Genomic DNA, 115,343 nt, shown 5'->3' on the forward strand with positions numbered 1-115,343 from the left:
GATGGTTTTGTCCAGCGGTACAAAAGGTTATAGCTCATGGCTTATGCTGGGAATATTTCTTCGCTGGGCGTGGTGGTCCCACAGATACATTTCATTCGGATTGAGGCTGTCCGCTTCATTGCATATAATGAAGGTACCACCCTTCGGGGAAATCGTTAAGGGAGGCTGCCATGAACGAGACCGCATTTGACGAACCATTATTTGCAAGCTTGAAGCCGGGCTTAACCTCGTTCTGTTACCGAATGCTAGGCTCCATGGACGATGCGGATGATGCCGTACAGGAGACGAGTATTCGGGTCTGGCAGAGCTGGAGCACGTTCCGGCAGGATTCCTCATTCAAAACGTGGGTCTATCGGATTGCCTCCAACCTGTGCTTGGACAAGCTGAGACAATCCAAACGCCGCGCACTTCCCGTTGACCTATTCGATCCGGCCGTCGACATCGTCGAGCCCCGCGACACGCTGCCGGACTCTGCATGGATCTGGCCGTCTCCCGACTTTGGGGGTAATCCGGAGGATCGACTCGTCCGCAGAGATACCCTTCAACTGTGCTTCATCGCTCTCCTGCAGACCTTGCCTCCGCGGCAGCGCACGGTACTTCTTTTGAAGGATGTATTTGAATGGTCTTCCAAGCAGATCGCGGAAACGTTGGCGATGTCGCCGGCAGCGGTGAACAGCGCCTTGCAAAGAGCCCGAGAGACGATGGACCGGGCGCAGCTTCGCTCGGATGAGCTCAGCAGCATGGAGGTTCAACCGGAGCAGCAGCTGCTGTCCCGGTATGTGGAGGCCTTCGAGCAATTCGATATTGATGCGCTCGTCGCGTTGTTCCACGAGGAAGGCTGCATGTCGATGCCGCCCTTCCAAATGTGGGTCCGCGGCAAGGAAGATTTGGCCGCGTTCTATTCGCTTACTCGCTGGCATTGCGAAGGATCGCGATTTGTGCCCATTACGGTGAATGGCGGTTATCCGGCGTTGGCCCAGTATATGCCGGGCAAAGAGGGCTCTGGCCTGGTACCCTGGGGCATCCACGTCATCGAAACCAAAGAAAATCAAATCCTGCACGTTCAAAACTTCATTCATACGCCATTATTTTCGCGATTCGGGCTGCCTGAGCGAATTGACCAATGAATTTCGTCATTGGCTTACGTCTATATCATTGAGAGTAACCAAATGACGAATGTCATGAGAGAGGTGTCTATTAAATTGGAAACGAGTCAACCGACGAAAGTAACCGTGCAAGCCATCATTCAAGCCCCTGTCGAGAAGGTATGGCGTTATTGGACCGAGCCGGATCACATCACGAAGTGGAATCAAGCGTCCGAGGACTGGCATGCGCCGAGAGCCGAAAACGATCTGCGGGTCGGCGGCAAGTTTCTGACACGGATGGAAGCGAAGGATGGCAGCATGGGCTTTGATTTTGGCGGCGTCTACGATGTCGTGAATCGGCATGAGGCGATCGGCTACGCCATGGAAGACGGAAGAAGAGTGGATATTGCTTTCATCGATCAAGGGAATGAAACGAAGGTCATTGAAACCTTCGACGCGGAAAGCTCCAATCCCGTCGAGTTCCAGCAAGCAGGCTGGCAAGCGATCATGGACAATTTCAAAGCCTATACCGAAAAAAACTAATCATCGCGAAGAAGACGCCGGGGAGATGCCCGGCGTCTTTCTTTTTGAATCCTATCTCCGTTAGCCTTATCCTTGTGCCGCATCCATGTTCATGCAGTTAATGGCCCACAGATGGCCGTCCAAATCCACGAAGCCCCAATGATACATGGACCCATGATATTCGGGTTCAGCGTGCAATTCCCCGCCTAAGGAGACCGCGGTATTTACGATTTCATCGACCTTTTCCCGTCTCTCGAAGGCCAATGCGATCGTCATCTGCGCATACTTGCTCGTATCGACGGATTCCTTCTCCGTGAGCGTATTAAAGAATGCTTGATTGATCAGCATGACCTGCAGGTTGTCGCCGATCACGATAGCTACCGAATTCTCGTTATCGGGGAATTGCGGGTTGAGCTCGAATCCGAGTCCGGTGAAGAACGCTTTCGATTGTCCTACGTTTTTTACAGGCAGGTTGAAGCTCGTGAATGCGGACGTTAATGCCATTTTCAAAACACCTCTTCGCAAATTAGTTTGTGTTCATTTATGCCTTCGATTATATAGACGACAGCCGATCCGTGAATTCATCGGTCTCATGGAATTTCGCTCGATGAGGATGAAAGAGTTTAAACCAATCCACTTTCACGGCAGTCGCAAGACATGGCGCACAGTCCGTTTTTAGAATTCATTTGCATTTAATAATATCGAGCGAATGAGCATGTTCGTTAACTCGGAACACGCACTGGGCCACAACATAGGCGAAGTTAAGCTATCGGGGAACATTAGGATACGGATATGACACGGAAAGGCGTGATATCGGGATCATTCATTAAGCCTCCTCCTAATAACATAAGATAAATGGATTGTAAAATCGGCAGCTTATCAGGAGGAATGAACGATGAATCAAGCATGCGAGCCTATCAGCCCTTGGGAGGAACACCGTTTTTGGCTGGAAATTCTGGACGATCACTCGGTTTTTGTCCGTGACTTTCTGTCTCCTACGGAATCTCATTGGGTTGCATTGGCCCAACAGTACAGCGAACGATTCCGTTATTTGCTCGGGCTGCTGGCGAAATTGCCAAGTCGCAACCTCCCGATCGATGACCCCGCGATGATCGAGTTCGCCCGTGTTGTCTATCCCGTAGCGGAAGGATACTATCGGCTGGAAGGTACGCTGCAAAACTTGCGGTTAACAAATCGAGTTAATTTAAATGCCACGCCTACTTATTTCAACGGAACACTGAATGAGAATCAGGAGTATCTGCGATTCTTGTCTTATGCACAGAAAGGACAGCCGTTTGAGGAGTTGTCGCTAGTCGCACTGCTTCATCTATGGATCGAGGATCAATTGGGTCACGCTATTCTGCTAAACAATGTTTTGGATCCCGTGGAAATCCCGCTTGCAACGAAAGCGCTGGGATTAGCGCAAGCCTTCCGCAATCATATGGCTAAAAACCAATCGATCGCGGGCTACTTGCGTTTCTCTCCTCCCGGCTTGCCCTTTCAACAACGGTTTGCCCGGGAAGTATCGCAAACCGTTGCCGAGTTCTACTCGTTTGTCGTGCAGATTATCGGGCAATTCGCCAATACGGAGCTCTTAAGCCGGACAACGCTGCGTTTTCTGGAACACCATTTGCCTGAGACCTGTTATTTTCTGCGCAAATTGAGCTGTTTTAATCCCGAAATCGTCATGATCCCATACTGTTCGTTAACGAAGCCGACCTTATATAAGACTTAAGCGATTCCCGGAACTCATTTTACCGCGCCTGTGCTTATCAGCTTGACATGGGTTGTAATCCTGACGTCCGCTTGGGCAAACGCATCTCCCCAGTTGTCTTCGACCTTCTTCCATTCGGACAATTGGTAAGCCTTTGCATAATAGCCGAATCCAATCGGATCAACGCGGTAACGCTGAATTTTGTTGATAAGCTTGTCACACTCCAGTTGCAGCTGCCTTGAGACTTCCTGTTCCATAACGGGAACAGGAATATTTTCTTTCCAGTTCGTCGCTTGTTCCGCTAATTCTGCCTCCGCGTGGATAGAAACGCTAAATTGGAACCGGTCTTCGCCATAGGCGGAATGAGTGTTGAGCTTGGCGTCTTTGATATTAACGGTAACAGTGCCCTTAGAAGGTAAAATGAACGTGAATTGGATCTGCCGTCCGATATCTTGCTGCAGCAATAGCAGCAAGGAGCTTTCCTTGTTATTAAGAGAACCGGCGTATTTTCCGTCATCGGTTAACAGTGCTGTTCCGACTACTTTTATTTCCCGCGGCATTGCCTTGATTTCCGTCACGTAAGGCGTAACTCGGGGATTGAGAAGCTGATCTTCCAATTGATAAGCATGAGTGAGAACGCATATCCGGTCTTCGTAGGAAGTCTCGATCTCTTCCAACAGCACGACTTCCAATCTCCCCTTATCGTCCATTTCCGATTCCATAATTTCAGCCACCGTACCATTGACCATAGCAATGTCAGCGTTGATCTCACTGCTTGGGTCCCGGAAAAGGACATCCATGTATGGATAGATCGACTTCTCGGTAAGCAGCTTTTTGCCGACCAGAACGGTTGCGAGCTTCCGTCCCGTTAACGCACCAATGCTCATGGAATCGAGCTGCTGACGGGATTGTCTGGTTGATAAGGCTGTTGCTTTCGTTATATTGTACTTTTTGGTTGCCTCCCGGCTAAATATAGGTGAGGAGGAAAAGGACTGCAACCGCCCCTCCTCATTGAGGTCTATTCCGTAAACCCCCATAATTTGCAGTTTCTCCAGAGCGGCAGGCTTACTGCATGCGGCCGTTGCCATCAGCATGATCAACGCGCACGGCAGTAGGTACCGTTTAAGTATTCTTTTCATGAATGCCGCTCCTTTCTTATGAACCGATAGCCAATCCCCCATAGCCACAGCAAGACTGGGAACAAGAAAGCGAGCAGGTACCCGGCTTTGCCGTATTGTCTTCCCATCCATTCAAGCTGCCAAACGGAAGGCTGGAACAACATCGAGAGCACAACGCAGCCAGCCAGAAACGCAATGGTGTAGTAGCGATGGTTGCTCGTGCGCAGCAACTTGTTCGCGCCCATGGCAGACATATACAGATAAGGGATAATCGTCGCGAACAGGATAATCAGATACAAGGCTACGAAAATGATCTCGAATCGCTCGACGAAAGGCAAGCGAATCAGCTTTAACAAGACGAGTGAAGGCCATACATATTCCTTGAGCGTTTCTTCGCTAAATTGAAGAAAGCTGACAACCGTAGCAATTGAATAGGTAATCAGCGCAAGCGTGTTCGCGAAAACCACACCCCGAATGGCGTGTTTCTTTTCCGTAAGGTACGGATACAGAACGAAGGCAAGCTCAAATCCCAGGAACGACAGCAGTGTGGATTTAACTGCCTGGATAATGTGCACCCATCCATTGTGTCCTATCGGAAGAAAGTTCAGCCAGTGGGCATCTTTAAGTCCCCAGAATAACGCTAGAGGCATCCAGAACGAACTCATGTAGACAAACTCGCCGAACCTTCCGACCAGCTTAAGTCCTTGAAAGGTATAAAGACAGATCGGGAGCACGAAAAGAAACATGAGAGTTTGATTGGAAATGCCCGGCAACACCCATACTTGGGTCAGGTGTACCGACCATAAGAGCATAACGAGCGCGCCTCCTGCTGTGTAACCGATCCAGAGGAGAGAGAGTCCACTGCCGATCCAAGATCCGAACAAGCGCGGGAGTAGCTCATATAGCGTATCGTTTGGGTATTTCGACATAGCGGCAATGATCAGGATGCTAGCCGTCACAGCTATCGCATAGCCAATCAGCAAGGATATCCATCCGTCGGTACCGGTTGTTTCCACGAGATCTCTAGGCAGCGTAAGAATTCCGATACCGATTTGAGTCTTATAGATGGTGAAAACAAACTGAGTAAAGCTGATCTCATGATCCTTCTGGCTAAGCGGCCTCCTCAAGCTCCATTCCCTCCCCGTCCGCCGCTCCGGTTTCTTCCTTGCCGGCGAAGCTGTGACGCGTTGGTGGAGCGCGGACGCAGCTTAAGCATAAAGAGGGGGAGGCGAACAAATATATCCTTCCAATCACGTATATCAATCGGAGCAACGGGAATGCCGTAGGGAATGCTGAGCGTTCGCATAGACATGATGACCCCGACCAAAAGGAGCATGCCGATCACAATGCCAATCAACCCGAATAAGGAGGCCGCAATCATAAACGGAAAGCGGATAAGCCTCAAAGAAGACGCCATGTCATAGTCGGGAATGATAAAGGAGGAGATCGCCGTCAGGGCAACGATGATAACCATGATGTTGCTGACGATGCCCGCTTGCACGGCCGCTTGACCGATTACGATCCCGCCAACGACGCCAATCGTCTGGCCGACCGGGCCAGGCAGCCGCAGACCGGCCTCTCGCAGCATCTCGATCGATATCTCCATCAAAAAGGCTTCGATGATGGGGGGGAACGGAACGCGCGCGCGCGACTCCCCGATCGAAAGCAGCAATTTGAAGGGCAGAACCTCGAAATGAAACGCAATGAGCGAGATATAGAATGCCGGAAGGAATATCGTTATCAGCAAAGCGACAAAACGGAGCGCCCGGAGAAACGAAGCCACCAACCAACGGTGGCTGTAATCGTCTACCGCTTGGAAAAATGACACGAAAGTGACCGGTCCGACAAGAACCGACGGCGAATGATCGATAACGAGCGCGATGCGTCCTTGCAGGAGATGCGCTACCGCAGCATCCGGCCGCTCCGTCGTTTGGAATTGAGGCAATAAATTAAAAGGATGATCGTCAAGGTATTCGGTCAGTTCGCCAGTGCTCAGAACCGCATCGACGTCGATGCTTTGGAGTCGCCTCTCCATCTCGCTAACCAAATCCGGCTGAACGATATCAGACAAGTAGAGAAGCGTAATGGTCGAGCGGACTCGCTTGCCGATAATAAATGGGTTGAGCTTGAGCTCATGGCTTGGCAAATAACGCCGAATAAGAGCAATATTTTGCTCTCCCGTTTCTACGAATCCCTGATGAGCCCCTTTGATCGTCGACTCGGTCTGCGGTTCGCTAATCGCGCGCTGCGGCCAGCCTTGCGTGTACATGATCAGGGCTTCCGCAATACCGTCAACGATTAGCGCGCTTTTCCCGGTATACAGCGACATTTCGATTTGTGGCCAATCCGAGACCGTATGCACTCTGCCTACCGTAATTGGAGCATTCGAAAGTTCATTTATGGTTTCGGTTTCAGTAATAAGGGGCCGCAATACATCATGGGTTATAGATAGCTTGTCGACAAGTCCTTCGAAATAGAGCAGTAATGCCCGTTGTCCCGATTTTAATTGAAAGGGCCGGATAACCAGATCCGGACTTTGACGGAATAAGTGCTGCGCGGTTTCCAAATTGTCGGCAAGCGATGTTGAAAGATCGTTCATTTTTCATTTCCTCCGCAAGGTCCAACAAGCTGGATTTATTTACTAGACGTAGGTTGCGCATTTGGTAAAATTTTATTCACATTACTGGCATAACTAACGAGTTACTAAGGAGCTATCCCAATGACATTCGATAACATACGGAAGCAGTCACTGGAGTTGGATCGATCCGCTGTGAATATGTCCCATGGAAGTTGAAACAATAAAGGGAACTCGGCAATGCAAGGGGGGGGGTGGCTTGAGCTCTAATTCGTATTGGTACTTGGGACTGAGCTTCATTAGTATTGTGTTGCAGGTCATTGTGTTTCATAGAAAACGAAGCGTCCACACCTATATGCAATTCTTAATTGGAGTTGAACTCTTATATATTTTCGAAGCAGTCATTTATATCTTCAACGGAAGCTACGAATATCACCCGAAGCTGCTTAGTAATCGTTATTACGACAGCCATCTCGGGGCCATAACCTCGAACTTAATCTCGATACCGTCTCTCGCTCTGATCCTTTCGGTATATCAACTAGGCTGGTTTTGGATAGTTGGGTTTATCGCTCTGCTAGCAGGGATCGAGTGGCTTTTTGTTGAGTTGCGTATCTATACGCTGTATTGGTGGAGGATCGGATATACTTCGTTGGGTCTCCTGCTTTACTTCCCGTTGATAAAAATAATATATCCCTGGATGCTTAAGGCGAAGAAAGGGGGCTCGCGCGCGTTATTGCTCTGTTTATGCTTAGGTCCTATTTCCGGAACCATCCAGTTTTTACCCTTTATATTATTCTCCAGCAGGGTTTACCGGCCAGGATGGTTTAGCGACCCGGCATATGACACAAGCGCTTTCGGTATCGTTTACTATCTATCCATTGTACTCATTACTACCTTGCTGCTTATGGTAAATTGGAAATACCGATGGATAAAATATGCTTGTTTGGAGATTATCCTTCTCTTTGTAACCGTACTTCTGAAACAAAGCGGAATCCTGATCAGTCAGATATGGTGGGACGTTTACCTGTATCTGTTGTTCCCCTTGTTGATCCTGATAATCGGAGAGGTATTTGGCAAGCATTTGGCAAGGGGAGAATCCCGCGGATTCTGGCCCCGCAGTTCTGAACGTACCTAATAAAAAGCAGTAGGCCCCAAAAATCAGCAAACGGTTAAGTAAAGGGAAGCATTCCTTGACCATTCCTAACCGTCCTGCTTATATTCATTCGGCGTTACGCCAACCTCCTGCTTAAAGACCTTCGCGAAGTAGGAGTAGTTGGCATAGCCGACCTTCTTCGCCACGGCGAATACCGACAGATTGGTCGTTCGGAGCAGCTGCTTGGCGGCATTAATTCTCGCTCCGATTACATAGTTTCCAAGGGAAACGCCAGTCTCCTTCTTGAACAGTCTGGCCAAATAATCCGGATGAAGGTAGACGATTTCCGCCAGGCTGATGCGAGTCAGATCCTCCCCGTAATGGGCATGGATATATTGCTTGATTTCCTCGGCAACGGATTTAGGCTGCTCGGCGAAATCGCGGTATTCCATGGCCGTGTGGACCAGATAATTCAAGTAAGCTTCCAAATCCTCGATGGAATGGAGGGAGTGGGCGAGCAGCCGTTCATTCGTTTTTCCCGTGTATAATTGATGCGCCTGAATCCCCTTCGACTTCAGAAACGCATATACAAGCTGCATTATATCCAGCCGGAACAGGCTAAGGACGGATGTGGAAAAATGATCCCGATGCACCGACTCGTTTAAATACCGGGTTGTCTCCTTTAGGAATTCCTCCGGCAAATTCCGCTCCAGCAGCTCTTCCAGCTTAGTTAGATCCGGTGGCTGATAAGCTTCGTCGGCTTGCCGAAGACCATGCTCCACGAAAAAAATATGATTGCGCCGCTTGGCGATATCCTGATTGCGCTCCAGCAGCTGGCGGATGACCGGGCTAATGCCCTCAAGCCGACCGGACATGGCGACGATGCAGCAGGCATCGCATTTAAGCGAGCGGTTCGCCTGCTGGATAAACGCGGCGCAAAGCCCGTCAAGCGTCTGGGCATCGGGGGCTTCCTTCCATTTCAATACGGCAATCCAGTTATGCACGCTGTACTCCAGAACCGTCTCGACCGTAAATTGCGGATGCTGGAATAGCTCGTATAGGACGTTAAGCAACGCGAAGTCGAACAGATTTTTTTCCTCAACGCCCATGCTGCCGTCATAGGGAAAGAGATTAAGCAGTACGGGTTGAATGAGATCATTGCGGTCGTAAGAGAGATGCTGCTCCTCAACGGCAACCAAGATATCCGCAGCCTTAAGCGCGCAGGATACGCTGCCGCTGATCAGCTTGCGCCAGAAGTGCTCCAGCATCTTCGCTTGATTGCGCTGCCAGTAATAGCCCTCCTGAATGGCTTTTTCCTGCTGCTGCTGTTCCGTCGCCCGCTCAACGGCTTTCCGGATAATAAGCATCAGCTTATCGAATTGGATCGGCTTCAGGAAATATTCGAAGCTGCGCAGCTCGATCGCTTTTTGCGCGTAATTGAAGTCCGCGTAGTTGGTCAAGAAAATAGCCTGCACGTTGTAGTTCTCCTCGCGAATCCACGCCAAGAGCTCCAGGCCGCTTCCCTGCGGCATTTCGATATCCGAGATAAGAATTTGAACCTTGTGCTTCATCAGAATATCCCGCGCTTGGGCGACATTATGAGCCGTATAGATGCCCTCGATGCCAAGCGAAGCCCAGTCGATCTTCTTCTCCAGCGCGGTTACGACAAAGTAATCGTCATCAACTAGCAATACATTCATGAGCTACACTCCCGTCTTATTCGAATTGGCCGGAAGCTCCGGTAGATAGAGGGTTACCGAGGCGCCTCCGTCAAGCGGATTTCCGAAGCGGATCTGCGCAAGCTCTCCATACAGGTATTTCAATCGCTGAACGGTATTCATAATACCGATTTGCGTGCCAAGCGTCTGATCAAGCGGCTCTCCTTGCTGGAGCTTTTCCAAGACTTCCGGTGGAAAACCCGGCCCCGTATCCGCAATCCGGATGACGGTCATTCCTTGCTCCTCCACCATCTGCCGATCAACGGTCAGCGTAATGAGCACCTCACGATCCCGCGACACCGCGTATTTGATCGCATTCTCGACAAAGGTCTGCAGCACGAGAGGAGGGATCGGGACATCCCGCGTCGACTCGCCTTGCTCAATCCGGTACAGGAACGAGCTGCGGTAGCGGTTCCTCTGAATTTCGAGATAAACCCGGACATGCTCGATTTCGTCCTCCAGGCGGACAAAGTCCTGACCGTTCTGGAAAATATACCGGAAGTACACCGAGGTGGATAAGGCCATCTGCTGGATTTCTTCGGTCATGTCCATCTGCGCCATGCTGTGAATGGTCGTCAGGCAGTTCAGGAAAAAATGCGGCTTGATCTGCAGCTTCATATAATCCAGCTGAATGCGCTGCTTCTCCAGCTCACGTTCGTAAATATCGATCTTGTAGGTTTTAATCTGGTTAACGAGCTGGGCGAATTGCCTGTTGGCTTTCTCCAGCTCAACGATCTTGCTGCCCGTACTGTCGAGCGGCTCCCCGTCCTCCGTCCAGAAGGCGAGATTGTAGGAGAAGCTCTTGATCGGCTGGAGCACCTTGTTCTTAAAGTACAGCATGATGAAGCTCAGGCTGCAGGCAACAATTACCGCGAGCAGCACGATCAGCAGCTGAACGATCATGATTTTCTCGAACGCGCCGAATTGAATGACAAGCTTCACGAAGAAGGCTGCGTTATCGAACTCGCCGTTGACCGTTGTTCTGGTCTGGAGAGTGTTCATGATGGAGGAGCGGTCCTGCTCCTGTTCAATGTTCAGCAGCTTGCCTTTATTCGAGATGGGGCTGGTAACAAGACTGCCGTCCTCGGCCCGCAGGGAGGCGTAGCCGTTCTCGCCCAGGTTAATCTGGCGGAGCGGCAGGATCAGATCGTCTGCGTTGATCAGGCAGATCATGTAGCTGTCGTGATAAGGCACGATATTAACGATATAAAATTTACCGGCCAGCTGAATGGTTGACCAGCGGGAATAAAACTTTTCATAGATGACCTTGTCTTTGATGAAGACATTAATCTGCTGCTGCAGTTGCTGATATTCCTTGTAGGTCACCCTCATAGGCGCAATATTGAGCATCACGTTCTTCTTCTTGAAGAAGATAAAGAAGTTGTAGCTCTTGTCATAGCTGGTCTGAAGCTCGACGAATCGCTTGTACAACGCGTCGTTGGCCTTGATGAATTCCGTCTCGTTCGTGTCGTGGGTTTCCATCATTTTGACGTTCTCGTCGTTGGCAAGCGTCCAGCCCATGAAGTGATTCATGTAGGAAAAGTCGCTGTTAATCCGGTTGATGTACAAATAAGCGGTATCCCTCAAATCCCGCGCGGACTGCTGTTTAACGATCGTGATCGACGCAAAGCTGATGATAAAGTCCAGAATCAGCGCGGTAAACGAAATGACGAGAATGATTTTGACGTAATGCTGAATCGGATACAGCTTGTTCTCCGACGGTTTGGCCATATGCCCCGCAACTCCCCGCTAACCACCTCTATTGAAAGGAAATCCGTGTGTCAGATAATTATAGCCTTGGCTTTCGAAAATGCAACCGGTTGCAACCCCTTAATCGGGCGAAGGTCCGAATAATGACAGCAAAAAGTCTGGATTGTAGGGCAGCCTGAGCCGTGAATCTCCGTTAAGGCCGAAATCGGGTTTGCTTGCATCCGAATGTCCGGAATTTGCATCCATGAGGTCCAAATCTCGCCGCCGCAAGCACGTATACTGAAGGCAATCACACAGCAAAGGGAGGTACGCATTCATGATAAACAGTTCATCGAGCGGTAATCTGCATCGTTACGTAACGAGAATCAGCAGAAACTGGGGCTTATACCTGCTCTTGCTGCCGGCTGTCGTGCTGCTGCTCTGTTTCACGTATAAACCGATGTACGGGGTCATTATTGCCTTTAAAGATTTCAAACCGGCGCTTGGCATTATGGACAGTCCCTGGGTAGGGTTCAAATATTTCGAGAAATTTTTTCATTCCTACCAATTCTCGGTCACCATTAAGAACACGGTATTCATCAGCTTGTACAGCTTTGCAACCTTTCCGCTTCCGATTATATTCGCCATTCTCGTGAATCAGCTGAGGCAGAACCGGTTCAAGCGGGTATTTCAGACGATTACGTACATGCCGCATTTTATTTCCACCATCGTTATCGTTGGTCTCATGATGATCCTGCTGTCGCCGGGGAGCGGACTGATCGGCAACATCTACCGGCTATTCGGCGCCGAAGCTCCGAACCTGATGGGCTCGGCCAGCATGTTCAGCAGCCTGTATGTATGGTCGGACGTCTGGCAGCATACGGGATGGGACAGCATTATTTATCTCGCGGCTTTGTCCTCCGTAAGCCCAAGCTTATATGAAGCGGCAACGGTGGACGGGGCCAGCCGATGGCAGAAAATCCGCTACATCGACATTCCGATGCTTATCCCGACCGCGGTAACCTTATTGATCCTGCGAATTGGCGGACTCTTGGGCGTTGGCTTCGAGAAGGCCTATCTGCTGCAAAACAACCTGAATATTGCGGGCAGCGAAGTGATCTCGACCTACGTGTACAAGATCGGGCTGCTCAGCTCGCAGTACAGCTTCTCGGCCGCCATCAATCTATTTAATACGGTTATTAATTTCACGCTGTTAATTCTGGTCAACTGGATATCGAAAAAATACTCCGAGAACAGTCTCTGGTAAGTCAATGTTTACGAAGTATGAATGGCTTCGCCATTCCTTTTAGAGAGGAGGATGAAACAGCTATGGAGGCTGCAACGAATTTAGCCATGCAACCGAAAAGAACCGGCAACAGCGATAAACGGCTGGAGGTCCTGCTCTATATTTGGGCCGCATTAGTCCTTATCATAGTGTTATATCCGCTTTATTTTATAATCATCGCCTCCTTCAGCGATCCTTCGGCTGTGGGGAACGGAAAGGTATGGTTATTTCCGAAAGGGTTTACAGTCGATGGTTATAAGGAATTACTGAATCATTCGAATATATGGATCGGCTACCGGAACACGATTGTCTATACGGTTGTGGGTACCTTGATTGGCCTTATCGTCAACGTTTCGGCGGGCTACGCCTTATCGAGAAAGGATCTGGTCGGACGCAAGTTCCTGTCTCTCTTCTTTATCTTTACGATGTTCTTCAACGGCGGGCTAGTGCCAACGTTTCTGACGATCCGCGATTTTCATCTGTACGACACGTTCCTGGTCATGGTGCTGCCGTTCTCGGTTGCCGTCTTTGATATTATCGTCGCGCGTACGTTTTTCCGGACGGGCATTCCGACGGAGCTATGGGAAGCCGCGCAAATCGACGGCTGCGGAAACCTGCGCTTTTATGCCCGGATGGTGCTGCCGCTCTCCAAACCCATTATTGCCGTGCTGGCTTTATGGTTTGCCGTTGGTCAATGGAATTCGTATTTCAACGCGCTAATCTATTTGCAGGATAAGAATCTATATCCGCTGCAGTTGATCTTAAGAGATATTCTGGTCACCAATCAGATGCAGACCGCGCTAGGCACGGGGGAAGCTGCCCAAATCGCGCTGCGTCTTGCCAACCTGCTGCGCTATTCCGTCATTATCGTCGCTACGGTTCCGATCATGTGCATCTACCCGTTTGTGCAAAAGCATTTCAACAAGGGGGTGATGATCGGCGCCGTGAAGGAGTAAGCAAGCAGTGGGGGAATTGCCATTATCCTTTTAGAGGGGGATTTATACATGACAACCGTTTCAAAGAGCTATACGAGAAAAATACTATCCGGCCTTGCTTTGATTTCCGTGTTGGGCACAACGGTGCTTGCGGGCTGCAGCAGCGACAAGAATACCGATAATGCCGCTGCGTCCAATAACGCCGGCAACGGCAAGGCAGACAGCAACTTCCATGCCGAAGGGCTTCCGATTGTCGATAAGCCGGTCACGCTGGACGTTCTTACGATCCGTTGGGGCAATATGGGGGACACCTTCAAGAAGAACACCTGGCTTCAGGATCTGGAGAAGAATTCGAACGTCAAAATCAACTGGCAGGTTATTTCCTCCAGCGACTGGGATGCCCAAAAATCGGTTATGCTGGCAAGCGGCAAAATGCCGGATGTGATTATCGGCGACCTGGCGTTCGGGGATTCCGATATCGTGAATAATCTGAGCATTTTCCGTCCGCTTGACGACTACATCGACAAATACATGCCGAATCTGAAAGCGGCCATGGCCGAAATGCCGGAGCTCAAGAAGCTGAGCACGTTCCCGGACGGCAAAATTTACTCGCTGCCCGCAAGGCTGCCATCGCGGCCGTATTCTTCCGTGCAGCCGGTGATCAACAAAGAGTGGCTGGACAAATTAGGATTGAAGGCGCCTGAAACGCTTGATGAACTTTATACGGTACTGAAGGCGTTCAAAGAGAAGGATCCAAACGGCAACGGCAAGGCTGACGAGATTCCGTACAGCGATCAGAAGGATCTGGACATGAACCTGTTCGCGCCATTCGGCATTACGGATATCCGAGGCAACCATATGGTGCTGAAGGACGGCAAGCCGGAATATTTCCCGACGTCGGAGGCTTATAAGGCCGCCATTACCTGGGCGAATAAGTTGTACTCCGAAGGCTTGATCGATAAAGAAACGTTTACGCAGGACGACACGATGCTGACGGCCAAACGGCAAAACCCGGACAACGCATTGATCGGGTTCTCGTACCAATGGACGCCCGACGCGGTCTTTGGCCAATGGAGCAAGCAGTATGAGACGATCGCTCCGATTACCGGACCGGACGGGAAGAAATATCAGATTGGCGATCCGAACGGAATGAGCATCCGCCGCAACGAGGTGCTCATTACAACCTCGAACGAGCATCCGGAGGTTGCGGCGCGTTGGGCTGATCAATTCTACACCGGCGAAGCAAGCATCCAGAACTTCTGGGGCGCGATTGGCACCTCCATCGAGAAAAATGCCGACGGTACCTATACGCTGATGGATCCGCCGGACGGCACAAGCGCGGATGCTTGGTACTGGGACAGCTCCCTGCGGGATTTTGGACCGAAATACGTAAGCCCTGAGTTTGAGAAAAACATCAAGCTCGATCCTGCAAGCGGCGACGGCCTGAAGCTGCAGCTCGACAGCTTGGGCAAGGAATACGTCACGCAGCCATTCCCGGACGTGATGTACACCGAAGAAGAATACGCGGAGCTGCCGACGCTTATTACGGATATCGAGAGCTACATCAAGAGCACCCGCGCCAAATGGGTAACCAAAGGCGGCATCGAGCAGGAGTGGGATGCTTACGTCAAGAAGCTGAACGACATGGGCCTCGAGAAGCTGATCAAGATTTACAATGACGCGTACAACCGCTATATGGACATTAAATAAGGTTTTGCTGCTGCCCTGCGTACGGACTGCAGGGCAGCTTTTTTTACAGATCATGCTGGGAGGAACAAGAGATGACTGACAAACTGCGAGTAACCGTATGGAACGAGAACCGTCATGAACGGACGAACCCCAAGGCAAAGGAAATTTATCCGGACGGCATTCATCAGGCCATCGCGCGCTTTTTGACCGAAGCGGGGATGGAAGCGGGAACGGCGACCTTGGACGAACCGGAACATGGACTTACCGATGAAGTGCTGGCCAATACCGACGTAATGATCTGGTGGGGTCATCTCGCGCACGACGAAGTGCAGGATGAAATCGTCGGCAAGTTGCATCAGCGCGTGCTGGACGGCATGGGGCTTATCGTGCTTCACTCCGGCCATTATTCTAAAATTTTCAAAGCTCTGATGGGAACAAGCTGCAGCCTGAAATGGCGCGAAGCCGACGAGAAGGAGCGTCTCTGGGTCGTTGCGCCGGGACATCCGATCGCCGAAGGGATTGGCGAATACATCGAGCTGCCGCAAGAGGAAATGTACGGCGAGCATTTCGATATTCCGGCACCGGATGAGCTTATCTTCGCAAGCTGGTTCGAGGGCGGCGAAATCTTCCGCAGCGGCTGCGCCTATACGCGCGGAAGCGGCAAGGTGTTTTATTTCAGACCCGGTCATGAAACGTATCCGACTTATCATAACCCCGCGATTCAACGCGTCATCGTGAATGCGGTGAAATGGGCGCAGCCGGTTCGGCGGGAGCTGCCAGTACGCGGTAATGTGCAGCCGCTTGAGCCCATTGGCGCGAAGGCATAACAAGAAGAGGGGGAAACGGTGATGAAGAGGTATCGAATCGGATTGATTGGTCTTGGCGGCATGTCGCATTCGCATATCCGCTGGATGGCCGAGGAAGGCCGCTTTGCCATTATCGCGGTGAGCGATGTGAATGAAGCTGCTTTGACGGAGAAAGGCGATTTGCTCGGGATAGCGCCCGACAAACGATACGGGGATTTCGTGCAGCTGATTGACGACCCGGATGTGGATGCGGTCGTATCGGTGACGCCAAATAACGTGCATGCGGATATCGTCCGCGCCTGCCTGCAGGCGGGCAAGCCTTACCTCGCGGAGAAGCCGTTCACCCGCGTATTCGAAGAGGCAGCGGGGCTGCTCGAGCTGTACGAGCAACAGCCGGTTAACGGGATGGTGGGATTCAGCTACCGTTATACGCCCGCTTTCCGCTATGCGCGGGAGCTTGTGCGGGAAGGGAAGCTGGGCAAGGTGCGGAGCTTTGCGATCCAATACCTGCAGGACTGGGGAGCGGTACCGAATCAGACGCCCTATATATGGCGCTTCAACAAAGACATTACCGGCACGGGAACGCTTGGCGATCTAGGCTCGCATATGATCGATATGGCGCGTTTTCTCTTCGGGGAATTCAAGGAGCTGTCCGCGCAGATGCGCACGTTAGTTCCGGAGCGTCCTGATCTGGCTACCGGCCGGATGGTAAAGATCGAGGTGGACGACTTCGTAAGCTTCCAAGGCCGGATGGCCGGCGATGAAGTCGGAATTTTCCAGTCGTCGCGTAACGCGATCGGCTCGGGCAACCAGCATGAAATATCGATCTACGGCGATGCCGGCACGCTTCACGCGTCGACGCTGAACCCGGACCAGATCGTCTGGATCCGCGAGGAGGCGCCGGGTCAGCTGGCAAGAGCGGTAATTAACGTGCCGGAGAGATGCCGGGTAACCCAGTACGGAGACTTTCTGTCGCTCTTGGACGGCACGGCTTCGGAGAGCCTTCCCGGCTTTATGGACGGCTACCGCAATCAGGAAATCATCGACGCGGTAATCCGCGCGAGCGAAGAGAAGCGTACGATTGCGATTTAAGCGCAAAGGTATCTGCGTTCAATGGACGCAGGTACCTTTTTTATTTTTCTGACAACCGAGTTCGACCCCAAAATATGGTATTATGTAAGCGGAAGTTTATCGATTATTTTTAGAGAGGACTGATCTCGTTAAGCCATGAAAATGCGGAAAGTATGGGCTTCTGCGGTTATTCTGTTTCTTCTTGCAGTCTCGTTCTATTTTCTAAATACCAGAGTGTGGGTGGACAAATACGAAATTAATGGCGACGCCATCTTATTCGAAAACAATAAATATGTTTACGCTGAATCCGACGCCGATCACCTTGGAAAGACAATTGGCATTGCCTATTCGGAAGGAAAGAAAAGGGGAATCACCGATTACATTTGGCCGGAATGGGTGTACGGATACAAAGGCGATAAAGCCCATAGGCGTATTTTCGTAAGAGGGCTCATGGATATGGGGGGTACTTATATTAGGCAGTAACAAGCCCAAGGAGGAGAGGAATGAACAATCTTCATGCAATAGTGCAGCAATTAGTACCTGAAAAAGAACTTATGCCTACTACTTCTGCCAGTGAACTAATCGAACATGTTTGCTCCAATAGATACAAAAAAGAAAACTGTTCTAAAGAAGATAAGCAGGGTTTTAAACAGCTTCCACGAGTCCTTCAGGATATCATACTGCTTATTGATTTGGATACGGAACTAAATATTAACGGTGTATTAGGTTTTATTGAAAATTCATCGGGCCGATACTTAGATGAGACAATAGACGTATTGGGACGAATAAGAGCCGTTAATGATGCAAATGCTTTAAAAGAAATAAAAGATATTCTTAGAGAGTACGATGCAGGTGCACATAAACTAAATGATGATATACAGCATCTACAGCAATATGAAGTCCGAAGCTATGCGCAAACGCATCCTATTCTTGATGACGAATTTTACGACCGTATACAAAGAGCGGAAGAGAAGCTTTATATTAACGCTAATCAAGAGAACGTATTTGATCATTTAATGAGGTATATTGAAGCAAATAAAAAGGAATTAATGGATGAGATAGTTGTTTATTTGTAATATATGAGTGCAAGAAAGCGAAAGCCCGTCTCGGCCCTGCGGCCGGACGGGCTTTTGCGCATGCTTTGTTTTTTATGGCTGCAGCAGCCAATGGTACACATTGGGGAAGAGCTTGCTCCACGTGCCTTCATGATGCTCCCCGCCGGGAATGAAATCGAATCGTACGCGATTCTCCGGAACTCCGGCTGCTATGAGCGTTTGATGGGCAAGAGTAGCATGCTCATAAGCGATTTTATTAAAGTCGGGATTGTCTGTTTCCAGTTCTCCAATGCTTAAATAAACGCGCAGCGCGGGGGAGAGATCCAACTGCCGGATCAACCACTCGCTTCCCCAGGATGTCGCTTGATTGAATGCATTCTAGCCGTCGTGCATATAGAGAACCGGGTAGCTGCGATCTCCTTCGTTATAGCTTTTCGGCAAATAAATCCAGACTCTGCGACCGGTCTGAAGCTGCGGGATCGGGAATGCTTCGATAATCCGGACATCGCCGGAAATGGTGTGATTGGCTTCGTCTATAAGTACTTCTCTCCAAGGCAAAGGCAAAGGGACGCAAATCGTCCTAAGTGACTCTCCTAGTGAATGAATGATTTACGAAAATCTTAACGCGCGGACCTTCCGGAATGCAATGGACTTCCTGATTCTTTCGGTGTTATGATTTGTGCTGAAAATCGGACCTGTCGCCGGCGCCGGTCCGAATAGGCGCGGCTCCGTCCTTAATGTTATAATGGCGGGAAATCCTAACTATCGACGAGAGAGGGCACGGGCGTTTGAAATTCCGGAACATCTACCGAAACTATATACAGAACAACCTGTTCGTCAAAGTCATTCTCGTCTTCGCGCTTATTGTGCATGTGACGATTATCACGCTCTCGTACCTGCTCTTCGGTCTCATATCCGATTCCATCGTAAACAGCGAGCTGAACAACCAGAAGCAAGCGATGGAGCGGGTGAACCGTTATATGGAGCAGAAGTACGACTGGGTGCAGAACACGGTGCAGGATATCTACCGCAACAGCCTGCTGGCGAGCAACGCGTCTTACTTTCTGCGGCATTCCTACAGCGAATACGCGCAGTACATGCTCGACCAGAATTACGCGGGCGGCAACGAGAGCGCGGTTGATATCCTGAGCTATCTCGCGGACCGGATGGATGCCGATCCCGACATCCAGAATATCCTGCTGTACAGCACGGACATGCAGCAGCTGTACGCCTTCAACCGGAACGGCCCGCGACGGCTGTACAAGACCAATCCGACCCGCTCGTACATTCCCGAGATTATGGCGGCGGAAGGGCCCGTGGCGGCAACGCCGAACATCTGGATCCGCGGGCTGATCGGCCAATGGAACTCGCAGCTGTATTCCATGCGCGTCCAGGTAAACGATAAGAATACGCTTAAGAATATCGGACAGCTGCTCGTATACTTCGATTCCGGCATGGTGAACCGGTCGCTTGACCAGCAGCGGACCCCGCTCAAGGGCGAGATTCTGGTGCTGTCGCAGGACGGGCAGGTGTTGTCGGATTCCGCAAACCGATACTATGGACAAATCTTCCCGTACATGAAGCAAATCGGCTCCCTGAAGGAAACCGGCATGCTCGACGAGCCGTCGTACATCTCCACGCTGACGCAGAACAAAGCCGGTTATTTCGTTGTCGGCATCACGCCAAAGAGCGCGATGGCCGAGGCTTACGCGGGCCTCAAGCGGACGATCATACTGATCAGTACGATCTGCATTGTCGTCGCCGTCATTATTCCGTCCATCGTAATCGTCAATATCTCGCGGCGTACCAACCGGATCGTTCACTTCATGCGGAAGGTGGAGGGCGGAAACCTCACCGCCCGCCTGCAGGACGCCCGCGAGGACGAGCTTGGTCAGATCTCCCAGAGCTTCAACGAGATGCTCGATGAGCTGGGCCGGCATATCGACAGGGAATACAAGGCGGAGCTGAGGCATAAGCAGACGGAGCTTGCCGCTCTGCAAGCGAGGGTAAACCCGCATTTTCTCTACAACACGCTGGAGGTCATCCGGATGCGGGCGATGTCGCAGGGCGCGGTCGACGTAGCCGAGATGATCTACAGCCTCGCGGCGCTGTTCCGCAACTCGGTCAGCGCGAAAGCGGAGAACACGCTGGGCGAAGAACTCGAGATGTGCAGACTGTACCTGGAGCTGTTTCGGATCCGCTACAAAAACAAATTCGCTTACGAGGTCGAATGCGAACCGGAGCTGCTGCGGGTTCCGATCGCCAAGCTGCTGCTGCAGCCGATCGTGGAGAATTATATCGTGCACGGGATGGATTCCCGGCGCAAGAACAATCGCTTGACTATCGAAGCCGTGCAAGAGCAAGGCCTGATCCGGGTACGGATACGCGACAACGGCAAAGGCATCGAGCCGGAGCAGCTCGCAAGCATCATGCGGCGGCTGAAGATGCCGGAAACCGAGGAACAGCAGTCCTTCGGGCTGCGCAGCGTGCACGAGCGGATCGAACTGGTGCATGGACCCGGCTACGGGTTAAGCATAGAAAGCACGCCCGGGAAAGGGACATCGGTGACGGTGACTTGGCCCGCGGCTGAACAACAGGAGGAAGCTGGCGATGTATAAAGTATTGCTCGTGGATGACGAACCGTTTATCACGGAGGGGTTGAGCGACGCCGTTGATTGGTCCGCCTTCGGCCTGGAGGTCGTCGGCAGCGCCGAAGACGGCGAGGAAGCGTTGGAACGACTGCGCGAGCTCCGGGTCGACCTGCTTATTACCGACATCTCCATGCCGATCATGACCGGACTCGAGCTGATCCGCAAGGCGAGGGAGCTGCAGCCGCAATTAAAGGCGATCATCCTGAGCGGGTACAACGAATTCGATTTTCTGAAGGAAGGCATGCGCCTCGGCATCGAGAATTACCTGCTTAAGCCCATTAACTTCGGGGAGCTTGAGGCGACCTTGGCGGATACGGTACGGAAGCTGGAGGCGGACAAGCCGGCGGAGCCGTTTGGGGAAGACGAGATCGGCATTCTGCGGGACAACGTCATGACCCGATGGGTAAACGGGCGGATCGCTTTGCCCGAGCTGACGGAGCGGACCGCGCTTCTCGGCATCGATCTCTCGAAGCCTTACGCGGCGCTGGCGATCATCCGTTTTCGCCCGGAACAGGGGGCTGAAGGCTACAATCCCGACGATTGCATCGCGGATCTCCTGGCCGAGGAGACGGACGGCCTGTCGCTTGTTCCCTTTCGCAACGAGGAAGGCGAGCTTGTCGCCGTCTGCTGCATAAACGTGGACCCGCGGAATCAAGCTAAGGTAACGGAAGCCTTGGAAAGAGCGGCGGACAAATGGGAGCACAGGCAGCTCGGCCCGCAGATCGCGCTCGGCGGGATTGTGGCGACGGCCGATGCCGCCGCAAGCTACGCAGAGGCGCGCAAAGCGCAGCAGTTTTTCCTGGTGCGGCATGACCGGCATTTGCTCGATTATGCGGCCATTTCCGCGGAAACGGCGGCTCTTCCTTCGGGACTGTTCGAATGGGAGGCGTATGCCAAGGCCATTCTGGCCAAGGACAAGAATGAGCTGGCGGAGGTTATCGAACGCGATTTCGCGGCTATACGGTTGGCGGAGAGCTTGCATCCCGTCCGGGCGAAAGGCGCCGCTATCGAACTCATGATTCTGATGAAGATCGAAGTCGACAAGCTTGGACGAGCGGATGCCGCCGAGGTGTTCCAAGGCGCGCTCGACCAGGCGGTAACCGCGGCAACGCTCGAGGGCGTGGAGAAAGCCGTGCGGACGGCGGCATTCTTCGCGGCCGATTCGTTCTCCGGGGAAGACATGAGTCCCGTCATCAAGCAGGCGCTGCGCTACATCCACGAGCACTACGCGGAGGCGCTGACGCTCAAATCGCTTGGTCTCCAATTTCACATTCACCCCAATTACCTCGGGCAGCTATTTCACAAGCAGACGGGGGATACGTTCACGGATTATTTGAATAAATATCGTATCGACAAAGCGAAGGAACTGCTGGCGGACAGCCGGCTCAAGGTAAACGAGATCGCGAGACAGGTCGGGTACTGGGAGACAGGCTACTTCTACAAGCAGTTTAAGAAGCATGTCGGGATGGTGCCGGGCGATTTTAAGGAGCTGCTGTGACGCCGAGGCGTCATTCGCGGTTCCTTTCTTTATTTTGTACACATATTCTTTGTTTTCTATTATTTTTGAAAATGTTTTCATCTTCTAAGATGAAGTAGCAAGAAGTCGCGACTACTGAATTTGCTACACAGACAAAAGGGAGGCAACACCAATGGGAATCCGTAAAAAGGCTTCGATCGGCCTGACGTCCGCGATGGCCGTCATGCTCTTGCTGAGCGCCTGCGGAAGCAACGGCGGCAACAATGGCAACAGTGCAGCAAGCAACAACACATCTTCGTCCAGCAACGCTGGCAGCAACGCCAAACCGGTCGAATTGAACTGGTACACAATCGGCACGCCGCAGAAAGACGTCGACAAAGTCATGGAAGCGGTTAGCGAATACACGAAAGAGAAAATCGGCGCTACCGTCAAAATGACGATGATCGACTGGGGCGATTACAACCAGAAGATGCAAGTACTGACGGCTTCGGGCGCGGACATGGACATCATGTTCACGGCGGCATGGGCGTTCGATTACGTGCAAAACGCGCGCAAAGGGGCTTTCGCTCCAATCGACGATCTGCTGGCGCAATACGGCAAAGGCATTACCGACACGCTGAACCCTGCCTTCCTGAGCGGCTCCAAAGTCGACGGCAAAAACTACGGCGTACCGGCAAACAAAGAGCTTCCGACATCCGAGGTATGGCGCTTCAACAAGAACATTCTTGACGAGAACAAGCTGAGCATCACGGACGTGCGCTCCCTGGAAAGCCTGGAGCCGCTGCTGAAAACAGTCAAGCAAAACAACCCGGACGTGACACCGCTGCAAGTGGACAAGACCTTCACGCCTTACATTCCATACGATTACCTGATCGAGAAATTCCCGCTGGCCGTGAAGCTTGACGACTCCAGCTACAAAATCGTAAACGTATTCGAAACGCCGGAAATGAAGCAGGCGCTCGAAACGATGCATAAATACTACCTGGCCGGCTACATTCCGACGGAAGCCGCAACGCTGGAATCGTCCTCGGACGTGCAGGCGACGGGCAAATGGTTCGCCGACAAGGCGACGACGCAGCCGTTCGCGGACAACGTATGGTCGACCAGCTACGGCTACCCGATCGTGTCGACGCCAATGAGCGACGCGCTGATCTACAACGCATCGGTTATGGGTTCCATGCAAGCCATCTCCGCGAACTCGAAGCATAAAGAGAAAGCGATGGAATTCCTGAACCTGCTGAACACCGATCCGGTTCTCCGCAACATGGTTGACTCCGGCATCGAAGGCACGCATTACAAGGTAACCGACGGCGACTACATGGAGAACCTGCCGGAATCCAAGAACTACGACATGCCGACATTCTCGCTCGGCAACATTATGATTACGCACCTGAACCCGGGCGATCCTGCCGACAAATGGGAACAGTTCAAGAAATACAACGATGCGGGCAAGCCTGCGGCACTACTCGGCTTCAACTTCGATCCGACGAAGGTGTCGAGCGAAATCGCGGCCGTGCAAAACGCGAAGGAATCCTTCTGGGCTCCGCTCATGACGGGTACCGTCGATCCGGAAAAATACTTGCCGCAAGCGATCAAGAAGCTCAACGACGCGGGTCTTGGCAAAATCATGGCCGAAGCGCAAACGCAGCTCGACGCTTGGAAAGCTGCGCAAGGCAAGTAAACCGTTATTTATAGCACCGAAGGGCGAATGCTCGGCATTCGCCCTTTTTTCAAAAAACAAAGGAAACGAACGGGATAGGACATCCTGTACGTTCTTTTCCGTTCTAAGGGATGAAACTTGCGCCGCCGAAAGAGGACGGCATCAGCCGTTTCATCTTGAATTCTAAGAGTCTATATGTGTTTTTTTATAGACATGGCTTAGAATTCTCCGGATTGAAACGCGCCACCCCGCTTTAAGGATGGGGAAGCCGTTTCACCTTGGAACGAATTGCCGCAGGCCCTTGGCGCTGCAAACCGACTTCGCTTAGAAAGGGTGAACCCCATGAAGGCCTTTGGGCGTTTCTTCAAAGACATCAATCGCAACAAAGCCCTGCTCCTGATGGTGCTTCCGGCTACCGTCTGGTTTCTTTTCTTCTCGTACCTGCCAATGCTCGGCACCGTGATTTCCTTCAAGGAATACCGCGTGCACGGGGGATTTCTCTCCAGCATCATCCACAGCCGCTGGGTCGGCTTCGATAATTTCAAGTTTCTGTTCAGCACAAACGACGCATACGTTATCACTCGCAATACCTTGCTCTACAACATTGTGTTCATCATCATTGGTCTAGTTCTGGCAGTGGCCTTGGCCATCGTTCTTTCCGAAATCGCAAACAAGCGGCTGGCGAAATGGTACCAGACGGGAATGTTCCTGCCTTACTTCCTGTCTTGGGTCATCGTCGGTTATTTCGCATATAGCTTCCTCAGCTTCGACCGCGGCGTGATGAACAAGATCGTCCAGGCGTTCGGCATGGATCCGCAGCAATGGTATTCGGAGCCGAAGTACTGGCCGTTTATCATCGTCATCGTGTTCCTATGGAAATCGCTCGGCTATAACAGCGTTGTCTATCTGGCCGCAATCATGGGCATTGACAAATCGCTGTACGAGGCGGCGATGATCGACGGCGCGAACAAATGGCAGCAGATCCGCAACGTTACGCTGCCGATGCTGGCACCTCTCATGACTATTTTGACCTTGTTGGCCATAGGCCGCATTTTCTACGCGGATTTCGGTTTGTTCTACCAAGTTACCCGCGATTCCGGCACGCTTTACAACGTCACGAACGTTATCGATACTTACGTGTACCGCGGCCTGAAGACGACCGGGGAGATCGGCATGAGCACCGCGGCCGGCCTGTACCAATCGTTCGTCGGCTTCGTGCTCGTCATCACGTCCAACTGGATCGTCCGTCGCTTCAATAAGGACAACGCGTTGTTTTAAAACTATCTGCCGCCTAAGGGCGGCGAAGCCGTTTCGCTTCGAGAGCAACTAGAAAGAAAGGAGCATCATCATGGCATCCCTTAGGAAAACCAAGGACTTCCACCGGCTGACGCCGGCCTGGAACGTCATCTTCAACCTCATTGCCGGACTGTTCGCGCTGGCTTGCGTGTTTCCGTTTCTGCTCGTCATGGTCATCTCGTTTACGGACGAGAAGACGCTTGCGCTGGACGGGTACTCGTTATTTCCGAAAAAATGGAGCACCGACGCCTACAGCTACCTGTTCAAGGCGGGCGACCAACTATTGCGCTCCTACGGCGTGACGATTCTCGTCACGGTCGTCGGCACGGTGATCAGCTTGGTCTTTATCTCGCTCTTCGCATACGCGATCTCTCGCAAAGGTTTCAAATACCGTAAATTTTTCTCGTTCCTTGCCTTCTTCACGATGCTGTTCAACGGCGGACTCGTACCGACCTACATCGTGACGACGAAGCTGCTTGGTCTCGGGAATTCCTTGTGGGCGCTCATTCTGCCGCTCGCGGTAAATGCCTTCTACATCATGATCATGCGCACGTTCTTCTCGACCATGATCCCGGACGCCATTATCGAATCCGGCAAGATTGACGGCGCCGGCGAGTTCGGCATCTTCTTCAGGCTCATTGTCCCGCTCGCGCTGCCGGGCCTCGCGACAATCGCGCTGTTCAACGTGCTGGGCTACTGGAACGACTGGTTTAACGCCCTGCTGTACATCGAGAACCCCGACCTGGTGCCGCTGCAATCGATGCTGATGCGGATCGAGAACAGCATGCAGTTCATTCTAGCCAACAGCAACAACGCCTCCTTGGGGACGGCCGTGCTGCAGTCGATGCCGCAGGATACGTCGCGGATGGCGATGGTTGTCCTCGCGACCGGCCCGATCGTGCTTGCTTATCCGTTCTTCCAGCGCTATTTCGTGCAAGGACTGACGGTTGGCGCCGTAAAAGAGTAATGCCCTTAAGCATTTAAGGTTAACGGAGCGAAGCATTAACCTCATTACGAACATTTCACACCGCATGCGGCCCGCGGCGCGGACAACCGCCTATGGGCCGTTTTTGCGGTTCGCATAAGCAATGACGCGATACAGTAACGACAAAAGGGGAAAATGATCATGGAACAATTTAGACTGCCCAAAATCAATATGCCGCACCTGCCGCTGCCGCAATCCGTGCAAGCGGTGCTGGCGGAGGCGGAGACGCGCCTTGCGCACCGGCCGAAGCTGCTGCAGCTGTTCAAGAACTGTTTCCCGAATACGCTGGAAACGACAACCAAGCTGCTGGACGACGGTACGACGTTTGTCATTACGGGAGATATCCCCGCGATGTGGCTGCGCGATTCCGTCGAGCAGGTTATGCACTACGTACCGTTCGCCAAGGACGACGCCGATCTCCAGAGGATTATCGGCGGCCTGATCAAGCTGCATATGCGCAATATCGTTATCGACCCGTACGCGAACGCGTTCAACGAGATGGCCAACGACTGGCACTGGAACACTGACGACAAGACGGACATGTCCCCTTGGGTATGGGAGCGCAAATTCGAGCTTGATTCCATCTGCTTCTCGATGCGCCTCGCGTTCGCGTACTGGAAGGAAACCGGCCGCGCCGACATCTTTGACGCGGACTTCAAGGTTGCGATGCGCGCCGCGGTCGACCTGTGGAAGCGGGAGCAGCATCATTTCGAACGTTCGCCGTACCGCTTCGAGCGGGACAACGGCATCATGACCGATTCGCTCATGAACGATGGCATCGGCATGCCGGTCAACTATACGGGCATGATCTGGTCCGGCTTCCGGCCAAGCGACGACGCCTGCGATTTCCATTACAACATTCCGGACAACATGTTCGCGGTTGTCACGCTGCGCCAGATGCGCGAAATTGCCGAATTCGTCTTCCGCGACCTGTCGTTCGAGAAGGAAATGGCGAAGCTGGAGCGCGAGATCAATCACGGCATCCAGCTGTACGGTATTTACCGTCATCCGGAGTTCGGGCCGATCTACGCGTACGAGACCGACGGCTTCGGCAACTACTGCCTGATGGACGACGCGGGCACGCCGGGCTTGATCTCGATTCCGTACCTCGGCTATGTGGACGGAGACGATCCGATTTATCAGAACACGCGCCGTTTCGCGCTGAGCAAGGAAAACCCTTTCTATTACGAAGGCACGGCCGCGAAAGGCATCGGCAGCCCGCATACGCCGCCGGGGTATATCTGGCATATGGCCTTGTCCATGCAAGGGCTGACGGCCAAGACGGACGAGGAGATTCTCGATATGATCGCAGTCTTGGAAGCGACGGACGCCGACACCGGCTTCATGCATGAAGGCTTCCATTCGGACGATCCTGCCGTGTTTACGCGCAAATGGTTCGCCTGGTCCAACAGCTTGTTCTCCCAGCTGGTCTATAAAGCGATGAAAGCGGGACTCCTCGATGCTTAATTCGACGATTATTTTCTATGATGGCGCCTTTCCGGGCGCCTCTGCCATTGACGGAGCGGAACTGGAGCAGCTGCGGGGCGTCGGCGAGGTATACGGAGCCGATGCGCTGGCGGCAAGGCTGGAAGGTGCCGAAGGCGGCGTATTCGTGTCGCTGCACGCGCCTTATTTCCCGGTTGATGCATGGGAAGCGGTGCTCGGGTTCTTGAAACGCGGCGGCGGATTGATCAGCTTGGGCGGCGCGCCTTTCCGCGTGCCGGTACGCAAGGAAGCGGGCCAGTGGCTTGCACAGCTGGAGCAAACCGCGTATCACCGTCAGCTGCGCATCCACGAGATGCTGCCGGTAAAAGCGGAGCCCGTTCTGAAGCTGGCCGCTGTCGAGGAAATCCCTTTATTCAAAGGCAGAGAGGCTCTGCTTGACACCGCGGATACGTGGAACCTCGTGCCGCACGTAACCAAATCGAGCGACCTGCCGCTGCAGATGGGCTCGGCGGGTCCGATGGATGCGCATATTTACCCCGTGCTGAAGGGCATCTCCGCCGAAGGGCGGGAGGTTGCTGCACCGGCCGTGCTATGGGAGAACACGAAAGGCGATTTCGCCGGCGGACGCTGGCTCTTCGTCAACCAGCCGCTTGGCGCGAATTTCTTCGCGCGCGGCGGAGTCGAGGCGCTGCAGGCGTGGACGGCATTCTGCGCGGCCGGCGTGACCGAGCTGTGGCTGAAGCCGGGCTATGCTTCCTACGAGCTGCATGAGCGGCCGTTGCTGACGCTCCAGGCGCAGAAGCTGGGCCGCGGATCGGCGGGCAAGACGAACTGGACGTTCGACATTAAAGTCAGCCGCGCGGAAGGATCGGACGTGTTCGCCTGCCGCCACGAGGCGGAAATCGGCCCCGAGCTCGAGCTGAAGCGCATTCCGCTGCCCGTCGACATTCAAGCCGGTTATTATCAGGTGGATTGCGTCGCTAAGTCCTCGGACGGCGAGACGCGTCTGCTTCGCCAAGGCTTCTGGGGCATGGACGCCGGCTTGCTGAACACCGGCGGGCTGCTGTCGCGCGGCCGGGATTATTTCGAGAAGGACGGCCGGCCGATGCCGGTTGTCGGCATGACGTACATGACCTCGGACGTCGCGCGCAAGTTCCTGTTCCTGCCGAACGTTTCGGTGTGGGACCGCGATATGGCGCAGATGCGCAAGGCGGGCATTAACTGGATCCGCACCGGCATCTGGACGGCATACCGCAATATTATGCAGGTGGACGGGCATGCGTCCGAAGAAGTGCTGCGCTCGATCGACGCGTTCTTCATGACCGCGAAGCGGCACGGCCTGCAGGTGACGTTTACATTCTTCTCCTTTACGCCGGAGACGTGGGAAGGCGCGAACCCGTATCTCGATCCGCGCAGCGTGGAGGCGCAGAAGCGGTTTATCCGTTCCATCGTCAGCCGTCACCGCGAGACGACAAACGTCGATTGGGACCTGATCAACGAGCCGTCGATGTTCGATCCGCCGCGGATCTTCTCCGACGGTCCTCGCTCAAGCCGCGACCGGTTCGAGAAAGCGGCGTTCGCGGAATGGCTGGCGAGGCGCCACGGCGCCATCGAGAAGCTGCGGGAGCGCTGGGGCATGACCCCGGGCGAGCTGCCGGATTTCGCGTCCGCCGCCATACCGGAGCCGGAGGACATCAACTTTGACGTGCAGGACATGCACCAAGGCAAAAGAGGGACGCGTTGGCTGGATTACGCGCTCTTCTCCATGGACATGCACAACCGCTGGGCGAAGCAGCTCGTCGACGCGATCAAGGAAAGCAATCCGTCGCAGCTCGTGACGGTCGGTCAGGACGAGGCGCTTGGCGCGCAGCGGCCTTCGCCGTTCTTCTATGGGGAAGCGGTCGACTACACGACCGTGCATTCCTGGTGGCTGAACGACCATCTGCTGTGGGACGGCATCTTCGCGAAGACGGCTGACAAGCCGAACGTGGTGCAGGAGACGGGCATCATGTACGTGGAAACGCCGGCCGGCTTCGCGAAGCGGTCCGAGGAAGAGCTGCGGGCGATGCTGGAGCGCAAGTACGCGTATGCCTTCGCGGCAGGCGGAGCCGGAGCCGTGCAGTGGATCTGGAACACCAACTTCTACATGGACAACGCGAACGAATCCCATATCGGCGCGCTGCGGGCCGACGGGACCGAGAAGCCGGAGGCGGACGTCTCCTACCGGTTCGGCAGCTTCATGGAACGGATCCGCGATCTGTTCCGGGACCGCGAGCTGGAAGACGTCGCCGCCGTGTTCCCGTATTCCAACGACTTCTCCAACCGCAAGCTGGCGTTCGACGCGACGACGCGCCTGACGCGCGTGCTCGGCTACGAGCTGAAGACGCCGTTCCGCGGCGTGTCGGAGTACCATCTGGACGCGCTTGAGGCGGCGCCGGCCAAACTGATTATCGTGCCGTCCGCGCATAACTTCGAGGACGAGGCGTTCGCGCGGCTGCTTGACATCGTGGACCGGACGGCCGCAACGCTCTTGTTCACGGGCCCGCTTGGGCTCGACGCCTACTGGCGGGAAGCGGACCGGCTGACGGATACGTTCGGCCAGCGGAAGCCGGCCAATGTCGTTCGGGAAGAACGGCTTGCGATCGGGGACAAGGCGTATCCGGTATCCTACGGTCACAGGAGGATCGCCGAGGTGTTCAAGGAGGCCGGTTACAGCGCCCCTGCGGGAGCGGACCGGGTCATGGAGGCGGCTTACGGACAAGGACGCCTGATCTGGTGTCCGCTGCCGGTGGAGCTGAACGAACGCGCCGAGCCGGTCGCGGCGCTTTACGCGCACGCGCTGGAGATTTCGGGCGCGCGCCGCGAATTGGAATGGCTGAGGGGCGGCGACCTGGCCGGCGTGTACGGCCGGAGTCTTCGCTTCAAGGACGGAGAACTCTTCGTGTTCGTGTCCGAATACGCGCATGACGCAGAGATCGAAGTGAAGTCCGCCGCGACGGGAACGACGTATTCGTTCGTGCTGGAACGGGAGCGCGCGGTATTGTTTGCCGCCGACCGGACCGGCCGCGTGACGGCGGTCTATCGCCCGGACGAAGTGGAAGTGCTGGCGCTGCCGGCCGGAGAAGGCTTGAAATCGAAAGGAGACGATCGCCATGGCGAACGCTGATCATAGAAAAACCGCGCATATCATCTCGCACACGCATTGGGACCGCGAATGGTATCTGCCTTACGAGAAACATCACGTGCGGCTTATCGCGCTAATGGATACGCTGTTGGACACTTTGGAGAACGACACGGAATACCGCAGCTTCTATCTGGACGGACAGACGATCATCATCGAGGACTACCTGCAAGTACGCCCGGAAATGCGGGAGCGTCTAGAAAAATGGATCCGCGAGGGCCGCATTCATATCGGCCCATGGTACGTGCTGCAGGATGCGTTCCTGACGAGCAGCGAAGCGAATGTCCGCAATCTGCAGATCGGGCACCAGGATGCCGCGCAGTACGGCACGATCGCGAAGGTCGGGTATTTCCCCGACACCTTCGGCAACATCGGCCAAGCGCCGCAGCTCATGAAGCAGGCGGGCATCGACAACGCGGTGTTCGGCCGCGGCGTCAAGCCGACGGGCTTCAACAACATGGTCTCGGACTCCGCATACGAGTCGTCCTTCTCGGAGCTCGTATGGGAAGGGCCGGACGGCTCGCAGGTGCTCGGCATACTGTTCGCCAACTGGTACAGCAACGGCAACGAGGTACCCGTGGACGTAGCGGAAGCCAAGGAATACTGGGACCGCAAGTTGGCCGATGCCGGCAAATACGCATCGACGGGGCAGCTCCTGTTCATGAACGGCTGCGATCATCAGCCGATCCAGACGGATCTGGCCGAAGCGATCCGCGTCGCGCGCAAGCTGTACCCGGATACGGATTTCGTCCATTCGAATTTCCCGGATTACCTGGCGTCGCTGAAGTCGTCGCTCGCCGATAAGCAGCTGTCGGTCGTGCGCGGCGAGCTGCGCAGCCAGCGGACGGACGGCTGGTCGACGCTCGTGAATACGGCGTCCGCACGAGTCTACCTGAAGCAGATGAACCAGGTCGGGCAGACGATCCTCGAGAAGGTCGCCGAGCCGCTCGCCGCGTTCGCGCATGTGGCTGGCAAGGCAACCTACCCGCATCATCTGATGAAGTACGCTTGGAAAACGCTCATGCAGAATCATCCGCATGACAGCATTTGCGGCTGCAGCGTCGACGAAGTGCACCGCGAGATGGTTACCCGGTTCGATAAGAGCCGCCATGTGGCGGAGACGATCGTCGACGACAGCAAGCATGCGGTCGCCGGCGCCGTCGACACGAGCGTGTTCGCGGGCTACGGCCAGAATGCGCTGCCGCTTGTCGCGTTTAATACGACCGGATGGACGCGCAGCGGCGTCGTTGAGGTCGAGCTGGACGTTGCGCGCGTGTATTTCCGAGAAGGCATCGCCCCGAATGACATGATTCGCATGATGAAGGAGGTTTCTCTCGAGGGACGCACGCTTGTGGACGCGGACGGCAACGCGGTCGCGCATACGTTCGAGGATCTGGGCTTGAAGTTCGGCTACGACCTGCCGGATGACAAATTCCGCCAGCCGTATTGGACCCGCCGGGTGAAGCTGACGTTCGAAGCGACCGCCGTGCCGGCGCTTGGCTTGAAAACTTACGCTTGGGTGCTCGGTGCTGCAGGCGATGCTTCGTCGTCGTCCTTGGTAACCGGTCCGCGTACGCTGGCGAACGACAACCTGAGCATCGAGATCGCCGAGGACGGAACCTTGGCGGTAACGGATATCGCCAGCGGACGCACGTACCGCGATCTGCTCATCTATGAAGATGCCGGAGATATCGGCAACGAGTACATGTTCAAGCAGCCGGACGGCGAGCCGGCGCTCACGACCAAAGGTCTTGCGGCCGAAATCCGCGTTATCGAAGACAGCGCGTACCGCGCAGCGTTCGAGATCGTGCATCATTGGTCGATACCGGCATCCGCGGACGAGCTGTTCGAGCAGGAGAAGCAGGAAGCCGTTTATTATCCCGAGCGTAAAGCCGGCCGTTCCACGGACTACGTGCCGTTTAAGATCCGCACCGTCGTCAGCCTGGAGCGTTCCGGGCGCGGCGTAGGCATCCGTACGACGTTTAATAACCAAGCGAAGGACCATCGCGTACGCGCCTTGTTCCCGACCGACCTGGCCGCGTCCGTCCATCGGGCCGACGCGATCTTCGAAGTGGCGGTACGTGACAATGAGCCGGCCGCCGAATGGGAGAACCCGAGCAACGCGCAGCATCAGCAAGCCTTTGCCGATGTGAGCGACGGCACGCTGGGTCTCACGATCGCGAACCTGGGCTTAAACGAATACGAAGTGCTGCGCGACGGCCGCAATACGATTGCCGTCACGCTGCTTCGCTCCGTCTCCGAGCTGGGCGACTGGGGCGTCTTCCCGACGCCGGAAGCGCAATGCCTCGGCGAGCAAACGGTAGAGCTCTTAATCCTTCCGCATGGCGGCGACGGTGCGGCGACGGGCGCTTATGCGGCTGCGTATCAGTTCCAAGCGCCTTGGACCATCGCGCAAACCGGCATTCACGGCGGAACGCTTTCGCCGGAGCATGCGTTCCTGGCATGGGAAGGCGAAGGCATTGCGTTCTCCTCCGCCAAGATCGCGGAAGCGACGGGCGACCTCATGCTGCGCTGGTTCAACATGCGGCCGGAAGCCGCGAAGCTGCAGGCGCAGCCGAACGTCGGCACGGCCGCTGCAGCGTACGCGAGTGACGTGCTCGAGCAAGCGGGCGAACGCCTTCAGCCACCGGGCGAAGGCGGCAACGGCTCGTTCGCGGCGGAGCTCGGGCCGTGCGAGATCTATACGGTAGGCATCGCGGCTGCGAAATAAACGCCGCTTTTGCGAATTGGTTTTAACCAACGGAGCGGAAAGAGGGTGGATCGGCAAGTCCGGTCCGGAACAGTAGTTAAGGGCAGCTGGCCATATGGCCAGCTGCCCGATTTATTTTTCATAAGCCCTGCCGCATGAAATAATTAACTCCGTTTTTGCGCACCTTTAAACCATACGGCTTTAATGGATAAGGTATCCGAGATATGGGTTGTCGGATCGCCATCCACCAGTACGAGGTCCGCACGCGCGCCTTCCGCAATACGACCCCGATCCGTAAGGCCGAACCGACGGGCAGGTTTCGAGGTAGCCGACTGAAGGGCTTCTATCGGAGTGAATCCGGCCTTAACCAGCAATTGCAGCTCATGATGCACGCTGGCTCCGTGGGCAAGGCCGCCAAGATTCGGAACGGGAACGGGGGCGACATCCGTCCCGACCAGAATATCCACGCCGGCCTTGTGAAGATCCATCACGTTTTTAAAGCTATTTTCCAGGTTGCCTTGCGGGAAAGTATTGAAGCTTGAGTTCAATATATCCATCCATTCCGGACTTAGCTTGGAATGAACGCGGGGATCATTCGCCAATTCCGATGCCGGGTTCCCAAGAATGGATGAGTTCAATACCAGGCACGGTGTAACAAACGCGCCGGAATCGGCGATGGTCTGCACTAACTCCGGCGTATACCCGGGCCTGTCGATAAACAGGTGGCCCAATCCGTCCACTCCAAGATCGATGGCAGTTTGCGATGAATGGGCAGTCAAGACATGGGCGATGACGATTTTACCGGACTTATGGGCTTCTTCTACGGCTGCTTTAAGAATCTCATCGCTTAATACGGGCAGGCCGGGGGCACCCATGACCGTACCTTCTTCAATCATGATCTTTATATAGTCGGCGCCATTATCCACTTGAGTATGCACATGTTTAATCGCTTCTTCCACCGTCGTTACTTGCGGCACCTCTTCGTGATCGTGGGCATAAGCGGCTAGCATAGCTTCCCGGTCTTCATCCGATAACTTCGCCAATTCCTTTAATACGAATTCCGGAATTTCGTCCCCATCAGGCAGTAATTCATCCGGATGGCCTCCCGGAGCGGTGATTGCCGTGCCTGCAGAGCGGACATCGGCGACGTCATCCGCATTTTTTAATTGAATCGCCCGTCCTCTCCCCGTGAAATCGCCATTCATTTCGAGTTCCGTCGTCACTCCGAAATTTAATGCATCCCTTAATCCGCCGACGGAAGTGTGGACATGCGCATCAATCAAGCCGGGCAGTAAGGTTGCGCCCTCGGCATCGATTATTGCTGCATCTGCCGGAACGTCGCCGCCCACCGCAATTATGGTTTCCCCTTCGATGACGATGCTCCTTGCTTCGATTACTTTTTCGCCATCGAAAATACGCGCATTCGTAATCGCCGTTACTTTTTCTACAGAAGAGCTTGGGATTGAATTATTCATTTTATTATTCCTCCTTGGAGTTGCGTTCGAATCAATTCGGAGTATAACTGTTAGGAAACTAACTGTCAATAAACTAATATTTGTTTGACAGGAAAGCTGCTTCTCTGTATAGTTTATTTGCTTACAGTTAGCGTTCTAACAATAAGGGAGGAACGGTTATGAAGCCTCGCAAGGATACGCCTTATCTGGATTTGTTTCAGATTATTGGCCTTAAGTTAAAGAAAAAAGCGGACGAGAGCATAAAAGAGTTAGGTTTAAACGCTCAACAAGGAAAAATAATCGGCTATATCTACGAGAATCAAGAAAAGGAATTAATTCAGAGGGATCTTGCCGATCGGTTTCATCTGCGCGGGGCCAGCATAACAAGCATGCTTCAAGGCCTTGAGCAAAGAGGATTTATCGAACGGAAAATCCCGGCCAATAACGAAAGGCAAAAAAATATATATGTTTTGCCAAAGGCCGTTGAATTGATTGAAGATTTTAATGAGTCCTTCCAAAAGGTGGAGGACGAGATCGTTCAGGTTCTTACCGAAGAGGAAAAGCAAGCCTTGAAGGAATTGCTCACCAAAATTAATGAACGCTTATAGGGCGCGTTTGGAGTCGCTACCTCGAAGGTAGGCTATCATTGGCCGAGATCATAAACGCTATAAAGAACAGAATTAAAGCAGCATTTCCTTTTATGGAAATGCTGCTTTTTTAGTATCGGAAATAAAGTTCGTTCAGGATACAGGAGTTGAAAAAGTATCCTGATATTTCCTGTAAGTTAGATCAAAAGAACTAGAAAACGAAGTTTTTTCACGAAATTATTACAAAATGTATAAATTATTAACACAGTTTTTTTTATTTTGCTATTCAACTTATAGTTATTTAGTACGATACTATATAAATAGTCTATGTCGAAATTTGGCAGCATTACGAGATTGGATTTATGTTTTTCAGAAATTATTCCATATCGTTACTTAAGGGAAGGGGGTTAATCGCGTTTCGATTTGATAATGCAGCCAAATAGACAATTAAATGATAATAGGAGCGTTTTACAGATGTTGTTGATCAGACGGATGTCCTTTTTCACCAAGATGTTGCTGCTAGCCTTTATTAACATTATTTTAATCGGCACAATTCTAATCTCCTCCAGTTATATGACCCAAAAAGACATTCTGATTGAGCAGCTGCGCGGTCAGATTATTGCCATAACGCAGGAGTGGGCGAAAGAAATCGACCCGGCGGTCGTTGCCCAGGCGATTGAGCAGAAGAGTTATCAGGGTTCGGCGCAAGCCGAGCTTCAGGTTAAATTCGACGAAATTCACAAATACAATCCGAATATCGCGCAAGCGTACATATTTGGCACGGAGCTCGAGGACGGCAATAAAACCTCGCTGGTCGCCATGCCTACAAGTCTCGTAGAAGCGTTCTCTGCCGAGAACATTAATATCGGGGACATGTACGAGCAGCCGTCCGCCATGGCGAGTGCCGTTGCCAAGATGCTGAAGACCGGCAAGCCGACCTTTACAAGCTTCTATTCCGACAGCTTCGGGACATGGACGTCGGTTCTTTACCCAATCGTTGACAGCCAAGGCAACAGTCTTGGATTCTTCGCTGCCGACGTGGATGCAAGCGCTGTTCCCGAGGGACTGCACAAGCTTCTTGTGAATGGCATTACCATTATGGTTATTTTCATGCTGATTATTTTCCTGATCCAATTCTTTGTGTCCCGCCGTACGATGAAGCCTATTAAGGAGCTGGTTCGCGGTATTGATACGGTCAGCACCGGCAACCTGAACGTAGAGCTGAAGACCGGCAGCGACGACCTTGGAATGGTTAACCAGAAATTCAACCAGATGGTCAGCCGGATTAACGATATGATGCTTCAAGTTCAGCACACCTCGCATGCCGTTACGAATTCTGCCAAGAATCTGCATGAAATCTCGGAGCTGAACAGTAAAAATACAAACCTGATCACGGCAAGCGTACAGGAAATCTCGGGAGGCATCGGGGAGCAGAAGCAGGCGACCATGGATACCGCCAGAGCGATGGCCGAGCTTGCAACCGTTATTCAGACGATCGCGGAGAATTCCTCGAAGGTCGCTCACGAAGCTTACGACATGGAGCAAAAATCCATTGAGGGCAACTCGGCCGTAAAGCAGGTCATGACGCAGATGGAGCAAATCCAGACCGTCGTCAGCAAGTCTACAAGTGCCATTAAGCTGCTGGACAGCCGTTCGCAGGAGATCGAGAATATCGTTTCGATTATCATGAACATCTCCGGCCAGACGAATCTGCTTGCGCTGAACGCGGCGATCGAAGCCGCACGGGTAGGCGAGCATGGTAAAGGCTTTGCCGTCGTTGCCGGCGAGGTGCGGAAGCTGGCGGAGCAGTCCGACCAGTCCGCGAATCAAATCTCCGAGCTCGTGAAGGAAATTCAGGACGTTATCCGGATTGCCGTAGAGGCGCTGGAGCAAGGTACCTACGAGGTTATTGACGGCCTCAAAGTGACGAGCACCACGGAGCAGCTGTTGAACGAGATTCTGCAGGCTACGCAAAACGTAACGATGCAAATTCAAGAGGTGTCGAGTTCGACAGAGGAGCTGTCGGCAGGCACGGAGGAGCTTACGGCAACATCCGAAAGCCTGTCGTCGGCGGTAAGCGTTACGGCCGTAAACAGCGCCAAAATATCCGATTCCGTCGAAGAGCAGAAGGAAAGCATGTCCGCGATCGTGGACTCTTCAACGGAGCTTACCGCTCTGTCGGAAAAACTTCAGAAGCTCCTTAACCAGTTCCAGGTTAAAGGTTAAGGCTAACCTGTTTCATCCTCGCATCGGATCCGATGCGGGGACATTTTTACTGCTCGGAAGGAGTATAGAGATATGACGGAGATTAATCATCACACTAAGGTAACAGAGAATTTGCTGCTATTTATCCCGCTCGATTCGTCACGTCACAGCCGCACTTATTCCTACTTAACAGTAGAAGCAGCCTTTGAAGACCGCTTAAACGAGAAGCTGCAGGCTTTGAAGGATGACGGAGAGCAACTCGCGGCAGCAGCCTTTATGGCCATGCTTTACCGTTTGTCCGGGGAAACCGACATTATGGCGGAGTGGATTACGGGCGGCGGGACGCCGGTACCCCTTCTTCTAAGCTTCGAACAGAAGCAGACTTTCGCTAGTTTGAAAGAGACGATTAACAATCAGGCAGCAGCCGCGGCTGTCGCTTCGCCGGAGCTTCAATTCGATACCCGGTTCTCGTGCGGCCGGCCGATCCGCACGGTACAGGAGCTGCTCAACTGGCAGCTGCTTCATGAGGGCGGCCGCTGGATGCTGCGCGTGGATTACGACAGCTCGGTGCTCACGGAGTCTACGATCCGCAGGTATATGCAATACTTTGATATTTTGCTGGAGGCGGCTCTTACGGATGCGGGCAGCCTGATTGCCGCGGTCGATATTCTGCTCGATACGGACCGGGCAGTTTATGATCGCATGAACGATACGTCTTACCCTTACGATCGAACAAAGACGATTCACGGCATGTTCGAGCAAGCGGCTGCAGCTTATCCGGATCGAATCGCAGTCTCTTCCATTTACGGACAGCTGACTTACCGGGAGTTGAACGAGAGAGCGAACAGCACGGCAAGAATGCTGTTGAATCGCGGTCTCGGCAAAGGAGATTTCGTCACCATCTTTATGGAGCGGAGCCTGGAGCTGATCGTCAGCCTGCTTGGCATTCTTAAGGCGGGCGGCGTGTACGTTCCGGTTGACCCGGAGCATCCGGAGGAACGCAACCGCTATATTTTGTCGGATACCGCATCGGCCTTTTTCCTGACCAAATCCGCCTACGAAGCACAGGCGGCCTTGCTCTGCGAAGGCGTGGATACCGTCAAGGAGATCATTGCGCTAGACTCCGGCATGACCGAGGTCTATGAAGGGATCTACAATATCGAGAACGGGGCTGCCCCGGAGGATCTTGCCTATATTATCTATACATCCGGCTCGACGGGAAGGCCGAAGGGCGCGCTGATCGCGCATGAAGGCGTCGTCAACCTGGGCGAGACGGTCCGCACGGACTGCGGCATTGGCCCCGAGGACGTGCTTACGCAGTTCGCGACGTACAGCTTTGACGCATCGGTATGGGATACGATAGGAGCGCTGTTCTACGGGGCGCATCTGTATTTACTGTCTGCGGAGGAGCGGGTATCCGTCGAGGAATTCGCTAGCGCGATCGAGAGAACGGGGACAACCATCATTACGATCCTGCCGACGGTGTTCTTCAACCAGCTGTCCGCTTACTTATCGGAGGAAGGCTACCGCAAGCTTTCGGGCGTCAAGCTCATAACGGTTGCGGGCGAGGCGTTATACGGCGAGCAGGTCCGGGCCTTCCAGCGCAAGTTCCATGACGCGATCGATATCGTTAACGTATACGGTCCAACCGAATGCACGGTCTGCACAACAACGTTTACGGTAAGAGGGCTTATTCCGGATGAGGTAACGAGCATTCCGATCGGCAAGCCGATTCATAATTACAAGGTTTATATTGTGAACGAAGAAAATCAGCTGTGTCCGGTAAACGTGCACGGCGAGGTATATATATCAACCGTGGGACTCGCGAAAGGGTACTTGAACCAGCCGGAGAAAACGGCCGAAGCCTTTATCGACAATCCGTTTGGCGAAGGGAAAATCTACAAGTCCGGCGATATCGCGAAGCTGCTGCCTGACGGAACGGTCGAGTATGCAGGGCGCCGCGACTCCCAGATCAAGATCCGCGGTCACCGCATCGAAATCGGGGAAATCGAGGACAGCTTCGCCAAAATTCCAAACGTACAGGACATTGCGGTCATCTGCAAGAAGGATACGGACGGCCAAAATACGCTGGTCGGTTATTTCACGACCCAAGACGGCGCCGAGCTGCAGTCTGCGGTTATCAAGCGGATGCTGGGAGCTAAGCTGCCTTCTTATTTTGTTCCGAAATGGATCGTTCAGCTGGATGCGATGCCGATATCGCCAACGGGCAAAATCGACCGCAAAGGTCTGCAGCGCTTCAATCATATGGAGACCTTGGCCGCCGATGAAGGCTTTGCGCCGCCGGCGACGGTCATTGAGAGGGACATTGCCGCATCCTGGCAGGAGGCGCTGCGTCTGGAGCGGGTTGGACGGTACGATGACTTCTTCTCGATTGGCGGCGATTCGCTGGCGATTATCCATGTGCTCGTCCTGCTGAAGCCGCAATATCCGGAGCTGAAAATCAATGATTTCTTCACCTGCCGGACCGTGGAAGCCTTGGCCTCGCGGATCGAGCAGCTGCAGGCGGTGCAGGCTCTAGACGGGAAAGGCTCTGCCAAGCCGGCGGCCGGACCTATTGTGCCGCTTAACGAGGAGCCTCCGATCCCGGATCCGGAAGCAGCAATGCCGCAAAATAGCGGCGCTGAGCCTAAAGCTTTCTTGCTGACGGGAGCTACGGGTTATCTTGGCGCTTATCTGCTGCATGAGCTGCTTGAGCAAAGCGATGCGAAGATCTATTGCCTCGTCCGTCCGGGAATCGATTCCGGTCTGGTCCGCGTTCAGGCGCATATGGAATACTTCTTCGGACAAGCGGTCAAGGAACGTATCGAGGAGCGGGTGATCGCGGTAGAAGGCGACTTGGAGCAGGAGGATCTGGGGATTTCCGCCGAGACGCGGCAGGAGCTTCTGGGTTCGCTGGATGCCATTATTCACAGCGCAGCCGATGTAAGGCATTTTGGCGAAGAAGAGCAATTCGCGAAGACGAATATCGCGGGCACGCTCGCCTTAATCGGTCTTGCCAAGGCATGCGGGAAGCCGGTTCGCTTCCACCATATTTCCACGCTGGGGATTCCCGAGGATTTGGCGTTAAGCGGGCAATGGGAAAAGGTATTAAGCGAGCAGACGCTGTGGCCTGAATTGAAGGTAGAGAATTTGTATACGAACAGCAAAATGGAGGCGGAAAAAGCGCTGATGTCCGCTGCCAAGGAAGGACTGAGCGTAAACATTTACCGGGCCGGCAATCTGTCCTCCCATTCGGAAAGCGGCTTGTTCCAGCGGAATATCGACAGCAACTCGTTCTACCGCATGCTGAAAGCGATGCTGCTGCTCGGCAAAGCGCCAAAGGTGCAATGGGAGGTGGACTTTACCCCGATTGATTACGCGGGCAAATCCATCGTAACGCTTGCGCTGCAGCCTTCTCGCTCGGGACGAATGTTCCACATTTGCAATCCGGAGACAATCCCGTATACCCAATGGGTCGAGCTTATCCGCAATTACGGTTATGCAGTGGAGCTGCTGGAGCAGGACGCTTATGCCAAATGGCTGTTTGACCCGTCCGTTCCGAAAAACGCGGAAGGCGTCAAGCTGGCGATTGCCCAGCTCGAAGGCGACGGAGCGAAGGATTCGGGCTACCGCTACGGATGCGAATACACGTACGAAGTCCTGCAGGAGCTTAACGTTACATGCGCTGCGCCGGACAGCCGCTTTATGGAGGCTATGCTGGATCATGCCGTGAGAATCGGATACTTCCCGAAAGTACTGGTAACGGCTTGATAGTTGGTTACAAAGCTGAGAAGTTTTCGTCCAAATAAGCGGGTTTGTTAACCTGATAAAATGCTTAAAGGGCAATCCCGTGACGGGATTGCCCTATTTTGTTTGTTCGGGATGGTTGCCTCCATGCCCGATATGCGGTTGCGGCGGTCGTTCAAGCCAGGTGTTAAGACAAGGTATAGCTTAGCAGCGTTCCGTTTGCGCCCGGAAGCCGGTTCGCGGTCGAATCGTTGGAGACGAAGCCGAGTCGGATGGCACTGCCTGGGGTTAAACCAAGAGAAGAGAGAGGGACCGCGACTTCAATAACCGTATCGTTGCGGACATACTGGGCGGCGCTGAGCGTTGAAGCCAGACTCCAGGTCCAGCCGTTGTTCGTTCCGCTGTAAGCAAACAGGTTCTGATTCTCCAGCAGGGTATCCACGCCGCTTGTTGCCCAGTTCGCGGGATTATAGCCGGATGACGCGTTGTTGTCCGTGTTCAGGTAGAACTGGCTTTTGGTATTCAGGCCGCTGCCTTGAATAAGCAGATACAGGTTGGTGCCGTCGTTTTTGGCTTTCATTGCGGTAATAGTGCCGCCTGCGCTGCCGTTTAGTGCCGGGACCGCTCCCCAGTCGCTTGCGCTGCCGTCGATGGTAATTGTTGTCGCTGCCTGCGGAGTCGCGCTGACGGCGGTTGATTTGGCGGATTCATTGCCGCTTGTATCCACGGCGCTGATCTGGAATGAATACGAGGTACCGTTAGTTAGTCCGGCAGCCGTATAAGTCGTTCCTGTTACAGGAGCAGTGTTTAGCTTCGTTGTTCCCCTGTAAATGTTGTAGCCCTGCAGGTCGGATTCGGTGTTGGCCGACCAGCTTAAAGTGACCTGGCCGCTGCCTGCGGAAGCGGTTAAGCCCGCGGGAACGGCAGGCGGTGCCGTATCCGGCGTTGTTCCGCCTCCGCCGGTTCCTCCGCTGCCAAGCGTATAACCGGGCAGAACGCCGCTGCTGCCAGGCAGTCGGTTCAAAGCCGAGTCGTTGCTGATATAGCCGGCCCGGATCGTGTTTCCGTTTGCGAGGTTAAGCGTGCTGAGCGGGATCGACAATTCAACCACGTTATTGTTGCGCTGGAACTCCGCGGTGCTGAGTGTGCGCGCTGACGTCCAAGACCAGCCTGCCCCCGTGTTCCGGTACACGATATTGTTCTCGATCATGTACTCGGCGCCGCTTTCCGCGCCGGAGGTATTCCAGCCTGCCGCGTTATAACCGGTCAGCCGGTTATTGTCGGTGTCGAGGAACAACTGGCCTTTGACATTCAAATTATTGCCCTGCACGAGCAGGTACAGCTGGCTTGCGGTATTGGCCGCCTTTAACGCCTGCACATCGGAGGTGCCTGTCGCTAGGGCGGCAACACCGTTCCAATCGGATGCCGATCCGTCAATCGTTATTGTCGTTGGGGTTGCGCCGCTGGGAGTGACGGATACGGCTGCGCTAAGCGGCGACTCCTGACCGGCATTGTTCACCGCGGATACCTGGAAGCTGTAAGCCGTGCCGTTATTCAGGCCGGTACTGGTGTAAGCCGTTCCTGTAACAAGCGAGCCGTTTATTTTCATGCCGTTCCGGTAGACGTTGTACCCTGAAAGATTGGCTTCTCCATTGGCGATCCAGTTTAAAACGGCCTGCCCGTTGCCCGCGGCTGCGGTCAGTCCGGCAGGGGCTGCCGGCGCAACAGGGGCTGCCGGGATAACGGATACCGCACTGCTTAATGCCGACTGAATGCCGTTCGCGTTTACGGCCGCAACCTGGAAGCTGTAGCTGGTGCCGTTTGTCAGTCCGGTTGCGGTATAGGAAGGACTGGTCACAAGGGTGCCGTTCACCTTCGTTCCGCCCCGATAAACGTTATAGCCCGCCAGATTCGACTCGGAATTCGGGCTCCAGCTTAAGGTTGCTTGACCGTTGCCGGGCGATGCGGATAACCCCGTCGGAGTGCTTGGCACGGCTGGTGAGCCCGGAACGGTGAATTTAACCGAAGAGCCGCCGAAGTTGGCTGTACGAAGCCACATCCAGATCTCCTGCCCGGCAAGCGAATCCGGGAAAATATAGTCCGCGTCGAACATCAGCTCAACCGAATTGCCGGACTGCTTCGCAATGACCGGCCATCCGTTGTTGCCGACGGTTGTAGTCGGAAACTTGAACACGTCTGCCTGCCCGCTAACATGCGGGGCGAGGTACACCTTGTTCATGTTCTCGAAATAGATGCGGGAATCCGGCGTAATGGGCCAGGCAACGCCCTGCCAGCCGGCTGCGCCTTTTTTGTCATAATCGAAGTAGAGCATTTCCCCTTGCATGTTTAACGCGGATAAGGCGTCAATCTTCATCAGGAACTTGTCGCCGGCGAATTTAGCGTACACCTTCGTAATGCCTTTGGCATTGCTTCCCGCCGGATCGCTGTAGATTGGCGTTTCGTTTGCCCAGTCCGAGAACTGCCCGTCGATATTGAAGCCGCCCTGCAGATCGGTAGGATGCGTGCCGGCAAGCGAGGAAGAAGGGTGGCCGCTCGCATCCAGCCAGTTTTTCGCGTCTTGGTACATGTTGGTGAAGTTGGTGGCGCCGCTTACGTCGTAACCCATATAGTGGCTGTTATTCACGATTTCGTTCATCCATTTGTTCGTGCTTGCGGAAGGGATCGTAAAGTCGCAGATGATGATGTTGAAGCCGTCCGACTGGTTCGCTTGGGCGTTCATGTAGTCTTTCCAGAAGCCTCCGAAGTTGTCGCGGCTGCGGTAGGTAGGAGAGGCGGGGTTGGTGTTCCAGTTGTCTGCGAATGCGGAATTCTCGTCGTAGAACTTGGAGCCTGAAGTGATGTAGGGGTTGTAATACCAGGATTCGGTCAGAAAAATATTAATGGCATGCCGATAGCGCTCGGCGAATTGGGAGGTGCCTTCGTCCGGGTTGAAATACCAGTAGCCCCGGTTCGCCGCAACGATTTTGGTCGGGTCGACGGCTTTGACCGCTTCAACCAGCTCTACCATACCCTTGGCCGTAAAACCGAAGTTGCCGCGTGGACCCCAAGAGGTCGTTGGACCCGCGCCGCCGACCGGATCGGGCGTATCGACGGTATCCAGGAAGACGCCGTCGTATCCGGCATCATGCTCCAGCTTGTCGGTCATGAAGGTAATAAGCTTTTTCCACGTTGGATCACCGCCGTTAATGTACCCGCCGCCGTAAGTTTTGTTCTTGTCGGCAACGCCGTCCCCGGATTTCCAATACCCTCCGTACATGTAGCGGGTGTCGCTTATCCATGTCCCTTGCTGATCCAGATACCAAGGCATCAGACCGTTATTGGTCCAGCTGAGCAAGTTGCCGGTAGAGGAGTAGTCGTTTGCGATCGAAATGCCCGTATAACCGTTGTAACCGGAATTAGAAGTGCCGTCCGGCGTTGCGCCGCCTTCAACGTTTATGTAATTGCCTGAGCTGTTGTAATTCCATGGGTTTGGACCATGCAGCGGTCCGCTTGGTCCGCTGTAATCCGCCGGAAGCAGACCGACGTCCTTGCCGTTTTGAATCGTCATGTCGCCGGTGAAGCCGGTAAATACGCTGGAAGTAGCCAGCTCGCCAACCGACATGTAGGCCAGCACGATGACATCGTCGGCCGTACCGAGAATGCCGTCAACGCCCCGTTTTACTTCGTTAACCTGATTGGGAGTAAACGTCTCGAAGTAGAATTGGTTCTTCGCGACGTTAATGATGCGGATGGTAGGCTCGAGGATCACAAGATCGTATGTCTTTAATGTATCAAGCTGAGTCTGGGTTGCGGTATTCGTGCCGTACCAGATCATAACCCGGCTGTATTCGCTGAGACCGGGTACTTTGCCGTACAACGGATCTTTGCCGATGGCGGCGTGTGCGGACGGCGCGAGGCCGGGGGCGCGGAATGTCGGGAACAGCAGCAGCAGGACCAGGGATGCGGTGAGCATTCGGCGAGCCAAACGATGGAAGGCTGTAAGCAAAATAGTCACTCCTCTTTTTTTGAATTGTATGACGTCGGAAAATTCGGACAAATCACCTCCTAGATGGGCGAAGGAATTTGGCGCAAAAAATTCAGGAAATTAACAGGGTGAATGAGATTGCTTATGCGCCAACGAGGCCATTATAATCGAGCGTTTACGGGATTACAACAATTATATTCACGGTTTTTTGAGGCGCATGACTTCGATTGCAACGTTTAGTGCCCTTAAAGGATTTAGGGACTAGTTATAAATCAGCTAAATTATTTGCCGCAAACTAAATAAATATTTTCCTAAAAATGATTGAAATTTGTGTAAATATTTACTAGAATGAGGGGCAACAAGCGTCTGGCGCTTATACAAACAAAGGAGGCTGCAAAATTAGAAGGGGCAACGTCTAGGGGAGTTCGTCGAGAATCGCTTCACAGGTAAGGACAAACCGAAGGGATGGGGAAACGATGGGCAAGACGGGGAAAAAGGCAGCGTTAACGGCACTGGCGGTTATAATGGGAGCTCTTCCGGCTGCCGGTCTGCCTGCGGCATCTGCGGAAGCGGGTTCCGGGGCTGTGCCGCTGTACGGCAATTTCGAGGATTGGAATGGCGGGCACACGGATCAGGCGACGGCAAGCAGCCGGATGGCATCGATTAAGGCGGTTAATCAGGACGGCAAGCTCTATGTCATGGCGAAGGGAAGCGGGATGAACCGCGCCAAGACGCTGTACGTAAATACCGACAATAATGCGGCTACGGGGGCGAATATAGCCGGGTGGAAGGATTCGACCGGGATTGATTACAAGATTGAAGGCGACGCAGCGTATGCCTACGAGAATGGGGATTGGGTGCGGCAGGGACAGGTTGTGCTGAGGGATAACGACACCGTTGCCGAATACGAGATTGATCTGACGGCGCTTCAGGCTGCCGATCCCGCGGGCAAAATCAAGGTGGGTTTATTGTCGGAAGGATCGATGCTGCCGGAGCTTGGCGAGTTAATGGTCTCGGTGCAGCCTTCCTCATCCGGCGGTACAGCGCAAGCACCTCCGCCTCCGGCTGATCTGGCCATTGACGGCAACGGCTCCGAATGGGCCGATGTGCCCGAGCTGCTTCGCAGCGCGGACGGGAAAACAACGGTGAAATACGCGGTGTCGGCGGATGCTCTGCACATGCTGATTGAGGGGCGTATCGACAATGGCGAATTCCCGGATTTGTGGGAGCATCTGCTGATCGACGTTGACCGCAAGCCTGCAACGGGAAATGCGATGTGGGCATGGGCGAGCACGCTGGGCTCGGAATACCTCGTTCAATCCGGTTTTCTCTATGAGGCGAACGGAAGCGGCGGCTGGCAGGAGGCGGCGACCGGATTAAGCTATGCCCGTTCCGGAACGGGCGACGCGAAGACGATTGAATGGACGCTGCCGCTTGCCGACCTGCATGCCGGCGATGCGAAGTCGGTTCATGCGGCTTTTCTAAGCAATAACTACGCCATGCCGGACCCTGCCGGCGATCCCGCGGAGATTAGCCTCGCGGCGAAGCCGCAGTTAACGGTGGATGGCGATCCCGCGGATTGGGCGGGTATTCAGCCGCTGACGGTGACGGCGGACGGGCTGACAACCGTGAAGACTTATGTGACGGACGGCAAGCTGTTTGCACTCCTTGATGGCCGAATCGATAATGCCGAGTTCCCTAATCTGTGGGAGCATCTGTTCCTTGATACGGACAAAAACCCTTCCACCGGCACGTCCAGCTGGGCATGGGCAGGCAAGCTGGGCGCTGAATTCCTGGTCCAGACGGCTATACTGTACGCCTCGAACGGAAGCGGCGGCTGGGATCAGACGCCCGCGGTATTCCCTTATGTCAGCACGGGTACCGGCGACCATAAAGTGATTGAATGGTCCGTGCCGCTTAACGAGCTGGGGATTACCGATGAGCAGTCCATTCATGCCGGATTCCTAAGCAACAGCTATGCCGCGCCTGACGCAAGCGGCGATCCTGCTGTTATCCAGCTCCGCAGCAGCGGGTCCTCGATAACCGTAGACGGGGACGACGGCGATTGGAGCGGGGTGGAGCTTGGCGCCGCCGCAGGCGGTTCCCCTTATGCGCTGGATGCGGTGCAGGACGAACGCAAGCTGTACGTTCGGGTAAAGGGCAAGAATCTCGATCTGCGTAACGTCTATTATTTGAATACGGACGGCGATTCGGCTACAGGGGCATCAAGCGGCCTATGGACGGAGGAAGGCTTCGATTACAAGATCGACCGAAGCACGCTGTACGAATACAAGCAGCAGAACGGCTCCTGGGAGGAGAAGGGACCGGTTTATCTGGCGGTAACGGACGATTCGATCGAAATGAACGTCTACCTGGATCAGCTGGGTCTTGATGAACCGGCTCCAATCAAGCTTGGTTATGCCAACCGGGGCATGCTGCAGCTGCCGATGGGCGGCAGCGCGCCGCTGACCGTGGACAATACGGTGCGGACGCAGGAGACGGCGGACGTATTTTACCCTCGCCAAAGCTTTGAGCTGCTGAATAATCCGTTTATGGGCTGGGTCGCTTGGGCGAAGGATTCATCGAAGCCTGACGGCACTCCATACCCTCAGCAGCACAGCATGGTGTACGCGGGAATTTCTTGGCGCGAGCTCGAGCCTGTCAAAGGGCAGTTCGACTGGGCGGGCATTGAACAGAAATATCAATTCGCTTATTGGGCCTCGCAGGGCAAACGGATTAACCTGCGGATTGTGATGGATACGCCTACGGCCGACCCGTCCCATAAGGATATTCCGGATTGGCTGTACGATGAGCTTGCCGCGGAAGGAAATGCCGGCACCTGGTACGATACGCAGGAGGTTGGCTCCGGCTTTAGTCCGAATTACGACAGCGAGACGCTGCTGGCCGAGCATGAGCGGATGATCGCCAAGGTAGCCGAGCGATACGACAACGATCCGCGGATTGCTTTCGTGCAATTGGGGAGTCTGGGGCACTGGGGAGAGTGGCATACGTGGCCAAGCGGCTCCGGCGCGTTTCCGAAGCTGAGTATCTCCGACCGATACGTTCAGCACTACCTGGACGCGTTCAAGCACAAGCAGATCGGCATGAGAAAACCTTTCCCTATCGCAAGCGAGCAGCGGACCGGATTGTTTAACGACGTGTTCGGCATTAAATCCAGCACGGACGAGTGGGTGGGCTGGACGCAAAACGGCTGGTCGGGCATCGGGGAGTTCGTGGATAATCCCTCGGATGCGGCATCGGCTCAAGCGGCTTCCGCGATGCCGGACTTTTGGAAGTATGCGTATTCCGGCGGAGAGTTTGCCAACGGCAACCCGGAAAGCTGGCTGACCGATGATGCACTTATGGAATCCTTGCGCCAGATGCGGGTCAGCCATACCTCGTGGCTTGGGCCGTCTTCCCCGGCGCGTACGGCATACGGGACCGACATTCAGTCCAACATCGAGACGATGCAGAAAATGATGGGCTACCGCTACGTGATCGAGGCGGTGAAGCATTCGAACTCCGCGGCGCGCGGAACCTCCGCTTCCGTTGAGACGGTTCTTAACAACAAAGGAGTTGCTCCGTTCTATCAGGATTGGAAGCTGGAATACAGCCTTGCCGATGCCAGTGGAGCAATCGTGTACAAAGAGCGGCAGGATACCGATCTGCGTACGCTTCTGCCGGGCCGGCATGTGCTGGAGCATCGGCTGAATTTGCCAAGCACGCTGGCGGCAGGCAGCTACAAGCTGCTTATTGCCGTCATTGATCCGGCGACGGACGCGCCGGGCATGGAGCTGGCGATTGACGGGAAACGTCCGGACGGCAGATACGAGGTTGGCACTCTGACGGTGACCGGCTCATCCGGCAGCACGGGCGGCGGGAACGGCTCGGTCCCGGCGGCGGATGACGGCAAGGTTCAGCGTCTCGGTAATCCGGTTCTTACGGATGGCAAGCTTGCTATCGCATGGCTTCCAGGCAAAGAGAAAATCGAGGTGCCTCTTCAGGCCCAGGCTCTCTCGGGCAATCCGTCCATTGTCATTTCGGATGGGAAAGTAAGCTGGGAGCTGCCAGGCTCCCTGCTGGCCAAGGCGAAGGAGCAGGCTGGAAGCGGCGCGGCTTGGCTGTCCGTTACCGTTAAGCCCGGATCGGATCTCGCTTCCTATGCAGCGAAGGAGAATGCCTCGGCGCATGGCGTCGGGCAGGCTGTTTCCTTTGGGCTTGCCGTAACGACGGCAGCAGGGGAGAAGACGCTTGATTTTGCGGCATCGCCCGTCATAGTATCCCTGAAGCCCGATACGGCGGATGTAAATGCCGTTAATCTTTACGGTGTTCGGAATGAACGGTTAAAAGCAGCTGCCGCAAGCTTCCGCAACGGGTTGTTAACGGCGCAAATCACGGCCTCCGGAACCTATCAATGGCTGAATTACGAGAAGGCCTTCCGCGATGTTGCGGCCGGTCACTGGGCGGCGCAAGCAATCGAAGCGCTGGCAGCAAAGCAAGTCATGCAAGGGGTGGGCGATGACAGATTTGCTCCCTACCGGTCCATTACCCGCGTAGAGCTTGCCGCCATGCTGGCAAGAATACTGGGGCTTGGAACGGTGCCGGACGGCGGAACGCAAACGCCGTTCCGGGATGTTCCGGTGCAGGCTTGGTATACAGAGGAGTTGAAGGAAGTATTGGCAGCGGGATTGATGAATGGTTACGGCGATACGTTCCGGCCGAATGAGCAAATCACCCGGGAGGAGCTGGCGGTTCTGGCTATTCGCGCAGCCGCGAAGATGCTCGGGGAAGCAGCTTCGGGAACGTCTCCGAATCATGAAGAAGCGAGCTATCGGGATGCGGAACGGATTAGCGATTGGGCATCCGATAGCGTAAGAAAGGCGAGGCAGCTTGGTCTCATGATTGGGGATGCGGACGGCTCTTTCCGTCCTCGGGAAGGCGTGTCGCGTGCGGAAGCGGCGGTGATTACGCTTCGTTTGATGGAGATGCTGCTCAAATAAAAGCGAGCTCAAGTGACTGTCCGGCATGCCGGACAGTCTTTTTTTTTTTTTTTTGCGCCAAGAAGATTTGAGAGAAAAGTGTTGGCGAAATTTGCATATAAGATAGTTAATTTGGCGCAAATTACGAAATCAAATCTGACTTATTGGTGTCATATTCCCAAATTTTATGGAGGATACAGTTTAAACATTTAGCGAAAAACCCGCATGATTACTGATAAAATGAAATAATATAATTTTGGCGCAAATATGTCAGGTATTTTACCCAAAAATTGTTGACTTGTCGTGAAGGCTGCGTTATGATCAGAACATGAAAGCGAGTACTCGCCATGAGTTGTAATGATCCGGATCATATTTGGCGCAAAATTATCGATGGAGAGTGTAGACATGGAAAAACTGAGAATGGCATTTATCGGCGTGGGAGATATGGGCTCGCATCATTGCATCGGTTTTGATCTGCTGCCGGAGTGCAAGGTGAATTATATTTGCGATATGAACCAGGCAAACGTGGACCGCACGCTGGCCGAGCTGAAGAACAGCAAGCCGGTTATCGTAGCCGATTATAAGGAACTTTTACATAAAGAAGACATCGATGCGGTGGTCATCAGCGTTCCGAACTATTTGCACCGCGAGGTTGCGGTTGCTTTTCTCGAAGCCGGCAAGCATGTTTTCCTAGAGAAACCCGTTGCCCATACCCTTGAGGATTGCAACGCGATTATTGAAGCAGCCGAGGTAAACGATCGCATTCTGCAGATCGGGCTTGTGTACCGTTACTCCAATGTGTACCGGAGAATGGCCGAGGAGCTTGGGCGGGGACGCCTGGGCGACGTAAAGCTGATGTGGTGCAAGGAATTCCGCGATCCGTTCCCTCCGACGGAGTGGTTCTATGACAAGAACAAATCGGGCGGCGCGCTGGTCGAGAAGGACTGCCACCACTTTGATATTTTCAATTGGATGATCGGCTCGAAGCCGGTACGGGTGTTTGCAACCGGCGGTCAACACGTAATGAAGCAGGGGCAGCCAAACCTGATTACGAACTCCTACAGCCACTATCCTGCTAAACCGATCGAGGATGTCTCGATCGTCGATCATGCCTGGGTAACGATTGAATACGAGAACGGAAGCAAGGCGAATCTTGGTCTTTGCATGTACCTGAAGCCTCGCAATTTAATGGGTGACGGCCTTGAGATCGGGCTGATCGGCGAGAACGGCGGCCAGATGGTGGCGAAGAACGACAAGACGATCGACATCGTTGGCGGACAAAACTTCACCCGCGATCATCTCGATATCGACGTCACCTCGGACTCGATTATGGGCGGGCATACCGGCGGACAAACGCAGCGCATCGAATTCGTGAAGAGCGTGAAGGAAGGCAAGCAGCCTTTTGCCTCCGCGTATGTCGGCAGAGACGCGCTTCTGATTGCGCTGGCGGCGGAGAAATCCATCGTGGAAGAACGCTATGTATACGTGAACGAACTAATGAAGTAAGGGGGTGCCCGGATGAAAAGCAAGCTGAGAAGATTTGACACACTTATTTTCTTCTTATTTATTTCCCCTTGGATCATCGGATTCTCGCTCTTTTTCCTTGTTCCTTTCGGTACTTCCGTGTTTTACGCGTTTACCGATGCCCGGCTGCCGGGCGCGGCAAACTATAACTTCGTCGGGTTATCGAACTTCGTGGACATGTTTAACAACCCGATCTTCAGCAAAAGCCTGGGGAACACCGCCTACTTCGTCATCATTGGCGTTCCGATCGTAACGGCGGGGATGCTGCTGCTGGCCCTGCTGCTCAATATGAACGTCAAAGGCATCGCCCTTTACCGAACTTTTTATTACCTGCCGACGCTGGTGCCAATCGTGGCGACCGTCATTATCTGGCGCCTGGTTTTCAACTCGGAATTCGGCATTTTGAATGCGGGGTTGTCCGTATTCGGGATTGGCAAGATCGACTGGATGGGCAGCGAAGGCTTGATCAAGCCGGTCATAATCCTGCTGCAGGTATGGATTTCCGGGAGCGGGGTGCTTATCTTCCTGGCGGCGCTCAAGAACGTGCCGAAGCATCTATATGAAGCGGTTCTCATCGACGGGGCTAACAAGGTTCAATCGTTCTTCCGCGTGACGCTGCCGATGATCAGTCCTTCCATTCTGTTTGTTGTCATTATCCAGACGATGTACAACTTCCAGATGTTTACGGAAGCGCTGCTGCTGACGAAGGGCGGGCCCAATTACGCGGCGTATACCTTTGTCTACAACATCTACAAGTCGGCGTTTACGGATTTGAAATTCAGCATGGCGATGACGCAGTCCATCTTCCTATTCGCGCTGATCTCGCTTGTTACGTTTGTTCTAATGAAGCTGTCGAAGCGGTTTGTCTATTATGAAGGCGAGAAATAGAAGGGGGAAACAAGATGACTACGTCTAACAGACGCGTGATGAAGCAAACCGGCAAATACGTGCTTCTGACAGCCGCGCTGGTGCTGTTCGCGGGACCGCTCGTATGGATGCTGTCGACGATGCTCAAGACAAAGGCCGAAACGTACAAGGTTCCTCCGACATTGCTGCCGGAATCGCTCAATTTCGAAGCGTTCAACAGGCTGTTTGATGTACAGCCGCTGATGTGGAGGTGGATCCAGAATTCGTTTGCAATCTCCGCGCTTGTTGTGCTAGGGGCGGTATTGTCCAGCTCGATCGTAGCTTACGGCTTCTCGCGTTTTTCAACCAAATACAAGGACAGGCTGTTCCCGATCGTCCTTATGACGCTGATGATTCCGCCGTCCATTCTAATGATTCCGTCTTACGTGCTCTTTACGAAGCTGCACTGGGTGGATACGTGGCTGCCGCTGATCGTTCCGGCGTGGCTTGGCGGCGCGTACTACATCTTCTTGTTCCGGCAATTTTTCATGACGATCCCTCAGGAGCTAGATGAAGCGACCTACCTCGACGGCGGGAACCGGTGGACCGTGTTTACGAAGGTTATCATGCCGCTGTCCAAACCGATTGTCGTCACGACCGTAATCTTTGCTTTCGTGAACTCATGGCTCGATTTCCTCGGACCGTTCCTTTATATCAAGAGCAACAACATGTTTACCCTCAGCGTTGGTCTGCAGCTGCTCATCGGCCAGACGAGTCAGGATTTCCCGGCGCTTGCCGCCGGCGCTTTTATCAGTATCGTGCCAATCGGTCTGCTGTTCCTGTTCGCGCAGCGCTATATCGTTGAGGGGGTGGTGCTCACGGGTTCGAAGGGGTAAGGCCGATAGGGAGAACAACACGGGCAGGCATAAGATTTTCAATACTGCTGTTTTCAAAATAATCTAAAGGGGAACTGGATATGAAAACAAACAGAAAGTGGTTATTGGGTCTTTTTACGCTGGTATTATCCATGACGATTATCATTTCCGGCTGCGGCAGCAACAATAATAACGGCGGCTCGAATACGGCGGCAAACGGCGGGCAAAGCGATAACGGCAGCGCCGAGCAGACAGAAAAGCCAGCGGAACCGGTTACGATTACGTATTCGCAATGGGGAACGGCGGAAGAGCTGCAGCGTACGCAAGAGCTTCTCGATAAGTTCATGGAAGCCAATCCGAGCATTACGGTTAAGCTGGAAGGCAAGGACTGGGGCAGCTATTGGGACGGTCTGACGGCTAACGCCGCGGGCGGCACGCTTCCCGACGTATTCAAAACCAGCTATGCCTTTATTGAGAAATATGCCGAGCTCGGCATCTTCAAAGAGCTGGACGGTCCGCTTGCGGACAACGGCTTCGACTTGAACAATATTGACCAAAGCCTGCTCGGTTTACATAAATACAACGGCAAGCAAGTGTCGCTTCCGATCGACGCGAACGTTATCGTCTGGTACTACGACAAAGCGATCTTTGCGGATCCGAAGAAAAATCCGAAGAACGCGCCGGTTCCTTCCCTTGAACCAACCTGGGCCGAGATTATCGACATCGCAACGAAGCTGACGCTCGACAAGAACGGCAAGAACCCCGGCGAGGCCGGCTTTGACGGCAACAACATCGTGCAATGGGGCATGTCCGTATCGCCTGGTTCGACCATGGATTGGTTCCTAGAGCCGGAGCTGTGGTCCAACGGCGCGAAGCTTGTGAACGATGACGGATCGCTTGCCCTGAATACCCCTGAAGCACGTGAAGTACTGGACTTCTTTATTGACGCAACGAAGAAAAAAATCAATACCACGCCAGCGCAAATCGAAGGTCTAGGCGGCCAAGTGAACCTCGGCATTACGACCGGCAAGGTTGCGATGAACCCGGGCGGCAACTGGAATACAACCAACTTCAAGGAAGCTAAAGTGGATTACGGCATTACGTACCTGCCGAAATTCAAAGAGAACAAAACGGTTGTACAACCGGCGGGTATCGCGATTTCGAGCAACACGAAGCATGAAGATGCAGCGTATAAACTGCTGGCATGGCTGGCAGGTCCGGAAGGTCAAACGGAGCTTGCGAAGCAAGGCTACTCGATTCCGGCGAATAAAGCGGCATCCGACGCTTATATCGCAACCGCGGGCGAAGCGAATAAAATCTTCCTCGACGCGCAGCAGTTCGGCATCATTTCGCCGTTCACGGTGAAAAAGACGGATCTGGTATGGACATACGGCGAGCAGTCGCTTAAGAATCCGCTTGCCGGCGACGGCGACGTGGATGCGGCCATTAAGGATCTGGAGTCCAAGCTGAAATAAGAGGGTTAAGGAAAGAGCGGGGGAAAGAGGCGTTTGGTCGCTTCTTTTCCCTTTTTTGCTTAGGCCTGAATGCCTGAAATGACGCTGTTTCTTGACTATTGATGAATAGGGCTATACAATAGATTTTGCCGCAACTTTTGCGTAGTTGCCGCAATTATAGAGAGCATATATTCGATATAGGAACAGAGAGGAACGTATGATGGCCAAGTTAAAGGATATTGCAGAGCAGGTCGGGGTATCGATCTCGACGGTATCGCGGGTCATGAAGAATGACTCCACGCGTTCCGTCAGCGAAGAGACCCGTAAGAAAATTTGGGAAGTTGCGGAGAAGCTCGGCTACAAGGCGAACCGTGCGGAGAAGCTGGGCAAATCCGATAACAAGCTGATGGTTCATATCGGCTGTGTCGTTGCCATTCCTCAGAACAAATATAATAATCCATACTTCTCCGTTATTCTGGAGGGCATCGAGAAAGCGTTGACGGAGTCCGGTCTACGGCTGGAGTTTGTATACAGCATCGAGAATCAGCAGGATATCCAGCAGCTGCAGTCGCTCGTGAAGGAGCACCGGATCGACGGCATGATTATCGTCGAGCGAATTGATGCGGATGCGTACCAATGGATCAAGCAGAATGTGAAGGCGGTCGTTGGCGTGGATTTGGCGGACAGAACGATTCCGGTCGTCTGTTATGACCGCGAAGCCGCAGCGAAGGAAGCCGTGCAGCATCTCATCCAGCAGGGGCATAAGCAGATCGGCTATATCGGCGGTCCGGAGCTAAGCGATCCTTTCCGTCAGGAGAAGCGGTTCCTCGGCTATCAAAGCGCGATGCGCGAAGCCGGTCTAGAGATGAACGACAATTGGATTATCGACGTGAAGTGGGATGTATCGCTCAGCTATGAGCTGACCAAGCAGGCATTCGAGAAAAAAGGCTATTCGCCAACCGCCGTATTCGCGGCCAGCGATATGATGGCGATTGCGGCGATGCGCGCCGCTTCCGAGCGCGGTCTCCGCATTCCGGAGGATATAGCGGTCGTAGGCGTCGATAATATCGAAATCTCCGAGTTCACCTCGCCGCCGCTTACAACGATTCATGTACCCAAAATCGAGATGGGAATGTACGCGGTGAAGCTGCTGCTCGATTACTTGAATCATCAATATTCGCTGCCGGTGCGCATGACGATTCCGTACCGGATGGTATACCGCCGCTCTTCCGAGTCCCAGCAGCCGGCCGTCAGCAGCGTGCAATCATAGAGAAGAGGCAGTCCCGAGGTCATCTTTAATGGCTTTGGGGGCGCCTTTTTTTTGTTTATGGCTTAGCACGCTGCCAATAGACACGCGTTCCGTCTTGCTGGATGCCGAGTTGCCCAGATGGATGCCAATGGTATAACATTCACGGAACTGCGTTGCACGCAAACGGTATGGCATTCATGGAGCTGAGATGCACGCCAACGGCATAGCCTTCACGGAGCTGCGTTGCACGAATTGCAGGATAATGGTTCGAAATAGTGGGTGCTGGTGAGATATGTTGCACGGAATACAGCATATTGTTCGTAATGAGCCTAGGATTAACCGTTTTTCCCCCGATATCCTGCATTCCGCTCAGTATATTGTTAGAAGACGGCCTCAAATGTACGATTACACTGCATATTGTGCAACAAAGGCTTTCGAAGCTGTGCGGTTACCGGTAAGGAGCTTATCGGTAAGGAGCTTATAAACCGCGCATAGGGCTATCTCATCCCTGAGCCCGGGCCTTGGCGGTACGGGCGTAATCGGACGGCGGCATGCCGGTTGATTTCTTGAAATCGCGCGAGAAATAATGAATGCTGCTGTAGCCAAGCATAGCGGCAATCTCGGTCATGTTGTACTGCTGCTCGCGGATCATCGTTTTGGCTTCCTCGATCTTGAGCTGCTTGAAATAGTCCATCGGGCCAACGCCGGCCTGCGCGTGAAACACTTCCTTGAGCCGGCTTTTCCCCAAGTGAAGCTCCTTGCACAGCCTGTCCAAAGTCAACTGCTCGCCCAGGTGCCCGCGCATGAAGGCGATAATCCGGTCGGCCGTCTTCTGTTCCGCTTTCTCCGTCTGGAAAGAGGCGGGCTTGCGCACGGATTGCCGGTCGGCATCTTCCTGCTGCCGAATCAATTGAATAAGCAGCGTCTCCAAGTAATTGCGCATCGCCTGCTCGCTGGCGAAGGGGGCGTCTTCCCGGGTAACCAGCTCATGGAGATCGGACTTGTCGTATGGCGGCTCAAAGGAATAAAAGCCTTCCTGCATGAGCAGTGACAGCAGGTTCCTTTCTTTTGTCCCCAGCTGAATAATCCGGTTCTCGAAGCACTCCATGCATGGGGAAGCGCACTCGAAAGAGAGCACGAACAGGTTAGGCGGCTTATGCTGGCTGCCAACCTTCACGGTATGAAACTCTCCGGGCTTATGGAAGATGATCATGCCTTGTTCAAGCTGATGCGTTTGCTCATCGGCCCTTACTTCCACGTTCCCCTTGTCCACGTAAAGCAGCTCCCAGAAGTCATGCTGCTCTCCCTCGAATACGTAACCTTTCGCGAACTCAAAGTAATGGAACGAGATCAGCTTGCGTACGGCAAGCATTTCTTTCAGCGTATGGCGAATGAATTCCACCTATTGCCCTCTCCCTTGTTTGTACCTGTTTGCACTAATTATAAATCCTTTTCGCTCTGTGCAAAAGGTCCGGCTGATTTGCTAAAGAAGGGCTTCGCGGGGGCCTATATAATGGCAGTATAAAGAGCTAAAGGAGGCTGCCTAACTTGAAAAAAGGGATTAATATTTGGTCTTTTCCGGCAGGCATGAGTATAGAGGTAAGCATTGCGCTGGCAAAGGATGCGGGCTTTGACGGCATCGAGCTGTCGCTGAACGAGACAGGCCCGCTGAGCCTGGAAAGCACGACGGAAGAGGTACGCGCAATCCGCCAATTTGCGGATAACGCCGGCATCGAGCTGTCGAGCCTGGCAAGCGGCTTGTATTGGGACTACCCGCCAACCAGCGAGAATGAGCAAGTGTCCAGCAAGGCTTACGATATCGCGAGAAAACAGCTCGAGCATGCCGCAGCGCTTGGCGTTGACTCCGTCCTGATCGTGCCTGGCGCGGTAGGCGTTGATTTTATCCCGAATGCTCCCGTGGTTCCTTATGACCGGGCGTACGATAATGCGCTGGCCTTCTTCACGAAGCTGGCGAAGGAAGCGGAAGCGGTGAAGGTATCCGTTGGCATCGAAAACGTATGGAACAAGTTCCTGCTGTCGCCGCTTGAGATGCGCGGATTTATTGACGCGGTTGGCTCCGAGTATGTCGGTTCTTACTTCGATGTGGGCAACGTTGTCTATTCCGGTTATCCGGAGCATTGGATCTCGATCCTGAACAAGCGGATCAAGAAGGTGCATTTCAAGGATTACCGCAGACAAGCGGGCGGACTTCACGGCTTCGTCGACCTTCTTGCGGGCGACGTGGATTATCCGGTAGTGATTCAAGCGCTTAAAGATATCGGCTATAACGATTACGTAACGGCGGAGATGATCCCGCCATACACCCATCATACGAAACAAATCGTGTACAACACTTCGGCGGCAATGGACGCCATCTTGGGGAGGACGGAACGCTAATGCTTAAAATAGGACTGATTGGACTTGGCTTTATGGGCAAGACCCATCTCGAGAACTACCTGCGACTCGAGAGAGAAGGGGCGCCGATCCGCGTCGTGGCGCTTTGCGATGTGGACGAAGCGAAGCTGAACGGCGGCGGCAGCGGCGGCAACATTGATACTTCCTCGGAGAATGCGATCGATTACGGCCGTTTCAATAAATACACGTCTGTGCAAGAGATGCTGGATAGCGAGCAGCTGGATGCGGTCGATATTACGCTGCCTACCTTCCTGCACCGCGATGTCACGACTCAATGCCTGAGCAGCGGCGTTCACGTGCTTTGCGAGAAGCCGATGGCGATGAATGCGGAAGAATGCGACGCTATGATTGCGGCTGCGGAAGCAAGCGGCAAACAGCTGATGATCGGACAATGCCTGCGTTTCTGGCCGGCTTACGTTTATCTTCAGGAGCTCGTTCGCAGCGGCAAGTTCGGCAGCGCTACGAATGCGTACTTCTACCGCGGCGGCGGAACGCCTTCCTGGGGACCGTGGGTGCTCGTGAACGAAAAGGGCGGCGGTGCTTTGCTCGACATGCACGTGCACGACACGGATGTCGTGAACTGGCTGTTCGGAAAGCCGGAAGCGGTATCTTGCTACGGCAGAAACGTGATCGCGGGAAGCGGCTACGATATCGTCTCCACGCATTACCGTTATGCGGATAACAAAATTGTATCCGCTCATGTGGATTGGACGCTAAATGGCGACTTTGGCTTTGAGATGGGCTACAAGGTTAACTTTGAGCACGGCAACGTGCAATTTGACGGCGCCAGCGTCAAAGTAAATCCGAATGACGGACCGGGCTTCACCGCCGAGCTGCCGGCGGATCAAGGCTATTACTATCAACAAAAATATTTCACGGAAGCGCTTGTTCAAGGCTTGCCGCTGGATACGGCTACTCCGGAGAGCACAAAGGCCAGCATCGAGATCGTAACGGCGGAGCGGGAATCGGCGGATCAACGCGGCGCATGGATTTCCGTACGGTAAAGGATCGCCATGCCATGAGCATACAGCATGAGTTTTCATTCGCAGCCGCTGCTGCCGGCTTTACGGACAAGGAATGGCGGGGGCTGCCGCCCGCGAAGGTTGCTTATCAGCAGTGGCTGCATATAGAGCAGCCGCCCGAGACCGAGGTTCGCGGCGTCTACGATGAAGAGGCGCTGCATCTGCAGTTCCGAGTCTACGAGGAATCGCCCGTCATGAAGCATAGGCGGCATGGCGACCCGGTCTATCAGGACAGCTGCGTGGAGTTTTTCGTTCAGCCGCTTCCTGCCCGGGATTCCCGTTATCTCAACTTTGAGCTGAATGCCGCCGGGGTACTGCTCTTGGAGATTGGCGAAAGCGGCGGCCCGAAACGCAAGCGGATTCTGCCCGAAGCCGCAAGCCAGTTCGGCATAAGGACGGCCCTTGGCTTATGGAATCCCGAATGCCACAGTATGTACTGGGAGCTTAACCTGCGCATACCGTTTGCTTTCCTTAACTACTGGTTTCCGGATTTTCGGGCGGAACCGGGTGCCGTTATGAAGGGTAACTTCTATAAGTGCGGCGATCTGACGCCGGCCCCTCATTATTTGAGCTGGTCGCCGGTCCAGTCGGATACCCCTAATTTTCACCGCAGCGACAGCTTTGGAACGCTTGTATTTAAATAAGTACGGCTCAAAAACAGTGGTGCCTTGCACCGCTGTTTTTTTGCGTAAAATACGAAGTATTAAAGTTTTTGTAAAGTTATTCACATAGTTACCCACATATCAACGGGCTATTCAAGCAGGAAAATTAGACTTTCAACAGCCCTCATCCACATATCCACAGCCCGTTTTATCCACATGTGGTTAATATTTAAGGCTCCTAAATTTCTGGTTAACCACGTTAAGAATAAGGAGATTAAGCGAAAAAGCTTCATTGCGAGGCAGCCGTTTTCTATATTTTCCAAGGTATGGTAAGGTAGTCATAGGGAACGGGCTCATTACGGATAGGAGGGAAATGATGAGAAAAAAAGGCATGTGGATTGGTGGGGCTATAGCCTTGCTGCTGCTGGCCGGATGCACGAATTCGGAATCAAACGAACCAACGCCAACACCAACACCAGTGGTTAGTGAACTTGCCGAATCGCCGGTGCCAAGCATAGAAACGCCTGAAGAAGAGCCTGCGGAAACGGATGCGGGGGCGGCTAACGGTCAATTGGAGCTGGGTCGCCTGGAAAACGTGTTTGCGTTCGCGGACGAAACCGGGCAGCAGTTAATCACGATTCCCGCCGAAAATGGGGATGAAATAGACGATCCGGAGCAGTTTGCCGCGGCTATCGGAAATGGCGGGGACCGGATCGAGATCGAGTATGTCCGCCGTCAAGAGGCCAATGATCAGGATACCAATAGACAGTCGATCGATAACTTCAATAATATGGCGGGGTATATCTACAAAATTAAGGATGAAGGGATACTCCTGCCGAATAAGTCGTATCTGCTGGCTAGGGAAGGCGTCGTTAGCCAGGACTCCTTGGTCGATCTAGCCAGCGCCGAAGACGGGCAGTACGAACAGGCGGATGCCGATACGATAATCCGCGTGGAAGAAATTAAAGGCAGAAAGGTAACGTCGAGCAGCATTCTTTCCGAATCGGAACAAGAGAAGATAGCTTTGTTTGTGTTCGAGCGTGAAGGGGACGACATGCTGGCAAGCATCGCTTACATCCATGAAGACAAAGTGCTGTTCAAGGATTTCCCCGCAACGTATAACGAATCCGGTACTTGGCGGGTAGACGGCGGAGATGACCCGGGAAGGTTCGAGGTGCTATTCCTGGCCCGTTCGGATGAAGGGGTGCTGCTTGGAATCGCTTGGGCGGGTGCGGAGGGCGAGAACTTATTTGTCTTGCAGGAAGCCGATGGCGCTCTGCAGGATACGGATCTTAAGGGCGGAAGATACTGGTCGCCTTAATGGATAGAGGGCAGAGGTCGCATTGACCGTCTGCCCTTGTTTTTTACCAGCCGAAGTCAAGCGTTTTGCCCGTTTCCGTGTAGGTCTTAATATTGCTGAGCATCATCCACCAATGCTCTTTCGAATTTGCGAAGGACGGGTGATCCGGCGTCCATTGATCATTGACAAGCGTCAGCCTGGTGCAGCTGCCTACCGTCTCCATGGTGAACGTTACTCTGGATTCCAGCTCGGCATGGTTGTCCCTGTAAGAAGGGCCGGGATGCTCCCGATAGCTGAGCACCTTGCCTGGAACGGCCTCCAGAATAGTGCCGTACACATGGACCGTATTGTCGCCGTCCGCTCCCGGTCCGACGTATTCGAAGGAAGCTCCAGGCTCAAGGGTAGAGTTCAGGACGGTTCCGAAAAAGGTGCTCCGCGTTCCTTCCGGGGTGACAAGCGTCTGCCACACCTGCTCGGGCGAGGCATCAATATAGAATACATAGTTTAGCTCCATCTTTGTTAATATCCTCCTTGGATTCTATTTATCTTTCTTCTAGGCTGCAGGTTCTTCTTGGATGCGTGTGGTAAACTCATTATAGAAGAAGACTTTTTCTAAGTATTGTAAAAACGCGACACGAACAGGAGTGAAGGGATGAGCCATCCACAAACCCGGCCCAGCATGGGCGTTCTCGGATTAAACGCAGCAGGGGACCAGTTCCGGCTGGAGCGGTATTCGGCTTCGGAGGCCTTGTCGCCTTTTATCAAGCATTACTGGATTGTTCAATGGAACCTGGAACAGAATGACTCCTATTGGCAGCATGTTGTACCCAATCCGTGCGCTAATCTGGTGGTTGAGCAGGGCAAAACCTTTTTCTACGGGCCTGGCAAAGAGAAATTTTCTTATCTGCTGAAGGGAAGCGGAATCGTCTTTGGCGTTAAGTTCCGTCCGGGCGGTCTGTATCCGTTTGTGAACAAAGAGCTGTCCGAGTTGACAGAAGGACCTATAGAGGTGGAGACCGTGCTTGGGATACCAGGCTCGGAGCTTGAAGAGCTTGTGCTTGCCCATCGAGATAGTGACCGCGGTATGATTCATGTCGTAGAGCAGCTGCTGGCAGAGAGGCTCCCGCCTTATGATGACCAGATCACGTTAGTCAATCAAATTATCGATTATGCGGCTGGCAACCAGGGTATAACCAAGGTAGAGCAGGTATGCGAGTCCTTTGACATAAACATCCGGCGGCTGCAGCGTTTATTCGCCAAATACGTCGGAGTGAATCCGAAGTCGGTTATCCGGCTGTTCCGGCTGCAAAATGCCGCCGAAGCGATGGATCTGGGTCAAGCCCAGGATTTGGCCGGGTTATCGGTTGAGCTGGGTTACCACGATCAGGCGCATTTCAGCAAAGATTTCAAGGCCGTGGTCGGCCGTTCACCCGAGCAGTATCTGTCGGGCGTTATTAGCTAAGGAAGGAATAAAAGGAGTGTTGGCTATGAAGAGACAAAAGCTGTTGATCGGCGGACAAGAGGTCGAGACCGCCCAATACACGACGCTTTATGCGCCATATTCAAAGGAAGCGATTGCCGAGATTGCGGACGCCGGATTAACGGAAGCGAATCTGGCTATTCAAGCAGCGGTGGTGGCAACGGCGGGTATGCGTAAGATGCCGGCCCACAAGCGCGCCGCTATTCTCGAAAAGCTTGTTCAGCTGCTTGCCGAGCGCCGCGAAGAGGCTGCACGGCTTGTCGCGCTGGAAGCGGCCAAGCCGCTGAAGGCGGCTTATGCCGAAGTCGACCGCACGATTCAGACCTATCAAATAGCCGCTGAAGAAGCGAAACGCATACACGGGGAGACGATTCCCCTGGATGCGGTGCCGGGCGGCGAGGGCCGCTTTGGTTATACCGTTCGCGAGCCTATTGGCGTCGTTGGCGCCATTACGCCGTTTAACTTTCCTCTAAATCTGGTCGCCCACAAGCTTGGGCCGGCGATTGCGTCAGGGAATACCGTCGTGCTGAAGCCTGCGCCGCAGACTCCGCTGTCCGCGTATTTTATCGCGGAGCTGCTTCAAGAAGCAGGCCTGCCGGATGGTGCGCTAAACGTGATTACCGGCGATGGCCGGCTACTGGGCGAGGCTATCGTAAAGGATCCGAGGGTGAGCATGGTTACCTTCACGGGCAGCGCGGCGGTTGGCGCAAGCATTCGCGCAATGGCTGGCATCAAGCGGGTAACGCTGGAGCTTGGTTCGAATTCGGCGGTTATTATCGATAAGGGCGTAAATATCGAAGCTATTGCTGCCCGCGCGGCGGTTGGAGCCTTCTCCTACCAGGGGCAGGTATGCATCTCGCTGCAGCGAGTCTATGTGCTGGCAGAAGTATTCGAGGAATTCGTGGAGCGTTTCACGGCGGAGGTTGAAAAGCTGCAAGTCGGCGACCCGCTTGATCCTTTAACCGATGTATCGGCACTGATCTCGGAGCGGGATGTCACGCGGGTACTGGAATGGATGGAGGAGGCGCGCTCGCTTGGCGCGGAAGTCGCATGCGGCGGCAAGGCGGAAGGCGGCATCCTGCTGCCAACCGTATTGTTGAACGTTCCTGCCCATGCGCAAGTATCATGCAAGGAAGTGTTCGCTCCGGTTGTCATTGTGAACAAAGTGGATACCCTGGAGGAAGCGGTCGAGAAGGTGAATGATTCCGAGTTCGGCCTGCAGGCCGGTCTTTATACGAATGATCTTAAGACCGCGCTTGATCTGTCCGAGCAGCTGCAGGTTGGCGGAGTGATGATTAACGATATCCCGACTTTCCGCGTGGACCACATGCCTTATGGCGGCATTAAGCAAAGCGGCCTCGGGCGCGAAGGCATAAAATACGCCATTGAAGATATGACCGAGCTGAAGCTGGTCGTCTTTAATCGCAATTAGCGGTTCGTTGGCGCTGGCAGGCGTTGTCCTCTTGACTCCGGACGGCGCCTTTTTTGCCAGCTCTGCTCCTGTTGTGTACTGCGAAGATTGCGGATACTCCGAATTTTATAATAAAGAGTCCTCGGCGGGCTCAAACATCTTGGATTTGTTCTTTGGGTAAAGGTTAGCGAGTGAATAGTCGGCAGGCTGTCTTTCATTAGACAGCCTGTTTTTTGCGTTGCAGGAAAATAATGGCTAGCACCGAATTAATGGGAGTAACTAACGGACAGGAGCGTGTATGTGCGTGGGAAAAAGCTTATCTCTCTTATTAGTGGGTGCGAGTCTGATCTGCTGTACTTCTTTTTTGACGGCGGCGGCTATGCCTTTTAAGAACGAGCCTTTATTTTTGATCAAGCAGAATGGAAAATACGGGTATATGGACAGTTCCGGAAAGGTTCGAATTAAACCGCGGTTCGATAGCGCAAATGATTTTTCGGAAGGGCGCGCTAGTGTAATGAAGCAAAACGGGGACGAATCCCAGTACGGATATATTGACGAGCAAGGTAAAATAATCGTTCCTTTGAATTACGATTTTGCCGTGGATTATCAGGAGGGATTGGCCGCGGTTACTACTTATTTGAAGAATGGGATTAGGAGCGTGTTTATCGATAAAAAGGGTAAAACCGTATTCTCCATAGGAAGCAATGTCTCGTTCGGTTTTTCAGAGGGAAGAGCAGCTGTCATAACTAATTTTGCAGGAACAGGAATGGGAGAAACAAAAGTTGGATTTATCGATAATAAAGGGAAGACCATTGTCCAACCGCAGTACGAGTACACCTTTGCTGAGGGATACTCAGACTTCCATGAAGGCATGGCTTCCGTGCTGAAGAATGGCCAGTATGGCTTTATTGATAAGAATGGCGTTATGAAAATAAACTTCAAATATGAAACGGCTTTGCCGTTCCAAGAAAGCCTTGCAGCAGTCGAAGACTCGAATGGCAGCTGGGGCTTTATTGATAAGAATGGGCAGTATATTATTAAGCCGCAGTTTGCAGATGCAAATTCATTTCAGAATGGCTTGGCTCCGGTAATGAAAGAAGTGAATGGGAATTCATTATGGGGCTATATCGACCAAACAGGTAAGCTCGTCATTCCCGCTGAATACACGGATGCGGAACCGTTTGCCGAAGGTCTGGCAGCTGTTGAGGTAGAAGCAGGCGATAGTCGCAAGTGGGGCTTTATCGACAGTCAGGGCACACTTGTCGTTAAGCCGCAATTTGATTATGCGGAGGCTTTTCATAATGGATTAGCTAGCGTCCTTATTAACGATGGCTCTGATGATGCCGCGAATGCCAGTTACCGTTACGGCTATATCAACAAACAAGGTAAATATGTCTGGAAGCCAAGCAATTGATATGCGGATGTAGAGCAGGCGGCCATCAATCCGATGGCTGTTTTTTTGTGTGGGGAAAATCATCATGATTTTCTACAAAACGAGTAAAATATATTGTAAAACGATAAATGATGTGGTACATTCAAAACGATAATAATGAAGTGAGGTGCATGTTTGTGGAACGGGGAACAACGCTCTTTTTGAAGGTAACCGTGTTTCTGATGGGGCTTCCGGTTCTGGCATTGTGTATTTTTGGGCTGCCTGCAATAATGAAAGAGGCTAGGGAAGCTTGGCCGGATAGTTGGGTATATCCGATTATCATCGCGATGTATCTTTCGGCGATACCTTTTTATATGGCTTTGTATCAGGCATTCAAGCTGCTCGGCTATATCGACAAGAACCAGGCATTCTCCGAATTATCCGTGAAGGCGTTGAAAAATATTAAGTACTGCGCGATTGCGATTAGCCTTTTATATGCGGCAGCGGAACCTTTCGTGTATCTCATTGCGGATATGGATGACGCTCCCGGTCTGATCGTTATCGGTTTGGTTGTTATCTTCGCATCCTTGGTCATTGCAGTCTTTGCGGCTGTTCTTCAGAAGCTTCTCAAAAATGCCATCGATATAAAATCAGAAAATGATTTAACGATCTGAGGTGAAATAACATGGCGATCATAATTAATGTTGACGTAATGCTGGCCAAAAGGAAGATGAGCGTGACGGAGCTCTCGGAGCGGGTTGGAATAACGATGGCGAACCTGTCGATTCTAAAGAACGGCAAGGCGAAAGCCATTCGGATTTCAACCTTAAACGCTATCTGCAAGGCGCTGGATTGCCAGCCGGGAGATGTCCTGGAATACAGAATGAGTGAGGATGACGCGGAAGATAAAGAAGAATAGCATACAAGAAATGGAGCTGCCGGCATGGATTGGCGGCTTTTTGTTTTTCTCCAGGGAAGCAGCCAACCAACAGGAGGATTAAACGCCATAAGAATGGAAGAAATAGATAATTACATTTCTATTCTTTTAAGGAGGTAAATCTATTGATTCATGACAACGTCATTCTATCGTATACGGTGGATCTGCAGCTTGATCGGATAGTGATACATACAAGAGACGAGTCGACTTTGAAGGAAGTCGATATTGTATTAAAAGATGTGTGCTGCCATTATTTTGAGCACCAGGTCAAGGGCAGCATCATTCTTGCAATGACCGTATCGAACATCTCCAGTTTTATAGCGGGGAACATTGAAATCCTGAGGAATGGCAAGGATCACGGTTGGCCAACTGTATATGAATCAATAGATGAGCTGGAGAAAAAACTGACGGAGGGCGGATACAAATATTTTAATCTTTATTCCTCTTACGGGATGAGCGGTTGGATTGTAGCCAAGGATTTGGAAGTCGTTAAGAAGGGCGAGGAGGAATAGAAAGCATGAAATTTCGCGCAACGATAGAGCTCAGCAAATAAGCGAAGGACGGATTCAATAAAAAAGAAAAGCCCCGCTATCACCACCAGGGAGGATAACGGGGTACTTGTTCATTAAGCGTTGGAATCGGAAGTTGTCTCACTGTCTGTGCTTGCTTGATCCGTCGGCTTTGCTCCGCCGCCATGGCGGCCGGCATCGCCTTTAAGCGGAAACTCGCCATTTACGATGCTTTGAGCTTGCGCGGCTGTACCTTCTTTCTTCGTAGCGGCTTCATCGGCTGTCAGCTTGCCATCCGTAACGGCTTGATCGATTTGAACGTTAATCGCAGTCTCGAGCGCGCTGACTACCGAGTCCGCGCTAACCCCTTTCGCTGCAGCGATATCCGCAATGGTTTTGCCTGCCTGCAGTTCTGTTTTCAGATCATCCTCCGTCATATTTAAAGCGGTCGCAACGGTGTCCAAGCTTTGCCCGAAACCGCGTCCTCCTCTGCGTCCTTCACGTCCATGAGCAAGTTGGTCGGAGTTGATCAGGTTGTCCAGGTTTGCGGTGAACTGGCTCTTCTCGGCGGTCTGACGCTCTTCAAACGCGGCTGTTAGCGCTGCTTTCAAATCGTCGCTCGACACCCCTTGCGCTGCAGCGATTTCAGCAAGCGTGCTGCCCGCAGCAAGCTTCTCATTAAGCGTATCGCGGTCCAGCTTAAGCAATGTAAGTACGGAATCCGAGACGAAGTTCCCGCCGAAACCGCCGCGGCCATGCTTGCCGCTCATTTGTTTAGTCGTGTTATCCGTTTGAACTTGAGCCGTATTTGAAGAGCTTGCAGTCGACGTTGTGTCTGTTGCCGCAAATGCGCTTAGCGGAACCATGACCGCCAAAGTAGCCGTAATTCCGATTGTCTTTAAGTATTTGTTCATTTCCATTGCCTCCTTAGGGCTTGTAAATTGTCTTACAGGACCCATTATGGACACGGTACCTTAAATGGAACTGAAATGAATTTAAAAGTACTTTTCAGCCTCATTCCGGTAATATAAGGAACAAATATTGCCTTTTCATTGAAAAAGGCTGTCCCCAAGTCATCGAATGACGATGGGACAGCCTTCTTTTTGCGCTAAGGGCAATTAGCGTGATGTAGTTTCGTCAGAGATTTAATGCTTCTCGGTTTTATGCTGTCCGGGCAGCGGCGCCTGGCAAAGCCGGTCGGTAAAGACGGAGCCCCATACGGCGACGCCAACAAGCGTAAGCGTTGCAAGGACGGATAAGAACAACGGTGGTATGAAGCTGTAGAGCAGGAACAAAGCAACGAGTACGATGATTCCAACCGTATACGGTGCCGATACAACACCGGCTGCGATTCGCATAAACAGCATATTGCCAAGCAAATAGAGAGCAGGACCGGCCATAATAACAAGCGCTGTCTTAAGCTCGATATGTCCCGTCGGGTGCGCGAGCACCAATTCGTCCGCTACGGCCGACAGGATGATGCCGGCAACCAGAAGCAGATGCGTATACGTATAAGCCGAACGGGCAATTCTGCCCGGATCCTCGGAATGCGCGATGAAATGATGGCCGGTTTTGGCCGTCATATTGAAATAAATCCACCACATCGCAACCGTGCTGACAAAAGCGGCTGCAAACGACCCCAAGGTAAGCATGTCCCATTCGAGCTCGGCGAAGGTCGCTCCCGTAACCAGAATGGATTCGCCAAGCGCGATAATCATAAACAATCCGCACCGCTCGGCCATATGGGAGCCTTCCACGTCCCAGACGGTGGTAGGGGTTTTGCCAAGCTTAGGCGTCCAGAAGCCCAGAGACGGAGAGAGGTATTCAATGAGCAGCGCGATGCACCACAAAGCGAGACGGTTCTCCTCGTGCGCAATTCCTCCGGCAATCCAGAAAACTCCCGCAAAAGCCAGCCAGCTGAGTATCCGGATAAAATTAATCCGAAGCTCGGTTGAGCCATGCTGCAGAACCCAGATGGTATAAGCGGTTCTTCCCACTTGGAACAGGGTATAGGCGCAGGCAAAATAAATTCCCGTTTTCTCAAAAGCCTCCGGCAGCGACGACGACATAATAAGTCCCACCAGCATGAGAGCAATAAGCATAAACCGGACGCGTCTCGTTTCCGGATTGAGCCAGTTCATGACCCACGCGGAAAAAATCCACACCCACCAGACCGCCATCGTCAGGATACCGAGATGAATGGCTCCTTCCAGAGTGAAATTTTTCAGAAAGGAATGGGATAACTGGGTAACGGCAAAGACAAAGATCAAGTCAAAAAACAATTCGATAAAAGATACTTTCCCGGAATCGATACTGCCCCTGCTTCGGAACAGCATCGAATCTGCTGCCAACCTCTTCATTCGTTCTCTCCTTCGCCTTGTATTTCCATAGTTTTCGTCGATTGTATCACGGGAGGCTTGAAATGTCTTGATACAATGACGAAGAACATGGGTAATTTTATCCGGAGTGGGCAACACTACCGCATGGACAGGAGGGAATGCCAATGATAGCGAAAGAGCTGTACAAAACAAGCGTAAAAGCGGTTGGAGGCCGTAACGGCCGTCTTGAATCGGAGGATGGTATGCTGGCCATCAACGTGATTCATCCGAAAGAGCTGGGCGGTCCGGGAGGCGCAACCAATCCGGAGCAGCTGTTTGCGGGCGGTTATGCCGCATGCTTCGAGAGCGCGCTGAATCTGGTGTGCCGGGAAAGAAAAATCAAACCGGACAGCACATCCGTGACGGCGCGGGTAACGCTTGGCAAGGATGCAGAGGATCATTTCGAGCTTGCGGTCGTACTCGACATTACTTTGGCTGGCGTGGAAAGCCGTCAAGCTCGGGAGCTTGCCGAAGCGGCGCATAATGTGTGCCCGTATTCCAGAGCAACCCGCGGCAACATCAACGTTCAATTAAACGTAGTTTAACCTTGCCTTGTTGACGAAAAGCCCATCCGAATCAAATGATCGGATGGGCTTTTTCCAGATTCCTCATAGGTCAGAAGTAAGTATGTGAAAACGATTGTTTTCAGAGCCGATAAGCACGGCCGTATGATAGAAGAGATCAAGTCGAAGAGGGGGAGTTATTTAATCATTTTCCGAATCTGGATAAGTTCATTGATATAAAAATCAACCTGCTGCTGGATGTTTTCGGTTTGTCTGAATTGATCCACTTCGGCCCGCGATTCGGCAAGGTTCTGCTCTTCCAGCTGCCGAAGGGCGATGCCTGCCGCGATCGCGGCTACGCCGTCTCCGATGGTTGCGATAATGGCACCGATATAGCCAAGCCGGGCGGCGATGAGATCCAAGGAGTCACCAAGCTGATTGCCATTACCGCTGCCTTTGCTGCTTCCGTTGTTTCCGCTTTGACCGTTGTTGTTATTGTTTTTGTTGTTGCTGTTGTTATTGTTATTGTTATTGTTCCCCATGAATTGTACTCACCTCGCCCAAGCGTTTCATCCCTTCCCCGATATTAGCCTATGCAGGAGGGGAGGGCGGGGTATGGGCGGCTTTCGGACGAAAAGAAAAGCGCTGACCAACGGTTCAACGTCTTTTGCTTACATAATAGAAAAGCGCTGAACCAACGGTTCAACGCTTTTTCCGCTATGCAGCTTATTTTGCCGCTTGCAATGCTTCTTCCAGACGGTCCCAAGTTTCCGAAATGCCTTGCAGCATCCCCATGTCCATAACCGTCTTCAGGGCGTCGCCCGATGCATACACCGCGCGGTTGATCAGTTTGGTTGTGCCGTCTCCCAGATCAACAAACTCTAGTACGATATCGGTAGCAGGCAATTCTTCATTGATATGGCCTTCCGCATCGGAGAAGTAATCCGTGTAGCTGAAGCTGTTAGGCTCGTCGATTTCTTTGTATACGCCTTTGCCCCAGGATTCCATACCGTAAAAGTCGCCTTGGCTTTGATCCATGCACTTCATGCAATAATGCCATACGCCGCCCGGACGGAAATCGATTGTGCATACAGGCACTTCCCAGCCGCGTGGCCCCCACCAGCGCTTCAGATGCTCCGGCTCCTTGAACATCTTGAACACCAGCTCGCGCGGCGCAGTGAATACGCGCTCCAGCACCAGTACATTGTCATTCTCTACTCTTGATACGATTGCGTTTGTCATTTTAAATCCTCCTCAATATGGTTTTTGGGACTTGGTAACTGTTCTTTGCTTTGCAGTTCACGCAGGTAGTTCTCCAGGTTGTCGTAACGCTCTTCCCAGATCCGGCGGAAGGAGTTCACCCATGAATCGAGCGAGTGGAAGGGCTCTGGCCGAAGCTTGTAAAACCTGCGGTTTGCTTCCGCCTTCACTTCTACAATGCCGTGTTCGCTAAGCACTTTCAGATGCTTCGAAGCTTGAGGCTGCCTGATCCCCAGCTTGTCGGCGATTTCTCCTACTGTCAGGGGACCGTCACGCAGCAGCTCGACAATAAGCTTTCGATTTGGTTCAGCTAATGCGCTTAACGTCGTCATATCCAAGCCCGGATAATGTCCTGACATGCCTTTCACCTCTTTATGCGTCAGTCTCTCCGGCTGTTGATCTAAATATACATCATAAGGAATATTCCTGTAAAGGAATATTTAAAAGTTTTTTCGAAATAGGTCTTGCAACATAATTCGGGATGGCCTCGTCAACATGATCGAGAGGGAGGGTATGCTTTGAAAAAGCTGCTGTTTGCTGTCTTGTTGTTCGTAACGATGAACTTAGCTGCTTGCCAGGACAAAGAAGTAACGGAGGTGCCGGCAGAGCCCGACCTGATTCTTCATCTCAGCAAATCGGAAGGAAAGGACTATACGCTTTATAAGAAAATCGAAGATAAAGAAACGGTTACGATGGTGATGGATCTTTTATCCCAAACTGATTGGGAAAACGCGGAGGTTTCCATGTCCCGGCAGCCGGATTACAAAATTCGTACCATTAATAAGGACCCAACGGTAAGTTATGAACAAGCTACCTACGCGATCTGGCTTTCTCCGAAGAAAGATCGCTTGGAAGCAGTAATTGAAGGGCAATCCAAATACGGTAAAATGACAAGGGAGAATACAGTAAAACTGCTGCCTATTTTGGAATCTCCCTGACACCTAATGGACCGCCGTATTCCTAAATACCCTATACCGAATGGAATAAACAAACCACCGTACCCATGCACAGCAGCTGATTCCCCCGAATCGGCTGCTTTTTTATGTTCAACCTCTGATATTTGATGAAAAATATCGGATTTTTAAATAGGAATCCGGATCTTGTTAGCAGTATGATCTTTGTGCACTCAAATTTTGGTAAGGACTGCCATGCGTACCGGAGCCCGAAGGGAGGGGGGGGAGTAACGTCAGATGATGAGCAAGGGCCGGCAATCCGATTGCTGGCATCGGCTTAACGGTAGTTTTGAAAGCGATTGCAATACTTGCTTCGTATTGTAAGGCATCTCAAGAACCTACTGACGAATGAAAATAGGGAAGCGGGGATATCCATTATATGCGAATAAAAAGAAGACCGTTGTACATGTCATTGCTAGCTTTTGTCCTGCTCTGCGCAACGTTGCTGCCGGGCGTACAGTTTGGCGCAAAGCCCGCCCATGCAAGCGTGTCAGAGCCCGTGGTGCGGAAATTCGATTTCGGTACAGCCTCAAGCCCGGTAATGGCCGGGTATAGGAGAGTTCACGAGTCGCTGCTGTATACGGCGGAGACCGGGTACGGCCTGAACGTGGCGGTGGCATCCCGCAATCGTTCGGGCGGCGATGAGCTGACGAATGATTTTGTGCTTGGCTTGTCGTATTCGTTCCTTGTTGATCTGCCTAACGGCGATTATAACGTCACCGCATATTCGGGCGATATTACCGGGAGCGGAACGACCAAGACGAACTTTGTTCTTGAAGGCGTGACGGCGGGATCGATCAGCGGCAAAGCGGTCGTGAACTCGGCTACATACAAGACGACGGTAAGCGACGGACAATTGACGGTAGACGTTACGGGCTCCGGCGCGGGCGGTTATTTGAACGGCCTTGTTATAGAGGAAGCGGTAGAAGCCGCTCCCGCTGCTCCGGCTTCCGTTGCGGTGACCGGACTGACCTCCTCAAGCGTAACGCTCGCCTGGAGCGGCGTTGACGGAGCGGCGAGCTATTCCGTATACCGCGCAAGCAGCGGTGACGCAGCGCCAACGTTAATCGGGCACACGCAGGCTGCCGAAACGACGTACTCGGATACCTCGGTTGCGGTTGGCGGCAGCTACACGTATTACGTATCCGCCATAAGCGCCGGCGGCCTGGAATCCCGGCGGAGCGCGCCGGTGACCGTTAGCGAAATTCCGGCTCCGCAGCCTCCTGCCGCGCCGGCGGGTGTTTCGGTAGACGAAGTCAATGCCAATGCGGTGAAGCTGAGCTGGAACGTAACGGAAGGGGCGGCCAGCTACAGGATCATGCGTTCCGAAGCGGCGGAGGGGTCTTTTGCGGAGATTGGCCAATCGACGAATCCGTCATATACAGACAACACGGCGGATACGTCGAAGCGTTATTATTATCAGGTTATTGCGGTGAATGAGGCGGGCGAATCTTCCGCATCCGGCACCGTATCGAGCCCGGCATACGTACCGCCGGCCGAGCTGCCGGAGGGCGGGGTTCAACGGTTTGATTTTGGCCCTGGTCCCATTGCCGAAGGTTATACCGGAGTTATGGCAACGACCAAATACTCGTCATCGCTGAAATACGGCTTTGCCGATCCGGCAAAGGTAACGTCCGTCGACCGGGGCACAAGCGATGCGGTGAAATCCGATTTTGCCGTGCCGCAGGATACCTCCTTTATCGTGGATCTTCCGAACGGGGATTACACGGTGTCGCTTGTGGCGGGGGATGAGCAAGGAGCAACGGACATTGCGATCAAGGCGGAAAATATGCAGAAGGTGCAGCAGACGGCGAAGACCGCCGGCCAATACCTGGAGATGGAATTCCCGATTGCGCTCGTTGACGGGCAATTGAATTTCGAATTTACGGGTACGGCGCCAAAGATCAATGCCATCGTTATTGCCAAGCAGGCTGACCGCCAGCCGGGGGAGATTCCGACCGTCTATATCGCGGGCGACTCGACCGTTCAGACCTATGATCCTTATTGGGAGCCGCAAGCCGGCTGGGGACAAATGCTGCCTCGCTTCTTCAATAACGACGTCGCGATCGTGAACAAAGCCATTGGAGGACGCAGCACCAAAAACTTTATAACGGAAGGCCGTCTCGACGAGATTTTGCGCGCGATAAAGCCAGGCGATTCCTTCCTCGTTCAGTTCGGTCATAACGATGCGACGATCAGCATTCCCGAACGGTACGCCTCTCCGGCCGATTATAAAAACTTCCTGGAGAACTATTATATCGAAGGCGCGATTCAGCGGGGGGCAACGCCGATTCTCGTAACGCCGATGGGCCGCCGCGACTTTAATGCCGAAACCGGCAAGTTTAACGTCAGCTTCCCGGAATACGTGCAGGCGATGAAGGAAGCCGCAGCGGACAAACACGTTGCTATGGTCGATCTCAGCGCATTAAGCATTGCTTATTACAATTCGATTGGATTCGAAGCCACAACGTCGGTGTTCCTGTACGCCGATCCGGGCATCTATCAGGCCTTCCCGAACGGCTCGGCGGATAATACGCACTTCCAGGAGTACGGCGCGATTCAGCTTGCCCGCCTTCTGGCAGGAGGCATTAAGGAGCTGGATCTTCCGCTTGCAAATTCGGTGAAAGAAATTGAGCTTCCGGCAGATGTACCGGCCAAGATAAGCGGGTTGATCGCGGGCAGCGTGAGCAATGCGGGGGCCGTACTCAAATGGAATGCGAACGAAACGGCGGATATATACAAGATATACCGCAAGCTGGCTTCCGAACCGGAATCGGCTTACAAAATGGTAGGAACGGCTACCGTTCCAAGCTTTACGATGGGTGGCATGGCGGAAGGGCTGAGTTACACGGTCCGCGTAACGGCCGTCAACGGCCGCGGCGAATCCACGCCTTCCGATGAAGTGACCCTTACAACGAAGTCGGCAAAATACCGGTACGATTTTGGCCCGGTTGGGGCTCCGGTTGCGGAGGGTTATACCGAAGTGACGCGCAGCGTCTTGTATACGCCGGAGCGGGGATACGGCCTGACCGACAGCACCGGAATGATCGACCGCGACCGCGGCTCGGCAACGGATGCTTTGCGCCGCGACTTTGTCGCTTACTTCGGCAATTCGTACGAGTTCAAGGTGGATCTTCCAAGCGGTTATTACTCCGTGAAGACCTATACCGGCGATTGGATCGGCTCCACGAAAACGAACGTCGCCATTGAGGGCAAAGATTATGGGACCGTCTCGTCCGGCAAGGAAAATATCGCGGAGAAGGTCTACAACAACATCGCGGTAAAAGACGGTCAGATGAATCTCGTATTCAGCGGCCAGACGGCGCATTTGAACGGCCTTGAAATAACGCCGATTCTGCTTGCGCCAACGGGACTTAAGCTGGATGAGCTGCAGCTTTCAACCGATCCCGTGGAGGCCCAGCTGTCCTGGACGCCAGCGGAAAGCGCGGCAGCCTACCGCGTATACCGCAAATCGGCGGACGCGGCTAATGCGGAGCTTCTCGGCGAGTTAACGTCTGCATCCTTCCGCGATACGACAGGCGACGTGGGTCAGCAATACGCGTACACGGTTACGGCGGTAGACAGCGCAGGCTTGGAGTCCGTTGCATCGAACGAGCTGACGATCTCCACCATTGATCCAAGCGTTCCGCTTGCTCCCGTACCGCACGATCTGGCTGTCGCGACTATCAGCAAGAACAGCGTAAGCATGACTTGGACCGGTTCAACGGAGGCGCGTGCCTACAACGTTTACCGGGCGACAAAAGAAAGCGGTACGTTCCAGCTGCTCGGCAAAACAAAAGAGCCTTCTTACACCGATTCTACCGTATTAACAACGGTTCCATATTACTACAAGGTAGCGGCGGTGAATGCGGGCGGTATTTCCGCCATGTCGGATGTACTGGCAACGGAAGCGGTAACGACGCTTTACCGCAATATGGAATATTTGGACCGCGCGCCGGTAGCGGTTAAGCAAGCAGGAGGTATCTATATCGGCTGGCGTATGCTGGGCCTTGACCCGGATACGATCGCTTTTAACGTTTACCGCGACGGAGTAAGGCTGAATAAGACTCCTATAACAGGCAGCACGAATTACTTCGATCCAGCAGGCACGGAACAATCGCAATACCGCATCACGTTAATCATTAACGGCGTTGAAAGACCCGCAACAAAAAGCTTTAACGTATGGAAGCAGCAGTACCTGTCTATTCCGCTGCAAAAACCGGCCGATGCTTATACGAAGGACGGCCAGCCGTATACGTATAGCGCGGGCGACGCCAGCGTTGGCGACCTGGACGGCGACGGGCAGTATGAAATCGTGATGCTGTGGTCGCCTTCGAATGCGAAGGACAACTCGCAGGCAGGTTATACCGGTATCGTGTACATGGATGCTTACGAAATGGACGGAACCCGTCTGTGGCGCATGAATCTTGGACCAAATATTCGGGCCGGGGCGCATTACTCGCCATTTACGGTCTATGATCTGGACGGGGACGGCAAAGCGGAGGTTGTGCTCAAAACCGCCGACGGCACCATTGACGGTCAAGGCAAAGCGATCGGCGACGCGTCCAAGGACAATCGCAACAGCTCGGGTTACGTGCTGCTGGGCGATGAATTCCTGACCGTATTTAACGGTCAGACCGGCGGAGCCGTATCCACCGTCAGCTATGATCCGCCGCGCGGTGACGTTGGCGCATGGGGCGATACGTACGGGAACCGCGTTGACCGCTTCTTGGCTTCCGTCGCTTATCTGGACGGCGAGCATCCAAGCGTGATTTTCAGCCGCGGCTACTACACCCGCACCGTCATTGTTGCGTATGACTTCAAGGACGGCAAGCTGGAGAAGCGCTGGAGTTTCGACACGAACGACGAAGGCAACGGCGGTTACGTGGGCCAAGGCAACCATAACATGTCGGTTGGCGACGTGGATCAGGACGGCAAGGACGAGATCCTGTTCGGCGCGCTCGCTATCGACGATAACGGCGAAGCGCTGTACAGTACGGGCCTTGGTCATGGCGACGCGATGCATTTCGGCGATCTCGATCCAACCCGCCCGGGGCTTGAAGTATTTGGCGTACACGAGCATACGGATGCGGAATACGGCCTCGAAATGCATGATGCGGCAACCGGCGAGATCGTCTGGGGCGTGCATACCGGCATCGATACGGGCCGCGGCTTGACCGCGGATCTGGATCCGAACTATCCGGGCGAGGAAATGTGGTCCTCGACGATTACGAACGAACAGCAGATTCAAATTACGGGATTGTTCAGCGCAAAAGGCGAGCGGATCAGCGCAAGCATTCCTTCGTCAACAAACAACGCCATTTGGTGGGATGCCGATCCGCTCAGAGAACTGCTTGATCATAAGTGGGATACAACGCTTAAAGCGGGGATCGGCAAAATCGACAAGTGGAATTTCGAGACGCAAGCCACCGAAAATCTGCTGACGGCGGAAGGCGCCTTGTCCAACAACTCGACAAAAGGCAACCCTTCGCTTCAGGCCGATTTGTTTGGCGATTGGCGGGAAGAGGTAATGTGGCGTTCCGCGGACAGCTCGGAGCTGCGCATCTATACAACTACGGATGTAACGGATTACCGTATCCGGACGCTGATGCAGGATCCGGTCTACCGCCTGGGCGTTGCGTGGCAGAACAGCGGCTACAACCAGCCGCCTCATACAAGCTTCTTCCTTGGAGCGGGCATGGAAATGCCTTCGGCTCCGCGCATCCAATACGCAGCTCCGCAGCCGGAAGAGAAAGCGATGGGCGTGCCCGGCAAGCCGGTGCTCGCAAGCGATAACGGCTACGATACCGGATTGCTGGACGGCAGCTACAAGATTACGATGAATATGTGGTACGGCTATAACGGTACGATTTACAAGCTGTACGAGAACGGCGTGCTAGTCGATGCGAAGCAGCTGACGGACAACTCGCCAACGGCTCAAATGGCTGCAACCGCGATCAACGGCAAACCGAACGGCACGTACACGTATACATGCGAGCTGATCAATTCTTTCGGCACAGCGTCCTGCTCGCCGCTTACCGTAACGGTCAAGGACGCATCGCCCGGCAAGCCGGTGCTGTCGAATGACAACTGGGATAACAATGGCGACTATAAAGTGACGATGAATATGTGGTGGGGTACCAACGCAACCACCTACAAGCTGTATGAGAATGGCGCACTAATCGATACCCAAACGCTGACGGCTCAAACACCAAACGCGCAGACTGCGGCTACGACGATCACGGGCCGCGCCAAGGGGACTTATGAATACCGCGTGGAATTGATTAACGATACAGGTTCAACGGAAAGCTCCGTGATGAAGGTAACGGTAAAATAACAAACGGTTATGCAGGCAGCCGGCTTACGGCTGTCTGTTTTTTTATTCGCCGCGCCGGATTACTTGCTACCCGGCTCTTGAACCAGACGTATAAGGGTATACTATGGAAAAAGGGGGAAGGAGCAGAGCGAATGGATTCCATCAAGGCGCAAAACAAGGTATTATTGCGTTCATTCGTATTCACGATTCTGATTCTGTTCGTGTTTGGCTGGATTGCGCAGCTTGTAAGCGGGCAGCGGATTGCGGTTTTTGACAATAACGTAACGGATGCCATTCGGGGCGTGCGTTCCGATGCCATGACGGTTGTCATGAGAGTATTCACCGAGCTTGGGTCGGAGTTTATGGTTATCCTTATCGTTATTGCCTTTTCATCGCTATTTGCGTTTATCGGCTACCGGAGAGAGCTTATCTTCTATCTTGGCGTCATCGTTAGCTCGGCGCTGCTGAATCTGGTGCTCAAGACGATCTTCCAACGGGCAAGACCGGATATTAACCGGATTATCGAAGCGTCCGGCTTCAGCTTTCCAAGCGGGCATTCGATGTCGGCCTTTACGCTATACGGCATTACGATCTATTTTCTGTGGAAGCATTTGAAGTATAGATGGATGCGGGCGGCCGTCATCCTGGTTGGAGTCGTCATTATAGCGATGATCGGGATCAGCAGAATTTATCTTGGCGTGCATTATCCCAGCGATGTGATTGGCGGTTATCTGGTCAGCGCGGCATGGCTCATGATGAGTATCGGGTTATACGAACGATTTCTGGAGCAGCGGTGGTTGTCCAGGAAGCTAAGACGTCAAAATTATTATTGACCGATCGATCCGGAAATGCTAATATGAATCCAACGAACATTTTGGACTGTTCAGTCTATAAAGAAAGGAGGCAGTTCCCATGGCAAGAAGCAAAGAATTTGATAAAACGGTTGTCTTGCGTAAGGCAATGGAGGTATTTGGCCACTACGGTTATGAAGGAGCCTCTCTGCAGCTATTACTCGATGAACTTGGCATTGCCCGGCAAAGCCTGTATGACACTTACGGGACGAAACGCGATCTGTTCGTACAGGCAGTTAAGCATTATGTGAACGAGAAGTCGGATGCGGTGGTCGCTTATTTGACCAAGACGGATTCCGTTAAGCAGGCGATAACGGAAATCTTCCATTCTATTGTGGAGACGTTAACCGATGAAGAGCGTCGCAAGGAATGCTTAATCTTAAACAGCGCTATCGATCAGGTTCCGCATGATCCGGAGATCGGAAAGCTGTTCATGGAGGACAAAAACCGGCTGGAGGCAGCTTTATACCAAGCATTGGCCCATGGACGGGAGAAGGGCGAGATTAATCCTGATCGGGATTTGCGCGCAATGGCCCAATATCTCTACCACGCTAGATACGGGTTGACCCAGGCGGCAAAGCTCACTGACGACCCGAAGGATTTGCAGCAAATTATGTCCATTACCCTGTCGGTTATGGAAAAGTAAGTGAAGCGTTTTTGCGCGCTTCGTTTCTTTTTTCTCATTTCGGACCAAATGGTCTACAATATCTCTGTCAAAATTAGACTGATTGGTCTATTAAAGAGGAGCGAATAAAATGAAAACAAACAAATTATTAGCCATTCTCGTTTTGGCCGTATCGCAGTTGATCATGGCGCTGGATTACACCATTATCTTTGTAGCGATGCCTTCGCTTGGTCACGATCTCGGATTCTCGGCGAGTCACCTGCAGTGGGTGGTGAGTGCCTATTCTCTGGCCTTCGGCGGATTTCTGCTGCTTGGCGGCAGGCTTTCGGATCTAATGGGCAGAAGGATGATGTTTATGCTGGCAATGGGGCTGTTCGGACTAGGCTCGCTGCTTGGCGGTCTGGCTGATTCCCAATTGACGCTTATTCTTGCCAGAGGGCTTCAAGGTCTTGGCGGCGCCTTGTTATCTCCGGCTACTCTGTCTCTTATCATGTCGAACTTCGAGGAAGGCCGGGAGCGCAATCGTGCAATGGGCATATGGGCCTCCATGGGTGGCGTAGGCATGTCCCTGGGGCTTTTGCTCGGCGGGGTATTGACCAGCTATATAGGATGGGAAGCGACCTTTTTCGTTAATGTGCCTATTGCGCTGATTGTCATTTTGTTATCCCCTGTGGTGCTCGTCGAGAGCAAATCCGCGTCAGGCTCCCGGCATTACGATGCGGCGGGAACGTTATCCGTAACAGCAGGCATGCTGCTCGTTGTGTATTACCTCATCCAGTCTCCGGTGACGGGGTGGCTTAGCGCGGCAACGCTGCCGTATCTGTTCATTGGCGTTGTGCTTCTGTTGGCGTTTATTCGAATCGAAAAGAAATCCAAAGAACCGCTGCTTCCCCTCGGCTTATTCCGCAACCGGAATTTGACTGGGGCATCGCTTACCGCATTCCTGTTTTCCGCATCGTTTGGGACGCTGTATTATTTCCTTACTTTATATACGCAAGGCGTGCTGCACTACTCAGCTATTCAATCGGGGCTTAGTTTCCTGCCTCTGACCCTTAGCGCATTCCTGGGAGCCCGGATGATTAACTATGCGTTGAGCAAGGTTGGGGTTGCCGGCACCATTGCCGCCGGTATGGGACTTGGCTTGATCGGATTTCTACTGTTGACCAGGCTGTCCGAATACGGCTCGGCTTGGGGCATTATCCCGGGGACGGTAATCGTTGGCCTTGGTCAGGCCCTGGTGTTTACTACCATGTTTATTGCCGGCAGCAGCGGTGTCGATCCCAAGACGCAAGGCGTTGCCTCTGCGGTGATTTCGACCGGCCAGCAGATTGGAGGGGCCGTTGGCCTCGCGGTTATCATGGCCGTTTTATCGGCAAGTCTGGGATCAACCGCTACGTTTGAAACGATGCTTCCGGCCGATCTGAACGAGGCGATTCATACGGCTTTCGTCATTAGCGCGGTTATTGCCCTGCTAGGCATTCTTGTTGCCTATTCGACCTTGAAGCAGAATAAGCCGGAGAAGCTTCAGGATACGAAAGTGACGCCTCTGCATTAATACCAAGAAGAAAGGACCCTCCTTGATGCAGGATGGTCCTTATTCATGAACTGGCGATCATCTTTTCCTCCAGGTGAGCGGCTTCATCACATGCAGCAGCGGAGTGAGGAATCCGTTGCGGCGGCCCTTTTTCGCATCGCTGTCGTGCTTGACGTAACGTCCCAAGCGGATAGCCCGGTCGAGCTCGGCCTGGCGGAGCTTCTGCAGTTGATCCACGGTGTGGTAATCATTGTAATTGTACGGCATTACAACATCCCCTTTAATCGGTTGAATATTTGTTTTCTTGTTTTCATTATGCGGGTGAAATAAAGAGGTAAAAAGTGTAGAATAGTTGCAATAGATTTCCCCTTTTAGCGAGGTGAGGAGAATTGCTGGTACTGGAACGATATTTGACTCTGTACAACCGTTTTGCAGGCGAACCCGGAGCGGGCGCGACGGCAGAGGCGTCCCTGGAGCAGGTGGCGGAAGCTCTATTCTGCACGGAGCGCAATGCCAAGCTGGTGCTTCGCAAGCTGACGGAAGAGGGACTAATCGATTGGCAGGCGGGACGGGGCCGAGGCAACCGCTCGCAAATTACATTCCGGGAAGACCGGGAGAAGCTGCTGCTCGATCTGTCGAAGCGGTATGCGGAGGATGGCGAATACAACAAGGCATTCCATCTTCTGCGGACCTTCGGGGAAGGGACGGCCGCGAACGAGAAGTTTATGGAATGGATGAGCGGAAACTTCGGCTTTCGCAGGCAGCCGGGAAAGGAAGCGGACGTACTGCGTCTCCCGATCTTCAAGACCATTATGACGCTTGATCCGGCCGATTTCGTCTATTCCTTGTGCTCGCATATGATTCAGCAAATTTTCGACCGGCTTGTCCTGCTTGATGAAGCGACCGGACAGATCAAGCCCGGAATCGCGCATTATTGGGAGCATAACGAAGACGCTACCGTATGGACCTTCCATTTGCGGAAGGGTATTCACTTCCACGGCGGGCGCGAGCTGACGGCGGAAGATGTTGTATTTACGGCAGAGCGCCTGAAGAACGGAGGCAAACGCAACAGCTGGATTATGCGTTCTCTTGAGCGCGTGGAAGCCGTATCGGAGCGGATTGTAAAGTTTCATCTGGCTCGTCCCAACTGGCTGTTTCTGAAATACGCGTCCTCGAATGTAATGGCGATTCTGCCGGCCAATCTGCTGGGACTATCCGAAGAGCAGTTCTGGAAGCTGCCTTCCGGTACCGGGCCGTTTCAGATAGAGGAGTGGAAGGACGGCAAGCTGCTGCTTGGAGCCAACCCGCATTATTACCAGTCTCGTCCCCACCTGGACCAGGTGGAGATCGTTCACGTGCCGCAGGAAGAAGCGAGAAAAGCCGGAATGACCAGCTGGCAGCAATTGATCTGCGATCCGACGCTGCGGGATGTAACGGTGGAGAACGGCTGGATTCAGATTGAATCCAAGAGCTTATGCACCAGTCTGCTCAGCTGGAATATGGAGAAGGCCGGTCCGCAGCGGTCGGAGGCGTTCCGCCGTATCGTGAACCGGCTGATTGACCGCCATGCGATGATCCGGGAATTATCCGGGTACAGGGATTTTCCTGCAAGAGGATTTTTCCCCGAGCTTGCGACCGCTCATGAACCGGATACGGATCGTCTGGAGCCGGAGGAAGCGGGCAGGCTGCTGCTTGAAGCCGGGTATAACGGGGAGCCGTTGACCTTATGCGCCCATCCGGGTCATGCCGAGGATGTGAACTGGATTGCGGATCGCTGCCGCCGTGCCGGTATTTCCGTCCTGGTGCGCATTGAAGCGCCTTATACGATTCATCATGTCCTGAATGAGATTGATCTGCTGTTCCATGCGCTTGTATTTCCGGAGGAGGACGTAAGCCTCATTGAGGGCTGCGAGCAGGAAGGGAGCTTTCTGAAGGAGCTGATGAGCCCCGAGCTGTCGCGCTGGACGATGGAAAGCTTCGATCGGGCGCTGGCAAGCGAAGACCCGAATAGCCGCAAAGCGATTTACGCGGGGATTGAGGAGAGGCTTAAAGACGAGGCACAGGTGCATTTCGTCCTTCATATGAAATTTCATACCGATTATCATCCTTCGTTAAAAGGAGTCCGGATCAACTCGCTTGGCTGGATCGATTTTAAGGATATTTTCCGTACCTGATTCTTGCATTCGTAACGGTCTGCCTCCGGCGGGCTGTTTTTTTTTGCGCCCGGGAACTATTCGGGCGAGGCCTGGGCAAGGCCAACCGTTAAGGCCCGGTTCGTCCACATCACTTGTTGAACCTCATCGGCTTGCCAGGCCTGGCATTGCACAATGACGGTAACCTCGGATTTAAACTTATTGTGCCTTTTGTGCTTATTCACGAAAATCGCATTGATTCCGAAGCCGAGACAAAAGCCGGTAAAAGCAAAGATCAGCCCCCATATAACAGGTCCCCATGTCCAAATAAATCCCAGACTGGTGCCGATGACGGACATAGCCGTAGCGCAAGCCAAGCCAATCTCGACTCCCGTGGAAAGGGAGCTCGCTTTGTTCGGCTTATCGGATTGAAAGATCTTGGATTCCTTGTCCATGCAAACGACTAGCAGCCGTTCCTTGGATACCCCTATGCTTTCTAGTTTCGTCAGAGCATGCTCAAGCTCGATGGAATGCATGAAGGTGCCGATAATAATCATCCGTTATCACCTGACTTGCCAAAGATTCGTACAGCGGAGGAGCGGTAACGCTCAGCCAGGTACTGGCGCTGCCCCAAGCTGAAAAGCAGATTATGCTCTTTAGCTATCAAAAAGGCATGATACATGGAACCGCCTATAACAGAAGGCATAAACAACAGCCAATGGGCGCTCAAAACGGCGATAGATTCCGTTAGTCTTCCACTCAGGAGATGGATTAACGATTCATGCGCATGAGACAAAACGACATACAGCCACCACCAGAATATCGCATAGAAAGCGAGGCCGATCCGGTGATTGTACAGCTGGCCCATGCCGGGAAACAACAGCGAAATGACGGCTGCGGCTAACGGGCTTTTAGGCTGGATATACTGCACCTCGGATGTAAACAGCGTCATATTGGGGAGAGGTTCATTCTCCAGCCGCGCGATCCGGTAGAGCTTGTTCTGATAGACCGCGGAGCAGTAGCAGTCCCACATCGCGACGAAATAAATAATGATATAACCGATTACAAATCGGGGCTCGAGGATCGCTTTCGCCTCGGCATAATTCCCGCAAAGCGTATAGACGATCGCCTGGTTGACATGGCCAAGCGTGTTGAATATCACTTCCGATAACGAGAGGAAGGTTCCCCTTAAATACTGGTTCAGCAAAAAATGCCCGAAGCCGGGGAATGCAGCCGACCACCACCAGACCATGTAGGGATTGCGGGAATGGATAGACGTTATGCCAAACGGGCTTAGTTTGGCGACGGGCCTCCGTGAGGGGTTCATCGAATCAGCTCTCCCTTCGCGATAGCACAGCAGATTTTTCGGCTATAATTCGGTGTATTCCGGCAAGCAGCTGAAGAATGACGATTTGCAGCAAGAGCAGGAGAAGCACCAGCCAAATGCCGGACGTATATAAAATATCCCTATGGTTGAGCCACCAGTAAACGCAGCCCATGGTAACGAACAAAATCGCCTTCCAGATCCAGCCGCCCCGCAAGGAAACTAGACAGGCGAACAAGAGGGAATCGGCATGCACGATTAGAGTAGCGAATGCCAGATTGTCCCGGGCAGGGTCTTCAAACCATCCGGGTCTAAATCCAAGCTGGTAAAAGATCAGCAAATAGCCGGACATGATTGTTCCTTGCAGAGATACGTTAATGATATAAAGCATCACCAGCCGGAGCAGGTAGGGATGGTCCGGCTGGCATAGCTTTTGCCAGAGCCATTTCCCCATTGAGGGGAGCAAGATCAAGCCGATTCCCGTATAGATGAGTTTCCACCAATGATGCTCGAAAACCCCTAAATAGATAAAGGACTGTTCAATTGCCATAAAGCCCGCTGCAATAAGGAGGATCCACCGGAAGCGAATCCGGTAGACCGCAATTAGCGTGCAGGTAGACGGGACGATAAAGCCGTTGGATACAATAGCGCCTATCGCACTGTCATAAAACGAATTGCGGAGTATCCCGGGCTTATAGCTGTAGCTGTTAAGAAGTACAAAGATGACCAGCTCCAGAATGTAGACAGCGCCGGCAATACAGATATAGAAGGGGAGGATCTTTAAGTTTTTTGTTCTCAACCAGGAGAGCGCAATAAATATTAAACTCGCGATAACAAGGAGCAAGTACGGGATAAACGATGGAATAAAATCATCTCCAGGTCGGCAGGATGTTGGGACTGGAATTATTTTTCCAATTTTGCTCTAATTTATGCCAGCCATTGGTGTTTTCTTTGCGGCCAAAGACGGAATGAAAGCAATCACATCAAACCTTCAACTGTACGGAACACTCCCTTAATTAATCATCAATAAAATAGGGCTTGTACCACATTTTACCTATATGGGAGAGTGAATTCATGTACACGTCACCAATGAAACGCATGGTGAAAACAGCTTTAGCCGGAACGATGGCGGCTGCCATGCTCGCAGCCCCGTTCCTGTATTCGCAGTCGGCTTTTGCCGCGGTCGGCACGCCTAACTATGAGGTGAAGCTGACCCTCGATCCGGCTCTTGTTCTGGATTCGAGCCACAACCTGGTCAGCGCGGTACGGAGCGAGTTCGACACAGGCAGCTCGTACAAATCTTACAGGGTACAGTACATGGATACGGCAACGCAAAGCATGCAAGGACAGGGCTGGAGCGAGCGGATTCGCAAACGGGATGACCAGAGCAATCATGAGATTCAATACAAGAAACGATACGACGTGGTAAACGGCGATATTAACGCCGCTTTGACGCAAGCGGCAAGCGAGGGGCTTGATTCGTCTTCCGGCTTTGACTTCCAAGTGGATTGGGGCTACTCCAAGCAAACGCTCAGCATCGATTACGAGAAGGACGTGACGATCTCCGGTTATAGCGGCAGCGGACTGAAAATGCCAAACGAAGCAACATCGCGTACCGTATCGGTATCCAGCGAACCAAGCAAGTTTACCAATTGGACAAGCACGGGCTGGGGAACAACGCAGCTCAATAACGCTGTTGTATACGGACCGGTTGATTTCAAGCGTTATGAGGGTACGTTTGACGATCTCGATCTGGACATCGAGGTGTGGACGGTAATGAATGAAGCGAAGACGGGCAACGAGTATTGGGTGGAAGCATCTTTCAAGACGGACAGCTACAGCGAAGCAAGCTCGACCCGCACGGCTTTGATTAATGAGCTGAACAGCAAAGGCTGGCTGATCCCGCAGGACCTGCTCCGCACAAGCCAAATTATCGAGCGTTACGCGCCGGCTCCGGCGGTACCGGACACAACGGCTCCTACAGCTCCAACGAACGCAACGGCAACGGCTGCTTCCAGCAACCAGATTAATCTGAGCTGGACGGCTTCCACGGACAATGTTGGCGTGACGGGCTATAATGTTTACCGGGGCGGCGTGCTGGCCGGTTCTTCGGCCGGTACCTCCTACAGCGACACGGGCTTGACGGCATCCACAAGCTATTCTTATACGGTCAAGGCGAAGGATGCGGCAGGCAACGAGTCGGCAGCAAGCAGCACAGTAAGCGCGACAACGCTGGCGGCTGGCAGCGGCGGCACGACAGGCGGCACTTACAATGTGAACGGCAGCACGGGAACTTATATCGAAGCGGAAAACTATACGGCGAAGAACGGTACGTTTCTTAACGCAGCCTGCCCGGTATGCTCGAACGGCTACGATATGGAGACGCCTAACGGCTCCGGCGACGGCAACACGAACTACATTGCTTATACGATTAATGTAACGAATGGCGGCTCCTTCTACATTCATTTGCTCAGCAGCGGTGTCGACACCAGCTCGGACAGCTTTACGGTTGCGATTGACAGTGCTTCCGGCTCGCAAGTAACAACGACTTCGAATAGCACCTGGGCTTGGAAAAAATCCAGTTCCATGTCGATCGCAAACGGCACGCACACGCTGTACATTAAAGGAAGAGAAGACGGCGCGAAGGTAGACAAGATCTACCTGTCGAAATCCAGCACATCCCCAACCGGACTTGGCGGAACGGCCGCCGTTCCGGTGAGCTAGCAGGAAGCGAAGCGGGCACCGCTTAAGGTGCCCGCTCTATTTTTTTGTGCCGGATCGATCGATCGTGAAAGGCCTTAGTTCATTACCCGCTGCTTCCGGGAGCCAAAATGCTGAAATAGTGAAAGAATTGTGTTCATTCCTCTCCTATCATCCTTATGGGGGCGTTCTATAATAGGAGTTGCCTGAAAATTGAAAGCGCATTCTCCCGAGCTAAGGGAGCCGCTTGAAGGAGGAAGGAATTTGAGTACGGCTATGTTGAAGCAGCACGGCATCAGAAATATCTCTTTTACAATGGTACTGGTTATTATCCTTAGCATGTTCAGTGCGATAGTACCACCGTCAGTTTTTGCCTCTGCCGGCGCGGCAGGGACAACGTATTACGTCGATTCCGCGGGTGGAGACGACGGCAATGACGGATTAAGCGAGGAAGCGGCGTGGAAGACGCTCACGAAGGTAAGCGAAACAACGTTCCAGCCGGGTGACCGCATTTTGTTAAAAGCGGGCAGCGAATGGACGGGAGAACAGCTGCATCCGCTGGGCTCCGGCGCGGAAGGAAGCCCGATCACCATTGATAGCTACGGTGGGGCAAGTCCAAAACCAAAGCTGAACGGCGCGGGTGTGATCGATTCCGTCGTCGAATTTTATAATCAGCAATATTGGGATATTCATAATCTTGAAATTACGAATACCGCGGCGGGTGCTCCCCAGGATCCGTCCAAGCTTGCGGATTTGCGAGGAATGCACGTAACCGGCTAGGATGCCGGGGTGCTGAAGCATTTCTATATCAGCGGCGTGAACATCCATGATGTAACAGGCTGGAATAGCATATTTACCTGGAAAATACCCACCGCAATCCGCTCCCGGACGACGAGCTCGCCCGGCGGCTGGAGGAGAGGTTCAGCCGGGAAGGCTAAGCGCAGAACCGCCTATTGTTAGTTTAAGGCCCCTAAGGGACCTTAACGGCAGAAAAATGCGAGGCACCAAGGAGCTTAAGGCCCTTTAGGGACCTTAAGTTTGGAAAAAGCCTCGATGAGGCTAACGAATCCGGCCCTCGTCATGAGTTTAAGGCCCCTAAGGGACCTTAACGGCAGAAAAATGCGAGGCAATAAGGAGCTTAAGGTCCTTTAGGGACCTTAAGCTTCTTTTGTTAGAGTGTAGTTAGTTGGTTAGTGATAAGACCCTGGCAGGGTCTTATCGGGCATAGAAATGTTCGCGGACGTTGCGGAATTGGCGGGTTATACTCGTATTGGTCTCCACCTCCATTTCTTGGTATAGTCAAACTATGACTATAGGAAGGAATTGAGGTTTTTTATCATGTCAAACAAAACAAATGCCTGCCGCAAGCTGGACTCCTTACATATCAAATACACGCTTCACGAATACGAGTGGGACGAGGAGCATTTGGACGTCGATACCGTTGCGAAGAAGGTTGGGCTGCCTTCTAATCAGCTTTATAAGACTCTTGTGCTGAGGGGAGATAAGACAGGTATCATTGCGGCCTGCATCCCGGGAGATAAGGAGCTGAATCTGAAAAGCCTGGCGCAAGCCAGCGGCAACAAGAAAGTAGAAATGGTTGCGGTAAAAGAGATTCAAGCCTTAACGGGGTACATCCGCGGCGGCGTATCACCGCTTGGGATGAAGAAGAACTACCCGTTTTATTTGCACGAAGCCGTGATGGCCATGGAACTGGTCAGCATCAGCGCCGGCAAGCGCGGCTTGCAGATCTTTCTTAATGGTGCCGATCTTGCAGCAGCCTCGGAAGGTAAGCTTGTTAATATAGCGAATTAAGCGGGTTGAACGGTCTTTAATACGGCAAGTCTAGAACTATATACTTGTCGGATGAAGGATCGGTGACCCCGGGTGAAGATCATTGGAAGAGTAGGCGCGTTTATTGTGCTATTCATTTTGCTGGCATGGATTGTGTTATTAGTCGGCTACTATGGGAAGGTAGAGCTGCTAAAATTTAAGGCCGAGCGGAATACCGAGCATTTTCTCAAAGCCATCGAGCGGCAGGATTATGATGAGACAATCCAATGGTTCGGGGAGCCGCTTGACCGGGAGAGTCTGCAGAAGCTTCAACCCATGCGGTTAGTAAAATACAGCGGGATTAAAGCCGAGTTTGACGACGGTTGCGTATGCAGCGGTCACGCAAAGCTGACTTTTCAGTCGGATGGTCCGGCTGTTACAGTGGATGCTGTTTTTGTCCTTAGAGAAGGCTATAGATCCGGACAGATCTGCGCGGGGGCAACAAATGAACAGCGTGAGGTGCTTCCGCAATTAGCCGAGTGGAATAAGAGCATGTGCGGGAACGGCTCTTTCTAAGAGCTACCGCTCCAGCCTCATATAGATGCTTCTTTCCCTGAAACCAAGTGACCCCCAGAACGCATAAGCAGCCTCGTTCCAGTACATCACCTCAATATCCAGCTGGTCCGTTTGCAACAGGGCGGCCAGCTTCCCAAATGCTATTTTCCCATAACCATTCCGCCTTTGGTCCCGGCAGATAAAGAACTGTCTTATATACAAAGGCTGCCGTGTGTGGTCAACCAAAGCGTAGCCGATAATTTCGCTGCCCCGCTCAAACAGATAGGCTTTATAGGCCGTCTCAATAAAATGCCGCATTCTCTCCATCAGCTCGCCCACGGTCATGGCATTATCATGAGGTTCATCCTCGATGAGCTGTTGATTCAAATCCGCAAGCAGCTCTAAGTCCGCTTCGCAGCCCATCCGTATAGTTAATTCGCTCATCACAATTCACCTCATGAGAACCATTCGTTACCTGTATCAAGTCCCCTTCCAAAAAACTTTTTCGAAATTTTTTATACCCGATGTCGATTATCCCGTCTGGCGTTCGTCGTTATAGTAAGAAGCACAAAAAACAACGGTTAGGAGAGAAGTACATGAACACAGCGATTTCGAAGGACGGCACCAAAATTGCTTACGATAAAACAGGGCGCGGCCCGGCGCTTGTATTGGTAGCGGGAGCGTTTAGCTACCGGAAGTTCCCGGGGCAGGTGGAGCTTGCGAATGCGTTATCGAGCCGGTACACCGTCTACAACTATGACCGGCGCGGCCGCGGCGACAGCGGAGATGCATCCTCTTATGCGATCGAACGGGAGATCGAGGACCTGAACGCCATTATTGAAGCGGCAGGCGGTTCCGCTTATGTCTGGGGATTATCCTCCGGCGCGGTGCTTGCTCTCGAAGCGGCAGCAAGCGGGTCCAACATTACAAGGCTGGCGCTGCATGAACCTCCGTTTATCGTGAAAGCCGAAGACCGGAAGCCGCCAAGCGATTTCACCGAGCATGTTGGCAAGCTGATTGCAACTGACCAACGCGCGGAAGCGATCAAATATTTTATGACCAAAGGCATGGGAGCCCCTTCCTTCGTTATCCCGATGATGAGAATGATGCCCGGCGTATGGTCGAGGCTGATGGCGGTAGCCCACACGCTTCCTTATGATGCGGCTTTGCTCAAAGGCTACATGAACGGCCAATCGCTGCCGAGTGACAAATGGAGAGGCGTTGCTGTTCCAACCGTCGTGCTGGAAGGTACGGAAAGTCCGGTATCCTTGCGTCACGCCGCGAAGCAGACGGCAGAGGTATTGCCTAACGCGAAGCTGATCAGTAAGAAAGGGCTTGGACATACGAAAAAACTGCAAACGGACAAAATCGCTCACGAGCTCACTTCTTTCTTTGCAGTTTAGTTTTCAAGCAGGGAATGGCAATAAAGCAAGAGAAAAATTAAAAACAATACCAAATACCGGGAGGGAATCACAATGAGATTTATGATGATCGTAAAAGCAACGACGGATTCGGAAGCGGGCGTTCTGCCAAGCCAGGAGCTGATTGACGCCATGCAAAAGTACAACGAGGAGCTTGTGAAAGCAGGCGTCTTGCTCGCTGCGGACGGTCTGCACTCCAGCGCGAACGCCGTCCGGATTTCGTATCCGGAGCCAGGGGGCAAGCCGAAGGTAGTCGACGGTCCTTTTACGGAGGCAAAAGAAATGATCGCCGGTTATACGCTGATCGAAGTGAAATCAAGAGAAGAAGCGTTGGAGTGGGCGCTGCGCATGCCGGATCCGCATGGATATGGCCAAGGCGAGATTGAGCTCCGGCAGGTGTTCGAATTCGATGAGCTGATGGAGGATCCGGAATCGCGCGCCAGAGAGGAAGCGCTTCGCAAGCAGATCGAGGAGACTAGAAACGCGTGAGCGTCTCCCAAACGCATCGCACCATCGAAACGATTTGGCGAATGGAGTCGCCTAAGATAATCGCAGGCGTAACGCGAATGGTTCGCGACGTCGGGCTGGCCGAGGATATTGCCCAGGATGCGCTTGTCATCGCGCTGGATCGCTGGCCCGAAACGGGCATTCCGGAGAAGCCGGGTGCCTGGCTCATGACGACGGCAAAGCGCAGGGCGCTTGACCTTCTGCGGCGCAACAAGCTGCAGGATCAGAAATACGTCGAAATAGCCCGGGAAATAGAGCTCTATACCGAAGATGATGTCGACCGTGCTCTCGACGGCGAGATTGAAGACGATCTGCTGCGGCTCATCTTTATGACCTGTCATCCGGTATTGTCGCAGGATGCAAGGGTAGCGCTGACACTTCGTTTGTTGTGCGGTCTTACAACCGATGAGATTGCCCGTTCCTTTCTTATCCAAGAGTCCACGGTTGCCCAGCGGATTGTACGGGCGAAGCGTACGCTGAACGCGGAGAAGGTTCCCTTTGAGGTGCCGGCCGGCAAAGAGCTTGAAGAGCGGCTATCCGCTGTTCTTGAAGTCATCTACCTCATGTTTAACGAGGGGTATTCGGCTACCTCCGGACAGAACTGGACGCGTCCGCTTTTATGTCAGGAGGCGCTTAGGCTGGGACGTATCCTGGCCGCTATTGCACCGGGGGAACCGGAGGTTCATGGACTGGCCGCCTTGATGGAGCTTCAATCCTCAAGGCTCAAGACCCGCGTGAATGCGCAAGGCGAGCCCATTCTGCTGATGGATCAGAACCGGGCGTTATGGGATCAGCTGCTCATCCGCCGCGGGCTTGCTGCCCTGGAACGCGGGCAGAAGCTGGGCCGGACGTTAGGTCCGTATGCGCTGCAGGCTTCTATCTCCGCATGCCATGCGGCAGCGCGTACCCCGGAGGAGACGAATTGGATTCGGATTGCCGCGCTTTACGAAGCGCTCTCGAGACAGATGCCGTCTCCCATTGTGGAGCTAAACCGCGCTGTTGCCATTGGGATGGCTTTTGGCCCGGCTTACGGGCTGCAGCTTGTAGACGCGCTTTATGCCGAACCCGCGCTCTCGGGCTACCATTTGCTGCCCAGCGTTCGGGGCGATCTGCTCGAGAAGCTTGGCCGCTGCGAAGAAGCCGCGGAAGAGTTTGAACGCGCGGTCGGCATGACCCGCAATGAAAAGGAGCAGGCGTTACTGCTGAAGCGGGCGGCAGCGTGCAGGCAGGAAGGAGGGCAGGCGTCATGCGATACTTAATGATGGTGAAGGCGTCCGGCTTTACCGAAGCGGGAATTGGTGCAAGCAGGGATTACGCGGCAAAAATGCGGTTATACCGCCATGACCTGAAACAAGCCGGCGTGCTTATAGCCCATGAAGAGCTGCAGCCAAGCTCAGCCGGGTTAAGAGTCGATTTTCCGGCGGGAGGCGGCGAGGCGGAGGTTTGGCCGGGACCTTTTTCGATTGACAGGGGACTTATAGCAGAGTTTACCTTAATTGAGGTCGACACGGAAGAAGAGGCACTCCAGTGGGCGCTGCGCATGCCGGTTCCAACGGGACAAGGGGCATACGGAATTGAGCTTCGCAGACTTGAGGACCGCTTGGAGCAGACGCGTGACCCAAGACAGGCCGCTATGGAGCTGGATTTGAAAAGTTACTTGCAGCTGTAGGACCTGGCGGCATGTTGGCGGACTCTCGTTTGTGGTAATATAAGGCTTGGCAATTACTCTACTCTAAGGAGTGTAGAATCAATGATTAATCAGCTTGGACAAGTGATGCTGTACGTGAACGATCAGGAGAAAGCACGGGTGTTTTGGACGGAAAAAGCAGGTTTTAAAGTAGTGGCTGAGGAAGAAGCCATGGGCCAAAAATGGATCGAGCTTGCTCCGGAAGGCGCTCAGACCTCCATTATTTTGCACGATAAAGAAGTAGTTGCCAAAATGTCGCTCGGAGTAAATCTGGGCACGCCATCGTTAATGTTCTTCTCCGACAGGCTGGATGAGCTGTACAGCGACTTCAAGAACAAGAACGTAACGGTAGGCGAGCTTGTTGAGCTGCCTTTCGGCCGGGTGTTTAACTTCGCGGACGAAGAAGACAATTATTTTGCCGTTATGGAAAGAAAATAACATGACATGCCTGCCCCAATGGTCCTCGACCATTGGGGCTTTCATTTTGCCGGAATAAGCAACATCTTGCTCCCTGATCGCGTTGTAGGCATAAGTGGATAAGGGAGGAAATTTCCAGTGAAATTAGGTATTGCTCTGATGCTGGCCTTTGTTCTCTTGCTGGGAGGTTGCGGAACCGGGATTGGGAAATCGCCTGAAGCCCCGCAGGAGAAGGCTCCCGGCAGCAATCTCCCTAATCAGACGACAGACAGCTCGGCCAGCTGGGTGACGGACCGAATGATTAATTTCCGGAACAATGTTTATGTCGGCTCGGAAGAGAGGGTAGAGTCGGTAGACGGGAAACTCGGAGAGATCAAACATTATTTGACTCAAGAAATGTTAGATCAGCCCGACGCATCCTCCAACTATTACAAGGAAGGAATCGCGCTCTATCAGATTACAGGGGTTCCCGTAGAGTCCGGCATTGCCGTTGAGACTAAGCCCGGTCAATACGTCAAAGCCGTACCCGTGGAAGAGATATTGGGAGATTGACGAATACGAGGCTGTACAAAAATATTTGGAGCAAGAAAAGCGGATTGCTTTTCCTGCTCTTTTTTTCTGCCCGCATCCAAGTTTAACCACCCTTGGCGGATGGTCATAATGGAAGGATAGACATTCATCCTGGAGGTAGCTCGCTTATGCAACGGCAACTAACGAATCGTTCGAGCTCCAATGACAACCAAATGCTGCCCGAGTACGCCAATATTCCGATCGATCCTTCGGTTGAAAATAATTTAGCGCGGCTTAAGCGCGATATGGGCGGCAGCGATGATCTCATTATGCGGCAGATTCACAATGAGGGGATTAACACGGCAGCCGCCGCGGTCGTCTATATCGACGGACTGTCCAACACGATGGCCATTAATCAATACATATTTGACGTGCTCGACTATTCTTTGCCCCGCTATGACGGGGAGGATATGATGACGCTTGATGCCGGAGCGCTTGCGAAAAAGCTCTTGAACGGCATGGGACCGGTCCGTACCGTATCCGATCTAGGCTCTCTTTACAAAAACCTGCTGTCCGGGGTAGCGATTATTCTGCTGCGGGGGCACCAGTATGCTTATTGTGCGGACATTCGGGAATGGAAAGGCAGGGACGTTACGGAATCCACAAACCAGACGTCCATTCGGGGGCCGCGGGAAAGCTTTACCGAGACGCTCCGAACCAATACTTCTCTTATCCGCCGGAAAATCAAGGATCCGCGTCTATGGATGGAGACGGTTACCATCGGCCATCTCACCAAAACCGATGTGACCCTTATGTACATTAACGGGCTTGCGAAGCCTGCCGTTCTCCAGATGGTCCGCGATCGGCTGGGTCAAATCAAAATCGACGGGATTTTGGACAGCGGATATATTGAGGAGCTCATCGAGGATAGCAAATGGTCGCTCTTTCCAACCGTATTTAACACCGAGCTGCCGGATAACGTAGCAGGCCAGCTGTTGGAAGGGAAAGTGGCCATTCTTGTAGAGGGGACGCCTAACGTGCTGATCGCGCCAACCCAGATGGTTACTTTTTTTCAATCCACGGAGGACTACTACCAGCGTTCTTTCTACGCAAGCTTATTGCGTATTTTGAGGTTCGGGAGCGTTTTTATATCGCTCCTTTTTCCGTCGCTCTACATAGCGATTACGACGTTCCACCGCGATATGCTCCCGGCGTCGCTCCTGATCTCCCTTGCGGCGCAAAGGGAAGGCGTACCGTTTCCGGCTTTTTTCGAGGCGCTTATCATGGAGATTACGTTCGAAATATTACGCGAAGCGGGGATACGGATGCCTCGCGCGATCGGGCAAGCGGTATCCGTAGTTGGCACCCTCGTAATCGGGCAGGCGGCGGTAGAAGCGGGAATTGTGTCAGCGGCGATGGTTATCGTGGTATCCATTACGGCGATCTCCACGTTTACGCTGCCGGCCTACAGCATGTCGATACCGGTTCGTATTCTCCGCTTCGCCTTTATGGGCGTGGCGGCAAGCTTTGGCCTGTTTGGCATCATTATGGGGTTCTTTGTCCTGATGCTTCATCTATGCGCGCTTCGTTCCTTCGGAGAGCCGTTTATGGCTCCGTTGTCGCCATACATGAAAACGGATATGCAGGATGCCTTATTCCGCTTGCCCAGATGGTTTATGTTCAAAAGGCCGGATACTTCAATGGATACCAGTTCCAGCAGAATTCGCAAGAATTAGGGAGGCCGCATCATGTTCTACAAATTCGCCATTTCGATGTTGTGCCTTCTGATGCTGACAGGCTGCTGGAGCAGACGGGAGCTGAATGAGCTTCTCATCGTGCTTGGCGTAGGAGTGGATTGGGAGGACGGGCATTATCTCGTATCGTTTCAGGTCGTTAACCCAAGCGAAATCTCCAATCAGCAAAAAAGGGGCGACCGTCCTCCCAGCACCTTATTCCAGGGAAGAGGAAGAACACTGTTCGAAGCAGCCCGGTCCGTTACGGCCGAGGCGCCGCGTAAGGTTTATGCGGGACATTTGCAGATTTATGTGATTGGCGAAGAAGCGGCAAGAAGAGGCATTAACGAAATCATTGACAATGTCGCACGCGATAATGAAGTAAGGATGGATTTTAATATCATCGTGGCAAAAGGAACAAGGGCAGAGGATGTTCTGAAGCTGTATACGCCGGTTGAGAAGCTGCCCAGCTACAGCATGCAGCAGTCGCTGCAGACCTCGGAAAAAAACTGGGCGCCTACCATTGCCGTAACGCTGGACGAAGCGTTAAACAAGCTTTCTTCGCAAGGGAGCGAGCTTGCTTTAACCGGCATACGGGTTATTGGAAGCACGGAGGTAGGGGAAACGAAGCAAAACGTAGAAAAGTTTTTGCCGCCAAGCCGGTTCCGTTATTCCGGCATTGCAGCTTTTAAGGGGGACAGGCTGATTGGCTGGCTGAACGAGAAGGAGAGCAGGGGCTATACCGATATTACGAATAATCTGGATAGTACTTCGATCGCTATACCATGCGGGGAACAGCGATATGTAGGCGTTGAAGTGACTTCCTCGAACTCCAAAATCAAAACCAAGGTTATAAACGGGAACCCGGAAGTCGAGGTGTCGATTCGAACGGAAGGAAATATCGTCGAAAGAACGTGTACGGACGTTGATTTATCCAATCCCGATACCATCAAGAAGCTGGAGGCACAGACCAAACAAGTTATTCTAGGCAATATGGAAACCGCCGTGCAGCGGGCCAAGGAATTGAAATCGGACATATTCGGCTTTGGCACCGAGATGGAGAAGGAGCATCCCGCTTACTGGAATCAGGTAAAGGATCGGTGGCGCGAGGAGTATTTCCCGCAGCTCAAGGTGACGTACAAGATTAAGATGTTTATCCGGGATACCGGCACTATAGAGAATAGCACGATCAAATAAGAAAGAGGGGAGCGGTCAAAAATGGCATCCGTATTAGCCGTTCTTGCTTTGGGTGCAGGCGCTATTTGGATGGAAGCACCTGGTCTTGTCCGACGCCGGCAATTCCGTGAGCTTGTTCTATTCCTTGTCCTTCTGCTTGCGGGAACGGTTTTGTACAGTCTTCTGATGCTGCAAATTACGCTCCCTAATCCGTTTATGCTGGTCAAATGGATGTTCGGCTGGATCGGGCCGGCAAAGTCATTCTAGTAGGAAGGGAGGAGGAAGTGCGATATGTCAACATACTCGAATGCGAAAATATCGGTTAGACAATTCACGATTCTGATTATGATCGGAACCGTCGGCGATTCGATTCTGATCATGCCGACGATTACGGCCGCCTCCTCCAAACAGGATGCCTGGCTGTCCATGCTTCTCGCCTTGCTTGCCGGCATTGTCACGGGAATAATCTTCGCCGCTATTGCCAACCGGCTGCAGAGGATAAGCCTGTATGAAGCCATCCGGCAAAGATTGGGCTTATGGTTCGGAGGCTTCTTCTTTCTTCTTTTTATTTTCTCGTCGTTTATGTGCATCCTGACGCTGCTTAGCGAAATGAGCCAATTCATGACGTTGCAGCTAATGCCGGAAACGCCGGTTAACGCGATTATTTTATTTTTCGAGGCTGTTATTATTATCGCTTACCGCTATGGCATTGAGGCTTACGCGAGAATGGGCGAAATACTGTTTCCGGTTATGATGGGACTGTTTGCGCTTCTTGTTGTTTTGCTGATGCCTCAAATTGAATGGCCGAATGTGCGCCCGATCATGGCTCAGGGATTCCTTCCGATCATGCAAGGGGCGCTCCCGGCTTACTGCACCGCGTTTGTCGAGATGGCCGGGCTGCTTATGCTCGTTCCTTATGTCCAGGGCAACGGCAAGCTGACGAGGCCAATTCTATCCGGCTTTGCAGTGGGCGGTACGGTCTTATTCCTGATTGTACTCCTTAGCGTGCTTGTGCTGGGACCAAGTCTGATGCAGACCAAATATTACCCGACCTTTGTGCTTGCCCAGAAAATCATGATTGGCCATTTTTTCGAACGGATCGAAGCGGTAATCGCCTTTTTATGGGTGATTACGGTTTTTTACAAAACACTGATCCATTTCTTCACCCTGACGACGGGGATTGCGCAAGTGTTTCGACTTAAAGAAAGCAAGATGCTGACCATTCCTCTAGGCATGATTCTGCTTGTCGGTACGGTAGTCGGTACGCCTAATATTACAACGTACAATCAGATTCTGATTAATTATTATCCCTGGTTTGATCTAACCTTTTTCCTTGTGCTGCCAATCATTATGCTCATCCTAATACTTGCGATCAAGAAAAAGCAGCAGAAGACGCAGCAGCCCCAAGGCCAACAGCAACCGCAGCAGCAACCGCAGCAGCAACCGGAAAATTAGGCGAATTATTTTCCGAAAAACGCTTGTTCCTTCCGCGGGATCATGTTAATATGACACTATAAATAATAAAACATGAAATATGAAATATTATTGAGGTGACTGGAATGGCCCGTTACAACTCCGAAGAAGAAGTTCTCGCCCATTACGATCCGAAGAAGTACCGGACACCTGATGGCTATACCAGCGATATTGCGGTATTTACGATCGTTAGCGAGCCAATCGCGCCGAATAAGCCGCCGAAGCGGACGATGAAGCTAATGCTGATCCGCCGGGCACGGCAAGACCGTGAAGGAAGCCCGAATATCGAAGGCGGGAAGTGGGCGCTGCCGGGAGGTTTTATCGATCCCGAGGAGGTTGCTTACGAAGCGGCTAAACGCGAATTATCCGAAGAGACCGGCGTAGAGGGCATTCATATCCGGCATTACGGGGTCTATGACAAGCTGGGCCGGGATAAACGGGGATGGATCATCTCCAATGCCCATTACGCGATTGTGCCGGAGGATTATCTCGAGAAGCGCAAGGCGGCCGACGATGCGGAGGAGGTGGCACTCTTTACGATCGAGGAGATTAAGGAGCTTGAGCTTGCCTTCGACCATCGCGAAGTGATTGCCGACGCTTACGAAATGATCCGCAAGGATATGCTGCTCTCGACCGTCGCGCGCAGCTTCCTGCCGCTGGAATTTACGCTAAGCGAACTGCAAAGCGTGCTTTTAACCGTTACGGACAGCCCGAAGGTAGCGAAGTATTCGACATTCCGGAACCGTGCCGAACGCCTTCCGTTTATTGAGGTCGTTCGAATCGACGGCGAACCCAAAACCACGTCAAGGAACTCCAAGCGCCCATCGATTTTGTACCGTTTCAAAGAGGGAGAGCCTCTGGAGTCGATCTACTTCTAAAGATATTGTCAGGATACCTGTTCTTTTTAAGTTTATTATTTCATAAAACATGAAATAAGGAATAAGAGGAGATGGCTAGCGATGACTACGAATAATCAGCTTGTTACCCCGTTTGATCGATTGTTCCAGGCGGCCGAAATTGGCGGGAAAAGCAGCGCCACAATGAATGTTGTGCTGGAGGAAGCGGCAAAGGAGCAGCTGCCGCCAGCGGAAGCGGATCAGGAGAAAATTCTGCTGCTGGTCATCGACCAGCAGAACAGCTTCATCGAAGGCGGTGACTTGGGGGTTCCCGGTTCCGTGCAGGATACCATTCGGCTTGGGAAATTTATGTATCGAAATTTGCATAAAATCACACAAATCGCATTGACCAAAGACGTCCATACGCCGCTGCAGATTTTTCACCCATGCTGGTGGATAGACCGCAGCGGCAAGCACCCCGCACCCGTCGAAACGGTGATTACGGTAGAGTCGGTCATGAATGGAGATTGGACGCCGGTCTTCTCGCCGGCAAGAAGCCTTGCCTATCTTCACGAGCTTAAGGCGGGAGGGAAGAGAGAACTCCGGATCTGGCCTTACCACTGCCTGGAAGGAACAAACGGCGTGGAGCTCGAGAGCCAATTCATGAACCTTGTCTACTTCCATACGGTGGCCAGAAGAAGCACGCCGATTATTTTGGAGAAAGGGCAGGATCCGTTAAGCGAAATGTACGGTGCGTTCTACCGGGAAGATGGCGTGGCGAGCGATGCCAACCGGGCTTTTCTGGACAGCCTTTTGGATTATAACCACATTTACATCGCCGGCCAGGCACTTTCGCATTGCGTGCTCGATACGATGAAGCATATTTTGGAGCATCACGCGGAGAACCGGGCATTGACCGAAAGCATACATCTGCTGACGGATTGCTCGAGCCCGATACCGGGTACGGAAGCTATGACGGACTTGGCGATCATGGAGCTAGTTAAGCGATACGGCATTCAGCTCGCGACGGCGGAGGGCCTGACGATATAAGCAAAAGCCTACGGAGGTAATGGGATATGAACAACGCACAGCAAATCAAGAAATACGCGGACGACAGCCTTGCGCTGCACACGGACTTATACCAGGTGAATATGGTGGAGACTTATTGGGCGGAAGGGATGAGCGAGCGGAAGGCGGTATTCGAGCTCTATTTCCGCAAGCTGCCTTTCGGGAACGGCTACGCGATCTTTGCGGGTCTGGAACGGATTATCGAGTATGTGCAAAGCTTTGGATTTACCGATTCGGACCTGGCGTATTTGCATGACGAGCTTGGTTATGAAGAGGATTTCCTCGCTTACCTGAAGCAGCTTCGCTTCACCGGCAAAATGACCGCCATGCGCGAAGGAGAGCTGGTCTTCGGCAACGAAGCGATCCTCCGGGTGGAGGGTACGCTGGCCGAAGCCCAGTTTATCGAGACGGCGCTGCTTAATATCGTCAATTACCAGACGCTGATCGCGACAAAGGCTTCGAGAATCCGCAATGCCGTTGGAGATGCGCCGCTTCTCGAATTCGGCACGCGCCGCGGACATGAGATGGACGCCGCTCTATGGGGTTCGCGGGCTGCCATCATCGGCGGCTGCGATGCGACCTCGAACGTGCGCTGCGGCAAACGGTTTGGCGCAAAGGTATCGGGCACGCATGCCCATGCGATGGTGCAGGCGATGCTGGACGAATACGAAGCGTTCCTCCGCTATGCGAAGCGGCAGAAGCAGATGAACCGCAAATGCGTCTTCCTTATCGATACGTACGATACGCTCAAATCGGGCATTCATAACGCGATTCGAGTCGTGAAGGAGCTTGGCATCAAGGATCTGTTCGAAGGAGTCCGGCTTGATTCGGGCGATCTCGCTTATTTGTCGAAGGAAGTCCGCAAGCTGCTGAACAAAGCCGGTTTTGAAGAAACCCGTATTTATGCCTCGAATGATCTCGATGAATATACGGTTCTGAATTTGAAGTCGCAAGGCGCGGTTATCGATGCATGGGGAATCGGAACAAAGCTCATTACGGCGTATGATCAACCGGCTTTAGGCGCAGTCTATAAAATTGTGGCGATCGAAGATGATCATGGAAAAATGGTCGACACGATCAAAATTTCGGGCAATCCCGAGAAAGTGACCACTCCGGGGAGGAAGAAGCTGTACCGGATCATTAATCTGGTGAATCACCGCTCGGAGGGCGATTATATCGCGCTGGAAGAGGAGAAGCCGCAGGAGGAAGGGCGCCTCAAGATGTTCCATCCGGTCTACACTTACATCAGCAAATTCGTAACGGATTACGAAGCGAGAGAGCTTCATGCGGATATTTTCGCGGACGGTAAGCTGGTATACGAGACGCCCGGGCTTTATGAGATTCAGGCTTTTGCGAAGGATAATTTGGAGCTGCTCTGGGACGAATACAAGCGGAATCAGAATCCGGAGGATTATCCGGTGGATCTAAGCCAGCGCTGCTGGGACAACAAGATGAATCTCATCCATGCGATGAAGGAGAAAGCGGAAGGAGTGACCAAAGAGACATGACGGCAAGCCCTCGGAAAATCGGCATTTACGGCTCTTCTTTTGACCCGATTACGAATGTGCATTTATGGACGGCTTCGACGGTGGCGCACCGCAAAAGCTTGGATTTAGTGATTTTTCTGCCCTCCTCCAGCATGCGCCATGACAAGAAAACGAACACCAGCGACGAGCACCGGGTTAATATGATTAAGCTTGCGATTCAGGATAATCCGAAGTTTGTTTATGATCCCTACGAGCTTACGGTTCTGGCGGGCATGCAATATACGTTCCACACGATGAGGCATTTCCGCGAGCAATATCCGGAGGATGAATTGTATTTTATTATGGGCGCCGATCTTCTGGTCGATATCGCGGACGGCAAATGGTCGCATGAGAAGGAATTGATTGAGGAAAATAAGTTTATCATAATGGCACGTAATGGCATTGATATGACGGAAGCGATCTCCCGTTCGCCGCTGCTTCGCAATCATGACGACGGACGGTTCCAGCTGATGAGCAAAGGGCTTGCCATGGAGATCAGCTCGACCTATATCCGGGATGAATTCGGCCGGGGCGGGGAGCCGAGATATTTGCTGCCGGATTCGTGTTATGACTATATCAAGAAAAACGGCTTGTACCGTATTTAACGATTAAAGGAGGCGCATGGCGATGACCTTGCAGCAGCAGATTATTGAGAAATTGGGCGTAAAACCGCAAATTGATCCGCAGGAGGAAATCCGGAGAACAATCGATTTTATTAAGGATTACGTAACGTTCGCGAGAAAAACGGCTCTTGTTCTCGGCATTTCGGGCGGACAGGATTCGACGCTTGCCGGCAAGCTTTGCCAAATGGCGATGAATGAATTAAACGACGAAGAGGGAGTAAAGACCTACCGCTTTATCCCTGTCCGGCTGCCATACGGCAACCAGAAGGATGAACAGGATGCGCAGGATGCGATCGCTTTTATCGGGGCCGAAGGCTTTATCACGATTAATATTAAGGCGGCCGTTGACGCCGGAGCGGCGGAATACGAAGCCCGGACAGGGAAGAAGCTGAGCGATTTCACGAAGGGCAACCGGAAGGCGAGAGAGCGGATGATTGCCCAGTTCGAGATTGCGGCGGAGGAGAACGGGCTCGTTGTCGGAACGGATCATGCGGCCGAGGCGATTACGGGCTTTTACACGAAATTCGGCGACGGCGCGGCGGATCTGACTCCGTTATACCGGCTGAACAAACGGCAGGGCAGACAGATCTTGAAGGAGCTTAACTGCCCGGAGCATCTGTACCTGAAGACCCCGACCGCGGACCTTGAAGAGAATAAGCCGCAGCTTGCCGACGAAGTGGCTCTAGGCGTAACTTACGACGATATCGACAACTACCTGGAAGGCAAGGAAATTGGCGAGAATGAGCGGCAAAAGATCGAGAACTGGTATATCCGGACGATTCATAAACGGGAGCAGCCGGTGACCGTATTCGACCGTTGGTGGAAAAAAGTTGACGGAAAATAAGAGCTTTAAGGCACGAAGCCTATCCGGCATTCGCAAGAGCGACGGGTAGGTTTTTTTGCAAGAGATTGTTTTTATTTTCGAAAAAATCTGCTATTCTACTGGTGATCAGCTAATGGATTGGGGAGTGAGAACTTTTGAAACCGGTTACAGTGTATGATATTGCGAAGGAAGCGAATGTATCGGTTGCAACGGTATCGCGGGTTTTGAACAACACGGCCCCCGTAAAAAAGTCAACGAGAGATCGCATCGTAGAATTGATGAACAAGTACCAGTTTCAGCCTAATGCATTAGCCCGAAGCCTGTCCAAGAAGGAGACGGGCATGATCGGCATTATTTTGCCGGACATCACCAATCCGTTCTTTCCGACCGTTCTGGCCGGGTTTGAGCAAGAGGCGAGAATCAAAGGCTACACGTTCTTTCTATGCGATACCGTTTCGACAAACGGGGATTCGAAGGAGCAATACGAGCGAGAATCGCAGTATCTCAGCCTGCTGATGGAGAAGCAGGTAGACGGCATCGTAATGATTGGCGGCCGGATCAACCTGGCTAAGCCGAGCGAAGCTATGGTCACCGAGGTGGTTGATATCAGCAAGCGCGTCCCGACTTTGCTGATTAACGGCCATTTGCCCGGGCAAAACATTCATTCCGTCTGCGTGGACGAGCGGGAGGGAGCCGAGCTTGCCACGCAGCATCTGATCGATCTCGGTCATCGGGATATCGCGTTCGCCGGCGGCTATCAGAGCATGGCGAATACGCTTCAGCGCGTTCAGGGCTTTGTGAAGACGATGCAGAAAAACGGGCTTACGGTCCGGAAAGAATGGCTGCTGGACGGCGGCTTTACGGTAGAGAAGGGCAAGCTGTTCATGAATTATTTGCTTAGCCTGCCGGAGAGGCCCACGGCAGTGTTTTGCGCGAATGATCTGGTGGCCATTGGTGCTCTTAAAGCTGCATATAATGCCGGTCTGCGGGTGCCGGAGGATTTGTCGCTGGTCGGCTTTGACGATGTTCCGTACGCGTCCAACAGTATTCCGGAGTTGACGACGGTGTCCCTGAAATGCTATGACATCGGGAAGTACGCGGCCGAGCAGCTCCATAAGATGATTACCAAAAGCAAGGTAAGCAGGAAAGCGAAGCTGAGACCGGAGCTCGTCATTCGCGAATCAACGGCTCCGCCAAAAGGCTCAAGGGTAAATGGGCCAAATGGAATATTTAGATAAATATTTCAAAAAACTTTCTTGACAACGCTTTCATGTCTGATTTAGAATCAAGGTGTCAAAGCAATACACGGTTCGAACAAAAATGAAACCCGTTTCAATGTAATCGGCTATCATCATATTATCCACCTGAAATGCACGTAAGAATACCGTAAATATGACAGTTCATGTTGTTTCGGATCGAATGTGTGTTTTATTTTTACCAAAAAATGAAACGGGTTTCATGAAACGGGATACATGTTATCGATCGGGGGTCGTCCAGAATGGGTTTGGATACACAGGCGATATCGGCAGTTCAGTTCGAGGCTGATGCAGTACGTATACACGGAGAACCCAAGCTGCTCTTAAGCGCCTCGCTCTTTTACTTCCGTATTCCGAGGCTGCTGTGGAAGGAACGGATGGAGCAGCTGAAAGCTTACGGCTATAACAGCATCGATGTTTACTTCCCGTGGAACTACCACGAACGGAAGGAAGGCGAATGGGACTTCAGCGGCGAGCGTGATGTCGAAGCCTTCCTCGAAGCGGCAAGAGATGCGGGATTATGGGTGATCGCAAGACCGGGACCTTACATTTGCTCCGAATGGGACGGCGGCGCGCTTCCGGCGTACCTGCTGGCGCAAGGCGTCGAGATTCGGCAGAATGATCCGGTATTCCTGTCCCGGGTGGCTGCCTGGTTCGACCGGATTATCCCTCTTCTGAAAGCTTTCCAGGCTGACGAAGGCGGGACGGTTATCGCGGTGCAGCTGGATAACGAGCTGGACTTCTATGATTGCAAGGATCCGAAAGGGTATATCGGCGCATTAAGAGATTTGGTACTGGCGCACGGCATTTCGGTTCCGCTGTTCGCTTGCGCCGGTCAAGGCGGATTGCTGCAAGCCGCGGGTATTGCAGAGGGAGTAGCCCCAACCTGCAACTTCTATCCGGATAACCGGGATCCCGAGTTCGAGCAGAAGGTGCTTCATTACGGCGGGCTTATGGAGGAGCTTGGTTATCCGCTCCTCGTTACCGAGACCAACCGCGCGCATTACCTGCTTCGCCGATTGCTCGGCTGCGGGGCCAAGCTTCTGGGACCTTACCTTCAGGTATCGGGTACGGACTTTGGTTTTACGAACGCCACAAACAATTGGGGTAAGCCGCTTGCGTTTATGACATCGGATTACGATTTTGGCGGAATGATCTCGCCGGAAGGGCATATCCGGGAGGAAGCTTACGAAGGCAGGCTGCTTGGCAGAATTATCGAAGCTTACGGAAGCAGGCTGGCTGAGGCGAAAGCAGCCGGGGCCGCAGACGAGGAATTCATCAAGAACGGTCAATGGACTAATATTGCCGGCCCGTATGTGCTCGAGCTGAAGGATGGCGGCCAGCTGTTGTTCCTGACGAATCTGGACGACGAGGATAAAGAGCTAACGATTGCCGGTTCCGATTCGTTTATCTTGCGGGGAGGCCGATCGCTTGCTCTTCCGTATCAGGTCCCGTTAGCGGGCTGGGGATTGGAAGGGGTATTGGAGCAATCAACAGCGGAGCTTTATTACGCGAACCAGACGGCAAACCGCAGGGTGCTTGCATTCCATACGGAAAGCGCCGGTCAAATTCAGCTAAGCAGTCGGGAGATAGCGGCCGTTGAATCCGAGAACTGCACGACAGACATGCAGGACGATCGGTTAAGCATCAGGTTCGATGGAGTGACGGAAGCCGTATGCCGGATAAATACCCGCAGCGGAGACATTTTGACAATTGCGATCCACGATAAAGTAAAAGCGCTTTATATGGATGAAATGGATGAAGAAGGATTATTGCACACCTGTTCATCAGACATTCAGCCTGCGGATAAAGAGCAAACGGAGGTCGCCAATTGGCAGCTTAGCTCCTTGAATGGAGCGGAGCCGATGGTTTCGCCGGAGTCTAAGCAATCGAAAGCTGAAGCCGTGTATCTGGAGCAAAACGAAATATACCGAGGCTATGGCTGGTATGAAGCAGCTGTTCCGGCTGAGCGGGCGGAGGTCGCAGAGGGCGTGCTGATTCGAAACGGCAGCGACGTGATCTCGCTTTATGCGGACGGTCATTACGTGGGAACTGCGGTTCCGGGCGGCAGCAGCAGCTATCTTCCGTTAAAGGAAGGGCTGACGCAAGGCAAGCTGGTTGCCCGTACCGAAATCTGGGGACATTCCAACTTCGATGATGCCAGACTGCCGGGCTTAAAGCTTAACGCTTTAAAAGGTCTTACGGGCATGACGCTTGTAACCAGGCAGCATGAACTAAGCCGTAATTGGAGCGTGTACCGCGCCGCGGACCGAACGATTCGACCGGAGCTTACGGCGGAAGCCGACCGGAAGCTATGGCCGGTTGTGAACCTGGGCGGCTGGCTGTCGCCGGATCATCCCGCCTTTGAATATTACCGGAAAAGCTTTATTCCCGGGGAACGGGCAGACAGCTGGATCCTTCACTTTGAAGGCATGCAATCGACGGCGAAGGTGTTTGTTGATGGGAAGTGGGCTGGAGACGTTGGACCGTTCGATCCTTATGTCGACCTATCCGGTCTGCTCACAGCCGGGCAGCCAGCAGAGCTTGCCATCTTCCTGGAGAGAGTCATTGGTCTTCCTGCGGGAAGAAGAGCGGTTATGTATGAGGGAATAAAGGCGACGGATTGGTTGATCAGCGGTGCGGAAGAGCCTGAGCTTGCTGCCCATGCGAATGCAGCACGTTCGCAGTCCCAGGATGTTGAGCTTCCCGTGCAGCTGGAGCCGGGTCAGACGGCATGGCTGTACAGCACCATACCGAATTCAGATAACGGAAAGGGCTGGCGTGCAGCGGTTTCCGGATCAGGGCTTAAGCTGACCGTGTTCGTCGAGGGACGAATAGTTGGACGGATTTGGACACCTGGGGATGAAAGCCGGCCGGTTATTACCGGTGGCAGCCAGCAGTCGGTTTACTTGCCGGGCGTTTGGTTTAACAAGAAGGAAGGCGAGCTTGCCATCCTCTTGGAAGCCGTTGATCAAGCAGCTCCTTGCAGGCTGGATGCCATTAGGCTTCAACAGGTCTAGCCGGAAGACGAAGGGCTAAATCAATTAGTAATGGGTAAGGAGGTCTTCACATGGAAAAGGTTATACAACCAGCCATCCAGAGCAAGCCGCGTACGGAAAGCTCAGGCAGGCTGAGACGATTCTGGAACAATAAAACTTTACTTCTGATGTGTTTGCCGGCAATTGCATTTTTCATTATATTTGCTTATCTGCCGATGCCAGGCGTGTACTTGGCGTTCATTCAGTACAATTACGCGGACGGCATTTTTAAAAGCCCGTTTGTCGCCTTCGACAACTTCCGCTTCCTCGTTATGAATGGCGACCTGTGGCGGCTGACCTTTAACACCGTAGCTTATAACCTCGCTTTTATCTTGCTGGGGAATTTGCTGCAAATATTCGTAGCGATCCTGCTTAACGAGCTGCGCCGCAAATGGTTTAAGAAAGTAGCTCAAACCTTACTGTTCCTTCCGCATTTTATCTCGGCGGTTCTGATCGGTCTGATCGCTTACAACATTCTCAGTTACGATTACGGCTTGCTGAACCATGTACTTGCATCTCTTGGCATGGATCCGGTTAAAGTCTACTCCAATTCTCATGTATGGCCGTTCATTATCGTCTTAACCTACTTATGGCAGTCTACTGGTTACGGCTCTATCGTCTACTTCGCGGCTATCATGGGTCTTGATAATGAGATTATTGAGGCTTCTGAAATCGATGGTGCAAACGCTTTCCAACGGATTATCTACATCGTTATTCCTTGGCTTAAGCCGACATTCATTATCTTGCTGCTGTTCTCGCTTGGCGGCATCATGAAAGGCAATTTCGGATTGTTCTACAACTTGGTTGGGGCAAACAATACGGCATTGTACTCGTCGACGGATATTATCGAAACTTACGTATTCCGTTCGCTTATGACGAACTTCAACTTCTCTATCGGTAGTGCGGTTAGCTTATATCAATCGGTATTCGGCTTCGTGATCGTTATAACGGCCAACTGGCTTGTTAAAAAGACGTCGCCAGAAAACTCGTTATTCTAGGGGGTGCTGACATGGAAGAGAATATCGTAGAATCCAGAAGCATTCGGACAGATGCGAGCGAAGTCATTGTCAGAACGTTTGGTTACGTCGTGATTTCCATCTTTGCGCTTTGCTGCTTGCTGCCATTCCTCCTTATCTTGGGTACATCGTTTACCACGGAGTCGGCTATCAAGAAATTTGGCTTTAACTTCTGGCCGAAGGAATTCAGTACCTTTGCTTACAAGATCGTATTCGAAAATCCCGATATCATCGTAGGTTCCTATATTGTAACGATTCTGCTTACCTTAGTGGGTACGGCAATCGGCTTGTTCCTTGTAGCGATGACCGGTTATGCGCTGCAGCGTCCGGACTTTGGTTACCGGAACGGGATCTCGTTCTTTATCTACTTTACAACCTTGTTCTCCGGCGGTCTTGTTCCTTTCTACCTGCTTGTGACTCAATATTTGAGCTTGAAGGACAATTATTTGGCCGTCTTGCTGCCAGGGCTTCTGAGTCCGTTCCTGATCATCATGATGAAAAGCTTTGTTCGCTCCATCCCGCATGCCATTACGGAATCGGCCAAAATCGACGGAGCAGGGGACTTTACGATTTTCCTGCGGCTGATCTTGCCGATGACGACACCGGCTCTTGCGACAATCGGTTTGTTCATCGCGCTTGGTTACTGGAATGAATGGTACAACTCGATGTTGTTCCTGTCGCCGAATATGGAGTATCGTCCGCTTCAGCTCTTCCTGTATAACGTTGTTACCAGCGCCGACTTTGTCCGGAACTCCGCAGCAGCTTCCAACGTCTCGCTTCGGGATGTGCCGCTCGAGTCCATGAAAATGGCAACGGCCGTTGTTGCAACCGGACCTGTAATCATGTTCTATCCTTTCGTGCAACGCTACTTCATTAAAGGGATTACGGTAGGCGCAGTTAAAGGTTGATGTGCCGAAGGCCACAGGGCCTCTTCACATAACGGGCAAAGCCCGATAAATGAAAAACAAAGGGGAGACGTGCATGTTTAAGAAAAGTTCCGCAATCCTGCTGTCTATCTTGATGGCTTCCAGCTTGGCAGCCTGCTCCGGTAATAACAACAAAGACAACAAACCAGCAGACTCCAACAAACCAAGCAACAGCGCAAGCACAAACACCAACGCATCGACGAATACGGGCGGCGATACCGCGGTGGATACTTCCAAATTCGTGAAAATCACTTATCTCGTGCTGGGTAACAAACCTACGAACGGTCAGTTCGAGAAGGTGCTTGGTGAAGTGAACAAAATCATGAAGGAAAAAATCAACGCCGAGCTGGAATGGAAATGGATTGAATGGACGGACTGGCAAACGAAATACAACCTTGCCCTTGCATCCGGCGAACCAATCGATCTGATTACGATCGGTACCGACTGGCTCGATACATGGGGCAACGCTCAACGCGGCGCCTTCATGAACCTGGATGATCTGCTTCCTAAATATGCGCCTCAAACCTTTAATTCGATTCCGCAAGAAGATTGGGCAGAATCCAAATACAACGGCAAAATCGTCCTCATTCCTGAAGATCAATATACGCAATGGGTTAACCATGGCTTCTTCTACCGCGGCGACTGGGCAAAAGAAGCAGGCATTACGGAGCCAATCAAAGACTGGGAAGGCATCGGCAAATACCTGCAATACATCAAGGACAACAAGCCTGACGTCATTCCTTGGGACGCGGTTTCCGGAACGAGCACATTCGGCGGCTTCGATACTTCCTACACGGATAACCTCGAACTGCCGATCTCGACAGGTTACCTGCCGGTATTCACAGCGAAATCCTATGATGAGAAGTACACAATCAATAGCCCTGTCTTCGAAGATACGATGGTGAAATACGCAACGATGATGAAAGAATGGGCAGACAAAGGGTTCTGGCGCGAAGACGTGCTGAACAACAAAAACGATACGCGTGCTTCGCTGCGTGCGGGCCTGACAGGCATGGACCAGCATCATACGCAAACGTTCGGCGGTCTCCGCGTTCAAATGGATAAAGACCAACCGGGCTCCGACCTGCAAATGTTCCCGTTTGCCCGCCAAGGCGGCAACAACCTGCTTGAGCTGTCCATCACGCACGGCGGTACTTCCGTCGGCGCACACAGCAAAAACCCTGAGCGCGCTCTGATGGCATACGACCTGATCCGCAACGACGAGCAAATTTACCACCTGCTTAACTACGGTATCGAAGGCGTGCAATACGAAGTCAAAGACGGCAAACGTCAACAACCAGCCGGCTACGACGAAACAAAAGACGGCTTCTACTCCGACTTCTGGGGCGGCCGTGTCGACAAATTCGAGATTCCAAGCGTAACGACATGGGATCAGCTCGAAGAAACGTATTACGCTGAGTATGACAAAATCAAAAAGCCTTATCCGTACGGCCAATTCGTATTCGACAAAACGCCGGTTGAAGCCGAGCTGACAGCGATTACGCAAGTAACCGGCGAGATGGGCCCGGCTATTGCTTACGGTAAAGCAGGCGACCCTGTGAAAGCGGTCGATCAATTCCGCAGCAAGCTGAAAACAGCCGGCTACGATAAAGTTCTTGCCGAGCTGCAAAAACAAATGGATGCATACAAAGCAAAAATGGAATCCGGTCAATAAGCAAGGAAGAAAGCCGGGATTGGACGCGAAGCGTCTGATCCCGGTTTTTTAATTATATGCAGCGATAGAGGCGTGATAAATGTTTACTCACGGCTTGGCCGGAATAAGGATGTCGATTCTGGCATCCTGCCGGTCCAGGGAGTAGATGTCATTCCAATACTCGATATCGATGGGCCTAACGCCAAACGTGCTATTGATGTAATCATACGTATCGCCAACCTCCGACTCGGCCCCTTCATGAATGATCCTGATATATGATCCTGAAGGCAGAGTGTAGGAGGTCATGCCGTCAGGTATATCCTCAAATGCGCTAACCTCGAAAGCGACTACATGCTGGTAGGGGGTGTCATGCGTCCATTGTCCATCCTGGTTATAGATCTGAATCAAATAAATGCCTTCTTTATTCCGGTTCCGCAGCTCATTCCCGCGTGCGGCCAATTGTTCACGCAATACGCCAACAATGCGGGACTGCAGAACGCTGTTCAGGCTTTCTTTAATCGAATATCCAATCAGCTTGAGCTCTTCTTGCTCAATTCTGTCGATCTGATACGTGCTCAATGTTTATATCCCTCCAGACATGGTAAATATAACCATAATTAGAATAACGAATATACGTTCGCTTGTAAAGGATAATTTTGAACATAACGTTTACGTTGACGTTAATATTGTTGAGGAGTATGCTTATTATGAAACCATGTTTGAACAAGCTTGGAAGTGGGTATTAAGAAGTTAGGGATCACATTTTGAAGGAGGCATCTCTTATGTACAATCATATCCTTGTTCCCGTCGATGGTTCGAAACAGGCAAGCAAAGCTCTTGATCACGCGATAAATCTGGTGAAGGCGATAAACGCACCGATTCGGCTGTCTGTTATCCATGTTACGGGGCGTGTCGCGATGAGTCAGGCTTTTGTTTATGTGGATGTGGGGGAGATGCTGGAGAAGGAAGAGAACGAAGTGCTCTCCGCAGCCGCTGCGCAGCTGAGAGACTCCGGAATAGATTACACGCTGCTTCGGGCCGACGGTGATCCATCCACTCTGATTTGCACGACCGCGAAGGAGCGGAGCTGCGACCTGATCGTTATGGGCAGCCGCGGCGTTGGACTTGTCTCGGAAATTTTGCTCGGCAGCGTCAGCCATGGGGTATCCCAGCATGCTCACTGTCCGGTCCTGCTTGTAAAATAATAAACGTAAAGTAAAAGGCTGCCCGCGGGCAGCCTTTTTACTTTTTCCGATCCGTTAACGATCTGGCGCATCGTTAAGAGATCGGAAAATCAGCTTTCGTCGTGCCTAACGATGCGGCAAATCGCTAAGCCGCCGGAAACTAACCGAATTCGCTCCATATCGCACAAAAGCAGCTCTCTTAACGATGCGGTGCATCGTTAAGCTAGATCCTCCGCTATACGATCCGGAAGATCGGCTTGATCGGCAAAAACTCCACCCGAATTTCCGGATACCGCAGCTTCAACTCCTCGCTTAACGCGCGCATGCCCGGCTCTTCGCTTTCCGCGTGGCCTAGGGTCAGCAAGGCTTTTGCCCGGCCTTGATGCGCGGCATCCCGGATATATTCCGGCGTTTCCCATTCCGGACCTTCCCCAACGATGAGCAGATCGAGGTTATGCTCGCGCATAAACGGAATAGCGGTTGAAGCGCCTCCCCGGTAACCGACCAGTATGCCTGCCCGGCTCACAAGAGCCGAGGAATCACCGGTAATACGCAGGAACGGCATACCAAGCTTTTGCTTCACATGCGCGGCAACCTCCGTAACGGTCATAGACGGAAGCTCGAGAATGGCGGCGATAGGAAGCATTTCCGCCAAGCTTGATTCCCATTCCAACGCGGACAATAAGCCCGTCATAATAATGTCCGGCTGCTTCTTATGGCAGTAATCATGGTACCGGAAAATCGCGATCCCGCTGTCTTCGATCAGCTTCAGCTTTTGCGCAAAAACCGGATCGTTTCCGGTCAGCTTCTCATCATGCCGATGGGTGTAAGAAAGGGGCTCATGCGCGATAAGAAGATTAGCTCCCGCCGCGACGGCCTTTTCAATTACCTCCTGGGTTGGCATGAAGGATACGGCAATTCCGGTTACCTCGGTATCGGGCTGGCCGGCCATCAGAACATCCACCGTGTCAGGAATCGGGGGAACCGATGATCGCAAGGCATCCATAATAGTCTGAACCGTAGTTGACATAATTAAGATCCGTCCTTTTTGCTTGGATAAATTTTCTCGCCCTTCTCCAGCATCTCTATAAATTGCCGAATCTTCTTCACCCGCGTTTCTTGCTTTTTGGCATTGTGAATGCGGAACAGAATCGCATACCTGTTCTGCTTGTCCAGCGTCTCGAAAAACTGCTGAGCCTTCTCGCTGCGCGCCAGCTCAAGGGCGAAATCCTCCGGAATGGCAGCGTTAGACTGCGATTCGTAAGCTTTGTCCCATAAGCCGTTCTGCTTGGCTATTTCGATGGCCTTAAGACCGCTTGGCTGCATTTTGCCGGCAGCGAGAAGGGCTTCGGCTTTATCCTTATTAATCTGCGACCAGATGCTTTTTGGACCTCTTGGCGAAAATCGCTGAATCCAGCTTTCTTCGTCATGCTTTCTTTTATGGCTGTCGATCCAGCCGTAGCATAAGGCAACGTCCAGCGCTTCATGGTAAGTAACCGAGGGGCTGGCAGCATTTTTTTTCGAAATCTGCAGCCAAATGCCGGACGACTGATCGTATTGCTCGGCGAGCCATCGCTCGAAAGCCGGCTGATCGGGGAAGTGGAGAATAGGCAGCTCATTTGTGCTCATTGTACAAAACTCCTTTATGCCGTTTCCTTCCAACATTATAGCATTGTCGCACCAACCTTATAAGTCTTGAGTTTACAAACTTTTCCTATAAAATGAGGGTACCATCGCCCATGAAGCGTGGATGACGAAAGCGGGGAGCGGACCAATGAGCCAAGTTAGAGCTATTCGGGAGCATGAACTGCAGGAGCTTCTGGATTTATACCGTCATTTGATTCCGAACGATCC

95 protein-coding genes and 1 pseudogene (1 of these 96 only partly in view) are annotated in these 115,343 nt (G+C 52.8%); 71 read left to right on the plus strand and 25 right to left on the minus strand.

All coding sequences use genetic code 11. The annotated features are described in order from the left end of the window. Positions 1-170 precede the first annotated feature (170 nt). Positions 171-1,127 carry a sigma-70 family RNA polymerase sigma factor gene (locus tag EV294_RS24310; protein WP_132311593.1) on the plus strand — a complete coding sequence of 319 codons (957 nt, stop codon included), beginning with the start codon at positions 171-173 and terminating at the stop codon, positions 1,125-1,127. Positions 1,128-1,202: 75 nt separating this feature from the next. Beyond that, entirely contained in the window at positions 1,203-1,628 is a 426-nt protein-coding gene (locus EV294_RS24315; RefSeq protein ID WP_207918188.1) for an SRPBCC family protein, read from the plus strand. Positions 1,629-1,694: 66 nt separating this feature from the next. Here EV294_RS24315 and EV294_RS24320 read toward each other — a convergent pair whose 3' ends face one another. Next, on the minus strand, positions 1,695-2,111 hold the full coding sequence (locus EV294_RS24320; protein ID WP_132311595.1) for a VOC family protein: 417 nt from the start codon (positions 2,109-2,111) through the stop codon (positions 1,695-1,697). Between the two features lie 391 nt (positions 2,112-2,502). On the opposite strand from EV294_RS24320, the gene EV294_RS24325 reads away from it, so the two are divergent. Continuing rightward, positions 2,503-3,342, plus strand: coding sequence for a DUF2935 domain-containing protein (locus tag EV294_RS24325; protein WP_132311597.1), 840 nt, complete (start codon positions 2,503-2,505; stop codon positions 3,340-3,342). Positions 3,343-3,356: 14 nt separating this feature from the next. Here the strand turns inward: EV294_RS24325 and EV294_RS24330 are convergent, their stop codons facing one another. The 5 genes from EV294_RS24330 to EV294_RS24350 all read right to left on the minus strand — a co-directional run bounded on the left by EV294_RS24330 (position 3,357) and on the right by EV294_RS24350 (position 11,556). Further along, a complete protein-coding gene (locus EV294_RS24330) occupies positions 3,357-4,460 on the minus strand; it encodes a Ger(x)C family spore germination protein (protein ID WP_165930796.1) in 1,104 nt (367 codons plus the stop codon). Continuing rightward, positions 4,457-5,566, minus strand: coding sequence for a GerAB/ArcD/ProY family transporter (locus EV294_RS24335; protein WP_132311600.1), 1,110 nt, complete (start codon positions 5,564-5,566; stop codon positions 4,457-4,459). The genes EV294_RS24330 and EV294_RS24335 overlap by 4 nt, the downstream gene beginning before the upstream one ends. Next, positions 5,563-7,038, minus strand: a complete 1,476-nt coding sequence (locus EV294_RS24340; RefSeq protein WP_132311602.1) for a spore germination protein — start codon at positions 7,036-7,038, stop codon at positions 5,563-5,565. The genes EV294_RS24335 and EV294_RS24340 overlap by 4 nt, the downstream gene beginning before the upstream one ends. 1,176 nt (positions 7,039-8,214) lie before the next feature. Beyond that, entirely contained in the window at positions 8,215-9,807 is a 1,593-nt protein-coding gene (locus EV294_RS24345) for a response regulator (protein ID WP_132311604.1), read from the minus strand. 3 nt (positions 9,808-9,810) lie between these two features. Then, a complete protein-coding gene (locus EV294_RS24350; protein ID WP_132311606.1) occupies positions 9,811-11,556 on the minus strand; it encodes a sensor histidine kinase in 1,746 nt (581 codons plus the stop codon). 295 nt (positions 11,557-11,851) lie between these two features. Between EV294_RS24350 and EV294_RS24355 the strand changes: the two genes are divergently transcribed. The 7 genes from EV294_RS24355 to EV294_RS24385 all read left to right on the plus strand — a co-directional run bounded on the left by EV294_RS24355 (position 11,852) and on the right by EV294_RS24385 (position 18,376). After that, the gene (locus tag EV294_RS24355) at positions 11,852-12,781 is read left to right on the plus strand and encodes an ABC transporter permease (RefSeq protein WP_132311607.1); all 930 of its coding nucleotides are present in this window, start codon (positions 11,852-11,854) and stop codon (positions 12,779-12,781) included. Positions 12,782-12,843: 62 nt separating this feature from the next. Further along, positions 12,844-13,755: a carbohydrate ABC transporter permease gene (locus EV294_RS24360; RefSeq protein ID WP_132311609.1), complete on the plus strand. Its 912-nt coding sequence runs from the start codon at positions 12,844-12,846 to the stop codon at positions 13,753-13,755. A 48-nt stretch (positions 13,756-13,803) separates the two neighbouring features. Next, positions 13,804-15,444: a type 2 periplasmic-binding domain-containing protein gene (locus tag EV294_RS24365; protein ID WP_132311611.1), complete on the plus strand. Its 1,641-nt coding sequence runs from the start codon at positions 13,804-13,806 to the stop codon at positions 15,442-15,444. Between the two features lie 71 nt (positions 15,445-15,515). Then, on the plus strand, positions 15,516-16,250 hold the full coding sequence (locus EV294_RS24370) for a ThuA domain-containing protein (protein ID WP_132311613.1): 735 nt from the start codon (positions 15,516-15,518) through the stop codon (positions 16,248-16,250). A 21-nt stretch (positions 16,251-16,271) separates the two neighbouring features. Then, entirely contained in the window at positions 16,272-17,321 is a 1,050-nt protein-coding gene (locus tag EV294_RS24375) for a Gfo/Idh/MocA family protein (protein ID WP_132311615.1), read from the plus strand. 135 nt (positions 17,322-17,456) lie between these two features. Further along, complete coding sequence (locus EV294_RS24380; RefSeq protein ID WP_132311617.1) at positions 17,457-17,783, plus strand: hypothetical protein; 327 nt, start codon at positions 17,457-17,459, stop codon at positions 17,781-17,783. A gap of 20 nt (positions 17,784-17,803) precedes the next feature. After that, positions 17,804-18,376, plus strand: a complete 573-nt coding sequence (locus EV294_RS24385) for a DMP19 family protein (RefSeq protein ID WP_132311619.1) — start codon at positions 17,804-17,806, stop codon at positions 18,374-18,376. A 72-nt stretch (positions 18,377-18,448) separates the two neighbouring features. Here EV294_RS24385 and EV294_RS30775 read toward each other — a convergent pair whose 3' ends face one another. Both EV294_RS30775 and EV294_RS30780 read right to left on the minus strand, forming a co-directional pair. Further along, on the minus strand, positions 18,449-18,694 hold the full coding sequence (locus EV294_RS30775) for a hypothetical protein (RefSeq protein ID WP_243711783.1): 246 nt from the start codon (positions 18,692-18,694) through the stop codon (positions 18,449-18,451). A 39-nt stretch (positions 18,695-18,733) separates the two neighbouring features. After that, positions 18,734-18,919, minus strand: a complete 186-nt coding sequence (locus EV294_RS30780; RefSeq protein WP_243711784.1) for an alpha/beta hydrolase-fold protein — start codon at positions 18,917-18,919, stop codon at positions 18,734-18,736. A gap of 224 nt (positions 18,920-19,143) precedes the next feature. Here EV294_RS30780 and EV294_RS24395 point away from each other — a divergent pair, with 224 nt between their 5' ends. From EV294_RS24395 to EV294_RS24430, 8 genes are all read left to right on the plus strand, one after another. After that, positions 19,144-20,973, plus strand: a complete 1,830-nt coding sequence (locus EV294_RS24395; protein ID WP_132311621.1) for a cache domain-containing sensor histidine kinase — start codon at positions 19,144-19,146, stop codon at positions 20,971-20,973. Next, on the plus strand, positions 20,966-22,504 hold the full coding sequence (locus tag EV294_RS24400) for a response regulator transcription factor (protein WP_132311623.1): 1,539 nt from the start codon (positions 20,966-20,968) through the stop codon (positions 22,502-22,504). Before EV294_RS24395 ends, EV294_RS24400 begins: the two co-directional genes overlap by 8 nt. 151 nt (positions 22,505-22,655) lie before the next feature. Next, the gene (locus EV294_RS24405) at positions 22,656-24,164 is read left to right on the plus strand and encodes an ABC transporter substrate-binding protein (RefSeq protein WP_132311625.1); all 1,509 of its coding nucleotides are present in this window, start codon (positions 22,656-22,658) and stop codon (positions 24,162-24,164) included. A gap of 321 nt (positions 24,165-24,485) precedes the next feature. Next, positions 24,486-25,421, plus strand: a complete 936-nt coding sequence (locus EV294_RS24410; RefSeq protein WP_132311627.1) for an ABC transporter permease — start codon at positions 24,486-24,488, stop codon at positions 25,419-25,421. 70 nt (positions 25,422-25,491) lie between these two features. Beyond that, positions 25,492-26,406 carry a carbohydrate ABC transporter permease gene (locus EV294_RS24415; protein ID WP_165930797.1) on the plus strand — a complete coding sequence of 305 codons (915 nt, stop codon included), beginning with the start codon at positions 25,492-25,494 and terminating at the stop codon, positions 26,404-26,406. Between the two features lie 159 nt (positions 26,407-26,565). Continuing rightward, positions 26,566-27,891 (plus strand): glycoside hydrolase family 125 protein, encoded by a 1,326-nt coding sequence (locus EV294_RS24420; protein ID WP_132311631.1) that lies wholly within the window; start codon positions 26,566-26,568, stop codon positions 27,889-27,891. Continuing rightward, positions 27,884-31,036, plus strand: coding sequence for a beta-galactosidase (locus EV294_RS24425; protein ID WP_132311633.1), 3,153 nt, complete (start codon positions 27,884-27,886; stop codon positions 31,034-31,036). Before EV294_RS24420 ends, EV294_RS24425 begins: the two co-directional genes overlap by 8 nt. Then, positions 31,023-33,782, plus strand: a complete 2,760-nt coding sequence (locus EV294_RS24430) for an alpha-mannosidase (protein WP_132311635.1) — start codon at positions 31,023-31,025, stop codon at positions 33,780-33,782. Before EV294_RS24425 ends, EV294_RS24430 begins: the two co-directional genes overlap by 14 nt. Positions 33,783-33,925: 143 nt before the next feature. On the opposite strand, the gene EV294_RS24435 is transcribed toward EV294_RS24430, so the two are convergent. After that, a complete protein-coding gene (locus tag EV294_RS24435) occupies positions 33,926-35,236 on the minus strand; it encodes an amidohydrolase family protein (RefSeq protein WP_132311637.1) in 1,311 nt (436 codons plus the stop codon). Between the two features lie 158 nt (positions 35,237-35,394). Here EV294_RS24435 and EV294_RS24440 point away from each other — a divergent pair, with 158 nt between their 5' ends. The 3 genes from EV294_RS24440 to EV294_RS24450 all read left to right on the plus strand — a co-directional run bounded on the left by EV294_RS24440 (position 35,395) and on the right by EV294_RS24450 (position 41,778). Beyond that, complete coding sequence (locus tag EV294_RS24440) at positions 35,395-35,823, plus strand: MarR family winged helix-turn-helix transcriptional regulator (RefSeq protein WP_132311639.1); 429 nt, start codon at positions 35,395-35,397, stop codon at positions 35,821-35,823. Between the two features lie 453 nt (positions 35,824-36,276). Next, positions 36,277-38,028 (plus strand): methyl-accepting chemotaxis protein, encoded by a 1,752-nt coding sequence (locus tag EV294_RS24445; protein ID WP_132311641.1) that lies wholly within the window; start codon positions 36,277-36,279, stop codon positions 38,026-38,028. A 72-nt stretch (positions 38,029-38,100) separates the two neighbouring features. Then, positions 38,101-41,778, plus strand: coding sequence for a non-ribosomal peptide synthetase family protein (locus EV294_RS24450; protein ID WP_132311643.1), 3,678 nt, complete (start codon positions 38,101-38,103; stop codon positions 41,776-41,778). A gap of 163 nt (positions 41,779-41,941) precedes the next feature. On the opposite strand, the gene EV294_RS24455 is transcribed toward EV294_RS24450, so the two are convergent. Next, positions 41,942-45,760 (minus strand): fibronectin type III domain-containing protein, encoded by a 3,819-nt coding sequence (locus tag EV294_RS24455; protein ID WP_132311645.1) that lies wholly within the window; start codon positions 45,758-45,760, stop codon positions 41,942-41,944. A 455-nt stretch (positions 45,761-46,215) separates the two neighbouring features. On the opposite strand from EV294_RS24455, the gene EV294_RS24460 reads away from it, so the two are divergent. The 6 genes from EV294_RS24460 (at position 46,216) to EV294_RS24485 (ending at position 56,687) form a co-directional block, all read left to right on the plus strand. Beyond that, on the plus strand, positions 46,216-50,739 hold the full coding sequence (locus EV294_RS24460; RefSeq protein WP_132311647.1) for an S-layer homology domain-containing protein: 4,524 nt from the start codon (positions 46,216-46,218) through the stop codon (positions 50,737-50,739). Between the two features lie 384 nt (positions 50,740-51,123). Next, positions 51,124-52,224: a Gfo/Idh/MocA family protein gene (locus tag EV294_RS24465; RefSeq protein ID WP_132311649.1), complete on the plus strand. Its 1,101-nt coding sequence runs from the start codon at positions 51,124-51,126 to the stop codon at positions 52,222-52,224. 12 nt (positions 52,225-52,236) lie between these two features. Next, positions 52,237-53,130 (plus strand): carbohydrate ABC transporter permease, encoded by an 894-nt coding sequence (locus EV294_RS24470; protein WP_132311651.1) that lies wholly within the window; start codon positions 52,237-52,239, stop codon positions 53,128-53,130. A 14-nt stretch (positions 53,131-53,144) separates the two neighbouring features. Further along, the gene (locus tag EV294_RS24475) at positions 53,145-53,984 is read left to right on the plus strand and encodes a carbohydrate ABC transporter permease (protein ID WP_132311653.1); all 840 of its coding nucleotides are present in this window, start codon (positions 53,145-53,147) and stop codon (positions 53,982-53,984) included. Positions 53,985-54,064: 80 nt separating this feature from the next. After that, positions 54,065-55,438: an ABC transporter substrate-binding protein gene (locus EV294_RS24480; protein WP_132311655.1), complete on the plus strand. Its 1,374-nt coding sequence runs from the start codon at positions 54,065-54,067 to the stop codon at positions 55,436-55,438. A 199-nt stretch (positions 55,439-55,637) separates the two neighbouring features. Beyond that, positions 55,638-56,687 (plus strand): LacI family DNA-binding transcriptional regulator, encoded by a 1,050-nt coding sequence (locus EV294_RS24485; protein ID WP_243711785.1) that lies wholly within the window; start codon positions 55,638-55,640, stop codon positions 56,685-56,687. 481 nt (positions 56,688-57,168) lie between these two features. Here the strand turns inward: EV294_RS24485 and EV294_RS24490 are convergent, their stop codons facing one another. Further along, entirely contained in the window at positions 57,169-58,068 is a 900-nt protein-coding gene (locus tag EV294_RS24490) for a helix-turn-helix domain-containing protein (RefSeq protein WP_132311659.1), read from the minus strand. 146 nt (positions 58,069-58,214) lie between these two features. On the opposite strand from EV294_RS24490, the gene EV294_RS24495 reads away from it, so the two are divergent. From EV294_RS24495 to EV294_RS24510, 4 genes are all read left to right on the plus strand, one after another. Continuing rightward, positions 58,215-59,063: a sugar phosphate isomerase/epimerase family protein gene (locus EV294_RS24495; RefSeq protein WP_132311661.1), complete on the plus strand. Its 849-nt coding sequence runs from the start codon at positions 58,215-58,217 to the stop codon at positions 59,061-59,063. After that, positions 59,063-60,085: a Gfo/Idh/MocA family protein gene (locus EV294_RS24500; RefSeq protein ID WP_132311663.1), complete on the plus strand. Its 1,023-nt coding sequence runs from the start codon at positions 59,063-59,065 to the stop codon at positions 60,083-60,085. Before EV294_RS24495 ends, EV294_RS24500 begins: the two co-directional genes overlap by 1 nt. Before the next feature lie 14 nt (positions 60,086-60,099). Then, entirely contained in the window at positions 60,100-60,747 is a 648-nt protein-coding gene (locus EV294_RS24505; RefSeq protein WP_165930798.1) for a carbohydrate-binding family 9-like protein, read from the plus strand. Positions 60,748-61,078: 331 nt separating this feature from the next. Further along, a complete protein-coding gene (locus EV294_RS24510; RefSeq protein ID WP_207918189.1) occupies positions 61,079-62,026 on the plus strand; it encodes a hypothetical protein in 948 nt (315 codons plus the stop codon). Between the two features lie 43 nt (positions 62,027-62,069). Here EV294_RS24510 and EV294_RS24515 read toward each other — a convergent pair whose 3' ends face one another. Next, the gene (locus tag EV294_RS24515; RefSeq protein ID WP_132311669.1) at positions 62,070-62,519 is read right to left on the minus strand and encodes an SRPBCC family protein; all 450 of its coding nucleotides are present in this window, start codon (positions 62,517-62,519) and stop codon (positions 62,070-62,072) included. Positions 62,520-62,657: 138 nt separating this feature from the next. On the opposite strand from EV294_RS24515, the gene EV294_RS24520 reads away from it, so the two are divergent. From EV294_RS24520 to EV294_RS24550, 7 genes and pseudogenes are all read left to right on the plus strand, one after another. After that, positions 62,658-63,467: an AraC family transcriptional regulator gene (locus tag EV294_RS24520; RefSeq protein ID WP_132311671.1), complete on the plus strand. Its 810-nt coding sequence runs from the start codon at positions 62,658-62,660 to the stop codon at positions 63,465-63,467. 25 nt (positions 63,468-63,492) lie between these two features. Beyond that, on the plus strand, positions 63,493-64,917 hold the full coding sequence (locus tag EV294_RS24525; protein ID WP_132311673.1) for an aldehyde dehydrogenase family protein: 1,425 nt from the start codon (positions 63,493-63,495) through the stop codon (positions 64,915-64,917). Between the two features lie 70 nt (positions 64,918-64,987). Beyond that, positions 64,988-65,077, plus strand: a pseudogene (locus EV294_RS24530) (zinc ribbon domain-containing protein); the annotation flags it as partial. Positions 65,078-65,200: 123 nt separating this feature from the next. Next, positions 65,201-66,310 (plus strand): WG repeat-containing protein, encoded by a 1,110-nt coding sequence (locus EV294_RS24535; RefSeq protein ID WP_165930799.1) that lies wholly within the window; start codon positions 65,201-65,203, stop codon positions 66,308-66,310. A gap of 155 nt (positions 66,311-66,465) precedes the next feature. After that, entirely contained in the window at positions 66,466-66,942 is a 477-nt protein-coding gene (locus EV294_RS24540; RefSeq protein WP_132311677.1) for a DUF2975 domain-containing protein, read from the plus strand. An 11-nt stretch (positions 66,943-66,953) separates the two neighbouring features. After that, positions 66,954-67,187, plus strand: a complete 234-nt coding sequence (locus EV294_RS24545) for a helix-turn-helix domain-containing protein (RefSeq protein ID WP_132311679.1) — start codon at positions 66,954-66,956, stop codon at positions 67,185-67,187. Positions 67,188-67,330: 143 nt separating this feature from the next. Beyond that, positions 67,331-67,717 carry a hypothetical protein gene (locus EV294_RS24550; RefSeq protein WP_132311681.1) on the plus strand — a complete coding sequence of 129 codons (387 nt, stop codon included), beginning with the start codon at positions 67,331-67,333 and terminating at the stop codon, positions 67,715-67,717. Positions 67,718-67,830: 113 nt separating this feature from the next. Here the strand turns inward: EV294_RS24550 and EV294_RS24555 are convergent, their stop codons facing one another. Beyond that, positions 67,831-68,628, minus strand: a complete 798-nt coding sequence (locus tag EV294_RS24555; protein WP_132311683.1) for a hypothetical protein — start codon at positions 68,626-68,628, stop codon at positions 67,831-67,833. Positions 68,629-68,859: 231 nt separating this feature from the next. After that, a complete protein-coding gene (locus EV294_RS24560) occupies positions 68,860-70,074 on the minus strand; it encodes a low temperature requirement protein A (protein WP_132311685.1) in 1,215 nt (404 codons plus the stop codon). Between the two features lie 143 nt (positions 70,075-70,217). On the opposite strand from EV294_RS24560, the gene EV294_RS24565 reads away from it, so the two are divergent. Beyond that, positions 70,218-70,637 (plus strand): organic hydroperoxide resistance protein, encoded by a 420-nt coding sequence (locus EV294_RS24565; RefSeq protein ID WP_132311687.1) that lies wholly within the window; start codon positions 70,218-70,220, stop codon positions 70,635-70,637. 155 nt (positions 70,638-70,792) lie between these two features. On the opposite strand, the gene EV294_RS24570 is transcribed toward EV294_RS24565, so the two are convergent. The 3 genes from EV294_RS24570 to EV294_RS24580 form a co-directional block, all read right to left on the minus strand. Then, on the minus strand, positions 70,793-71,137 hold the full coding sequence (locus tag EV294_RS24570; RefSeq protein WP_243711786.1) for a translation initiation factor 2: 345 nt from the start codon (positions 71,135-71,137) through the stop codon (positions 70,793-70,795). 184 nt (positions 71,138-71,321) lie between these two features. Continuing rightward, positions 71,322-71,837 (minus strand): SRPBCC domain-containing protein, encoded by a 516-nt coding sequence (locus EV294_RS24575; protein WP_132311689.1) that lies wholly within the window; start codon positions 71,835-71,837, stop codon positions 71,322-71,324. Beyond that, positions 71,834-72,214: an ArsR/SmtB family transcription factor gene (locus EV294_RS24580; RefSeq protein WP_132311691.1), complete on the minus strand. Its 381-nt coding sequence runs from the start codon at positions 72,212-72,214 to the stop codon at positions 71,834-71,836. The genes EV294_RS24575 and EV294_RS24580 overlap by 4 nt, the downstream gene beginning before the upstream one ends. Positions 72,215-72,373: 159 nt before the next feature. Between EV294_RS24580 and EV294_RS24585 the strand changes: the two genes are divergently transcribed. The 5 genes from EV294_RS24585 to EV294_RS24605 all read left to right on the plus strand — a co-directional run bounded on the left by EV294_RS24585 (position 72,374) and on the right by EV294_RS24605 (position 82,155). Then, positions 72,374-72,793: a YhfM domain-containing protein gene (locus EV294_RS24585; RefSeq protein ID WP_132311693.1), complete on the plus strand. Its 420-nt coding sequence runs from the start codon at positions 72,374-72,376 to the stop codon at positions 72,791-72,793. Between the two features lie 421 nt (positions 72,794-73,214). Beyond that, a complete protein-coding gene (locus EV294_RS30940; RefSeq protein WP_279513605.1) occupies positions 73,215-79,145 on the plus strand; it encodes a rhamnogalacturonan lyase family protein in 5,931 nt (1,976 codons plus the stop codon). 131 nt (positions 79,146-79,276) lie between these two features. Then, positions 79,277-79,957, plus strand: a complete 681-nt coding sequence (locus EV294_RS24595; protein ID WP_132311697.1) for a phosphatase PAP2 family protein — start codon at positions 79,277-79,279, stop codon at positions 79,955-79,957. Positions 79,958-80,036: 79 nt separating this feature from the next. After that, entirely contained in the window at positions 80,037-80,621 is a 585-nt protein-coding gene (locus tag EV294_RS24600; protein ID WP_132311699.1) for a TetR/AcrR family transcriptional regulator, read from the plus strand. A gap of 109 nt (positions 80,622-80,730) precedes the next feature. Continuing rightward, on the plus strand, positions 80,731-82,155 hold the full coding sequence (locus tag EV294_RS24605; RefSeq protein ID WP_132311701.1) for an MFS transporter: 1,425 nt from the start codon (positions 80,731-80,733) through the stop codon (positions 82,153-82,155). Between the two features lie 57 nt (positions 82,156-82,212). Here the strand turns inward: EV294_RS24605 and EV294_RS24610 are convergent, their stop codons facing one another. After that, entirely contained in the window at positions 82,213-82,401 is a 189-nt protein-coding gene (locus tag EV294_RS24610; protein ID WP_132311703.1) for a hypothetical protein, read from the minus strand. 122 nt (positions 82,402-82,523) lie between these two features. Between EV294_RS24610 and EV294_RS24615 the strand changes: the two genes are divergently transcribed. Next, entirely contained in the window at positions 82,524-84,308 is a 1,785-nt protein-coding gene (locus EV294_RS24615; protein WP_132311705.1) for an SgrR family transcriptional regulator, read from the plus strand. 56 nt (positions 84,309-84,364) lie between these two features. Here EV294_RS24615 and EV294_RS24620 read toward each other — a convergent pair whose 3' ends face one another. The 3 genes from EV294_RS24620 to EV294_RS24630 are packed head-to-tail and all read right to left on the minus strand — an operon-like array spanning position 84,365 to position 86,389. Further along, positions 84,365-84,823: a hypothetical protein gene (locus EV294_RS24620; protein ID WP_132311707.1), complete on the minus strand. Its 459-nt coding sequence runs from the start codon at positions 84,821-84,823 to the stop codon at positions 84,365-84,367. Continuing rightward, positions 84,820-85,593: a DUF5683 domain-containing protein gene (locus EV294_RS24625; protein ID WP_132311709.1), complete on the minus strand. Its 774-nt coding sequence runs from the start codon at positions 85,591-85,593 to the stop codon at positions 84,820-84,822. The genes EV294_RS24620 and EV294_RS24625 overlap by 4 nt, the downstream gene beginning before the upstream one ends. Positions 85,594-85,597: 4 nt before the next feature. Beyond that, positions 85,598-86,389 (minus strand): hypothetical protein, encoded by a 792-nt coding sequence (locus EV294_RS24630; protein WP_132311711.1) that lies wholly within the window; start codon positions 86,387-86,389, stop codon positions 85,598-85,600. Between the two features lie 275 nt (positions 86,390-86,664). On the opposite strand from EV294_RS24630, the gene EV294_RS24635 reads away from it, so the two are divergent. From EV294_RS24635 to EV294_RS24650, 4 genes are all read left to right on the plus strand, one after another. Beyond that, a complete protein-coding gene (locus tag EV294_RS24635) occupies positions 86,665-88,314 on the plus strand; it encodes a fibronectin type III domain-containing protein (protein WP_132311713.1) in 1,650 nt (549 codons plus the stop codon). A gap of 240 nt (positions 88,315-88,554) precedes the next feature. Further along, positions 88,555-89,070, plus strand: coding sequence for a hypothetical protein (locus tag EV294_RS24640; protein ID WP_132311715.1), 516 nt, complete (start codon positions 88,555-88,557; stop codon positions 89,068-89,070). A 558-nt stretch (positions 89,071-89,628) separates the two neighbouring features. After that, positions 89,629-90,102, plus strand: coding sequence for a Cys-tRNA(Pro) deacylase (gene ybaK, locus EV294_RS24645; protein WP_132311717.1), 474 nt, complete (start codon positions 89,629-89,631; stop codon positions 90,100-90,102). Between the two features lie 72 nt (positions 90,103-90,174). Next, positions 90,175-90,636 carry a hypothetical protein gene (locus tag EV294_RS24650; RefSeq protein ID WP_132311719.1) on the plus strand — a complete coding sequence of 154 codons (462 nt, stop codon included), beginning with the start codon at positions 90,175-90,177 and terminating at the stop codon, positions 90,634-90,636. Between the two features lie 3 nt (positions 90,637-90,639). Here EV294_RS24650 and EV294_RS24655 read toward each other — a convergent pair whose 3' ends face one another. Continuing rightward, the gene (locus EV294_RS24655; RefSeq protein WP_132311721.1) at positions 90,640-91,059 is read right to left on the minus strand and encodes a GNAT family N-acetyltransferase; all 420 of its coding nucleotides are present in this window, start codon (positions 91,057-91,059) and stop codon (positions 90,640-90,642) included. A gap of 152 nt (positions 91,060-91,211) precedes the next feature. Here EV294_RS24655 and EV294_RS24660 point away from each other — a divergent pair, with 152 nt between their 5' ends. The 20 genes from EV294_RS24660 to EV294_RS24755 all read left to right on the plus strand — a co-directional run bounded on the left by EV294_RS24660 (position 91,212) and on the right by EV294_RS24755 (position 112,326). Beyond that, the gene (locus tag EV294_RS24660) at positions 91,212-92,018 is read left to right on the plus strand and encodes an alpha/beta fold hydrolase (protein WP_132311723.1); all 807 of its coding nucleotides are present in this window, start codon (positions 91,212-91,214) and stop codon (positions 92,016-92,018) included. Positions 92,019-92,090: 72 nt separating this feature from the next. After that, complete coding sequence (locus tag EV294_RS24665) at positions 92,091-92,525, plus strand: YciI family protein (protein ID WP_132311725.1); 435 nt, start codon at positions 92,091-92,093, stop codon at positions 92,523-92,525. Beyond that, positions 92,522-93,802 (plus strand): RNA polymerase sigma factor, encoded by a 1,281-nt coding sequence (locus tag EV294_RS24670; protein ID WP_132311727.1) that lies wholly within the window; start codon positions 92,522-92,524, stop codon positions 93,800-93,802. Before EV294_RS24665 ends, EV294_RS24670 begins: the two co-directional genes overlap by 4 nt. Beyond that, on the plus strand, positions 93,790-94,212 hold the full coding sequence (locus EV294_RS24675; protein ID WP_132311729.1) for a YciI family protein: 423 nt from the start codon (positions 93,790-93,792) through the stop codon (positions 94,210-94,212). The genes EV294_RS24670 and EV294_RS24675 overlap by 13 nt, the downstream gene beginning before the upstream one ends. 81 nt (positions 94,213-94,293) lie before the next feature. Beyond that, entirely contained in the window at positions 94,294-94,668 is a 375-nt protein-coding gene (locus tag EV294_RS24680; RefSeq protein ID WP_132311731.1) for a VOC family protein, read from the plus strand. 117 nt (positions 94,669-94,785) lie between these two features. Then, entirely contained in the window at positions 94,786-95,199 is a 414-nt protein-coding gene (locus EV294_RS24685) for a hypothetical protein (RefSeq protein WP_132311733.1), read from the plus strand. Positions 95,200-95,345: 146 nt separating this feature from the next. Further along, positions 95,346-96,893 (plus strand): spore germination protein, encoded by a 1,548-nt coding sequence (locus tag EV294_RS24690; RefSeq protein ID WP_132311735.1) that lies wholly within the window; start codon positions 95,346-95,348, stop codon positions 96,891-96,893. Positions 96,894-96,905: 12 nt separating this feature from the next. Beyond that, a complete protein-coding gene (locus EV294_RS24695; protein WP_132311737.1) occupies positions 96,906-98,087 on the plus strand; it encodes a Ger(x)C family spore germination protein in 1,182 nt (393 codons plus the stop codon). Positions 98,088-98,108: 21 nt separating this feature from the next. Continuing rightward, positions 98,109-98,333: a hypothetical protein gene (locus EV294_RS24700; RefSeq protein WP_132311739.1), complete on the plus strand. Its 225-nt coding sequence runs from the start codon at positions 98,109-98,111 to the stop codon at positions 98,331-98,333. 24 nt (positions 98,334-98,357) lie between these two features. Next, positions 98,358-99,521: a GerAB/ArcD/ProY family transporter gene (locus EV294_RS24705; protein ID WP_132311741.1), complete on the plus strand. Its 1,164-nt coding sequence runs from the start codon at positions 98,358-98,360 to the stop codon at positions 99,519-99,521. A gap of 104 nt (positions 99,522-99,625) precedes the next feature. Further along, positions 99,626-100,417 (plus strand): NUDIX domain-containing protein, encoded by a 792-nt coding sequence (locus EV294_RS24710; protein ID WP_132311743.1) that lies wholly within the window; start codon positions 99,626-99,628, stop codon positions 100,415-100,417. Between the two features lie 81 nt (positions 100,418-100,498). Then, positions 100,499-101,425, plus strand: coding sequence for a cysteine hydrolase family protein (locus tag EV294_RS24715; RefSeq protein ID WP_132311745.1), 927 nt, complete (start codon positions 100,499-100,501; stop codon positions 101,423-101,425). 26 nt (positions 101,426-101,451) lie between these two features. Then, positions 101,452-102,951: a nicotinate phosphoribosyltransferase gene (locus EV294_RS24720; protein ID WP_132311747.1), complete on the plus strand. Its 1,500-nt coding sequence runs from the start codon at positions 101,452-101,454 to the stop codon at positions 102,949-102,951. Further along, the gene (nadD, locus tag EV294_RS24725) at positions 102,948-103,574 is read left to right on the plus strand and encodes a nicotinate-nucleotide adenylyltransferase (RefSeq protein WP_132311749.1); all 627 of its coding nucleotides are present in this window, start codon (positions 102,948-102,950) and stop codon (positions 103,572-103,574) included. Before EV294_RS24720 ends, nadD begins: the two co-directional genes overlap by 4 nt. Before the next feature lie 22 nt (positions 103,575-103,596). Beyond that, entirely contained in the window at positions 103,597-104,436 is an 840-nt protein-coding gene (gene nadE, locus EV294_RS24730) for an ammonia-dependent NAD(+) synthetase (protein ID WP_132311751.1), read from the plus strand. A gap of 134 nt (positions 104,437-104,570) precedes the next feature. Beyond that, positions 104,571-105,653 (plus strand): LacI family DNA-binding transcriptional regulator, encoded by a 1,083-nt coding sequence (locus tag EV294_RS24735; protein ID WP_132311753.1) that lies wholly within the window; start codon positions 104,571-104,573, stop codon positions 105,651-105,653. Positions 105,654-105,913: 260 nt separating this feature from the next. Further along, positions 105,914-108,691 carry a beta-galactosidase gene (locus EV294_RS24740; protein ID WP_132311755.1) on the plus strand — a complete coding sequence of 926 codons (2,778 nt, stop codon included), beginning with the start codon at positions 105,914-105,916 and terminating at the stop codon, positions 108,689-108,691. Between the two features lie 50 nt (positions 108,692-108,741). Continuing rightward, the gene (locus EV294_RS24745; RefSeq protein ID WP_132311757.1) at positions 108,742-109,707 is read left to right on the plus strand and encodes an ABC transporter permease; all 966 of its coding nucleotides are present in this window, start codon (positions 108,742-108,744) and stop codon (positions 109,705-109,707) included. Between the two features lie 11 nt (positions 109,708-109,718). Further along, on the plus strand, positions 109,719-110,633 hold the full coding sequence (locus tag EV294_RS24750) for a carbohydrate ABC transporter permease (protein WP_132311759.1): 915 nt from the start codon (positions 109,719-109,721) through the stop codon (positions 110,631-110,633). 73 nt (positions 110,634-110,706) lie between these two features. Continuing rightward, positions 110,707-112,326 (plus strand): DUF3502 domain-containing protein, encoded by a 1,620-nt coding sequence (locus EV294_RS24755; protein ID WP_132311761.1) that lies wholly within the window; start codon positions 110,707-110,709, stop codon positions 112,324-112,326. 87 nt (positions 112,327-112,413) lie between these two features. Here the strand turns inward: EV294_RS24755 and EV294_RS24760 are convergent, their stop codons facing one another. Beyond that, entirely contained in the window at positions 112,414-112,884 is a 471-nt protein-coding gene (locus tag EV294_RS24760; RefSeq protein WP_132311763.1) for a GyrI-like domain-containing protein, read from the minus strand. A gap of 203 nt (positions 112,885-113,087) precedes the next feature. Between EV294_RS24760 and EV294_RS24765 the strand changes: the two genes are divergently transcribed. Then, positions 113,088-113,510 carry a universal stress protein gene (locus tag EV294_RS24765; RefSeq protein ID WP_132311765.1) on the plus strand — a complete coding sequence of 141 codons (423 nt, stop codon included), beginning with the start codon at positions 113,088-113,090 and terminating at the stop codon, positions 113,508-113,510. Between the two features lie 214 nt (positions 113,511-113,724). Here the strand turns inward: EV294_RS24765 and EV294_RS24770 are convergent, their stop codons facing one another. Beyond that, positions 113,725-114,519, minus strand: a complete 795-nt coding sequence (locus tag EV294_RS24770) for a Nif3-like dinuclear metal center hexameric protein (protein WP_132311767.1) — start codon at positions 114,517-114,519, stop codon at positions 113,725-113,727. Positions 114,520-114,521: 2 nt separating this feature from the next. Beyond that, the gene (locus EV294_RS24775; RefSeq protein WP_132311769.1) at positions 114,522-115,118 is read right to left on the minus strand and encodes a YdeI/OmpD-associated family protein; all 597 of its coding nucleotides are present in this window, start codon (positions 115,116-115,118) and stop codon (positions 114,522-114,524) included. 145 nt (positions 115,119-115,263) lie between these two features. On the opposite strand from EV294_RS24775, the gene EV294_RS24780 reads away from it, so the two are divergent. Then, positions 115,264-115,343, plus strand: partial view of a GNAT family N-acetyltransferase gene (locus tag EV294_RS24780; RefSeq protein ID WP_132311771.1) — the beginning only. 361 nt of this gene lie beyond the right edge of the window; only the first 80 of its 441 coding nucleotides appear in the window; it begins with the start codon at positions 115,264-115,266; the stop codon falls past the right edge of the window.

Source organism: Paenibacillus sp. BK033 (assembly GCF_004345425.1).
Taxonomy (GTDB): Bacteria; Bacillota; Bacilli; order Paenibacillales; family Paenibacillaceae; genus Pristimantibacillus.

Coding starts and splice junctions, on each gene's coding strand:
- EV294_RS24310 (WP_132311593.1), top strand. CDS start 171: ATGAACGAGACCGCATTTGACGAACCATTATTTGCAAGCTTGAAGCCG.
- EV294_RS24320 (WP_132311595.1), bottom strand. CDS start 2,111: ATGGCATTAACGTCCGCATTCACGAGCTTCAACCTGCCTGTAAAAAAC.
- EV294_RS24325 (WP_132311597.1), top strand. CDS start 2,503: ATGAATCAAGCATGCGAGCCTATCAGCCCTTGGGAGGAACACCGTTTT.
- EV294_RS24330 (WP_165930796.1), bottom strand. CDS start 4,460: ATGAAAAGAATACTTAAACGGTACCTACTGCCGTGCGCGTTGATCATG.
- EV294_RS24340 (WP_132311602.1), bottom strand. CDS start 7,038: ATGAACGATCTTTCAACATCGCTTGCCGACAATTTGGAAACCGCGCAG.
- EV294_RS24345 (WP_132311604.1), bottom strand. CDS start 9,807: ATGAATGTATTGCTAGTTGATGACGATTACTTTGTCGTAACCGCGCTG.
- EV294_RS24350 (WP_132311606.1), bottom strand. CDS start 11,556: ATGGCCAAACCGTCGGAGAACAAGCTGTATCCGATTCAGCATTACGTC.
- EV294_RS24355 (WP_132311607.1), top strand. CDS start 11,852: ATGATAAACAGTTCATCGAGCGGTAATCTGCATCGTTACGTAACGAGA.
- EV294_RS24360 (WP_132311609.1), top strand. CDS start 12,844: ATGGAGGCTGCAACGAATTTAGCCATGCAACCGAAAAGAACCGGCAAC.
- EV294_RS24365 (WP_132311611.1), top strand. CDS start 13,804: ATGACAACCGTTTCAAAGAGCTATACGAGAAAAATACTATCCGGCCTT.
- EV294_RS24370 (WP_132311613.1), top strand. CDS start 15,516: ATGACTGACAAACTGCGAGTAACCGTATGGAACGAGAACCGTCATGAA.
- EV294_RS24375 (WP_132311615.1), top strand. CDS start 16,272: ATGAAGAGGTATCGAATCGGATTGATTGGTCTTGGCGGCATGTCGCAT.
- EV294_RS24380 (WP_132311617.1), top strand. CDS start 17,457: ATGAAAATGCGGAAAGTATGGGCTTCTGCGGTTATTCTGTTTCTTCTT.
- EV294_RS24385 (WP_132311619.1), top strand. CDS start 17,804: ATGAACAATCTTCATGCAATAGTGCAGCAATTAGTACCTGAAAAAGAA.
- EV294_RS24400 (WP_132311623.1), top strand. CDS start 20,966: ATGTATAAAGTATTGCTCGTGGATGACGAACCGTTTATCACGGAGGGG.
- EV294_RS24405 (WP_132311625.1), top strand. CDS start 22,656: ATGGGAATCCGTAAAAAGGCTTCGATCGGCCTGACGTCCGCGATGGCC.
- EV294_RS24410 (WP_132311627.1), top strand. CDS start 24,486: ATGAAGGCCTTTGGGCGTTTCTTCAAAGACATCAATCGCAACAAAGCC.
- EV294_RS24415 (WP_165930797.1), top strand. CDS start 25,492: ATGGCATCCCTTAGGAAAACCAAGGACTTCCACCGGCTGACGCCGGCC.
- EV294_RS24420 (WP_132311631.1), top strand. CDS start 26,566: ATGGAACAATTTAGACTGCCCAAAATCAATATGCCGCACCTGCCGCTG.
- EV294_RS24425 (WP_132311633.1), top strand. CDS start 27,884: ATGCTTAATTCGACGATTATTTTCTATGATGGCGCCTTTCCGGGCGCC.
- EV294_RS24430 (WP_132311635.1), top strand. CDS start 31,023: ATGGCGAACGCTGATCATAGAAAAACCGCGCATATCATCTCGCACACG.
- EV294_RS24435 (WP_132311637.1), bottom strand. CDS start 35,236: ATGAATAATTCAATCCCAAGCTCTTCTGTAGAAAAAGTAACGGCGATT.
- EV294_RS24440 (WP_132311639.1), top strand. CDS start 35,395: ATGAAGCCTCGCAAGGATACGCCTTATCTGGATTTGTTTCAGATTATT.
- EV294_RS24445 (WP_132311641.1), top strand. CDS start 36,277: ATGTTGTTGATCAGACGGATGTCCTTTTTCACCAAGATGTTGCTGCTA.
- EV294_RS24450 (WP_132311643.1), top strand. CDS start 38,101: ATGACGGAGATTAATCATCACACTAAGGTAACAGAGAATTTGCTGCTA.
- EV294_RS24460 (WP_132311647.1), top strand. CDS start 46,216: ATGGGCAAGACGGGGAAAAAGGCAGCGTTAACGGCACTGGCGGTTATA.
- EV294_RS24465 (WP_132311649.1), top strand. CDS start 51,124: ATGGAAAAACTGAGAATGGCATTTATCGGCGTGGGAGATATGGGCTCG.
- EV294_RS24470 (WP_132311651.1), top strand. CDS start 52,237: ATGAAAAGCAAGCTGAGAAGATTTGACACACTTATTTTCTTCTTATTT.
- EV294_RS24475 (WP_132311653.1), top strand. CDS start 53,145: ATGACTACGTCTAACAGACGCGTGATGAAGCAAACCGGCAAATACGTG.
- EV294_RS24480 (WP_132311655.1), top strand. CDS start 54,065: ATGAAAACAAACAGAAAGTGGTTATTGGGTCTTTTTACGCTGGTATTA.
- EV294_RS24485 (WP_243711785.1), top strand. CDS start 55,638: ATGGCCAAGTTAAAGGATATTGCAGAGCAGGTCGGGGTATCGATCTCG.
- EV294_RS24500 (WP_132311663.1), top strand. CDS start 59,063: ATGCTTAAAATAGGACTGATTGGACTTGGCTTTATGGGCAAGACCCAT.
- EV294_RS24505 (WP_165930798.1), top strand. CDS start 60,100: ATGAGCATACAGCATGAGTTTTCATTCGCAGCCGCTGCTGCCGGCTTT.
- EV294_RS24510 (WP_207918189.1), top strand. CDS start 61,079: ATGATGAGAAAAAAAGGCATGTGGATTGGTGGGGCTATAGCCTTGCTG.
- EV294_RS24515 (WP_132311669.1), bottom strand. CDS start 62,519: ATGGAGCTAAACTATGTATTCTATATTGATGCCTCGCCCGAGCAGGTG.
- EV294_RS24520 (WP_132311671.1), top strand. CDS start 62,658: ATGAGCCATCCACAAACCCGGCCCAGCATGGGCGTTCTCGGATTAAAC.
- EV294_RS24525 (WP_132311673.1), top strand. CDS start 63,493: ATGAAGAGACAAAAGCTGTTGATCGGCGGACAAGAGGTCGAGACCGCC.
- EV294_RS24545 (WP_132311679.1), top strand. CDS start 66,954: ATGGCGATCATAATTAATGTTGACGTAATGCTGGCCAAAAGGAAGATG.
- EV294_RS24555 (WP_132311683.1), bottom strand. CDS start 68,628: ATGAACAAATACTTAAAGACAATCGGAATTACGGCTACTTTGGCGGTC.
- EV294_RS24560 (WP_132311685.1), bottom strand. CDS start 70,074: ATGAAGAGGTTGGCAGCAGATTCGATGCTGTTCCGAAGCAGGGGCAGT.
- EV294_RS24565 (WP_132311687.1), top strand. CDS start 70,218: ATGATAGCGAAAGAGCTGTACAAAACAAGCGTAAAAGCGGTTGGAGGC.
- EV294_RS24570 (WP_243711786.1), bottom strand. CDS start 71,137: ATGGGGAACAATAACAATAACAATAACAACAGCAACAACAAAAACAAT.
- EV294_RS24575 (WP_132311689.1), bottom strand. CDS start 71,837: ATGACAAACGCAATCGTATCAAGAGTAGAGAATGACAATGTACTGGTG.
- EV294_RS24580 (WP_132311691.1), bottom strand. CDS start 72,214: ATGTCAGGACATTATCCGGGCTTGGATATGACGACGTTAAGCGCATTA.
- EV294_RS30940 (WP_279513605.1), top strand. CDS start 73,215: ATGTCATTGCTAGCTTTTGTCCTGCTCTGCGCAACGTTGCTGCCGGGC.
- EV294_RS24595 (WP_132311697.1), top strand. CDS start 79,277: ATGGATTCCATCAAGGCGCAAAACAAGGTATTATTGCGTTCATTCGTA.
- EV294_RS24600 (WP_132311699.1), top strand. CDS start 80,037: ATGGCAAGAAGCAAAGAATTTGATAAAACGGTTGTCTTGCGTAAGGCA.
- EV294_RS24605 (WP_132311701.1), top strand. CDS start 80,731: ATGAAAACAAACAAATTATTAGCCATTCTCGTTTTGGCCGTATCGCAG.
- EV294_RS24610 (WP_132311703.1), bottom strand. CDS start 82,401: ATGCCGTACAATTACAATGATTACCACACCGTGGATCAACTGCAGAAG.
- EV294_RS24620 (WP_132311707.1), bottom strand. CDS start 84,823: ATGATTATTATCGGCACCTTCATGCATTCCATCGAGCTTGAGCATGCT.
- EV294_RS24625 (WP_132311709.1), bottom strand. CDS start 85,593: ATGAACCCCTCACGGAGGCCCGTCGCCAAACTAAGCCCGTTTGGCATA.
- EV294_RS24635 (WP_132311713.1), top strand. CDS start 86,665: ATGTACACGTCACCAATGAAACGCATGGTGAAAACAGCTTTAGCCGGA.
- ybaK (WP_132311717.1), top strand. CDS start 89,629: ATGTCAAACAAAACAAATGCCTGCCGCAAGCTGGACTCCTTACATATC.
- EV294_RS24655 (WP_132311721.1), bottom strand. CDS start 91,059: ATGAGCGAATTAACTATACGGATGGGCTGCGAAGCGGACTTAGAGCTG.
- EV294_RS24660 (WP_132311723.1), top strand. CDS start 91,212: ATGAACACAGCGATTTCGAAGGACGGCACCAAAATTGCTTACGATAAA.
- EV294_RS24665 (WP_132311725.1), top strand. CDS start 92,091: ATGAGATTTATGATGATCGTAAAAGCAACGACGGATTCGGAAGCGGGC.
- EV294_RS24675 (WP_132311729.1), top strand. CDS start 93,790: ATGCGATACTTAATGATGGTGAAGGCGTCCGGCTTTACCGAAGCGGGA.
- EV294_RS24680 (WP_132311731.1), top strand. CDS start 94,294: ATGATTAATCAGCTTGGACAAGTGATGCTGTACGTGAACGATCAGGAG.
- EV294_RS24690 (WP_132311735.1), top strand. CDS start 95,346: ATGCAACGGCAACTAACGAATCGTTCGAGCTCCAATGACAACCAAATG.
- EV294_RS24695 (WP_132311737.1), top strand. CDS start 96,906: ATGTTCTACAAATTCGCCATTTCGATGTTGTGCCTTCTGATGCTGACA.
- EV294_RS24700 (WP_132311739.1), top strand. CDS start 98,109: ATGGCATCCGTATTAGCCGTTCTTGCTTTGGGTGCAGGCGCTATTTGG.
- EV294_RS24705 (WP_132311741.1), top strand. CDS start 98,358: ATGTCAACATACTCGAATGCGAAAATATCGGTTAGACAATTCACGATT.
- EV294_RS24710 (WP_132311743.1), top strand. CDS start 99,626: ATGGCCCGTTACAACTCCGAAGAAGAAGTTCTCGCCCATTACGATCCG.
- EV294_RS24715 (WP_132311745.1), top strand. CDS start 100,499: ATGACTACGAATAATCAGCTTGTTACCCCGTTTGATCGATTGTTCCAG.
- EV294_RS24720 (WP_132311747.1), top strand. CDS start 101,452: ATGAACAACGCACAGCAAATCAAGAAATACGCGGACGACAGCCTTGCG.
- nadD (WP_132311749.1), top strand. CDS start 102,948: ATGACGGCAAGCCCTCGGAAAATCGGCATTTACGGCTCTTCTTTTGAC.
- nadE (WP_132311751.1), top strand. CDS start 103,597: ATGACCTTGCAGCAGCAGATTATTGAGAAATTGGGCGTAAAACCGCAA.
- EV294_RS24740 (WP_132311755.1), top strand. CDS start 105,914: ATGGGTTTGGATACACAGGCGATATCGGCAGTTCAGTTCGAGGCTGAT.
- EV294_RS24745 (WP_132311757.1), top strand. CDS start 108,742: ATGGAAAAGGTTATACAACCAGCCATCCAGAGCAAGCCGCGTACGGAA.
- EV294_RS24750 (WP_132311759.1), top strand. CDS start 109,719: ATGGAAGAGAATATCGTAGAATCCAGAAGCATTCGGACAGATGCGAGC.
- EV294_RS24755 (WP_132311761.1), top strand. CDS start 110,707: ATGTTTAAGAAAAGTTCCGCAATCCTGCTGTCTATCTTGATGGCTTCC.
- EV294_RS24765 (WP_132311765.1), top strand. CDS start 113,088: ATGTACAATCATATCCTTGTTCCCGTCGATGGTTCGAAACAGGCAAGC.
- EV294_RS24770 (WP_132311767.1), bottom strand. CDS start 114,519: ATGTCAACTACGGTTCAGACTATTATGGATGCCTTGCGATCATCGGTT.
- EV294_RS24775 (WP_132311769.1), bottom strand. CDS start 115,118: ATGAGCACAAATGAGCTGCCTATTCTCCACTTCCCCGATCAGCCGGCT.